The organism is Amphritea opalescens (genome assembly GCF_003957515.1).
Classification (GTDB): domain Bacteria; phylum Pseudomonadota; class Gammaproteobacteria; order Pseudomonadales; family Balneatricaceae; genus Amphritea; species Amphritea opalescens.
Genome location: NZ_RQXW01000010.1, coordinates 57,468 through 148,977, shown reverse-complemented (window position 1 = coordinate 148,977; position 91,510 = coordinate 57,468). Strand labels below are relative to the sequence as shown.

The 91,510-nt window shown below is 49.4% G+C and carries 76 protein-coding genes and 2 tRNA genes (1 of these 78 running past the window's edge); 45 read left to right on the top strand and 33 right to left on the bottom strand.

Annotation, left to right across the window (positions count from 1 at the left end; all coding sequences use genetic code 11):
- Positions 1–320: 320 nt before the first annotated feature.
- The 4 genes from EH243_RS12545 to cydX all read left to right on the top strand — a co-directional run bounded on the left by EH243_RS12545 (position 321) and on the right by cydX (position 5,716).
- Positions 321–2,405, top strand: coding sequence for a bifunctional diguanylate cyclase/phosphodiesterase (locus EH243_RS12545; protein WP_126159013.1), 2,085 nt, complete (start codon positions 321–323; stop codon positions 2,403–2,405).
- A gap of 491 nt (positions 2,406–2,896) precedes the next feature.
- On the top strand, positions 2,897–4,465 hold the full coding sequence (locus EH243_RS12540) for a cytochrome ubiquinol oxidase subunit I (RefSeq protein WP_126159012.1): 1,569 nt from the start codon (positions 2,897–2,899) through the stop codon (positions 4,463–4,465).
- Positions 4,458–5,594, top strand: a complete 1,137-nt coding sequence (cydB, locus tag EH243_RS12535; protein ID WP_126159011.1) for a cytochrome d ubiquinol oxidase subunit II — start codon at positions 4,458–4,460, stop codon at positions 5,592–5,594. Before EH243_RS12540 ends, cydB begins: the two co-directional genes overlap by 8 nt.
- Before the next feature lie 17 nt (positions 5,595–5,611).
- Positions 5,612–5,716 carry a cytochrome bd-I oxidase subunit CydX gene (cydX, locus tag EH243_RS12530; protein WP_126159010.1) on the top strand — a complete coding sequence of 35 codons (105 nt, stop codon included), beginning with the start codon at positions 5,612–5,614 and terminating at the stop codon, positions 5,714–5,716.
- 30 nt (positions 5,717–5,746) lie between these two features.
- On the opposite strand, the gene EH243_RS12525 is transcribed toward cydX, so the two are convergent.
- The gene (locus EH243_RS12525) at positions 5,747–7,063 is read right to left on the bottom strand and encodes a sigma-54 interaction domain-containing protein (protein WP_126159009.1); all 1,317 of its coding nucleotides are present in this window, start codon (positions 7,061–7,063) and stop codon (positions 5,747–5,749) included.
- A 99-nt stretch (positions 7,064–7,162) separates the two neighbouring features.
- On the opposite strand from EH243_RS12525, the gene cydD reads away from it, so the two are divergent.
- Positions 7,163–8,881 (top strand): thiol reductant ABC exporter subunit CydD, encoded by a 1,719-nt coding sequence (gene cydD, locus EH243_RS12520; RefSeq protein WP_126159008.1) that lies wholly within the window; start codon positions 7,163–7,165, stop codon positions 8,879–8,881.
- On the top strand, positions 8,874–10,493 hold the full coding sequence (locus EH243_RS12515; protein ID WP_126159007.1) for an amino acid ABC transporter ATP-binding/permease protein: 1,620 nt from the start codon (positions 8,874–8,876) through the stop codon (positions 10,491–10,493). The genes cydD and EH243_RS12515 overlap by 8 nt, the downstream gene beginning before the upstream one ends.
- 153 nt (positions 10,494–10,646) lie before the next feature.
- Here the strand turns inward: EH243_RS12515 and fusA are convergent, their stop codons facing one another.
- The 3 genes from fusA to cueR form a co-directional block, all read right to left on the bottom strand.
- The gene (gene fusA, locus EH243_RS12510) at positions 10,647–12,731 is read right to left on the bottom strand and encodes an elongation factor G (protein ID WP_126159006.1); all 2,085 of its coding nucleotides are present in this window, start codon (positions 12,729–12,731) and stop codon (positions 10,647–10,649) included.
- Positions 12,732–12,886: 155 nt separating this feature from the next.
- Positions 12,887–13,450: a phosphoribosyltransferase gene (locus EH243_RS12505; protein WP_126159005.1), complete on the bottom strand. Its 564-nt coding sequence runs from the start codon at positions 13,448–13,450 to the stop codon at positions 12,887–12,889.
- 204 nt (positions 13,451–13,654) lie between these two features.
- Entirely contained in the window at positions 13,655–14,068 is a 414-nt protein-coding gene (gene cueR, locus EH243_RS12500; protein ID WP_126159004.1) for a Cu(I)-responsive transcriptional regulator, read from the bottom strand.
- 320 nt (positions 14,069–14,388) lie between these two features.
- Here cueR and EH243_RS12495 point away from each other — a divergent pair, with 320 nt between their 5' ends.
- On the top strand, positions 14,389–16,602 hold the full coding sequence (locus tag EH243_RS12495; protein ID WP_126159003.1) for a heavy metal translocating P-type ATPase: 2,214 nt from the start codon (positions 14,389–14,391) through the stop codon (positions 16,600–16,602).
- A 115-nt stretch (positions 16,603–16,717) separates the two neighbouring features.
- On the top strand, positions 16,718–16,978 hold the full coding sequence (locus EH243_RS12490; RefSeq protein WP_126159002.1) for a hypothetical protein: 261 nt from the start codon (positions 16,718–16,720) through the stop codon (positions 16,976–16,978).
- Here the strand turns inward: EH243_RS12490 and nhaB are convergent.
- Entirely contained in the window at positions 16,929–18,437 is a 1,509-nt protein-coding gene (gene nhaB, locus EH243_RS12485) for a sodium/proton antiporter NhaB (protein ID WP_126159001.1), read from the bottom strand. The genes EH243_RS12490 and nhaB overlap by 50 nt on opposite strands.
- Positions 18,438–18,696: 259 nt before the next feature.
- Between nhaB and EH243_RS12480 the strand changes: the two genes are divergently transcribed.
- From EH243_RS12480 to EH243_RS12455, 6 genes are all read left to right on the top strand, one after another.
- Positions 18,697–19,428: a glutathione peroxidase gene (locus EH243_RS12480; protein WP_126159000.1), complete on the top strand. Its 732-nt coding sequence runs from the start codon at positions 18,697–18,699 to the stop codon at positions 19,426–19,428.
- A gap of 146 nt (positions 19,429–19,574) precedes the next feature.
- Positions 19,575–20,849: an imelysin family protein gene (locus tag EH243_RS12475; RefSeq protein WP_126158999.1), complete on the top strand. Its 1,275-nt coding sequence runs from the start codon at positions 19,575–19,577 to the stop codon at positions 20,847–20,849.
- Positions 20,850–20,853: 4 nt separating this feature from the next.
- Complete coding sequence (locus EH243_RS12470; RefSeq protein WP_241235075.1) at positions 20,854–22,338, top strand: di-heme oxidoreductase family protein; 1,485 nt, start codon at positions 20,854–20,856, stop codon at positions 22,336–22,338.
- Complete coding sequence (locus tag EH243_RS12465; RefSeq protein WP_126158998.1) at positions 22,335–23,426, top strand: imelysin family protein; 1,092 nt, start codon at positions 22,335–22,337, stop codon at positions 23,424–23,426. Before EH243_RS12470 ends, EH243_RS12465 begins: the two co-directional genes overlap by 4 nt.
- Entirely contained in the window at positions 23,416–24,543 is a 1,128-nt protein-coding gene (locus EH243_RS12460) for a DUF1513 domain-containing protein (protein WP_126158997.1), read from the top strand. Before EH243_RS12465 ends, EH243_RS12460 begins: the two co-directional genes overlap by 11 nt.
- A 116-nt stretch (positions 24,544–24,659) precedes the next feature.
- Positions 24,660–25,748, top strand: a complete 1,089-nt coding sequence (locus tag EH243_RS12455) for an LbtU family siderophore porin (RefSeq protein ID WP_126158996.1) — start codon at positions 24,660–24,662, stop codon at positions 25,746–25,748.
- Between the two features lie 66 nt (positions 25,749–25,814).
- Here the strand turns inward: EH243_RS12455 and gcvA are convergent, their stop codons facing one another.
- Positions 25,815–26,708 carry a transcriptional regulator GcvA gene (gene gcvA / locus EH243_RS12450; RefSeq protein ID WP_241235074.1) on the bottom strand — a complete coding sequence of 298 codons (894 nt, stop codon included), beginning with the start codon at positions 26,706–26,708 and terminating at the stop codon, positions 25,815–25,817.
- A 209-nt stretch (positions 26,709–26,917) separates the two neighbouring features.
- On the opposite strand from gcvA, the gene EH243_RS12445 reads away from it, so the two are divergent.
- On the top strand, positions 26,918–27,136 hold the full coding sequence (locus tag EH243_RS12445; RefSeq protein WP_126158995.1) for an RSP_7527 family protein: 219 nt from the start codon (positions 26,918–26,920) through the stop codon (positions 27,134–27,136).
- Between the two features lie 578 nt (positions 27,137–27,714).
- Here the strand turns inward: EH243_RS12445 and EH243_RS12440 are convergent.
- From EH243_RS12440 to znuA, 3 genes are all read right to left on the bottom strand, one after another.
- A tRNA-Leu gene (locus EH243_RS12440) sits at positions 27,715–27,801 on the bottom strand.
- Between the two features lie 79 nt (positions 27,802–27,880).
- Positions 27,881–27,967: transfer RNA gene (locus tag EH243_RS12435), tRNA-Leu, on the bottom strand.
- 69 nt (positions 27,968–28,036) lie between these two features.
- Positions 28,037–29,029: a zinc ABC transporter substrate-binding protein ZnuA gene (gene znuA / locus EH243_RS12430; protein WP_126158994.1), complete on the bottom strand. Its 993-nt coding sequence runs from the start codon at positions 29,027–29,029 to the stop codon at positions 28,037–28,039.
- Between the two features lie 87 nt (positions 29,030–29,116).
- Between znuA and EH243_RS12425 the strand changes: the two genes are divergently transcribed.
- From EH243_RS12425 to EH243_RS12410, 4 genes are read left to right on the top strand one after another with little or no spacing between them, the layout of a single operon-like run.
- On the top strand, positions 29,117–29,611 hold the full coding sequence (locus EH243_RS12425) for a Fur family transcriptional regulator (protein ID WP_126158993.1): 495 nt from the start codon (positions 29,117–29,119) through the stop codon (positions 29,609–29,611).
- Positions 29,608–30,402: a zinc ABC transporter ATP-binding protein ZnuC gene (gene znuC / locus EH243_RS12420; protein WP_126158992.1), complete on the top strand. Its 795-nt coding sequence runs from the start codon at positions 29,608–29,610 to the stop codon at positions 30,400–30,402. Before EH243_RS12425 ends, znuC begins: the two co-directional genes overlap by 4 nt.
- Positions 30,402–31,193 (top strand): zinc ABC transporter permease subunit ZnuB, encoded by a 792-nt coding sequence (gene znuB, locus EH243_RS12415; RefSeq protein WP_126158991.1) that lies wholly within the window; start codon positions 30,402–30,404, stop codon positions 31,191–31,193. Before znuC ends, znuB begins: the two co-directional genes overlap by 1 nt.
- Positions 31,190–32,518, top strand: a complete 1,329-nt coding sequence (locus EH243_RS12410; RefSeq protein WP_126158990.1) for an MATE family efflux transporter — start codon at positions 31,190–31,192, stop codon at positions 32,516–32,518. Before znuB ends, EH243_RS12410 begins: the two co-directional genes overlap by 4 nt.
- A gap of 105 nt (positions 32,519–32,623) precedes the next feature.
- Here the strand turns inward: EH243_RS12410 and EH243_RS12405 are convergent, their stop codons facing one another.
- The 3 genes from EH243_RS12405 to prlC form a co-directional block, all read right to left on the bottom strand.
- Positions 32,624–33,211 carry a DNA-3-methyladenine glycosylase I gene (locus tag EH243_RS12405; protein ID WP_126158989.1) on the bottom strand — a complete coding sequence of 196 codons (588 nt, stop codon included), beginning with the start codon at positions 33,209–33,211 and terminating at the stop codon, positions 32,624–32,626.
- Positions 33,212–33,240: 29 nt separating this feature from the next.
- Positions 33,241–33,498, bottom strand: coding sequence for a YheV family putative zinc ribbon protein (locus EH243_RS12400; protein WP_126158988.1), 258 nt, complete (start codon positions 33,496–33,498; stop codon positions 33,241–33,243).
- Between the two features lie 115 nt (positions 33,499–33,613).
- Positions 33,614–35,647: an oligopeptidase A gene (prlC, locus tag EH243_RS12395; RefSeq protein ID WP_126158987.1), complete on the bottom strand. Its 2,034-nt coding sequence runs from the start codon at positions 35,645–35,647 to the stop codon at positions 33,614–33,616.
- 128 nt (positions 35,648–35,775) lie between these two features.
- On the opposite strand from prlC, the gene EH243_RS12390 reads away from it, so the two are divergent.
- Positions 35,776–36,318 carry a gamma carbonic anhydrase family protein gene (locus EH243_RS12390; protein WP_126158986.1) on the top strand — a complete coding sequence of 181 codons (543 nt, stop codon included), beginning with the start codon at positions 35,776–35,778 and terminating at the stop codon, positions 36,316–36,318.
- A gap of 38 nt (positions 36,319–36,356) precedes the next feature.
- The gene (locus EH243_RS12385; protein WP_126158985.1) at positions 36,357–36,953 is read left to right on the top strand and encodes a hypothetical protein; all 597 of its coding nucleotides are present in this window, start codon (positions 36,357–36,359) and stop codon (positions 36,951–36,953) included.
- Between the two features lie 269 nt (positions 36,954–37,222).
- On the opposite strand, the gene EH243_RS12380 is transcribed toward EH243_RS12385, so the two are convergent.
- From EH243_RS12380 to EH243_RS12350, 7 genes are all read right to left on the bottom strand, one after another.
- Positions 37,223–39,598, bottom strand: coding sequence for a Lon protease family protein (locus EH243_RS12380; protein ID WP_126158984.1), 2,376 nt, complete (start codon positions 39,596–39,598; stop codon positions 37,223–37,225).
- Positions 39,599–39,681: 83 nt separating this feature from the next.
- Positions 39,682–40,518, bottom strand: a complete 837-nt coding sequence (gene aroE / locus EH243_RS12375; protein ID WP_126158983.1) for a shikimate dehydrogenase — start codon at positions 40,516–40,518, stop codon at positions 39,682–39,684.
- Position 40,519: 1 nt separating this feature from the next.
- The gene (hemF, locus tag EH243_RS12370; protein WP_126158982.1) at positions 40,520–41,434 is read right to left on the bottom strand and encodes an oxygen-dependent coproporphyrinogen oxidase; all 915 of its coding nucleotides are present in this window, start codon (positions 41,432–41,434) and stop codon (positions 40,520–40,522) included.
- A gap of 53 nt (positions 41,435–41,487) precedes the next feature.
- Positions 41,488–42,045 (bottom strand): L-threonylcarbamoyladenylate synthase type 1 TsaC, encoded by a 558-nt coding sequence (tsaC, locus tag EH243_RS12365; protein ID WP_126158981.1) that lies wholly within the window; start codon positions 42,043–42,045, stop codon positions 41,488–41,490.
- A 5-nt stretch (positions 42,046–42,050) separates the two neighbouring features.
- Positions 42,051–42,563, bottom strand: coding sequence for a 5-(carboxyamino)imidazole ribonucleotide mutase (purE, locus tag EH243_RS12360; protein ID WP_126158980.1), 513 nt, complete (start codon positions 42,561–42,563; stop codon positions 42,051–42,053).
- 113 nt (positions 42,564–42,676) lie between these two features.
- A complete protein-coding gene (gene dprA / locus EH243_RS12355; protein WP_126158979.1) occupies positions 42,677–43,819 on the bottom strand; it encodes a DNA-processing protein DprA in 1,143 nt (380 codons plus the stop codon).
- A gap of 35 nt (positions 43,820–43,854) precedes the next feature.
- Positions 43,855–44,898, bottom strand: a complete 1,044-nt coding sequence (locus tag EH243_RS12350; RefSeq protein ID WP_126158978.1) for a LysM peptidoglycan-binding domain-containing protein — start codon at positions 44,896–44,898, stop codon at positions 43,855–43,857.
- Positions 44,899–45,040: 142 nt separating this feature from the next.
- Here EH243_RS12350 and def point away from each other — a divergent pair, with 142 nt between their 5' ends.
- Genes def through EH243_RS12325 form a run of 5 tightly spaced genes read left to right on the top strand, consistent with a single transcriptional unit; the run spans position 45,041 to position 50,690 of the window.
- The gene (def, locus tag EH243_RS12345) at positions 45,041–45,547 is read left to right on the top strand and encodes a peptide deformylase (protein ID WP_126158977.1); all 507 of its coding nucleotides are present in this window, start codon (positions 45,041–45,043) and stop codon (positions 45,545–45,547) included.
- Between the two features lie 3 nt (positions 45,548–45,550).
- Positions 45,551–46,516, top strand: a complete 966-nt coding sequence (gene fmt, locus EH243_RS12340) for a methionyl-tRNA formyltransferase (protein ID WP_126158976.1) — start codon at positions 45,551–45,553, stop codon at positions 46,514–46,516.
- Positions 46,513–47,811 (top strand): 16S rRNA (cytosine(967)-C(5))-methyltransferase RsmB, encoded by a 1,299-nt coding sequence (rsmB, locus tag EH243_RS12335; RefSeq protein ID WP_126158975.1) that lies wholly within the window; start codon positions 46,513–46,515, stop codon positions 47,809–47,811. Before fmt ends, rsmB begins: the two co-directional genes overlap by 4 nt.
- A 41-nt stretch (positions 47,812–47,852) precedes the next feature.
- Complete coding sequence (gene trkA, locus EH243_RS12330) at positions 47,853–49,229, top strand: Trk system potassium transporter TrkA (RefSeq protein WP_126158974.1); 1,377 nt, start codon at positions 47,853–47,855, stop codon at positions 49,227–49,229.
- A gap of 12 nt (positions 49,230–49,241) precedes the next feature.
- Complete coding sequence (locus EH243_RS12325; protein WP_126158973.1) at positions 49,242–50,690, top strand: TrkH family potassium uptake protein; 1,449 nt, start codon at positions 49,242–49,244, stop codon at positions 50,688–50,690.
- 65 nt (positions 50,691–50,755) lie between these two features.
- On the opposite strand, the gene EH243_RS12320 is transcribed toward EH243_RS12325, so the two are convergent.
- A complete protein-coding gene (locus EH243_RS12320) occupies positions 50,756–51,640 on the bottom strand; it encodes a lysophospholipid acyltransferase family protein (protein ID WP_126158972.1) in 885 nt (294 codons plus the stop codon).
- A 281-nt stretch (positions 51,641–51,921) separates the two neighbouring features.
- On the opposite strand from EH243_RS12320, the gene glyQ reads away from it, so the two are divergent.
- The 3 genes from glyQ to gmhB all read left to right on the top strand — a co-directional run bounded on the left by glyQ (position 51,922) and on the right by gmhB (position 55,640).
- A complete protein-coding gene (gene glyQ / locus EH243_RS12315) occupies positions 51,922–52,896 on the top strand; it encodes a glycine--tRNA ligase subunit alpha (RefSeq protein ID WP_126158971.1) in 975 nt (324 codons plus the stop codon).
- Complete coding sequence (gene glyS / locus EH243_RS12310; RefSeq protein ID WP_126158970.1) at positions 52,896–54,986, top strand: glycine--tRNA ligase subunit beta; 2,091 nt, start codon at positions 52,896–52,898, stop codon at positions 54,984–54,986. Before glyQ ends, glyS begins: the two co-directional genes overlap by 1 nt.
- Before the next feature lie 93 nt (positions 54,987–55,079).
- A complete protein-coding gene (gmhB, locus tag EH243_RS12305; RefSeq protein WP_126158969.1) occupies positions 55,080–55,640 on the top strand; it encodes a D-glycero-beta-D-manno-heptose 1,7-bisphosphate 7-phosphatase in 561 nt (186 codons plus the stop codon).
- A 457-nt stretch (positions 55,641–56,097) separates the two neighbouring features.
- Here gmhB and EH243_RS12295 read toward each other — a convergent pair whose 3' ends face one another.
- A complete protein-coding gene (locus tag EH243_RS12295) occupies positions 56,098–56,832 on the bottom strand; it encodes a glycerophosphodiester phosphodiesterase family protein (protein ID WP_126158967.1) in 735 nt (244 codons plus the stop codon).
- 686 nt (positions 56,833–57,518) lie between these two features.
- On the opposite strand from EH243_RS12295, the gene EH243_RS12290 reads away from it, so the two are divergent.
- The gene (locus EH243_RS12290; RefSeq protein ID WP_126158966.1) at positions 57,519–58,490 is read left to right on the top strand and encodes a zinc transporter ZntB; all 972 of its coding nucleotides are present in this window, start codon (positions 57,519–57,521) and stop codon (positions 58,488–58,490) included.
- A 6-nt stretch (positions 58,491–58,496) separates the two neighbouring features.
- Here EH243_RS12290 and EH243_RS12285 read toward each other — a convergent pair whose 3' ends face one another.
- Positions 58,497–59,639, bottom strand: coding sequence for a DUF3095 family protein (locus tag EH243_RS12285; protein ID WP_126158965.1), 1,143 nt, complete (start codon positions 59,637–59,639; stop codon positions 58,497–58,499).
- Between the two features lie 401 nt (positions 59,640–60,040).
- Between EH243_RS12285 and EH243_RS12280 the strand changes: the two genes are divergently transcribed.
- Both EH243_RS12280 and EH243_RS12275 read left to right on the top strand, forming a co-directional pair.
- Complete coding sequence (locus EH243_RS12280; protein WP_241235073.1) at positions 60,041–60,772, top strand: MBL fold metallo-hydrolase; 732 nt, start codon at positions 60,041–60,043, stop codon at positions 60,770–60,772.
- Position 60,773: 1 nt separating this feature from the next.
- Positions 60,774–61,406 (top strand): hypothetical protein, encoded by a 633-nt coding sequence (locus tag EH243_RS12275; RefSeq protein WP_126158963.1) that lies wholly within the window; start codon positions 60,774–60,776, stop codon positions 61,404–61,406.
- A gap of 66 nt (positions 61,407–61,472) precedes the next feature.
- Here the strand turns inward: EH243_RS12275 and EH243_RS12270 are convergent, their stop codons facing one another.
- On the bottom strand, positions 61,473–62,378 hold the full coding sequence (locus EH243_RS12270; RefSeq protein WP_126158962.1) for an EamA family transporter: 906 nt from the start codon (positions 62,376–62,378) through the stop codon (positions 61,473–61,475).
- 144 nt (positions 62,379–62,522) lie between these two features.
- Here EH243_RS12270 and EH243_RS12265 point away from each other — a divergent pair, with 144 nt between their 5' ends.
- Positions 62,523–63,443, top strand: a complete 921-nt coding sequence (locus EH243_RS12265; RefSeq protein WP_241235072.1) for a LysR family transcriptional regulator — start codon at positions 62,523–62,525, stop codon at positions 63,441–63,443.
- Positions 63,444–63,796: 353 nt separating this feature from the next.
- On the opposite strand, the gene EH243_RS12260 is transcribed toward EH243_RS12265, so the two are convergent.
- Positions 63,797–64,678 (bottom strand): LysR family transcriptional regulator, encoded by an 882-nt coding sequence (locus EH243_RS12260; RefSeq protein WP_126158961.1) that lies wholly within the window; start codon positions 64,676–64,678, stop codon positions 63,797–63,799.
- 206 nt (positions 64,679–64,884) lie between these two features.
- Here EH243_RS12260 and EH243_RS12255 point away from each other — a divergent pair, with 206 nt between their 5' ends.
- A complete protein-coding gene (locus EH243_RS12255; protein ID WP_126158960.1) occupies positions 64,885–66,060 on the top strand; it encodes an MFS transporter in 1,176 nt (391 codons plus the stop codon).
- A gap of 49 nt (positions 66,061–66,109) precedes the next feature.
- Positions 66,110–67,024, top strand: coding sequence for an LLM class flavin-dependent oxidoreductase (locus EH243_RS12250; RefSeq protein ID WP_126158959.1), 915 nt, complete (start codon positions 66,110–66,112; stop codon positions 67,022–67,024).
- Positions 67,025–67,415: 391 nt separating this feature from the next.
- Here the strand turns inward: EH243_RS12250 and gyrB are convergent, their stop codons facing one another.
- From gyrB to dnaA, 4 genes are read right to left on the bottom strand one after another with little or no spacing between them, the layout of a single operon-like run.
- Positions 67,416–69,842 (bottom strand): DNA topoisomerase (ATP-hydrolyzing) subunit B, encoded by a 2,427-nt coding sequence (gyrB, locus tag EH243_RS12245; RefSeq protein WP_126158958.1) that lies wholly within the window; start codon positions 69,840–69,842, stop codon positions 67,416–67,418.
- Positions 69,843–69,860: 18 nt separating this feature from the next.
- Positions 69,861–70,949, bottom strand: coding sequence for a DNA replication/repair protein RecF (recF, locus tag EH243_RS12240; RefSeq protein WP_126158957.1), 1,089 nt, complete (start codon positions 70,947–70,949; stop codon positions 69,861–69,863).
- Between the two features lie 42 nt (positions 70,950–70,991).
- Entirely contained in the window at positions 70,992–72,095 is a 1,104-nt protein-coding gene (gene dnaN / locus EH243_RS12235) for a DNA polymerase III subunit beta (RefSeq protein ID WP_126158956.1), read from the bottom strand.
- Between the two features lie 28 nt (positions 72,096–72,123).
- The gene (gene dnaA / locus EH243_RS12230) at positions 72,124–73,665 is read right to left on the bottom strand and encodes a chromosomal replication initiator protein DnaA (RefSeq protein WP_126158955.1); all 1,542 of its coding nucleotides are present in this window, start codon (positions 73,663–73,665) and stop codon (positions 72,124–72,126) included.
- Positions 73,666–74,197: 532 nt separating this feature from the next.
- Here dnaA and rpmH point away from each other — a divergent pair.
- The 5 genes from rpmH (at position 74,198) to EH243_RS12205 (ending at position 79,703) form a co-directional block, all read left to right on the top strand.
- Positions 74,198–74,332 (top strand): 50S ribosomal protein L34, encoded by a 135-nt coding sequence (rpmH, locus tag EH243_RS12225; protein WP_126158954.1) that lies wholly within the window; start codon positions 74,198–74,200, stop codon positions 74,330–74,332.
- Between the two features lie 23 nt (positions 74,333–74,355).
- Complete coding sequence (rnpA, locus tag EH243_RS12220; RefSeq protein ID WP_126158953.1) at positions 74,356–74,742, top strand: ribonuclease P protein component; 387 nt, start codon at positions 74,356–74,358, stop codon at positions 74,740–74,742.
- An 18-nt stretch (positions 74,743–74,760) separates the two neighbouring features.
- Positions 74,761–76,431, top strand: coding sequence for a membrane protein insertase YidC (gene yidC, locus EH243_RS12215; RefSeq protein WP_126158952.1), 1,671 nt, complete (start codon positions 74,761–74,763; stop codon positions 76,429–76,431).
- A 255-nt stretch (positions 76,432–76,686) separates the two neighbouring features.
- Positions 76,687–78,054 (top strand): tRNA uridine-5-carboxymethylaminomethyl(34) synthesis GTPase MnmE, encoded by a 1,368-nt coding sequence (mnmE, locus tag EH243_RS12210; RefSeq protein ID WP_126158951.1) that lies wholly within the window; start codon positions 76,687–76,689, stop codon positions 78,052–78,054.
- 470 nt (positions 78,055–78,524) lie between these two features.
- Positions 78,525–79,703 (top strand): TauD/TfdA family dioxygenase, encoded by a 1,179-nt coding sequence (locus tag EH243_RS12205; protein ID WP_126158950.1) that lies wholly within the window; start codon positions 78,525–78,527, stop codon positions 79,701–79,703.
- A 64-nt stretch (positions 79,704–79,767) separates the two neighbouring features.
- On the opposite strand, the gene EH243_RS12200 is transcribed toward EH243_RS12205, so the two are convergent.
- From EH243_RS12200 to EH243_RS12180, 5 genes are all read right to left on the bottom strand, one after another.
- Positions 79,768–80,763, bottom strand: coding sequence for a GlxA family transcriptional regulator (locus EH243_RS12200; RefSeq protein ID WP_126158949.1), 996 nt, complete (start codon positions 80,761–80,763; stop codon positions 79,768–79,770).
- An 87-nt stretch (positions 80,764–80,850) separates the two neighbouring features.
- Positions 80,851–82,401 (bottom strand): BCCT family transporter, encoded by a 1,551-nt coding sequence (locus EH243_RS12195; protein ID WP_241235071.1) that lies wholly within the window; start codon positions 82,399–82,401, stop codon positions 80,851–80,853.
- A gap of 223 nt (positions 82,402–82,624) precedes the next feature.
- Entirely contained in the window at positions 82,625–83,593 is a 969-nt protein-coding gene (locus tag EH243_RS12190) for a 3-hydroxyacyl-CoA dehydrogenase NAD-binding domain-containing protein (RefSeq protein WP_241235070.1), read from the bottom strand.
- A 24-nt stretch (positions 83,594–83,617) separates the two neighbouring features.
- Positions 83,618–84,508: a beta-keto acid cleavage family enzyme gene (locus EH243_RS12185; RefSeq protein ID WP_126159017.1), complete on the bottom strand. Its 891-nt coding sequence runs from the start codon at positions 84,506–84,508 to the stop codon at positions 83,618–83,620.
- 221 nt (positions 84,509–84,729) lie between these two features.
- Positions 84,730–85,686 (bottom strand): GlxA family transcriptional regulator, encoded by a 957-nt coding sequence (locus EH243_RS12180; RefSeq protein ID WP_241235069.1) that lies wholly within the window; start codon positions 85,684–85,686, stop codon positions 84,730–84,732.
- A gap of 139 nt (positions 85,687–85,825) precedes the next feature.
- Here EH243_RS12180 and EH243_RS12175 point away from each other — a divergent pair, with 139 nt between their 5' ends.
- The 5 genes from EH243_RS12175 to EH243_RS12155 all read left to right on the top strand — a co-directional run.
- Positions 85,826–86,302: a thioesterase family protein gene (locus EH243_RS12175; RefSeq protein ID WP_126158946.1), complete on the top strand. Its 477-nt coding sequence runs from the start codon at positions 85,826–85,828 to the stop codon at positions 86,300–86,302.
- A gap of 497 nt (positions 86,303–86,799) precedes the next feature.
- Positions 86,800–87,237, top strand: a complete 438-nt coding sequence (gene trxC, locus EH243_RS12170; RefSeq protein WP_126158945.1) for a thioredoxin TrxC — start codon at positions 86,800–86,802, stop codon at positions 87,235–87,237.
- Between the two features lie 956 nt (positions 87,238–88,193).
- Complete coding sequence (gene mnmG / locus EH243_RS12165; protein WP_126158944.1) at positions 88,194–90,083, top strand: tRNA uridine-5-carboxymethylaminomethyl(34) synthesis enzyme MnmG; 1,890 nt, start codon at positions 88,194–88,196, stop codon at positions 90,081–90,083.
- Positions 90,083–90,709, top strand: a complete 627-nt coding sequence (rsmG, locus tag EH243_RS12160) for a 16S rRNA (guanine(527)-N(7))-methyltransferase RsmG (protein ID WP_164549114.1) — start codon at positions 90,083–90,085, stop codon at positions 90,707–90,709. Before mnmG ends, rsmG begins: the two co-directional genes overlap by 1 nt.
- Positions 90,710–90,711: 2 nt before the next feature.
- On the top strand, positions 90,712–91,510 hold the 5' portion of the coding sequence (locus EH243_RS12155) for a ParA family protein (RefSeq protein WP_126158942.1). The gene runs 8 nt beyond the window's last position; the window shows 799 of its 807 coding nt (coding positions 1–799); it begins with the start codon at positions 90,712–90,714; the stop codon falls past the right edge of the window.

The following is a 91,510-nucleotide window of genomic DNA, read 5'->3' as shown; positions in this document are numbered from 1 at the left end:
GTCCGCTTTGGGAGCGGCCATGAGAAAGCTGGTACAAGTATGTTTTGGCGTGGTTAAGAATCAAAGTGAATTCCAGGTTCAAACGGCTTAAAAAACAGTTTGAACCCGGTGGTGAGAGATGGTATCTGCGAGTGCAATATCGGCCAACCGCCGTGAACAACCTCGCCACTAGATCAAACCGATAGCTGTGCTATGCTATTCATCCACTGAAAGGTATCCATTTAAGATTACGTCACTATTTTTCGGAGGATCTATCCATTAGCTTCTGACCCTATTCGTCCCAGAATAACTTAAAAGTCAGAATTCAGGAGGTTATACCGGTGCCACTCTTTAAAAGCCTCCCGCTGCGCAAAAAGATGATCCTCTTGTTCCTGCTGATCAGTAGTACCGTGCTTACCCTAGCGACCACCGGCTTCGCGATCAATGACTGGCATGATTCAAGATTACAGGTCACAGAAAACCTGCGTTCACAGGCCGATATTATTAGTCACAACGCCATCGCCGCACTAACATTCGAAGACCCTGAATCCGTGCGTATAACCCTCGAATCACTGGAAAATGTTCGTAATATCGTCCTCGCCGTGGTTTACGATGCCGATAAACATATTTTTGCCCAATACTCACCCAAAGGTTACTCCGCGCCGCCACTACCAGACAGTCTTGAAGGCGAGCTAAACAGAACGCTGTATGTGATTCGTCCGGTGAAGGTCGATCAGGAAACCATCGGTTTTACCTTGTTACTCTCCGATCTTAGCTACCTAAAAAAGCGCCAAATTGACCAGATCAGCATCGCCTTTGTCGTCTTTTTACTCTCATTGATTGTCGCCTTGGTGCTGTCCAGTGTGGCGCAGAACATTATCACCCGCCCCATTACTCAGCTCGCCAGTACCGCCCGAAAGATCACCCGCACGCAGAACTATCAGCTGCGAGTACGTAACCGCTCTCGAGATGAGATCGGCAGCCTCGCAGCCGACTTCAACCAGATGATTGAGCAAATTCAGACGCGGGATAATGAACTGCAAGATGCGAGTCAGCTACTGGAAAAGAAAGTTAAGGACCGCACGGCAGAACTGCTTCGATTAACCGAACAGTTAGAACATCAAGCTTTTCACGATAATCTCACCGGCCTACCCAACCGCTCAACCTTCGATAATCAACTCAACGCCGCCATCAACTATGCCTGTCGCCAAGGTGAGCAATTGACCGTGATGTTTCTCGACCTCGACCGTTTTAAAGATATTAACGATACCCTCGGCCACGATATGGGTGATCAGTTACTCATAGAGCTATCATCGCGATTAAAAAACAGCCTCAGGGCAAGTGACACCCTCGCCCGCCTCGGCGGTGATGAATTTGCCATTCTCACGGTGAACACATCACAACACCACGCCACCAATATCGCAGCCAAGCTGGTTGATGAGATTAAAAAGCCGGTCATTATTGGCGATTTAAACCTACAGGTTACCACCAGCATCGGCATCAGCATTTATCCTCAAGATGGTACGGATGCAACCACCATCGTCAAACATGCCGATACCGCCATGTATTCAGCGAAAGCCGCAGGCCGCAATCAGTTCAACTTTTTCGATAAGCAGATGAATATCCATTCGGAACGGCGGATTCAGCTGGCACAAAAGCTGCGACACGCCATCGATAACAATCTGTTTCAGGTTTATTACCAACCCAAATGGTGTACCCGTCGGTCGGTCATGGTCGGCGTAGAGGCCTTAATTCGCTGGTTTGACACAGAAGAAGGCGCGATCTCTCCGGAGGAATTTATTCCGCTCGCCGAAGATCAAGGGCTCATTGGCCAGATTGACCAGTGGGTGATGAATCAATCATGCCGAGATATTCTCCAACTGCACCAGCAGTTCGGCCATAAACTCCAGTTATCCGTTAACTTTTCACCGGCACACTTTATCCGCCATGACCTCTACAACCGCATCGCCGATGTTCTGACCCAAACCGGCTTTCCCGGCACCTCTCTGGATATTGAGATGACCGAAACCGTCATGGCCGCCGAAAATGACTCCTTGTTGAAACAGCTCGATCAAATTCGCACCCTCGGCATCGAGATATCCATCGATGACTTCGGTATCGCTTATTCATCCCTCAGTCGGTTAAAACGTTTACCGCTAAACACGTTAAAAATAGATCGCTCATTTATTCGTGATATCGGGCGCGACCATGACGATGAGATCATCGTCAAAACCATTATCGATATGGCCCATAACCTAAATCTCAAAGTGGTTGCCGAAGGCGTTGAAACCCAAGAACAGTTAACCTTTGTGACCCAATACAACTGCGATCAGGTGCAGGGATTTCTCTTTAGCCCGCCACTTCCCCTAGAAAAAATCAGCGCGTTAATGCAAGCACAGGCCAGTGCTCAGTTAAACGAGCCTTAAATATTCATCCCGTCAGCGTTAATAACTTTTTGAGTTGTCTTTTTAAACGTAAAGCCCTGAATGGCCATAAAATCCGCTAAAGTGCAGACAAAACCAACAAGGTCGTCATCTTTAGTAAATACTTTTCGGTATTTTTTTATGCTATAAATGCAATATTAAGACAAATTATTTACATCCGCGATCAACCCATTCGAGGCGTGACGGATTGACGCTCTATGTCATATTTGTCTTAAAGCAACCTGCGACTCTATGTCACAGCTTTTTTTGCCATTTTTTGCGTCATAATGACAAATGTTGCGCTAAGAGGCTTCTTAAACAGAGGACCCCTTCATAATAAAAACAGACAAAACAATACGTTATTGTCTTTTTAGTTATTTGGTACAGTCTTTGCTGTAACACGGTTATAGCTTGAGTCGTTAAGCACTGACTCTGTGTCTACACGTTTGACGCTCTCTTCGGCTAGAGTGCCGAACTAATGAAGGATTTAAACTATGGTTTCTGAATCGATTGTCGAATTATCGCGCTGGCAATTCGCCCTTACCGCGATGTATCACTTTCTCTTTGTACCCCTAACGCTGGGGTTATCATTTATGCTTGCGATCATGGAATCGGTCTACGTTATGACCGGTAAACAGATCTATAAGGATATGACTCGCTTCTGGGGCAAACTCTTTGGTATTAACTTTGCCCTCGGGGTTACCACTGGACTGACGATGGAGTTTCAGTTCGGCACAAACTGGGCCTACTACTCTCATTATGTCGGCGATATATTCGGGGCACCGCTAGCCATTGAAGGTTTAATGGCATTCTTCCTCGAATCTACCTTTATCGGCCTGTTCTTCTTCGGCTGGGACCGACTCAATAAGGTTCAGCATCTAGGGGTGACTTGGCTGGTTGCGATCGGCTCAAACTTCTCCGCGCTATGGATTTTGATTGCCAATGGCTGGATGCAAAACCCTGTCGGTGCCTACTTTAACTTCGAAACCATGCGAATGGAGATGGATAGCTTCAGCGAAGTTATTTTCAACCCAGTGGCACAGGTTAAATTCGTGCATACCGTGTCTGCAGGCTATGTGACCGGCGCCATGTTCGTGCTCTCTATCAGCGCCCTCTACCTGCTGCGCAACCGTGATGTTGCCTTCGCTCGCCGCTCCTTTGCGATCGCTTCTGCCTTCGGTTTGGCAGCGATTCTTTCGGTCATCCTGCTCGGTGACGAAAGTGGTTATGAGATTGGTGAAGTCCAGCAAGTAAAACTTGCGGCGATTGAAGCCGAATGGGAAACCCATCCAGCACCCGCCTCTTTTACGATGGTCGGCCTACCTAATCAGGAAGAGCAAGTCACCGATTACGCGGTGCGCATCCCCTGGGTGCTAGGGCTAATCGCCACCCGCTCAGTGGACACAGAGATCACCGGTATTAAAGATCTCATTGCCATGAACGAAGTGCGTATTCGTAACGGTATGAAAGCCTATGACCTGCTACAACTACTGCGTAATGGCAATGACACCCCTGCTAACCGGGAAGCCTTCAGCGCGGTCAGCGATGACCTAGGCTATGGCTTGCTACTTACTCGCTTTACGCCGAATGTTAGCGATGCTACCGAGGCACAGATCAAAGCGGCCGCACGGGACACCATCCCTCAGGTCGCACCGATCTTCTGGGCCTTCCGTATTATGGTTGCAGCCGGAGGCATCATGCTGATTACCTTTGCCGCAGCTTTCTATTACACCGCCCGTCGTCGGGAATATAAAACTCGCTGGTTGCTCAAGCTGGCAGTGCTCTGCTTGCCGCTACCATGGGTTGGCGTAGAAACAGGCTGGTTCATTGCCGAATTTGGTCGTCAGCCATGGGCTATCGGTGAAATTCTACCTACCTATGTTGCGACTTCGACACTCAGCGAAACCGATCTATGGCTTAGCATCAGCGGCTTTGCAGCTCTTTACACTTTCTTCCTCTGTATTGAAGTGTTCCTGATGGTTAAATATATCCGTAAAGGGCCCAGCTCTCTTGAAACCGGCCGCTACCATCACGAAAAACTAGGAGAAACTCAGCATGTTTGATTATGAAACTTTGCGTTTAGTCTGGTGGCTTTTAGTTGGCGTACTGCTGATCGGCTTTGCTGTCACCGATGGCTTTGACCTTGGCGTAGCGATGCTACTGCCGCTTCTAGGTAAAAACGACACCGAACGACGGGTCATCATTAACACCATAGGACCACACTGGGACGGTAACCAAGTTTGGCTAATCACCGCCGGTGGTGCCCTTTTTGCCGCTTGGCCTCTGGTCTATGCAACGGCCTTCTCCGGCTTCTACTGGGCGATGCTATTAGTCTTGTTCGCCCTGTTCTTCCGCCCAGTGGGTTTTGAATATCGCAGTAAAATGCCGAGTGCTCGGTGGCGCAAAAATTGGGACTTAGGCATCTGCCTTGGCTCCTTCGTGCCCGCACTGGTGTTTGGTGTTGCCTTCGGTAACCTGTTCCAAGGTGTTCCATTTAGCTTTGATGAACTAACCCGTTCAACCTACACCGGTTCGTTTTGGGCGCTACTGAACCCCTTTGCGATTGTCTGCGGCTTGGTTAGCGTGGTCATGCTGGTGCAACACGGCGCGGTTTGGTTACAGATGCGAGCTGGCGGTGAGATTCAGCAGCGTGGTCAATCGGTTGCAACACTCTCTGGTGTGCTACTCAGCGTCCTGCTACTCATTGCCGGTATCTGGTTATACACCGCGATCCCTGGCTTTATCATTAGCAGCGAGGTGGTCGGCGATGCGAGCTCTAACCCACTGAATAAAACAGTGGTGCAAAGCGCTAACTGGTTCGGTAATTTCGCCCAGTACCCATTGCTATGGTGCTTACCCTTGGCAGCCGTTGTCATACCTCTGCTAACCAGCGTACTTTCACGCGCTAAACGCTCAGGCCTCGCCTTTGTCTCTAGCTCACTAGGGATATCCGCGATCATCCTGCTAGCCGGTGTCACCATGTTTCCGTTTGTTATGCCTTCGTCTACCGACATGGCGAGCAGTCTGACTCTATGGGATGCGACCTCTAGTAAGTTAACACTGGAAATTATGCTCTGGGTAGCGCTGTTCTTTGTGCCCCTCATTCTGATCTACACCACTTGGTGTTATGTCAAAATGTGGCGCCGAGTCGAACCAGAGTTTATTGAACAGAACAATATTTCTAACTACTAGTCTTAACGGAGAATAATATGTGGTATTTCGCTTGGATTCTCGGTGTTCTACTGGCCTGCAGCTTTGGCATCATTAATGCCATGTGGTATGAACATCAGGACGAGACTGAAGAAGAATCCTGATAAGCCGGTGTTATAACTGGGGCAGTGACTTCACTGCTCCAGTTTGCGATAGAGGGTTCGTAAACTACAGCCCGCTATCTCAGCAACACGACTCTTATCCGGATAAACCTGCAGTAACGCATCAAGATAACGCTGTTCAATTTGCTCGATACTGAGCCCCTGCGCAGCCAACTGAGTTAAGCCTTCTGTTTTTTGCGAGACAGATGTCGACCCCAACATCAAATTCAAACTACGCTGGATCACATCGACGTCGATCAGGTCATCATGACGCAACACTACCGCCCGCTCGAGGATATTTTTCAGCTCTCGAACATTTCCCTTAAACGGCTGCTGAGCCAACAATTGCAACGCCTCATCGGTGAGCCGCAACGGCGCTTTATCGTCTATGCGCAACAAAATACTTGTCACCAACAGAGGCAGATCTTCTCTACGTTCAGACAGCGATGGCAAACGAATGGGAAAGGTACTAATACGATGGAACAGGTCTTCTCGGAACTCTCCCCGCTCAACCATCAACTGCAAATCTTTATGGGTAGCGCAAACCAGCCGAAAATTCGCGGCAACAGCCTTACTATCGCCCACCGGACGGAATGTTTTCGTCTCGATCAGTCGCAACAGTTTCACCTGCAGATGCAGCGGTACATCGCCGACCTCATCAAGGAACAGAGTGCCACCCTGGGCCGACTGAACCAGCCCGGTACGCGAGTGGATCGCGCCGGTAAAAGCGCCTTTCGTATGGCCAAACAGCTCACTCTCAAACAGACTATCGGTCAGCCCCGAACACTCCACCGTCACAAAGGGTTTTTCGGACCTAGGACTAGTTGCGTGAACCGCCTGCGCCGCCAGCTCTTTACCGGCACCCGAGGGCCCCATCAACAACACATTGGTATCCGTTTTGCCGACCCGCTGCAGCAGGTCCACCAGCTCATTAAAGGCCTGGCTCCGGCCAATCATCTTGTTGGCAATCGGCTCTGCACTGACCTCCCGAATGGGCGTCATCAGCTCGATAAAGTAGGTTTGCTCCTCCTCATCGGTGATCGGAATAGTTTCAATGCCAACATGTTCTTTGCCCTGTGGCGTATTATGGATATGCAGCACGCTGGCGCGATGACCGTTTTCACGCGCCTCCTGCATTGGGCAGGTTTCCCCTTCGAGATCACAGGGCCGTTGATATCCATGGGAAAGAAAGTAACATTTAGCCGAACCACGCCCATCCAGTCCGCCAAAACGAAAGTCATAGTTCGCATTGGTGGCAACCACATTGTAATCGGCATCAATCAAAACGGCGGGAGAGTGATAACTATCCAACACATTGCGCATCGTTCTCAACCAACTTGCTTTGGTCATGACAACACTCCTTTTCCGTCAAAAATGGCTAAAATGTGTCAATAATGACAAGCTAACCCATTTATTACCAGCACCTTACCAATTAAGAGGCCGTCATTGATGAGCCAGATCAAGATTTCAACACTGCAACAATGCAGCGATGGCCAGCAACTTCTAAGGCTGGCGGGTAAAATCAGCCGTCGAGAAAATCGCTGGCTGACAGCCTTGGGCGTGCTGCAAACCGCCGCAACCATCGGCATTACCGCACTGTTTGCGCTGCTAATCAATGACGCCGTCTATCACCAAGCAGGCCCAGCCCCATGGCAGCAAAACGCTTGGTTGCTGCTGGCAGCCCTGCTTATACTACGCGCCCTATTGCCACTCTGGCAGACCCGCCTAGCGGATCAGGCCAGTATCAACGTTCGTAACCAGTTACGGGCGGTGGTACTAGAGCATTGCGCCGCGTTACAACTCAACTTAGAGCAACACTTCAGTAGCGCAGAGCTTAGCAACCTACTCAGCAGTGAGATCGACAGCACCCGAGACTACTTCGCCGAATTCCTACCACAGCAGCGGCTCGCTATGCTCGCCCCTATCATGATCATCTTCGCCTGCCTCTGGAGTGGCTGGCTGGTGCCACTACTGCTGGCGATCTCTGCGCCATTGATTCCCCTGTTTATGATCATTGTGGGTCACAAGGCCGCCGACGCTAGCCGCCGCAACCTCACGGAACTGACCCGGCTTGGCAACTTGCTGTCAGATCGAATTAAAGGCATCTCCGCATTGCAGCTCGCTGATCGCTGCGATGAAGAGCAACAAAGCCTGTTTCAGCAATCAGAGAAGTTTCGCCACTCAACCATGCAGGTGCTGCGGCTCGCATTTCTCTCCGGCACGTTACTCGAATTTTTTAGCGCCATCAGTATCGCCATGGTGGCGGTTTATCTGGGGCTGCTCTATCTCGATAAGTATCAGATAGGGATGTGGTATGACACCCTCAATCTAAGCCACGGAATATTCCTGCTCATGCTGGCACCGGAGTTTTACCTACCCCTGCGCCGCTTAGGGGCGCTTTACCATGCCCGAGCCGATGCTAGCAGCGTCGCAGATCACTTACTGAAACTATTACGACTGCAGCCGATTAGCGCCAACGACGTCAAGCAAACTCCGACTGAAACCATCGACCAGATTAACCTACAAGAACTCCAGAGTGGCTACGGTGATACCGCGATTGGCAAGCCCCTCAGTTGTAACCTAAAACGAGGCCAGATCACGCTGTTGACCGGCCCATCGGGGGTGGGCAAAAGTACCTTATTGGACACCCTTGCCGGTTTGCAGCCACCGCTTAGCGGGCAACTGGAAGTCAATCACGAGGCGATCAATATTTTCAACAACCACCACTGGCAGCAACGTATCGGCTATATGACGCAGCAACCTGAACTGCTGTTCGACAGCATTCGCCACAACCTCTGCCTTGGCCGAGAGTTCAGCGATACACAGCTATACGATGCGCTTAAGCAGGCCCGAGCCGATCACCTTGTCGATGCGCTACCCGAACAACTGGATTACTGCATCAGCGACAGCGGCGGGTTTCTCTCCGGCGGCCAAGCACAGCGTATTGCGCTTGCTCGGGTCTTTTTACACCAGCCCGACCTGCTGTTACTGGATGAACCGACCGCCAATTTAGATCAGGAAAACGCCCAAGCCTTTATGGCCGGCCTGCAACAGTTTGCAGCCAACGGCGGCATCGTCCTGATCAGCAGTCACCGAGACGCGCACACTCAGTTTGATCAAGTCATCAGCCTCAGTGCCGATCAATCCGCGGAGATATCCCATGCCTGAACTCGTGCAACGCTATTTTCAACTGCTGTGGCAGCAACGCGGTATGGCCTCGCTTGGACTACTGCTCGCGACGGTCACTGCCTTATCGGGTATCGCGTTACTGGCCGTCTCCGGCTGGTTTATCAGCGCCACCGCGGTGGCGGGTTTATCACTCGCAGCCGCCCATGGCTTCAACTATTTTGCCCCCGGCGCCGTTGTTCGAGGACTATCTATCAGCCGAACCTTTGGCCGCTATGGCGAACGACTGGCAACCCATGAAGCGACTTTTCGAGTGATTTCACACCTGCGCAGCGAAATGTTCGCCACTCTCGCACGACACAATTGGCAGGAACAGCCCCTCAACAGCCATGAAGCCAGTAGCCGCCTGCTGGATGATATTCGTCATGCCGAATCACTGTATCTCTCGGCGCTGGTACCCGGCCTCGTCATGCTGCTTAGCAGCCTGCTCTATCTGGCGACAGTGGCCCTGTTTCTACCCCCGTTGGCACTCTGGCTGATACCGCCTTTACTGATGTCGGTCATCCTGGTGCCGATGCTCTATCTACGCCGGGTGCTGCAACCACAAAATAGGCTACATCAACAACGTAGCCTGCAATGGCGTGACGCCCACTCGCTATTTAGCAATCTACGGACACTGATTCTATTTGACCGGCTGTCACACCAGAGTGACACACTCACCCAGAGTGCCAGCATTGCGGATATCACCGAGCAACACACCAGCGATGCGCGGCAACGGGTGAACATTCTCAATCAACTGATTCAAGCGGCGATGCTCCTACTGGTTTTATGGCAAGGGCTAACCGGCTTAGCCGCCGGTCAACTGGAGGGCACGCTGGTCTTTATGCTGCTATTACTGACCCTCGGTTTACAGGAGGTGATCATCACCGGCAGCAGCGCTCTCGCCGCCTTTGCCTTAGGCTATAAGGCATTACAGCGCATTGGCCAACTCAGCCCAGCCAAACCCCAGTCTGATCAACGCCAATTCACTGACATTAACGACGGCCAACCGAGTATTCGCATCCAAGGACTCGAATACCGCTACCCATCACGACAGGAAGCCACCATACAGGGCCTCAGCGCGGCGCTAGACCCTCATCACTGGTATTGGCTAACAAGCCCGAGCGGTTATGGGAAAACCACCCTGATGCAGCTTTTAGCCGGCCAACTGCAACCACAGCAAGGCTCGATCACCTTCACGGGCTTACAACCGAATCAGATCGGTATGATGCCGCAGCAGGTGAGCCTGCTTCAGGGCTCGCTGCGCTTTAATCTCTGCCTTCACCACGACTTTAGCGATGCAGAACTATGGGAGGCACTGCGCACCGTTGAACTGGATAGCTGGGCAGAACAACTACCGGATCAACTGGATACTTGGCTAGGGAAGGGTTCACACCTGCCATCCGGTGGCGAACTGAAACGCCTAGGGTTAGCGCGGCTTATCTTGCTCGACCGCCCCGTTTTATTGCTCGATGAGCCTACCGCCGGTATCGATACCGAACGCAGCCAACGCATTCTTCAGCGCCTGCAACAGCGCTGGGCGAACCGCATTGTGATTATCAGCAGTCATGATATTCAACTGATGGCGACTGACGACCAACCATTAACGCTATAGCCACTACACTGACAGTCAAAAACCCGCCGCGGCGGGTTTTTTTATGGTCTTGCGTTCACCCTTGATCAGCTAATCATCAACGGGGTGGCATTTCTGCCAGACACAAAAAAGGCCCGCGCAATGCGGGCCTTCTCATAAAACGCTCAGCAACAATTACTTGTTAGCTTTACGCTCTTTCTCTTCAGCGATAACTTTTTCAGCAACAGATGCTGGGCAAGCTGAGTAGTGCGCGAACTCCATAGAGAACTGACCACGACCAGAAGTCATAGTACGCAGGTGTCCGATATAACCGAACATCTCAGACAGAGGCACGTCAGCTTTAATACGTACGCCTGAACCGGCTGCTTCTTGACCAGAGATGATGCCACGACGACGGTTAAGGTCACCGATAACGTCACCAACGTGATCTTCAGGAGTGAATACGTCAACCTTCATGACAGGTTCCAGCAACTGTGGACCCGCTTTAGGCATAGACTGACGGAACGCACCTTTAGCTGCGATTTCAAACGCAATCGCAGAGGAGTCAACCGCGTGGTAACCACCATCATACAGCTCAACTTCAACGTCCAGCACAGGGAAACCAGCCAGTGGGCCTGTATCCATCATGCTCTTGAAACCCTTCTCGATAGCTGGGAAGAATTCTTTTGGTACGTTACCACCCACAACAGTAGATGAGAAAGTGAAGCCAGAGTTCTGCTCGCCCGGCTTGATGCGGTAATCGATCTTACCGTATTGACCTGAACCACCAGACTGTTTCTTATGCGTGTAGCTGTCTTCGATCGCTTGAGTGATTGTCTCGCGGTAAGCAACCTGTGGCTGACCTACAATCAGTTCAACGCCGTAAGTACGCTTCAGGATGTCAACTTTGATATCCAAGTGCAGCTCGCCCATACCTTTCAGGATGGTTTCGCCAGAATCTTCGTCGGTTTCAACGATGAAGGTAGGATCTTCTGCAACCATTTTACCGATCGCGATACCCATTTTCTCAGCACCACCTTTATCTTTAGGTGTTACTGCGATAGAGATTACAGGCTCAGGGAAGACCATCGCTTCAAGTGTACATTCATGCTTAGGATCACACAGTGTATGACCAGTCTGTACGTTTTTCATACCCACGATAGCGATGATGTCACCGGCTTGAGCAGAATCCAGTTCTTTACGCTCATCGGCTTCCATTTCACACATCCGGCCAACACGTTCCGTTTTACCGGTGAACGAGTTAAGGATGGTGTCACCTTTCTTCAATTTACCAGAGTAAATACGAACGAAGGTCAGAGCACCGAAACGGTCATCCATGATTTTGAATGCCAAGGCGCGGAAAGGCTCATCAGTAGAAACCGTAGCGACTTCACCTGTTGGCTCACCGAACTCATCGGTCAGATCTTGTGGAATAACATCTGTTGGGCTCGGCAGGTAATCAACAACCGCATCCAGAATCAACTGAATACCTTTGTTTTTGAATGCAGAACCACAGTAAGTTGGGAAGAACGCCAACTCACGAGTACCGGTACGGATACAACGCTTGATATCTTCCATAGCAGGCTCTTCGCCGTCCATGTAAGCCATCATCAGGTCGTCGTCTTGCTCTACAGCAGTTTCGATCAACTGTTCACGGTACATTTCAACATCTTCTACCATATCGGCAGGGACATCGGTCACGACGAAGTTTTCTGGCAAGCCAGTATCGTCCCAAACGTAAGCTTTACGTGTTAGCAGGTCAACCACACCAACAAAGTCTTCTTCGCGGCCGATTGGCAGAACCATGATCAGTGGCTTAGCCGCCAATACATTTTCAACTTGGTCAACAACTTTATGGAAGTCAGCGCCCATACGGTCTAGCTTGTTAACGAAGATGATACGGGAAACGCCCGATTCATCAGCATAACGCCAGTTAGTTTCTGATTGAGGCTCAACACCACCAGAACCACAGAATACGCCGATGCCGCCATCCAACACTTTCAGTGAACGATATACTTCAACCGTGAAGTCAACGTGTCCTGGAGTATCGATGATGTTCATGCGGTGATCTTTCCAGAAAGTGGTGATCGCCGCTGACTGGATAGTAATACCCCGCTCAGCTTCTTGTTCCATGAAGTCAGTAGTGGACTCACCGTCGTGAACCTCACCTGTCTTATGGATTTTACCTGTCAGTTTCAGGATACGTTCGGTCGTAGTAGTTTTACCCGCGTCTACGTGGGCGAAAATACCGATGTTACGGTAGTGTGATAAGTCAGACATTTCTTCACTCGAATGTTAGGGGCGTAAAATGCGCGGCATTATACCGCATTCATTGGCATTTGTAGATATTTTAAGCAAAGAAAAATCCTCGCTGCCATATCAACGCTCAGGGTTCACTTTTTGGGATGTCGATACTCTGATATAAGATCAGGATGTCAGATGCCGTATTCCTCAAAAATCTCTTTCAGACCCGGCTTATTAGCCAGCATCTCTTCTTGATCTAACCCCTTAAGTTCATGGGGGAAAACCAGCCAATCTTCTGATTTATGCAAGTAATAATCGGGCTCTAGATCGGTCCGATTGTTAGCTGGCTTGAACCAGGGTGTCGCAATTCGAATATCATGGGGAGCATTCAGACGCGCTTTATCTCTCAGCGTATCGATGACAGCCTTGATACTCAATCCGGTGTCAAACACATCATCAACAATCAGCAATGAATCTGCTTGATTGATATTACGCACGAGATAATCCAGTCCATGCACCCGCACCTCTTTATTTCGAGTACCAATACCCGAATATGAAGATGTACGAATAGCGATATGATCGGTATCCACACCCAGATGATCTAATAGCTCCTGTACTGCGATACCGACCGGAGTACCTCCGCGCCAGACACCCACAATAAAATCAGGACGGAAGCCACTATTATAGACTTCCAACGCCAGCCTGAAAGAATCTTCAAGCAGATCCTGTGCGCTCAGATATATTTTTTCAACCATCTGTTTATTCCATTCACCGGCCTATATTTGGCCTATGAGGACCTCAGTATACAGGTCTATGAAAGTACCGATTTGTCGGCAAGGCCCGCTACTGTACGTATTCTGATCAAACCGCGCAACATTAGACGCCGTTTTTATGCAAAAAGCACCTGCCATTTAGGCTCCCTGCTTGCCGATCACTGAAAACGATTCAAGTAACCCTATCTACGGCAAACGTTCACCCTCATCGGCGACACCATTTAACTGATCAAGAATAGGGCAATCCGCCTGCTGATCACCGCGACAAGCACTCACCGCCGTTTCCAACATAGCCCGCATCTGCTGTAACGATTCTATCTGCTGATCGATCCGCTGAATCTGCTGCTCGGCTTTCTGTTTCACGCTAGCGCTGGTACGGCTCGGGTCCTGAGACAACTGAAACAAAGCGCGGCTCTCCTCTAACGAGAAGCCCATATCCCGTGACCGTTTGATAAAACGAAGCACTTCTAGTTGCTGTTCCGTATAGATACGATAACCGTTTGCCGCACGCGCCGCCGGTGGAATAACACCCTGCTGCTCATAAAACCGAATCGTTTTGCTAGTCAGCCCCGTGGCAGCGGCTGCCTGAGAAATATTCATAATGTGCTCCGACAATGACTTAAGCGAGAACGCTTTATGCTTGAGGGTATCAAACAGACCAAAAGACTAGGCGCTAACGACATAACGGAAAACACCGTCGGTAACATGGCAACCGATAGAAAAGCGCAAGGTTAAGCGCCCGACGGGGATAACTGCATCGTTATCATTCGATTGATGATAATCGTCCGCACTTGCCTCAATTTGGCTATTTGCCCAACAGATTCGCGCTTTCTTCACTAAATTGCAACTCAACAGTTGACCTTACCGTGGCTGGAAGCTCTAACCTGTTTAGTAGATAAATACTGTGATGAGAGTACATCATGACCACAACGCTATTATTAGAGAACGTGACCTGCGCCGGTTGCGTGAAAAAAATTGAAAAAGGCATCAATGCGCTCCCCAATGTCGAACAGGCAACGGTGGACTTTCCCCAACGACGCCTCAATGTCGAAGGCAGCATCAGCGGACCTCAGTTGATCAAAGTGTTGTCTGAGATCGGCTATCGCGGTCGTTTAGCCAGCAATGAAGCCGCCGACCGCGCCCGTCAAAAAGCGCAACAAGCCGCCCAATATAAGCAATATATCCGTAATACATTATTCGCCCTAGGTATCGGTATACCCTTAATGATCGCCGGCATGCTGATGGATGATATGAGCGTGCGAACTCCGCAGGATCAAATCATCTGGGGCCTGATCGGCCTGCTGACCCTGTCGATCTTATTATTTCCTGGGCGACACTTTTTCAGCGGCGCTTGGCACGCATTGAAAACCGGCTCCGCTACCATGGATAGCCTGATCGCCCTAGGTACCGGCGCCGCGTGGCTGTTCTCAACCGCCGTGGTCTTATTTCCGGAGCTGTTCCCCGAGGGTTCGCGACACCTCTATTACGAAGCCAGCGCCATGATTATCGGATTGATTAACTTTGGCCAAGCGATGGAGATCCGTGCCCGCGGTAAAACCTCCGAAGCGGTCGAGCGGCTGCTCAGTCTACAACCCAAAACCGCACGTGTTATCCGTAACGAGAAAGAGGTAGACCTACCGCTAGAGCTGGTCGAAACCGGTGATCGGCTCCGTATTCGCCCCGGTGAACAGATACCGGTCGATGCCATCGTGGAGGAGGGTAGTAGTCTCATTGATGAAGCTATGCTCAGCGGCGAACCTCTGCCGGTCAGCAAATCGGCCGGAGATCGCGTCAGCGCCGGCACGCTGAATAAATCAGGCGCCCTGATCGTCACCGCCAAAAAGGTCGGCAGCGACACCGCCCTGAGTCGCATTATAGAGATGGTAAAACAGGCCCAGGCCAGCAAGCCGGAAATATCCAGACTGGCGGATACGGTCGCCAGCATCTTTGTCCCAGTGGTCATTCTCTGTAGTATTGCGACGGCACTGATCTGGTATCTGTTTGGCCCCGAGCCACCCCTGTCATATATGCTGGTCACCGCCACAACCGTACTGATTATCGCCTGCCCCTGTGCCTTAGGCTTGGCCACGCCGATGTCGGTGATGGTCGGTGTTGGCAAAGCGGCGGAATACGGCATTCTCATCCGTAACGGACAGGCACTACAGACCGCGTCACAGCTAGATACCTTGGTACTGGATAAAACCGGCACCATTACCGAAGGCGCGCCAAAAGTGACCGATATCCTTACCGATCGGCCTAACATGCTGCAATTAGCCGCCTCATTAGAAAATGCCTCTGAGCACCCATTGGCTGAAGCCATTGTTCGCTATGCCGCTGAACAACAGGTCGATCTATTAGCAGTGGATAACTTTCAAGCCACCAGCGGAAGGGGCGCCAAAGCCTTTGTGGATAACATTGAGGTCAGCTTGGGTAATCAAGCATGGATGGAGGAGCAGGGCATCGACTGCTCCGCCTTTGTGGATAAAGCCAACGTCCTCGCAGAACAGGCCAAAACCCCGGTATACGTGAGCCTCGACAGAGAACTGGCCGGTATTTTAGCGATCGCTGATCCGATCAGAGCAGACTCTATCGCCGCCATTGCCCGATTACAACGCGCGGGCCTCAACGTCATTATGCTCACCGGCGATAACCCCCATACCGCCGCCGCGGTGGCTCGCCAAGTGGGTGTGGATAACTTTATTGCGGGTATTTTACCGGAAGATAAAGCGAAGGAAGTGGAGAAATTACAACGGGCGGACAACACGGTTGGTATGTGCGGTGATGGTATCAACGATGCCCCCGCCTTAGCACGGGCCGATGTTGGTTTTGCCATCGGTAACGGCACCGATGTCGCGATTGAAAGCGCCGATATGGTACTGATTCGCAACAGCCTACACTCCGTTGCCGATGCTATTGAGCTGTCCCGCGCGACCCTCAGTAATATCCGCCAAAACCTGTTTGGTGCCTTCATCTACAACAGTTTAGGTATCCCAATCGCCGCCGGCATTTTATTCCCCTTTACCGGCCTGTTACTCAGCCCTGTGATCGCAGGGGCCGCCATGGCCTTTTCATCCGTCACCGTGGTCACCAATGCCAACCGACTACGGCTGTTCAAACCGTCAACCAGAACATAACCGCAGAAGACAGACGGCAGAAAGCCTGTAACAGAGATATTTATGCTTTGTCACAGGCTTTCAGGCTGATTTCAGTCAAAGGGAGGATACTAAGCCTATCAACATCGGAGGTCTTATGTGTAGTTCACCCAAAGCCAGTCATCATAGCCCCAGCGGCACAATCACTCTGAGACCGACACAGTTAAGCGGCCATCAGCAAGCCGATTTTGCCGCCAAAGCCAATGCCGCTTTCGAACGCAGAGAGCAACGGCGCCTACAGCGCAACCAAACAATCATCACGCCGGTGAAGCAACAATCGCTGCTACAACGACTCTTTCGCAAGTTATTCAGAGCAGATACCACACCGCCAACAAGCCAGTCACGCTCAACACAATAGTGTAGGGCAGGGCCATGATGACCATCCGCATATAGGACAATCGGATCAGTGGCGCGACCGCCGAGGTCAACAGAAACAGGAATGCCGCTTGCCCATTAGGCGTTGCTACACTCGGCAAATTTGTACCGGTATTAATCGCTACCGCCAGCGAATTAAAATGCGCCTGACTGATACGTCCCGCCGCAAAGGCATCCGCCACCTCATTGATATACACCGTGGCAACAAACACATTATCGCTGATCGCCGACAACAACCCATTAGCGATAAAAAACATCACCGGTTGATAACGTAAATCCTGTGCTAATACAGCCTCAATGACCGGCGTAAAGAGATGTTGATCATGAATCACCGACACGATGGTAAAAAAGACCACCAGCAATGCGGTAAAGGGCAAGGCTTCTTCGAAGGCATGTCCTAGCTGATGCTCCTCGGTGATGCCGTTGAGGCTGGTGAGCAAGATAATCACCGTTAAACCAATGACCCCGACTTCAGCCAGATGGAAGGCTAGCGCTAGAATCAGAAAGATCGCCACCGCAAATTGCATATAGAGTGCGGCTCTCTCTTTCATCCCCCAGTTAGCATGAGTCTCTTGATCATACTTTTTCAAAATATCGAACACTGGCTGGGGAATCCGGCCACCGTATCCAAACCAACCCGTCTTTTCTAAGATCACCGTGGTGAGTAAACCGCACAGCAAGACCGGCATCGAAACGGGCGCGACGTTTATGAAAAAATCATTGAAGTACCATCCCATCTTTTCCCCAATCAACAAATTCTGAGGCTCACCCACCAAAGTACTCACTCCACCCAGCGCAGTACCAACCGCCCCATGCATTAATAAGCTACGCAGAAACCCACGAAACTCATCCAGCTCTAAGCGGTGCTCTTCATGTAACGCTTCATCACTCGACTGGTCGCACGGCATATCGGGATAACAGCCGGAGACCACCCGATGGTAAATCGCATAGAAACCCACCGCCGAACTGATCAATACTGCGGTGACGGTGAGGGCATCTAAAAAAGCCGACAGGGAAGCTCCCATCAAGGCAAACAACAGCGCCAAGAGGGTCTTGTTACGCACATTCAGTAACAGTTTGGTAAAGACAAACAGCAGCATCCCTTTCATAAAGTAGATGCCTGCCACCATAAACATCAACAGCAAAATCACCGGCAGGTTAGCGGCGATCTCACGGTACACATGGGCAGGCTCCGACAACTGCATCACCACCGCTTCAATCGCCAACAGGCCTCCTGGCTGCAAGGGATAACACCTGAGCGCCATGGACAACGTAAAGATAAACTCAAAAATCAATACCCAACCACTGACGGCCGGCCCCATTAGCGCATTCACTAACGGGTTAACGACGAGAAAAGTCAGTATTAAGTTTTTATACCATTCTGGTGAATTACCCAGAAAGTTACTGTAAACCGCCTGTAGAAAAGAGCGTAAACTGTTCATAAACCTATATATAGCAGCATGATGACTATCAGCTGCTCTCCTAAAAGCCCGAAAAAGGGATCTATAGTAAACCTGCTGCGCACTGAACGACCATGACAGAAAGCAGCTGTGGGCTTGAATCAGGAGACATATAACAAAAAATACCGGCACCGATTAGCTTTTGACTATCGCTACCTTAAAATTAATTAATTTTATTAACTACCGGTATTTTGGCATTATCACTTTATTGAAATTGACGACCATTTAAGGAACAAACAACATGCTGACCAACAAAGAAGGCCAGAAAATCCCACAGGTAACCTTTCACACCCAACAGCACAATCAATGGGTTGATGTCACCACCGACGAACTATTTGCCGGTAAAAAAGTGATCATTTTTGCGTTGCCAGGCGCCTTCACGCCTACCTGTTCAACCACTCACTTACCGCGCTATAACGAGCTGCTACCGGTATTTAAGCAACAGGGTATCGACAGCATCATCTGTATCTCGGTCAACGATACCTTTGTCATGAATGCGTGGCAGGCAGATCAAGGCGCGGAAAACATCACCTTTATTCCTGATGGCAATGGTGAGTTCGCTGCCGGCATGGATATGCTGGTCGATAAAGATGATATCGGCTTTGGCAAACGCAGCTGGCGCTATTCGATGCTGGTCGTTGACGGCGTCGTTGAAAAACAGTTTATCGAACCTGACCTGCCGGGCGACCCGTTCACCGTGTCCGATGCCGATACGATGCTCAACTACATCAACCCGAATGCAGAGCAGCCTAAACGAGTTAGCGTACTGTCTAAGCCAGGCTGCCCACACTGCATCCGCGCGAAAAAACTGCTGCAAGAAAAAGGCTTCCACTATGAAGAAATTGAACTCGGTAGCCACGGCCTAAGCTACAGTTCACTGGCCGCGATCAGTGGTCAGGGAACCACTCCGCAAATCTTTATCGATGGCGAATGTATCGGCGGTGCCGATGAGTTAGAACAGTACTTTGCTTAATCTAACAGTTCAGAGTTAAACCAAAAGCCGGTCTACACCGGCTTTTTTACGTCTTTTTTTCGTTATAGCTAGTCTAAATAGAATTCTATATTGCGAATCATTCTTATTTGCATTAGCATCTCCATATCACGTAACGGAGTAACGTCATGCACTTAAAATCTTTCCTATCAGCCTCGATTATCGCCGCGGCACTACAGGCCCCGATGGCTTTTTCAGCAGCTGCACCCGCAGAGATCATCGATAACTACGCTGATATTGCATTAGCGACCTACGAAGACTCGTTATTCAGTGCCAAGACGCTGCAACTGAGCATCAACAATTTCTTGCAAAACCCCACCGCTGCCAGCTTACAACAAGCTCGCACCGCTTGGATTGCCGCCCGAGTGCCTTATCAGCAATCGGAAGCCTTCCGTTTTGGTAACAGCATCGTCGATGACTGGGAAGGGCGGGTTAACGCTTGGCCGCTCGATGAAGGTCTCATCGACTATGTTGATACCGGCAAATATGGCACCGAATCCGATGAAAACGAACTATTCCGTGCAAACATCATCGCCAATACCACATTAACAGTGGCCGGCGTAAAGATTGATGCTTCGAAAATAACACCTGCATTGCTGTCCGAAACACTGCATGAAATCGATGGTATCGAAGCCAACGTAGCCAGTGGTTACCATGCGATTGAGTTTCTTCTATGGGGACAGGATCTAAACGGCACTAACCCAGGCGCAGGTAATCGTCCCGCAACGGATTTCAGCCTAGACAACTGCACCGGTGGACACTGTGATCGACGTCGTGACTACCTACAGGCGGCCACTCAGCTATTGATTACCGATCTGCAAGAGATGGTCGGCAACTGGCAAGACGATGGTGCAGCTCGTCAGGAACTCACCGCAAAAGAAGATAACGCGGCCATCGCGACCATCCTAACCGGTATCGGCAGCCTCGCTTATGGCGAACTTGCAGGGGAACGCACCAAGCTAGGTTTGATGTTACATGACCCTGAAGAGGAACATGACTGCTTCTCAGATAATACCCACTGGTCACATTTCTATGACGCCAAGGGCATCCGCAATGTTTATCAGGGTGAATACTCCCGTATCGATGGCAGTGTTGTCTCTGGCCCTAGCTTGTCAGACTTCGTCGCGGCAAAAGCACCGGTGGCCGATCAAAACATGCAGAACAAACTAGCTGCCACTGAAGCTGCTGCCCAAACCATGGTCGATGCGGCTAGTCAGGGCCAAACCTTCGATGTACTGATCGGCGAAAACAATCCTGAAGGCAATCAGATAGTACAAACCTTCGTGGATTCATTGACCGATGAGACTCAAGCCATTGAAGATATCATCGCCGTACTGGATCTCGACGGTGTAGAACTAGAAGGTTCTGATAGCCTAGATAGCCCAGAAAAGGTCATGGAATAAATCCATGCGGGCAGTCTTCCCCAGGCAGCGATTGATCAACTTCTCCTCGGCACCGGTTCTGATGCTTGCGTTATTAAGCACCTCAGCACCGGCAGCCGAAGAGGTCGATCAGTTAGCCATCTATACGCCTGGGGAAGAACGCCCCGGCGGGGAGACCAGCCACCGCAAACCTCGTGACCGCCATGTGTTCAGTCAACCTTCGGCCAATATGAGCTTTGCCGACCGACTCAGCTTTGGTTTAGGTGACAGTCTGTTCGATAAAATCTGGGTGCCCTCACCCTCATCGACGACCGCCAGCGACGGACTCGGGCCGCTCTATAATGCCCGCTCCTGCGATCAATGCCATCAACGCGACGGCAGGGGCCAGCCCAAGGCTAACTGGCCAGAAGCACTAGCAACCTCTCTGTTTCTACGCTTGAGCATTCCGCCGCAAACCGACACCCAGCGACAACAACTCAAGCGCGGCCGAATCGGTGCTATTCCCGACCCAACCTATGGTATTCAACTGCAAAACCGGGCGATCAACGGTCTCGATGCAGAAGGCCATATGCAGATAACCTACACCGAGAGCCAAGTCAGCTTGGCCGATGGCACTCAGGTTAGCCTGCGCAAGCCGACTTACCATATTAGTGAATTAAAGTACGGCCCACTGCATTCCCAGATAATGCTATCCCCCCGTCTAGCCCCTCCCATGCTGGGATTAGGCTTACTGGAAGCGATTCCCGATAGCGCCATTATGGCACTCAGTGATCCTGACGATCTAAATGGCGACGGGATTTCCGGCCGACCCAACTGGGTTTGGGATCAACAACAAGAGCAACTGGCGATAGGGCGGTTTGGTTGGAAAGCGGGCAACCCAAGCGTCCTGCAACAAACCGTCAGTGCGTTGAGTCATGATATCGGTATCGGCACCCCTTATCAGCCATCGCCTTATGGCGACTGCACTGTGCGTCAAACGGCCTGCCTAGCGCAGCCTGAGGGAAACACGCCACAGCAGGACAACAGCGAAGCCTCTGCAGAACTGGTCGAGTTACTGGTATTCTATAGCCGGAATTTAGCACCGCCTGTTCGGCCCGATGCCCAACAGCCCGAGGTACTAAGGGGCAAAGCGATCTTTCAACGCAGCGGCTGTAGTAACTGCCATCAACCCAGTTTTGAAACGCCGAACGAGCCCAACTTAGCCGAGCAATCAGCACAACAGATCTGGCCTTACACCGACCTACTACTGCATGATATGGGCGAAGGCTTGGCCGATCATCGGCCAGAATACAGTGCCACTGGGCGAGAATGGAAGACCCCGCCTCTCTGGGGGATCGGCTTAACCAATACGGTCAACGGCCATCAGTATTTTCTCCACGATGGGCGCGCCCGCACGCTGCTAGAGGCTATTCTCTGGCACGGCGGTGAAGCGGCTAACGCCCGACAGAAGGTCATTAATTTAGCAACATCAGAGCGGCATGCTCTGATTACTTTTTTGGAGTCATTATGAAACAAGCGTCTTCTCCTCTGTGGCCAACACTGCTGGGAGCGGCATGTCTTCTGACGCTCACCGGTGTGTTACATGCAGCACCGACGGAGCAACAGTGGAAAACGGTCAACCATACGCTGGTAACAGAGCATATTCTCCCTCGCTATCAACACCTCGCAGAGAGTAGTAGCGCACTGCAAAGCAGCACGGCGGCGCTTTGCCAGCAACCCGACCAAGCTCATCTCGATGCGGCTCAACAAGCCTTCCACCGCACGATGGATGATTGGGAAAGGGTACAGCATATTCAGTTTGGCCCCATTGAAAACCTGATGCGTAATTTCAGTATGCAGTTCTGGCCAGATAAGAAAAACCTGATCGGCAAACAGTTGAACATACTGCTGGCCGAGCAAGATCCCGCCACCCTGAAAACCGATGCCCTCTACAAAGCTAGCATTGGCGTTAAAGGTCTACCGGCACTGGAACGCTTACTCTTTACCGGTCAACTCAGTGAACTTGAAAACCACAGTTATCGCTGCCAGTTAACCAGCACTATTGCCGCCTATGTCGCGGAAAATAGCGCCGCTACCGTGACCGAATGGCAGCAGGAGTACAGCCCCTCTGTCTTTAACGCCGGCAGCGAAGATAGCTACTATGATGACCATCAAGAAGTCGCCGTTGATATGCTGAAATCACTGGTCGAGCCCGTTGAGGCGATTCGCGATCAGAAAATTCTCCGCCCGCTGGGTAACGGCGAAAAAGTCCGACCTCGTCGCAGTGAATCTTGGCGCAGTGAGCGTTCGATACGCAATATCCAGCTCAATATCGCAAGCCTACAAGACCTCTATGAAGGTCACCCAGATAATGTCGCCAACCTTTTACGTCAGCAGGGTGCAGCGGCACAGGCCGATCAGATCAGCGGACTCTTCAGCGATATTATTACCCAGTTGAAAACTATCAAAGGTCCATTAACGACCACTCTTTACCAACCGCAAACGGTGACTCAACTGCAGCAGGTCAGCGCCTCACTGAAACAGCTAGATTTAGCACTGAATGCCGCCATGCAAACGCTCGATATCCAATTAGGGTTTAACAGCCGTGATGGAGACTAATCGCCGCCGTTTCTGCCAGCTACTTGGCAGTGCAGTGTTATTGCCTTCGTTATTGTCAGGGCCGGTCTTCGCCGGCGCTAACAAAACAACCGCGAAACCCCTGTTTGCATCGGCCGCGCAAGACCGTGATGGCAACTACCACCTCTATCTGATCGGCGAGCAGGGAGAGATCCTCCTAGATCACCCTCTGCAGGGGCGAGCCCACCATACCGAAGCGCACCCTTCAGTGCCGTTACTGGCTTGCACCGCGCGGCGTCCAGGGCGCTTTATCGATATCATCGATTACCGGGAACAACGGTTGGTGAAACGTATTCTCGCCGAAGAGGGACGACACTTCTTTGGCCACAGCATCTTTACAGAGGATGGCCGCTGGCTGGTCACCACGGAAAATGAACTCAGCACGGGGCAGGGGAGAGTCGTCGTTCGCTCTTTGGCGGATGACTATGCCATCATCGCCGATTATCCCAGCCACGGAATCGGCCCCCATGAGCTGACTCAGCAACCCGATAGTGATGTCTTAGTGGTCGCCAACGGCGGCATACTCACCCACCCAGATCATGGCCGAGAAAAACTCAACCTCGACAGCATGCAGCCCTCGCTGGTTCGTCTCGATCTCCACTCCGGCGAACTACTAGAGGAGCGGATGTTACCGAAGGAACAACATCAGCTGAGTATCCGCCATATCGATACCAACGCCGAGGGAATCACCGCGATCGCTCTGCAATATCAAGGCAATATCGGCGATAACCCGCCATTAGTGGCGATTCATCAGCCGCACCAGCCCATTACCCTGTTGCAAGCACCGGAAGCGATCAATATAGCGATGAAAGGCTACTGCGGTAGTGTCCGATGTGATCATAGCGGCCGTTATGCCGCGGTCTCGGCACCCCGGGGCGATCTGATTTCATTCTGGGATTTAGAGCAGCAAACATTTATCTCTTCGATCAAGAGTCGAGATGGCTGCGGCTTAACGGCCACCACCCATAACGGCGAATTTATCATCAGCGCTGGCACCGGACGCTGTCTGCAACACAACCTAGACACCGGCCACACTCGCCGTCTACAACAGACGGTAAAAACCGCGTGGGATAACCATATGACCAGCATACCAAGCTAATTTCCCCTGTCGTCTGGCGCTAAGCCAGACCCATACCAACACCGATACACAGCCCAGAATTAACCTTCTGTGGATCTGCTCGGCTTAAATTTAACGTTCTGACTCAAGGAAACACCATGAACAAAACACTACTCGCCTCAATGATCGCTGCTGCACTTAGCGTCGCCCCAATCGCACAGGCGAACGACATGCAAACCGAACTTAGCCTGCTGAAGCAGCGCATCGCTCAACTGGAATCGCAACTGAGTGATACTATGGCGGTGCAAGCCGAGCACCAAAAAAGCGCTTCAGTCGACAGTGATAACCCAATCACTATCAGCGGTAGCGCCGAGTTTCTGGCCACCGGTTCTGAATTACCTGATGGCAGCAGTGAAAGCGACCTCGACGTCGACAGTGTTGAACTGACAATAGACGCCGCATTGAATCAATACATGGCACTCTCAACCACGTTGAAGTATGAAGACGATGGCGAAGATCAGGATTTCTTTGTCGATGAAGCCATCGTCACCATCAGTTCTGACGACACCCCTTGGTCACTTGTGGCAGGTCGTACCGCTGTCCCATTCGCCGTGGTCAACGGTAATGCTTGGACAGATCCCCTAACCTATGATCTGACCGATAACACCGACGACCTACTGTACGTGGGCTTCAATCAAGGTATCTTTAGTGCTGGCGGTTACGCCTTTAAGGGCCAGAGTGATGAAAGCAATATCAACAATCTCGGTTTGAATGTCGCGTTAGCCTTCGACAACGGCTTTGCCATCGGTGCCGGCTACCTCAACAATATCCGTAATACCGACCCACTCGATGCAGATAGTCTGACTGACGATGACAAGGTAGGCGCTTCACGGATAAACCTGAGTTATGAACTAGATGCGCTGGCACTCTCAGCGGAATACCTACAGACAGAAAGCTTTAAAGAGCTGGCGGGCCGACCTGAGATTACCGTCTGGCATCTCAGCGCAGATTACGCTACTAACATATTCGGTGCGCCAGGCAACCTGTCTCTAGGCTACAGTGAATCCGATGATGCCGATCTCATCACCGATGCGGGCGATAACCTCTTTGCTCAATCCCGCCTAACCCTCGGCGCCTCCCGCGAGTTGCATGAAAATGCTGAACTGATTGTGGAATACGTTCGCGAAGAAGATTATGCCAACGATGACACCGACACTCTGAATCTGGTGTTATCCACTAGTTTCTAAACCGTTCTACCGGCTTAGGTAAGTCGAAGCAGATAAGCACCCGGTGACTCAATGCCGGGCGCTTATTTAAAAGGCATCTTCCGTGAGTTCCATCACTTCCAACAGCCATTCACGAAACATCCGCATACCGTAAGTCAGTTGACGATCTTTCGGATACACCAGATAGAACGCTCTACCGGTTAGTAACTCAATATCCACCGGTACCACCAACTGCCCATACTGTAATTCTCGGGTAATCAATGCTTTATCCGATAAGGCGACTCCTAGCCCCTCTAAGGCGGCCCCTAGCGCCAACTGAGTGCTCGAGAACGATAACCCCTTCTCTTCACCCGTCATCGAAATACCAGCCTTCAGCAACAGCCTCTGCCACTCATTACGGCGACTGGTCACATGAATCAAGGTTTGTTTTTTCAGATCAGCGAGGGTTTCAATCTGATGCTCCTCCATCTTCCGAGGGCTACAAACCGGCACCACCACCGAACGGTGTACCAGATGGACTTCAATATCATCGTCATCCGGTGGATCACCAAAATAAACCGCCATATCCAGATCGGTATGATCAAAATCGATCCGGTTAACCGCGCCGGTGCTTAGCCGCAGCTCCACATCGGGATACAGCGCCTGAAAGTCCTTAATCCGCGGCATCAACCAGCGACTTAAAAAGGCGGGAGGGGCTTCAAAGGTTAACGAGCTGGTATTCGGGGCAGAGATCAAACGGCGGGTCGCCGCATCCAACTCATCCAATGCATGAGAGACCGCCACGAGATATTTCTCGCCAGCAACGGTGATCTGCACCTGTCGCTTCTCTCGCTGAAAGAGCTTTAACCCCAGAAAGGCTTCGAGGGATTTAATCTGGTGACTCACCGCCGAAGGGGTGACAAATAGCTCATCTGCAGCCTTATTAAAACTACCCAAGCGCGCGGCAGATTCAAAACTACGCAAAGCATTCAATGGGGGCAAGCGTCTGATAGGCACCTCAATAGGTGAAATTAATTCACACTTAAGCTGAAAAACGGTCGTTTGTTCTTTAAGCACTGCGACCTTAGTATAACCACCAATGCAACGATGATCCAAGCGCAATACAAGGCGTACATTGAATATGGCTTAAGATTACTGCCAGTTCAATCTTTTGTATCGCAGAGACATCGAGTCACCACGGTGACAACTAAATGAATTTTATTGGTGATACTATGAAAACTAATGACCACGGCTTTAAAGTTGACAGTTTAGGTGATGTCGACACTGCATACTACATCGCGCAGGGCCGTGCAGCTCGCAACGAGTATGTTGCAGAGCGTTTCGACACTTTCGCTACTTGGTTCAAAAGCCTCAAAGCAAAGCGTCAGCAAAAGAGTTTTAACAGCACTCGTTCATTCGGGACCGTCTAGGTCTAAAACGAGACTCCTTTGGGGCCACTTTATGTGGCCTTTTTTTATGCCTGCAAAAAGCGGAAGGGTGAGGAACGAACCGCACCACCGACGCAATCTACTCCTCAAACCACGCCAGAAACCGAAGAACAGAAATCGTGCAAGTGCCACGGTTCTCTTGCGTCCGCAGTTATCGGTGCGGTTCGCAAGCTCACCGCCACCCTACAAAATAATCATTGTGTCGGGAACAGCCCATCTCTCGTAGGGTGAGGTGAGGAATGAACCGCACCATCGATGGTGACAAATTCCGAAGGCAGATCGCCATAACCTCATCGCCGCTGGAAGCGGCTCCCACCGAAGTGCCTACCTTTGTGGGAGCCCCTTCTAGGGGCGATTGGCTGCAAGAGAATTATTGTGTCGGAGCAAGCTCATAACAATTAACGGCAAAAAACTTGTAGAGTGAGAAACGAACCGCACCACAATATAGACGTTAAATTAACGGCACAGACAAGAAAATAATATTTCGGGGCATCAAAAGAAAAAAGGGAATATATAAAAGAAGAGATGAATCAAACAATAAACCGGGAAGGAAAATAAGTTGGTGCAGATGGGGAGACTCGAACTCCCACGCCCTTTCGAGCACTAGCACCTGAAGCTAGCGTGTCTACCAATTCCACCACATCTGCGCATCAACTTGTCACGTTTAAGAGCGCCCCCTTGCTATGTACATAGCCTGCCTTTCGAAACTCAACTACCGATAGTAGTTGGTGCAGATGGGGAGACTCGAACTCCCACGCCCGTTAGAGCACTAGCACCTGAAGCTAGCGTGTCTACCAATTCCACCACATCTGCTCCGAAAGAGGAGCGCATTATAAAGATGCCTTTTTGATTTGTGAAGGCCTAAACACACTTTTTACGTTTTTATTCCGCTGACAGGCAGCTCGTAAAGCTATCCGCTAGAGAATGCAGATAATTGAGGTATCCGCCACGTTGTGCATCAATATCAATCGCCAATGGATCGAGGCGTCCGACATGAATATCCAAGCCACGAGTCAGGCTATCAACCACCGGTGCTTTGAACTGCGGCTCAACAAAGACACAACGGCCTTTATTGGTTTCCAGTGCCTCACGAATCTCGGCCAAACGGCGCGCACCCGGCTTACGGCCTGGATCAACGGTGAAATACCCCAATTGATTTAGCTGATAATGCTCAACGAAACCACCAAAGGCATCGTGAAACACATAAAAACCTTCACCTGCAACCCGTTTTAACTGCTGCTGCAACTGCTGATCAGTTTCGCTTAAGCGAGTAGCAAAATCATCATAAGCCTTCTCAAACAGCTCCGCTTTCTGTGGATACAACACCGCTAACCGGTCTTTGATTTTATCCGCGGCGGCCAAGGCCAACTCCGGTGTCATCCAAAAATGCGGGTCGCCATCATGATGATGTTCATGCTCGGCCATAAGATCGTGGTCATCGTCGTGCTCATGGCCATCCTCATGTTCGTTTTCTTTAGCATGTTCATTCGCATGCTCATCCGAATGTTCATCCGAATGTTCATCCTCGTGATGCTCACTCGGCTCTAGCAATGCGAGGGCAGGGCGCTCAAGCTGATTAACGGTTTTGGTTAAAAACAACTCCAGACCTTCGCCGCCCCAGATAAAGAGATCAGCGTCATGGATATCAGAGATGGAAGAGGGCTTTAAAGAGTAATGATGTGGCGAGCTACCCGGCGGTAACAACACGTCCACCTCTGCCAGATCCCCCAACATATCAACCGCAATCAACTGGATCGGTTTAATACTAGCGAGCACCTTAACCGGCTGCGCTTGCAGGGCCGGAACCCAACTAGCGAATAAACTGAATAAAAAGAACGAGCCATAGCGATACAGGCGACGAGAAAAATAGTCCATGAGGATCAATCCCAGTTATAAAATAAGCTGTCATTTAATAGGCGCAAAGTTATAATATAACAATTAATAGATCAACCGGTATTTTTTATGGCGTCACAAAACAGCCCCCATGTTGCCTATCAAACCAACCACGATCATAACCACTGTATTCAAAACGCGCTCGAACATGCCCAACAGGTGTGTCAAAGCAACGGACAGCGGCTAACTAAAATTCGTGAACTGGTGTTAACGCTGATCTGGCAGAGCCATAAACCGCTCGGTGCCTATGATCTTTTACCAGCGCTGGCGAATGCGGGTTTTAATTCAGCGCCACCCACGGTTTACCGGGCCTTAGATTTTCTACAAGAGCAGGGACTGGTGCACCGATTAGCGTCGCTCAATAGCTTTATCGGCTGCACCCATCCGGGCCAACAGCATCACGGCTACTTTCTGATCTGCTCCCAGTGTGGCAATACCGCCGAGATGGAATCGCAAGAGTTACAAAGTAGTATTCTGAGCTGCGCTAGCGCGGCTGGCTTTTCGGTAGAGCAAGAACAGGTCGAAATTTTAGGGCGCTGCCCCAATTGTCAGGAGTCCGCATGAGTCTGGTTGATGTCAACAACCTAAGTATTATCTACGGCGAGAATAGCGTTGTTAGCAATGTATCCATGCAGCTAAAGCGTGGCGAGATCACCACCTTGATCGGCCCTAACGGCGCCGGCAAAACCACCTTAATCAAAGCTATTTTGGGATTAATTACCCCGAGTTCGGGCCAGATTTCCCGTTCCGAGAGTTTGCAAATCGGTTATATGCCCCAGAAGCTACATATCGACCCAACCTTTCCGTTAACGGTAGAACGCTTCTTGAAAACCGCCGCGTTTTCCAGCACCCAAGACCGTTTACAAGCCCTGGAATCGGTCGGTGCAGAGAAGTTGCTAAAACAATCGGTACACAGCCTGTCCGGTGGAGAAACTCAACGTGTCATGCTGGCTCGCTCACTGCTACGCAAGCCTGACCTACTCGTACTCGATGAACCCGCACAGGGTGTCGATGTTAACGGGCAGATAGAGCTATATAACCTGATCGCTCAGATCCGTGATCGGTACGGCTGTGCCGTGCTGATGATCTCCCACGACCTGCATTTGGTTATGGCAGCCACCGATCAAGTGGTCTGTCTCAACCATCATATCTGCTGCTCGGGTCACCCAGCACAGGTCAGTAACGACCCCTCCTATATTGAGCTATTTGGCATCCCCGGCGCAGAGAATCTTGCGTTTTATAGCCACCACCATAACCACCAGCATGATCGTCGCGGTGAAATCATTAATGCTAAAACCGATATTTCCGAAATACCCGGAGAAAACCATTCGAGCCACTGCGGAGGTGATCACTGATGCCTGATTTTCTGCTCTTTGCTCTCGTTGGCGGCCTTGGTGTCGCGATGATTGCCGGCCCCCTCGGCGCTTTTGTGGTTTGGCGCAGGATGGCCTATTTCGGCGACACCTTGGCGCATTCCGCCCTGCTCGGCGTTGCCATGGGCGTTCTATTTGATCTTAATGTGAACCTTGCTGTGGTGAGTTGCTGCCTACTGCTAGCCTTGATTCTTGTCAGCCTGCAACGACAGCATCTCGTCGCCACCGATACCCTGCTGGGCATTATGGCCCACAGTAGCTTATCCCTCGGTTTGGTGGCCATTGCCCTGCTCGATGATGTCCGAGTCGACTTAATGGACTACCTGTTTGGTGACTTGCTCGCCATCTCACCGACCGATCTGTACTGGATCTACGGCGGGGGCTGTATCGTATTATTGCTGATCTGGCGACTCTGGAACTCACTCTTAGCCATTACCATCAATGAAGAGCTCGCTCAAGTCGAGGGAGTTCCCGTAGCACGTGTGCGGCTGACCTTGATGCTTCTGATCGGCGTGGTGATTGCTATCGCCATGAAGGTTGTCGGGATTCTGTTGATCACATCGCTCCTGATTATTCCGGCGGCGAGTGCCAGACGCCTAGCTAATTCGCCGGAACAGATGGCCATCATTGCCAGCCTATTGGGCATGATTGCGGTGATGCTGGGGCTATACGCATCTTATCAATTTGATACCCCAGCGGGCCCCTCAGTGGTGGTTGCAGCGCTGATTCAGTTTCTATTGCTGTACTCGTTACCCTTTCGCCGTACCGTATGATTCACTACCTACAACGGGCGCGCAAACAGGATCATCGACAGGTGTGGGCGCTTGCCTGGCCCATGATCCTGTCCAACATCACCGTCCCCTTGCTTGGTTTGGTAGATACCGCCGTGATCGGCCATCTACCGGACCCCAAATACCTCGCCGCCGTGGCGGTAGGGGCGATGATCTTCTCGATTCTTTACTGGTCATTCGGCTTTCTTCGCATGGGCACCACGGGGCTTACCGCGCAGGCACTGGGCAATCAAGACCATAATCAGAGCCGGCTCATACTGGCTCAATCGCTGGTGCTCGCAGGCCTAATCGGTCTGACGATTTTTATCCTGCAATATCCGCTGCTTGAGATCGCCCTGAACCTCATCGGCGCAGAGCCAGAGGTCACCGTCGAGGCCCGTCTCTATGCAGAAATCAGAATCTTTGGCGCGCCCGCTGTTCTGGCTAACTACGCATTATTAGGCTGGTTTTTAGGCAATCAAAATACCCGCATCCCGTTAATATTGCTCGTCATCACCAACCTGCTCAATATGCTGTTGGATCTGGTTGCCGTCTACGGTCTTGATATGCATACCGACGGGGTCGCCTTCGCCACTGTTATCTCAGAATACGCCAGCCTGATGCTCGGCTGCTTTTTTATGCTGCGAATGCAGGCGCGGCAACCGGGTAAAACGCCTTGGTTAAAGCTCAAGTCAGTAAGTCATTACTATCACCTTATCGCCGTTAATCGTTATCTTTTTGTCCGTACCTTGGCTCTGTTGCTAACCTTGGCCTTCTTTACCTCTCAGGGAGCGAAGCAGGGCAGTACCATACTCTCGGCCAACGCGGTATTACTCAACTTCTTTATGCTGATCTCTAATGGATTAGATGGTTTTGCCCACGCGGCAGAAGCATTAAGCGGTAAATTTTATGGCGCCAAAGATAACCGCGGTTTTCATCGAATTATCTCAGCGACCCTCAGTTGGTCTCTGATCACAGCGCTACTCTTCACTCTGTTTTTTTGGGTTGGCGGCAATTTTATTATCGCGTTACTCACGGATATTCCCGACGTTCGGCAAACCGCCGCTATCTACCTACCTTGGGTCATCATCCTGCCCTTGGTGGCGGTGTGGAGCTTTCTGGTCGATGGTGTCTTTGTCGGTACCACCCACGTTAAGGCGATGCAAAACACCATGTTAATCTCTGTGTTTCTGGTATTCGCACCGATCTGGTACTTCTCTCAATCTTGGGGCAACAATGGCCTGTGGCTGGCATTTATCAGCCTGTTTCTGGCCAGAGGTGTAACCGGAGGCTATGTCTTCTTTAAGGAATTCAAACCCGAGGACTAACTAATCAATGATGGGTTTAATTCTAGAGAGGGAAGCGCGCTTAGATGCACTTCCCTAAGGACAGGAAAGGAAGATAGGATAAATCGGGCAGCACCCTATGCGGTATTACAGTGAGAAACTAGCCGCTCGATCACGGCAAGGTTGATAACGCATACAATTAACCTCATGGTCATTCACCATTCCTGTCGCCTGCATGTAGGCATAACAGATCGTTGGCCCAACAAAGGTCATACCCGCCTGTTTCAGTGCTTTACTCATCGCGCGAGACTGCTCTGTTTCAGCGGGTACTTCGCTCGGATTTTGCCAGCGGTTCTGGATCGGCTTACCATCAACAAACTGCCAGATATAGTTCGCAAAACTGCCATGTTTAGCGGCTAGTTCCACAAACACCTGCGCCCCTTTAATGGAGGATTCAACCTTGCGGCGATTACGCACAATACCGGGGTCGAGCAGCATCTGTTCAACCTTATCGGCGGTAAAGGCGGCCACTTTAACAGGATCAAAACCCTCGTATTGTCGGCTATAACCTTCACGTTTTTGTAAAATCGTGCGCCAACTCAACCCCGCTTGAGCGCTTTCGAGCACCAAAAACTCAAACAACTGTCGATCATCGCCCTGAGGCACGCCCCAAACTTCATCATGATACTGCTGTTCTAACTCGGTGGACGTTGCCCATGCACAGCGGTGACACATATCCACCTCCTTAGACGTTGAAAGCCAGTTTAATGTTTAGTGTTGCTCGGATTCGGCACGAAGTTCAAGGGTTGTGCCGGTTCTAACTCAACCTTTCCCCCACGATTAACCCGGGTGTCGATCTCCCCTTTAGGCTGATCGGAGCCATCCAGCGCCATAGCATCACTGAAGTCACAGCGAACACATTCACGATGCTCGTGAGTGTCATCCCGATACATCTTCAGGGTATCCATCTCGCCACAACGGGGACATACAGCACCGGCGATAAAACGTTTTACGATAGTCATATTCTTCTCAACAAGCTTATTACGCGAAGGCATACTGGCGAGTACCAGTATGCCGCATTATACCCTAAACAGCCCGCGCACTCTGCAGTGATCCGCAAGCCATATAGTCGCCACGTTAAGCTGTGATACCAGAATGGCGTAATAGGGCCTCAACACTCGGCTCACGCCCCCGGAAGGCCACAAACAGAGCCATCGGTTCTTTAGAGCCACCCATCTCCAGAATGTTTTCGCGGAAAGAACGGCCTGTTTCAGGATTAAATACCCCTTCCTCCTCAAATCGCGAAAAGGCATCTGCCGATAACACTTCAGCCCACTTATAGCTGTAGTAACCCGCCGCATAACCACCGGCAAAGATATGACTAAAGCCATGTTGAAAACGGTTAAATTCGGGAGGCGTCACCACCGCTACCTGTTGGCGAACGCGATCGAGTACCGCCTGCACCTGAGTCACCCCAGCCTGATATTCCCGATGTAATTCAAAATCGAATAGTGATAGTTCAAGCTGACGCACCATCATCATGCCGGATTGGAAGTTTTTTGCCGCCAGCATTTTATCCAACAAAGCTTTCGGCAGAGTCTCTCCGGTTTTGTAATGCCCGGAAATCAATGCCAGCGCTTCAGGCTCATAACACCAGTTTTCTAAAAACTGACTCGGCAGCTCAACCGCATCCCAAGCAACACCATTAATGCCGCTAACATCCGCATATTCGATACGGGTGAGCATGTGATGTAGACCGTGGCCGAACTCGTGGAACAGGGTAGTCACTTCATTGTGGGTCAGCAGGGCAGGATCATCGCCGACCGGTGGGTTAAAGTTACACACCAGATAAGCGACCGGCAGCTGCAAGACGCCGTGATTCATGCGTCGTACCCGGCAATCATCCATCCAAGCACCGCCACGCTTTTTGGCTCGGGCAAAAGGATCGAGGAAGAAGCGGGCGATCAACTCACCGCCACGGCTGACGTTAAATAAGCGTGCATCTTTATGCCAGCTATCGAATTCGGTTACTTCCTCAATATCGATATCAAACAGCTTACCGGTGATACGGAACAGGCCATCAAGCACTTTCGGCATCGGGAAGTAGGGGCGTAGCTCCTCTTGGGAGATCGCATAGCGCGCCTGTTTTAGCTTCTCGCCATAGTAGGTGAGATCCCAAGACTGCAATTCCGTCTGACTGAACTGCTCAAGGGCAAAATCCTGTAGTTCTTGATACTCTTTTTCCGCCTGAGGTTTGCTCATCTGCGCGAGATCATTCAAGAAGCTAACCACCTGCTCCGGAGTATCGGCCATTTTGGTCGCTAGGCTATAAGCCGCGTAGTTATCAAAGCCCAATAGCTTCGCCAGCTCTGCCCGTAGGGTCAGAATCTGGGTCATAATCTCACTGTTATCCCACTGACCCGCATTTGGCCCTCGGTCCGATGCCCGAGTAGAAAACGCTTCATACAGCTCTCGGCGTAACTCGCGGTTATCGGCATAGGTAATGACGGCGAAGTACGAGGGGAAGTCCAAGGTAACCAACCAACCCTCTTCACCTTTCACCTCGGCTAACTGTTTGGCCGCCGCTAAGGCGCTTTCGGGCAGTCCGGCTAACTCATCGACGTTACTGATAAGCTTGCTCCAACCATCCGTCGCATCCATCACGTTTTCAGAAAACTTCGTGGTCAGCTCAGATAGTTTCTGCTGCAACTCGCCATAACGTTGTTTATCGGCGGCACCTAGCGCGATACCTGAGAGACGAAAATCTCTTAGGGTGTTATCGATAACTTTACGCTGTGCTTCATCTAGATCGTTATAGGCATCGCTACTCGCCAGCGCTTGATAGGCTTCAAACAACCCCTGATGTTGCCCCATCTCGGTCCAGAACTGTGACAATTTTGGCAAACAGGCGTTGTAAGCATCGCGCAGTTCATCACTATTCAACACACCATTCAAATGGGAAACTGGCGACCATGCTTTCGCCAAACGGTCATGGCACTCCTCTAGAGGAACCACCAGATTATCCCAGTCCGGCGCATCATTTCCGTCTAATACCTGCGCCACTACCGCGCGACAATCAGCCAATAGCTGATCCACTGCCGGCTCTACATGTTCAGGCTTAATCTTAGAAAAGGGCGGCAGCTGGTGATCTTGCAGCAAAGGGTTAGACATAGAAAACTCCTGAACAGGGATAAAAAGAACAACAATAAATACTAAATGGGGGAGTAATTAGCTGTTTTCAATCGCCACACAGCGTTTATTATATAATCCTAAACAGAGTATTAGACTGAGGGAAGCCTATGAGCATCCGCCGCTACCAAGACACTACCCCCACATTGGGCCTACGCGCCTTTGTTGATCCGACCGCTGTTGTGCTGGGCGATGTTACCCTCGGTGATGATGTATCGGTCTGGCCACTGACAGTTATCCGCGGAGATATGCACCATATTCGCATCGGCGACCGCACCAGTGTACAAGACGGCTCGGTGCTACATATTACCCATGCAGGCCCTTTCAACCCCGATGGTTTTCCTCTGCTAATCGGCAATGACGTCACCATCGGCCATCAAGCGATGCTCCACGGCTGCACCATCGGCAACCGAGTACTCGTCGGCATGGGATCTATGGTTATGGATGGCGCTATCGTCGAAGACGATGTCATCATCGGCGCAGGCAGCCTAGTACCGCCGGGTAAAACCCTCAAAAGTGGTCACCTGTACGTTGGCCGCCCCGTCAAAGAGGTGAGACCCCTCACCGAAAAAGAGTTGAGCTTCTTTACCTATACCGCGGGGAACTATGTAAAACTTAAAGATAAACACCTAGCAGAAGACTATAAATCATAGGACAATGCCGCCTTTTACAACGCTGTGGGGACACTGAATTGTTAGCTGCTAACGGAAAAAACCTACAAATCTTCTGGTTGCTACTGGTTATTCTTGCCGGTGTATTCATCTATAACCTTGATGACCAGCACACAATCTATAACGAGAACGGCATTCTGGAAAACTTGCAGGCCGGAATTCTGCTGCTGACCTGTTTTTATATGGTGCAAGTTGGCAAAAACCTGCAGGGTAGCTCCCGCTATGCCGCATGGATGTTTGCCTGGATCTGTTTGGCGTTCTTCTTCCGTGAATTCGATGTCCGCAAAACTGACTGGCCTGAACCTGCCCATATGATCTTTGGTAAGCCTGGCCAGTATATCTGGCTCCTACCGCTGTTCTATATCCTGGTACAGGTTTTCCGTAACATCCGTTTCTACCTCCGCAATACCCTGATCTACCTGCGTTCACCAATGATGCTCTACGTCATCCTAGGAGGCGTTCTGCTCATCATCGCCGGCATCTTTGATAAACAGGTCATCCCAACCGAAACCAAGTTTTGGGAAGAATATCTGGAAATCGCCGCCGACGCTTATCTGTTTCTAGCAGCACTGCTGGCACCCTCCAGCTTCAAAAACATTGAAGCCAAAGCAAGGTAAGCTAGATCGGAAATAACCCTTCCTAGTTAGATAAAGAAAGGGCCGGGGGCTTTAGCTGTACTAATTCAGACTTGATCTGACAGTTGCCGAATATTGATACGAATCTTGGGTACCAACATTCGTATCAATATGAGATCAATTGATGCGGCCGCCTTTTTCTGTGACCCGTAGATATTTAGCAACGGCTAACAAGGGAAGGGTACCAGACCATTCACATCGAGGATGTTGGGTAGCGCGATGGCTGGCCATCAACGCTCCCTTTACCAAAGTTAAGCCTTCGCCTTGGCCACTTCTCGCAAGCGTTTCACCACCTGCGCATTCACCGAGCGTTGAGTGAAGGTGCCGTCCTCCTTGAGTTGCCCCGCTTTGCGGTCCATCAGCAACTCTAGGCATTGATCCACCGTGGCAACCCCATGAATACAGAACTCACCTTCTGCGACCGCGTCGACCACTTCACGTTTTAACATAAGATTACGGATGTTCGCCTTGGGAATAATCACGCCCTGAGTACCGGTAAGGCCGCGGGTTTTACAAAGGTTGAAGAAACCTTCGATCTTCTCATTCACGCCGCCGATCGCCTGCACTTCGCCGTATTGGTTAATCGAACCGGTAATCGCGAACTGCTGTTTAATCGGTATGCCGGTTAATGCCGAAATCAGGGTGCAGATTTCCGCCATGGAAGCGCTATCGCCATCCACATAACCGTAGGATTGCTCCAACGCGATGCTGGCGGAGAGGGTTAGCGGAAAATCCTTAGCGTATTTATGCCCCAAATAGCCGGACAGAATGAGTACACCTTTAGAGTGTATCGGTTGCCCCAGCGTCACTTCCCGCTCAATATCAACGATGCCGCGGTTGCCAGGGTGTACCGTTACGGTAATACGCGCCGGAAAACCAAAGGAGACATCGCCCACGCCCAGCACCGTAAGGCCGTTGGTACGACCCGCGGCTTCGCCATCGGTATCGATCAATACTGTTTTGTTGAGGATGCTATCGAGAATCTTCGATGAGATACGGCTGGTACGGCGCTCTTTAGCCTGTAGTGCCATTTCGACATGTTGATCATTGATTATATCGTCACGGTTGCGAATGCGCTTGTAATCCGCCTCACACAGCAGATCCACCAGCTCACCCACATGGGCCGATAGCAGTTCCTGATCCTCGGTTAATCGAGAGCTATGTTCGACTAAGCGAGCAACCGCCTGACGGTTCAGGGGCGCAAGACCCTCTTCATCCGCGAGGGTTTTCATCAATCGGGCGTAATTACGAATGGCCGCGGGTTCCCGTTTCACATCCTCATCAAAATCGACCACCACGCGAAACATTTTTTCGAAATCGTGATCCAATTCCTGCAGCAGATAGTAGGTTTCCCGCGTACCGATCAATACCACCTTCACATTTAAAGGGATCGATTGCGGTGCCAAGGTGATGGTCCCCATGCCGGTCATCTCTGACATCGGATTTTCAATACGAATTTCATGGGATTTCAGCGCCCGCTTGAGGGCCCCGTAGACAAAGGGTTGTTCCAGTAGTTTTTCGGATTCAAGCACCAGATAACCCCCATTCGCATGGTGCAGTGCGCCGGCACGAATTAGCTGGAAGTTGGTGGTCAACGCACCCATTTCCGAGTTGTATTCTATGCGGCCAAACAGGTTATCGTAGGTCGGGTGGGTTTCAAACACCACCGGCGCGCCTTTGGTTTTCTGGTTATCCACCAGCATGTTCACCCCAAAGGTGGTCTCCATGTATTGTCGACGGGCTAAATCGGTACGTGCTTCGTTAGGCTTATCTTCTTCAATAATATCCAGTGCATTTTTCACTAGATTCGATTCGAGCTGACTCAGATAGTCAGGGACACCGCTATAGTTATGATATTTTTCACGCAACGGCTGAATCAAGGGTGCCACCGCGCTACGGGCGGTTTCCCGGTCTAACGCTTTCATTTTATCGCCCGCCTCACGCCGCCACTGAGGCATGCTGGCCAGCTCTTCATTCAGAAACTCTTCAAGTTTCGCGATATTGCGGGTGAATTCGTCGCGGATATCCTCCGGTAACTGGGAGAAGGCGGCTTCGTCCATCCCTTGCCCCTCTGACACCGGTGTGAAGCCGATGCTGCCCGCATCACGATAGACGGCGATACTGTGTTCCCGCGCCAAACTATCCACTTTTTCGATCGCCTGATCATAGAGACGGTTGAAGTCTCGCTCGACCTTACTCTTTTTCCGCTGATAAGCGGGGCTTTCAAACGCGGCCGGCAGTTCGGTGAGAATCCCTTCAATCAGATGCTTAATATCCCGCTTAATCACCCAACCTTTGCCCGCGGGCAGTTGAATCACCAGCGGATTACGGTTTTCTTCGAAGTTATTGAGATAGCACCAATCACTGGTCTTTTTCAGTTCTTTCTTGGCGATGGTGCGGATACTTTCGATAGCAAAGGAGAAGCGGCCGGTATGCGGGTTACCCATCACAAACATGTTATAGCCGGGGCGCTTCATGCCGATGCCGAATTCCATCGCTTCGACGGCGCGTTCCTGACCAAAAAAGCCGGTGTAGGGCTCAAGGGTTTCCGTGGTTTTGAAAGGAAGCAACTCGGTGTTGCAGTGACGGTACAGCTGATCGGGGGAGAGGCGGGTCTCTTTTTCCATAACGGATCATTCCTGCGACTGGAGTTGACACCCCTGTTATAACCCGATGAGAAACTCCGCGCAAGGAACGATTGTGATACGACTTACTTCGCGAGTAGCTGATGCCTAAGCTCTTGAATTAGTTCGGAAGTATCTGGACGTACACCGCGCCAGATCGAAAACGACTCGGCGGCCTGTTCCACCAGCATGCCTAAACCGTCCATGATACGGGCGGCACCATGGGCCTCAGCCCAACGGTTGAAAGGGGTCATGTCGGCGCCATACATCATGTCATAACACCAAGCGCCCTCACGGAGCAGGTCATCCGGCAGGGGAGGTACTTCTCCCTGTAAGCTCGCGGCCGTTCCATTGATCACCAAATCAAACTGTTGCCCCTCTAGCTCAGCAAAGCTCGATACCTCGATAGCGCCAACATCGTGAAACAGCTCAGCCAGTACTTCCGCCCGCGCCACCGTACGATTCGCAATTACCAAACGAGCGGGCTGCAGTGCCAGAATAGGCTCCAACACGCCGCGCACAGCGCCTCCGGCCCCGAGGATGAGTACGTCTTTACCGCGAATCTCACCACCGTTATTACGGGTGATATCCGCCACGAGGCCTAGCCCATCAGTATTATCACCACACAACTGGCCGGCCGCATTGCGATATAGGGTGTTCACGGCACCTGCGAGTTTTGCCCGCTCAGAATGACATTCGGCTTTTTGCCAAGCCTGCTCTTTAAACGGCACCGTGATATTCAGGCCTTTGCCATCACTCCCTGGGGATAAGAAGTTATCCACAGCCACATCAAAACCATCTTCGGGCACCAACACAGAGTGGTACTCTAAATCTTGATGGGTTTGCTGTGCAAAAACCTTGTGGATAAGTGGCGATTTGGAATGTTTGATCGGATTACCGAATACCGCATAACGATCGGTCATATCAAACCTCCAACCAATTCTGCGGTTTAAGATAGCGCGTATACAACTTTGCTTCTTCGGAGTCGGGCTCAGGTTTCCAGTCGTAACCCCAACGAACCTCCGGCGGCATCGACATCAAGATAGACTCGGTTCGGCCACCAGACTGCAAACCAAACAGCGTGCCTCGGTCAAACACTAAATTAAATTCAACATAGCGTCCGCGACGATGCAGCTGAAAATCTCTCTGCGGCTCGCCATAAGGCATATTTTTACGTTTCTCAACAATCGGACAGTAGGCCGGAGCATAGGCATCGCCGATCGAGCGCATCAGGGCAAAACAGGTGTCGAAATCAGGCTCACTCAGATCATCGAAAAATAAGCCGCCAATACCCCGAGGCTCATCACGGTGTTTAAGATAGAAATAGTCATCGCACCAAGCTTTATAGCGAGGATAAACATCCTGACCAAAAGGATCACAGGCATCTTTAGCTGCCTGGTGCCAAGCGCGGCAATCTTCGTCATAACCGTAATAGGGTGTTAGATCGAAGCCACCACCAAACCACCAGACCGGCTCTTCACCCTCTTTTTCGGCAATAAAAAAGCGAACATTCGCATGGGAGGTGGGTACATAAGGGTTGTGGGGGTGAATCACTAACGACACACCCATTGCCTGAAAAGTACGCCCCGCCAACTCTGGGCGATGAGCCGTAGCAGAGCCGGGGAGTTTATCGCCAAACACGTGGGAAAAATTCACCCCGCCTTTTTCAACAACAGCACCATCCACCATCACCCGTGTACGACCACCACCGCCGGCTTCCCGTTGCCAGCTATCTTCTGCAAAACGAGCTAAACCATCAGCTTGTTCTAGTGCTGTGCAGATAGTGTCCTGTAAGTTCAGCAGATACTCTTTTACCGCGCTTATGTCTGGTGCTGACATACTCTCACCCTTTACCATTACAACAGGTCAGTGATCACCCACTGTTATTTGATTTAACTTCTTACCGGTTGATCACTATCCAAACGGTAGATTTTAGTTGGTCGACTCAGTTCACCTAACTCGCCAGGGACGATAGCATCAACTTTATCCTTAAAGTGAATACTTACTTTAAGCTTATCCCTTGCAGCATCTCTATTTGAATAGTTAGCTGATGTGGAGACAATCATCGAACCAAACGCCTCACAAAGATTTTTGACCTGATAGTGATCGCTCACTCTCACAGCAACAGAGGCGTGATTTCCTTTAATCCAATAGGGGATAAGATTATCAGGGTCAGGTAAAACCCAAGTCACAGGACCGGGCCAGGAAGCGGTTACCCGCGTGCGGTCTTCTGGCGCAAGATTATCCAGCAGCGGCTGTATTTGCTCGACCGATGAGGCCACCAAAATCAAACCTTTGGCGACCGGCCGACGCTTAATCGCGAGCAAGCGATAAACCGCTGCTTCATTGAAAGGGTCACAGCCAAGCCCCCAAACCGCTTCGGTAGGATAGGCGATGACACCCCCTTGGTGCATCGCTCTAACGGCTTGACGAATATGCCACCAACCCATAACAATCAGAACTCGCCGTTGGCCAATCTTTCCTGCAAGGCTTTATCTTTAGCAATGACCGCGTCGGTATTCGCCTGACGGTCAGCTTTGATCCGTTCAGCTAGCGCTGGGTCCTGTACGGCAACGATTTGCGATGCTAGATAAGCTGCATTTTTAGCGCCGGCTTTACCAATAGCTACGGTCGCAACGGGAATACCACCAGGCATCTGTACGGTCGACAGAAGGGCATCCAAACCATCCAAAGAGGATTCGATAGGCACGCCAATAACAGGCTTAGTGGTATTAGCTGCCACAGCACCCGCTAGATGAGCTGCCATACCTGCTGCACAGATAAAAGCAACAGCACCGCGCTGATCCGCATCTTTAACGTAATCGTGGGTCTGTACCGGTGTACGGTGAGCAGAGCTTACTTTCATCTCAAAAGGGACTTCGAGAGAGCGCAGTACGTCAGCCGAAGCCTTCATAGTTGGCAGGTCAGAGTCGGACCCCATTAGGATTGCTACAAATGGTTTAGTCATGATCGCCTTCATATTGTGAAGTTAGTTTAATCGGGAAAACGTGGCAAAGTATCCTAAAACTGTACAACTTTCAACCACGTAAATTGACCGGTTTTTACGGGATCTACAGCCGTTTAGATCAGTCGTTGATAACCATCGGGGGTATTTTCGATATAACCCGCTAATTCCATGGCCACTAGCTGTGGTAACAGGGCTGAAGCCGGCATTCCAGTGACAGCCACAAGCTGCTCTAATGTCACCAGTTGATAGCCCATTTGATCCAATAACTTAGCCTCGTTATCGTTCAATTTTACCGACTCGGCTTCGGGGCGTTTCTCATCATAGCAGTAGCTACCGAGTAAGCTGGCTAGCGGCTCGATAATCTGAGCGCTGGTTTCAATCAACGTGGCCCCTTCACGGATAAGATCATGACAGCCATGGCTCTGAGGATTGTTCAGCGCGCCGGGGAGCGCAAACACTTCCCGCCCCTGCTCCAATGCCAAGCGAGCCGTAATCAGCGAACCACTGCGCCTAGCCGCTTCAACAACCAGTACCCCGGCGCTCAAACCACTGATAATCCGATTACGTCGAGGGAAGTTATGCGCCAAAGGCGGCATCTCTAAAGGGTATTCAGAGACCAGCGCGCCTCCTTGGGCAATGATATCGGCCGCTAAAGCCTGATGCTGTCGCGGGTAAATATTCATCAATCCTGAGCCCAATACCGCCACGGTAGGTTTTGATAGTGCCACCGCGGCAGCGTGTGCGGCACCATCGATACCCCGTGCGAGGCCGCTGGTCACGGTCATCCCTGCCGCCGTTAGGTCCCTCGCGAAGGCGCTACTCAACGCGATACCGTTACGACTAGCGGACCGACTACCCACCATGGCTAACTGAGGTAGATGCAACACCTCGGGATTACCGCTGACATAGAGCAGCAGTGGCGGATCAGGGATCTCTTTAAGTAGCGCAGGATAGTCATCATCAACATAGGTCAGTAGGTGGTTGTCCGGCTGCTGTAACCAGCGCTTAATGCTCTGCAAGTATTCAGGGCTAGGCCAGTCGCCCGCTTGAAAGGCGCGGATATGACGAATAGTTTTAGCGGATAGGTTGAGCGACTTCAGCTGATCGTTGCCTAGATAAAGCAACGATTGAGGCGTTTTGTTAATACTGTCAGGGCTAACATCCGGTAAACACTGCTGTATCAACCGGAGCAACACCGCTGAGCCAATGCTGGGCAGCTCAGCGAGTGCGATCCACTCTCGGATATGATCTTGCATGGACACTCCTTGTCCATCGACACATAAACATTAAACTATTCTGGGCTGTGTACTTCATCACCAATAGAGACAATATCAGTTGCCTTCAGTATCAGCGCATAACTCACTTTGTCGTAGGCTTTGAAGATCATCAACATGCCCGACTCTTCGGTTGGCAGGGTAATCAGTTCATTGGTAAGAGGATCTTTCAACACCTCACCGGCCCGAAAGATCGTCAACACATGACCCGGACTCAGCCCTTCACGCATCCCTTGGTTAATCGCTACGACATCATACTGTCCGGCCTGACGCACGCCACGCAGTACCGAAAGAATACGACCATTGATCTCGTCCTCAGGCCCTTTAGGGTAAAAGACAGATTGAATGGACTCTTTTGGGCTAGGATAAACACGATCTAACGCCGACACCTCTTCTCTGGTTTTGCGCAAGTCTAACGAAATAATATCGCCTTTCTTGTTCGCCACCACCGCATCACCGATTTTGAACATCTCAAAACCCAGATGCTCGTCGGTCACAGGATCGATATATTCTTTAGCAGGGCGGTAGATATTCTGGCGGCTATAATCGCCCACCAAGACACCGCGGGCATATACTCGATCACCGGCTCCGGCAACAATCCGTTGCGTAGTGCCGCCCACGATATAAGGCGCGCCGGTCAGTTCATCACTATCCATCACAATGTTATCGGACAGGAAGCTATTAATATCTTTCAGAGGGATGGCTGGAATCGCATCTTTCAACCGCGTCACTTTAGCTTTTGGACTCAAGCGAATAATGCCATCGTTAAGCACTAAGCGTGGCTGACCATCAACCCATTTGAGGGTTAAGATATCACCGGGATAGATAAGGTGCGGGTTATCGATCTGCTGGTTGTAGCCCCAGAGTTGCGGCCACTTCCATGGCGACTTCAGGAACATCCCAGAAATATCCCACAACGTATCACCTTTAACGACGACATAAGTTTTCGGATAATTGTCCTGCAACGCTAGGGTATCTTTGCGTACCTCGGCCTGAGCCGGGGCGATTAATGCAAGACATACCACTAGAGCGCCCAGAAAACCTGCTACCAGTTGTTTCATTATTTAATCCTTGTCTCCAGACCGCCATGTTTTTGAGAGTCTATAACAGTATCGGCAATACATTGTGTATCTATATCAGTATAATGGAAAGATTATCGATTCTAGTGCTCTTTTTTTTCAACCCTTTTGTTTTCAAGCGACCATGTCATTACTTCCAATACTCGAATTTCCTGATCCACGCCTGCGCACCATTGCTGCGCCGGTTACCGAATTTAACGATGAACTGCGTCAACTGGTCAAAGATATGTTTGAAACCATGTATGACGCACCCGGCATCGGCTTAGCGGCAACGCAGGTTAACGTTCACCAGCGTATCATTACTATAGATACCTCTGAAGAGAAAGATAACCCTTTAGTCGTTATTAATCCTCATATCGAGGTGCTGGCTGAAGAAACTGAGCGCATGCAAGAAGGCTGCCTTTCGGTTCCCGGCTTCTATGAAGACGTCGTTCGGCCCAATAAGGTCCGTCTCACCGCCCACAATGAATTCGGTGAAGAGTACACACTCGAAGCCGATGATCTGCTGGCCGTATGTATTCAACATGAGATCGACCATCTTGAAGGCAAGCTGTTTGTCGATTACCTCTCGCCACTGAAACGTAATCGTATCCGCGGCAAGTTGGATAAACTGCACCGCCAGAAGGTTTAAAGCATGTCCGATACAGCCAAACCATTGCGCATCCTCTTTGCCGGCACACCCGATTTTGCCGCTGCGAGCCTTCAGGCACTATTAAATGCCGGTCATCAGGTTATCGGCGTCTATACCCAGCCGGATCGACCAGCAGGGCGGGGCCGAAAACTCACCCCCAGTTCGGTTAAAAAAGTCGCTTTAGAGCACGATCTTCCTGTGTACCAGCCACTCAACTTTAAGTTGGCGGAGGATCGTGAACAGCTAGCGTCACTCCAAGCAGACCTGATGATCGTGGTGGCATATGGATTATTGCTACCTAAGGCTGTGCTCGATGCGCCAGCACTGGGCTGTATCAATGTACATGCCTCTCTTCTACCACGCTGGCGGGGTGCTGCACCTATTCACCGCGCCTTACTGGCAGGGGATAGTGAAACCGGCGTCACCATCATGCAGATGGATGAAGGGCTGGATACCGGCGCGATGCTACTTAAGCGGGACTGCCCGATCAAACCGACCGACACTAGCGGCGAGCTCCATGACCGTCTCGCAGAGATCGGCGCACAGGCGCTATTAGACAGCCTGCCTGCCATCGCCAACCAAACGATTACCCATGAAACCCAAGACGACAGCCTAGCCTGCTACGCCCATAAGTTGGAAAAAGCGGAAGGCAATATCGATTGGCAGCAACCAGCAACCGATATTGCCCGTCAGGTTCGCGGGCTATCTCCTTGGCCGGTCGCCTTCACCACCCTTAATGGTGCGACCCTTCGTGTCTGGTTTGCTGAAGTCGGCGACGAGCCATCTAGCGCTAAACCTGGCACTGTGGTGGGTTGTGATAAAAAAGCGATCATCGTTGCCTGCGGTAGCGGCACCGTAAGGTTACTGAAAATCCAACTACCCGGCAGCAAAGCGATGGACAGCAGTGCGGTCCTCAACTCGAAAAAAGAGCTTTTCAGTAACGGCACGGAGCTAGGTCTAAGCGAATGAATATCCGCGCTATTGCCGCCCAAGCCTTGGGTCCTGTTATCGGCCGTAAAGAATCGCTCAATACAGCACTCCCGAGAGCGCTGCAACAATGCCATGAAAACGATCGGGCGTTGCTGCAACAGCTTTGCTACGGCACGATGCGCTCGCTCCCCAAGCTCTCCTGCCTCGCCCATCAGCTACTGAAAAAACCGTTCAAACCCCAAGATCAAGACCTCTACGCACTGGTGTTATTGGGCTTTTATCAGCATTTAGAGATGCGCGTGCCAGCTCATGCGGCGATTAGCGAAACCGTTGAAGCGGCCGCACAACTGAATAAAGGTTGGGCGAAAGGCCTTATTAATGCACTGCTACGCAACCTGCAGCGGGAGCAAGAGAGCCTCTTTGAACAGCTAGGTGACAACCCTGAGTTTAGCTATAACCACCCTCAATGGATGATTTCCAAGCTACAGCATAACTGGCCCGACCACTGGGAAGATATTCTGCAGCAAAACAATCAACAACCCCCGATGACTCTCAGGGTCAATCAGCAAAAAACTAGCCGCGAGGCCTATCTGCAAGAACTCCATGATGCCGATATAACCGCATCAGCCACCCCTTACTCTGCGGTTGGCATTCAATTAGCATCGCCGGTCGATGTCACCCTGCTACCCGGCTTTGCTTATGGCTATGTCAGTGTTCAGGATGAAGCCGCACAGCTCAGCAGCGATCTGCTTGATCTTCAACCCGGCCAACGGGTTCTGGATGCCTGCGCCGCCCCCGGAGGCAAGCTGTGCCATATACTCGAACACCAACCCGACCTAGAGCAGGTCACCGCCATCGAACTAGAAGACAAGAGGGCGGTTAGAATTGAAGAAAACCTAAGCCGCCTCAACCTTGATGCTGAAGTCATTATTGGCGATGCCGCCACCAACACCTGGTGGGATGGCCTTCAATATGACCGCATTTTGGTTGATGCTCCCTGTTCGGCAGCAGGTGTTATTCGCCGCAACCCTGATATCAAACACTTGCGCCAAAGCGAAGATATTAAGGCGCTAGCTGAGATACAATTAGCCATTCTGAAAAACTGCTGGCAACTGCTTAAACCCGGTGGTCGACTACTGTATGCAACCTGTTCAGTTTTCCCGCAAGAAAATGAACGCGTCGTGGAACGCTTCACCAAGCTACACTTAGATGCATGCCACCACCCAATCGAGGCCGATTGGGGTATAGAGCGACCATTTGGCCGTCAACTATTTCCTCAGCCGCAGGGGCATGATGGCTTTTATTATGCAGTACTGTTAAAAGATCAGACTTAGGGCAGGCGATCCCCGCCAACTGATCGGAGAGTTATTAATATATGAAAATTATTATTCTTGGAGCAGGGCAGGTGGGCGGCACATTGGCCGAAAACCTTGCCAGTGAAGCTAACGACATTACCATTGTTGATACTGACTTTAGTCGGTTAAGAGAGCTTCAGGACCGCTTAGACATCCGTACTGTTGAAGGCAAAGCCTCTCATCCTTCTATTCTCGAGCAGGCTGGTGCGCGAGATGCCGATATGCTCATCGCAGTGACCAATAGTGACGAAGTCAATATGATCGCCTGCCAGATAGCACAAACGCTCTACAACACCCCCACGAAGATCGCCCGTGTGCGAGAGCATGATTATCTCCTCAAGAACAAAGCGATCTTCACCGATAAATCGATCCCTATCGATGTTTTGATCAGCCCAGAAGAACTGGTCACCAAACATGTACGCCGCCTAATAGAACACCCCGGCGCACTCCAGGTGCTCGATTTCACCGACGGTATCGCTCAGTTAGTGGCCGTTAAGGCTTATTACGGCGGTCCGCTGGTTGGCCGAGAAATATCTTATCTGCGCTCCCATATGCCAGCGGTTCAGACCCGAGTTGCCGCCATCTTCCGCAAGGACAGACCGATCATTCCGAAAGGCGAAACCGTTATCGAAGCCGATGATGAGGTTTTCTTTATCGCCGCGAAAAAAGATATTCGCTCGGTGATGAGTGAACTGCGCCGTATCGACCGCCCCTACAAACGCATTATCATTGCCGGCGGCGGTAACATTGGCGCACGGCTGGCGCAAAACATTGAAGATAAGTATCAGGTTAAAATTATTGAGCGGGATATCCGCCGCTGCAACAGCCTAGCGAAACGACTGGATAACACCATTGTGTTGCAGGGCAGCGCATCGGATAAAGAACTATTGCTAGAAGAAAATATCGAAGACACCGATGTTTTCTGCGCCCTGACCAATGATGATGAAGCCAATATCATGGCCTCAATGCTGGCTAAACGGCTCGGTGCTCGAACGGTCATGACGCTGATTAACAACCCAGCCTATGTCGATCTCGTGCAGGGGGGAGTGATCGATATTGCGATCTCTCCACAGCAAACCACCATCGGCAGTCTGCTGACCCACGTGCGTCGAGGTGATATGGCTGCTGTCCACTCACTGCGACGAGGCGCTGCGGAAGCATTAGAAGCCGTCGCGCACGGGGATAAAAAGACGTCAAAAGTAGTGGGCAAAGCGATCGAAGATATCGCTCTACCGACAGGAACCACCATCGGCGCCATCGTTCGTAACGACGAATTCCTCATCGCCCACGATAATATTATTGTCGAGAATGGTGATCATGTAATTCTATTCCTGGTTGATAAACGTAAGATCAGCGAAGTCGAGCGCCTGTTTCAGGTTGGCCTCGGTTTCTTCTGATCGGAGATAGTCATGCATTACAGGGTAATCCTCCGCATCCTCGGCTTGCTGCTGATGATATTCAGCTTCACCATGTTGCCGCCACTCGCGATCTCCTACGGTTATCAGGACGGCTCCCACTCGGCCTTTATTTCCGCCTTCGTCATTACACTGCTAACCGGATTCGTTATCTGGGCTCCCGTCTATCGAGCCAGAGATGACCTACGAACCCGCGACGGCTTCCTCATCACAGTGCTGTTTTGGGTGGTGCTAGGGCTTTTCGGGGCGATCCCCTTTATGCTCTCCCACGACCCAGGTTTATCGGTGGTCGATTCGGTATTTGAATCACTCTCGGGGCTAACCACCACCGGTGCCACCGTCATGACCGGCATTGATGATCTACCAAAATCGATCCTTTTTTATCGCCAACAACTACAGTGGCTTGGCGGGATGGGGATCATCGTTTTAGCCGTGGCCATTCTGCCAATGCTCGGCATCGGCGGTATGCAGCTATACCGCGCCGAGACACCAGGCCCCGTTAAAGACCGCAAGCTCACCCCTCGCATCACTGAGACCGCCAAAGCACTCTGGTATATTTATCTATCACTGACGGTCGCCTGCGCCCTGGGCTATTGGTTGGCCGGCATGACTCTATTTGATGCCATCAGCCATAGCTTCTCGACGGTGGCGATCGGCGGATTCTCGACCCATGATGCCAGCATCGGCTACTTTGATAGCCCATTGATCGAAGCGATCTGTACCTTTTTTATGGTGATGTCGGCGGTGAATTTTGGCCTACATTTCTTTGCTTGGCGTCAGCGCAGCATTACACACTACCTGAAAGATCCGGAGTTCAAGTTCTACCTAACGATACTGTTCAGCATTACCTGCCTATCATCCGTCGTGTTAATGACAACCGAAACATATCCGCCCGCCGAATCAATTCGCAAAGCTATTTTTGAAGTTGTCTCAATTGCCACCACCACCGGCTTCGCCACCGCTGACTTTGCCAAGTGGCCAGTCATGTTGCCCTTCTTACTCTTTATGGCAGCCTTTGTCGGCGGCTGTGCGGCCTCGACCGGCGGCGGCATGAAAGTGATCCGCGTTTTACTTATTCTGAAACAGGGGCAGCGTGAGATAAAACGGCTGATCCACCCCAACGCGGTGATACCGGTTAAGCTAGGCAAAGACCCTATTCCCGATCGCATCCTCGAAGCGGTTTGGGGGTTCTTTTCGGTGTACTTAATCGTCTTCTTGGTGATGCTGATTATTCTGCTCGGCACAGGACTCGATCAAGTCACAGCATGGTCTGCGGTAGGCGCCACCCTCAACAACCTAGGCCCAGGCTTAGGCGAGGTCGAAACCCATTATGGCGACCTGAATGAACCCGCTAAATGGGTATTAACCTTCGCCATGCTGCTAGGCCGATTAGAAGTGTTTACGCTACTGGTTCTGTTTACGCCTTCGTTCTGGAAACGCTAACCACCAAGAGCCACCATCACGGCAATAAAAAAGGGGCCCTGAATGAGCCCCTTTTTTACGTTCGATTAATACAGCCTTGTGCCATCAGGCCGGTGTTGAAAGCGCTTGTATTCCCACTGGTACTGTTCAGGAACCTCTCGAACACAAGCCTCAACCGCCGCGTTCATCGCCGTCGCCGACAACAGCAGATCTTTCTCATTAACCTCCGCGGACACACGATCGAAAAAGATTTCAAACCCCTGACCGCCCGGCAACCGTTTAGCGTAAGCCGATACAACCACTGCGCCTGTTTGGGCTGCGAGTTGCGGTAACAGCTTCATCGAATAAGCCTCTTGACCGAAGAAGGGGGCGAAAACACCGCTACCCTCATCGGCTTCTTGATCGGGCAACATACCCAACACCTCCCCAGCCTTTAACGCCTTCATCGACATCCGCACACCTTTCACGTTGGCCGGTGCCATTTTCGATCCCATGCGAGCACGCTTCTTCTTGATCAGCCGATCCATTTGCTCAAGCTTCGGTGGTCGATACATTGAGGTAATGCTGTAATGAACACTCAGATAAAGCCCTAGCACTTCCCAGTTACCTAGATGGGGCGCAATCAAAATAACACCTTTCCCTTTGGCTAAGCCCTCAGCCATCACCTCTTCGCTATGTACCTTGCGAATTTTTTTCGCTACACGGCCAGGACTCCAGATCCAAGACACTCCCATCTCACCTGCAAGCTTACCGGTTTCCACCAGGCTCTTTTTAACTAACGCATCTTTAGCGGCGACATCTAATTCAGGAAAGCAAAAATCGATATTTTTCTGGGTGATTTGATAGCTCTTACCTTTCTTTCTATAGATACGTAAACCTACCCACTCACCCAGTTTTTGCGCAAGCGAGAGGGGGAGAGCAGCAAGCAGATACAACACTCCAACGGAGAGCCAGCCTTTAAAATGTTTCACGTGGAACCCTTTTACATCAAGATGACAGATTTAAAGAAACGCCTGAAGTAGCATCAGAAGTAGTGGACGGATTATATAATGACCAACAAGTAAAAGACTAACTCGCGCAAACGTCAAACCAAGAAACCGTAAAACAATCACCCAGCTAAGCCGTGACTATATATAAAAAGAACTTAGCCACATTCTTCAGCAGAAAAACCAGCGCATTCTCGCATGTGACCACTCTTACCCCCGCTATTTCGTGTATAATTTCGCTCTATTTTTGTACAAACAGATTCATAATGGTGATCTCAGTGACAGATAAAGCGAGACCGGATGCAAGCACCTTTCAAGGGCTGATCCTGGCACTGCAAGAGTATTGGTCAGAGCAGGGCTGTGTAATAGTGCAACCACTGGATATGGAAGTTGGCGCAGGCACCTTCCATCCATCAACTTTTCTGCGCGCTATCGGTCCTGAAACTTGGAACTCCGCATACGTGCAACCTAGCCGCCGTCCAACCGATGGCCGCTACGGCGAAAACCCAAACCGCCTTCAACACTACTATCAATTCCAAGTAGTCATGAAGCCGTCGCCAGACAATCTCCAAGAGCTTTATCTTGGTTCGTTAGAGCGTATGGGGCTAGATCTAAACGTCCATGACGTGCGCTTTGTCGAAGACAACTGGGAATCACCTACGTTAGGTGCTTGGGGTCTGGGCTGGGAAGTTTGGCTGAACGGCATGGAAGTGACACAGTTCACCTATTTCCAGCAAGCGGGTGGTATTGAATGCTACCCAGTGACTGGCGAGATCACCTATGGTCTTGAGCGAATTGCGATGTACTTGCAGGATGTCGAAAGCGTTTATGACCTCGTTTGGTCATACAACCCAGACGGCAGTCCAGTCACCTATGGCGATGTATTCCACCAGAACGAAGTTGAACAATCCACTTACAACTTCGAACATGCCGACGTGCCTCAGTTATTCAAAAACTTTGATCACCACGAAGCAGAGTGTAATAAGTTGCTAGCACTGGACACACCACTGCCATTGCCTGCCTATGAGCAGGTACTGAAAGCTTCTCATACATTTAACTTATTGGATGCACGCCACGCTATCTCAGTGACGGAACGTCAGCGCTACATCTTACGCGTTCGTACACTAGCCCGCGGTGTCGCCCACGCCTATTTCAATACCCGTAAAGGCCTAGGCTTCCCACTCGCCGCAGAAAGCATCCGCAACGAAGTATTAGCCGCCTGTGAAGAGGAGAGCAAGTAATGACTGATTCCGTTAACCGTCAGGACTTCCTATTCGAACTTGGCACCGAAGAGCTTCCTCCGAAGGCACTGAAAACACTTTCAGCGGCCCTAGAAAAAGAAGTGATCGCCGGCATTAAAGAGCTATTTGGCAAACAAGCAGAAGCGCTCTTTACCGATACAAAGGTCCACTCATACGCAGCACCTCGTCGCCTTGCTTTGCTGATCAACAACCTCGCTGACGAGATCCCAAGCAGCACTTTTCAAATGCAGGGGCCACCGGCACGCATCGCTTTTGACGAGCAGGGCGCACCTTCCAAGGCACTACAAGGCTTCGCACGTAAGTGCGGTACTGACGTAGAAAACCTAGAAGAGATCGACGGAAAAATGTGCTTTAGCCAATCGCTACCGGCCAAAGCTATTGCCAACGAACTGCCCGCTATTATCGAACATGCGCTAAGCAAACTGCCAATTCCTAAGCGCATGCGCTGGGGAGCATCACGCACTGAGTTTGTTCGTCCGGTTAAATGGCTCGTCATGCTGATGGGCGATCAAGTGATTGAGTGTGAGATCCTTGGCCTGAAAGCAGGGCGCAACACCCGCGGTCATCGCTTCCATTACAACCACGACATTGAACTCAACCAAGCCAACGAATACCTAGAAAATCTAGAAAGCGTCGGCATGGTCATCGCAGACTTTGACGAGCGCCGCGAAAAGATTCGCGCTCAAGTGGAAGCGGAAGGGGCATCGGTTCACGGCATCGCCCAGATCGATGAAGAGCTACTAGACGAAGTAACCGCTCTAAATGAATGGCCGGTTGCACTAACAGGACGCTTCGACGAACGCTTCCTAGACGTGCCCGCCGAAGCTTTGATCTCTTCCATGAAAGAGCATCAGAAGTACTTCCACCTGACCGATAACAACGGCCAGTTAATGCCGTTTTTCATCACCATCGCCAACATTGAATCGACCGATCCAGCCCAAGTTATTTCAGGCAACGAGAAAGTTATTCGACCACGTTTGGCTGATGCGGCATTCTTCTTTGAAACAGATAAGAAGCGCACGCTTGAATCTCGCATCGAAGACCTGAAGTCTATCGTCTTCCAGAAAGACCTCGGCACACTCCATGACAAGGCCGTGCGCGTTGCGACACTGGCTAAACATATCGCCGCTAAATTAGGGCAGGATCAAGCGAAAGCAGAGCGCGCCGCGATGCTTGCAAAGACCGACCTAATGACCGATATGGTCTATGAGTTTACCGATCTGCAAGGACTGATGGGTTACCATTACGCCCTAAACGATGACGAAGACCAAGGTGTTGCGCAGGCACAAAACGAACAATATATGCCGCGCTTCTCTGGCGACGAACTGCCACAAAGTGAACCGGGTATCGCAGTAGCACTAGCCGATCGTCTCGACACACTGACCGGACTGTTCGGTATTAACCAGCCACCCACCGGTTCTAAAGATCCGTTCGCACTGCGTCGCGCATCCTTAGGTGTGCTGCGTATCATTGTTGAACGCCAACTCAATCTAGATCTAGAAGATCTGATTCAAGTAGCCGCCAACAACTACCAAGACCTTCCAGCACAAGACGGCCTCGTTACCCGCATCACTGACTTCATGCTCGAACGTTTCCGTGCATGGTATGACGATGAAGGCATTGCGATCGAAGCTTATCTAGCCGTTCACGCATTGCGCCCAACCAGCCCGCTAGAGTTTAACCAGCGAGTACAAGCGGTCAGTCACTTCCGCACACTGAGCGAAGCTGATGCCTTAGCAGCCGCCAACAAACGGGTATCTAACATCCTTAGCAAGCAGGATGCTACTGTTGCCGACAGCGTGTCTGAAGCGCTTCTGCAGGAAGATGCGGAGAAAGCACTGGCTAAAGCCGTTGCCGAGAAAACCGTTCAGCTGGCACCGCTCTTTGCAGAAGGTAACTTCAAAGAAGTACTCGAGCAGCTTGCAGAATTGCGTCCTGTCGTCGACAAGTTCTTTGACGAAGTGATGGTAATGGCGGATGATGAAGCGGTAAGAAATAACCGACTAGCTTTGCTGAAACAACTGCGCAACCTGTTCCTAGGTGTCGCCGATATCTCAGCCCTCAGCTAATACGTCATAGCGTTTAGCAGAGCAAGAAAAGCCGGTTATTTAACCGGCTTTTTTATATCTTAATTTTAATCGATTGCAGCGAGATTCTTCGAAGTGTTCAAATTAGTTATTTTAGATCGGGACGGCGTCATTAACTATGACTCCGATGAGTACATTAAATCGGCTGACGAATGGCGCCCTTTGCCCGGCAGTATTGAAGCGATCGCACGCCTAACCAAGGCAGGATTTGATGTCTGCATAGCCACGAATCAATCCGGCCTTGCCCGAGGTTATTTCGACATTGACGCGCTTCATGAGATGCACCACAAAATGATACAGCTGGTTGAAGAGCAGGGCGGACGTATCGTTAAAATCGAATTCTGCCCTCATGCACCTGAAGATAACTGCTACTGCCGCAAGCCAAAGCCAGGGCTCTATCAGCATATATTGAGCTGCTATCCAGACATCAATTCCGCCCATGTTTTCACCGTGGGGGATTCCCTTCGAGATTTAGAAGCATCCGTCGCTGCAGGCTGCCCGCCTATTTTGGTACGAACAGGCAAAGGGGAGCGGACAATCGCCAAGGGAGGACTGCCGGAAAACACCATCATAGTCGATGATTTGAAAGCGGCTGCGCTACATATCATCTACGAGGAGAACGTACCAGAAGACTAAAGGTTTCACGTGGAACATAGACTGATGACTAAAAAACCTGACACTGACATCGCCATGAGAAAGCTAATAGCGGACATCCGTACCGCTATTCCTTTCGACACTCCAATGAAAGATCTATGCAATGGCCCCTGCACAGGGTGCTCAAAAAAACTGCTAGACTATCTAGATACTGAACTGGAAGAGAGGGAAACAGCCCTTAACTCGGGATATAAACCCGACTTCGGCGACCTGAATCGACTGAAGAAAACTGCCTTAAAAATACATGGCGTGCTGATAAAGAATGGTTTGATGGACACAGCCAAGAAGATACACACGAGATCCGGATAGACTGGAAACGACATTCCCGATTGAACAAACCTAAAGATTACGCCGCCACATCTGCAAAAAGCCTAGATCGAGCATTACCTGACGAACAGCCTAGTTGCTCACGAGAGCTAACTGGGCATCGGCAAGCCTCTTACTGATCATCATAGTAATGAATGAAATCTTGAACATAATCCGTCATCAAACCATCAATACCCCAACCCCATAATCTGTCGGCTAACAGTGCATCATTGATGGTCCAACAGAAGAGGCGATAGCCTTGATCTTTAATCGCCAGAGTTTGGGCCTGATTCAAATAACGACCATCACAATGAATGCTTGTTAACTCAAGCTCCAGCGCTAAGCTTTGCCAATCAGAGGGCAGGCGACTACAAATCAGCCCACGAGGAATCTCAGGCGCTAACCGCAAACACTCGGCAAGTACCTCCACATCAAAACTGGATACCACCAATTTATCAGAGAGGAAGTGTTGCAGCAGCTGATCAACCACGATCTGACTGATCAGCGCTGAGGAAAACTGATGCCGTTTAATTTCGAGATTTAATCCCACCCCCTTTTGCATGAGCAACACCAGTACATCTTTAAGGGTGGGCACAGGCTCAAACGGCCAGTCGGGAAAGAGGGCAGCATTATTAATATTATCTAAATCTTTGAGCGCTAATTGACTAAGCAATCCCGAACCATCACTGCAACGGTCAAGGCTATTGTCGTGATGCACAACAGGGGTCAGATCACCAAGCAGGGTCACATCTAATTCTAACCAACGAGCACCCAGCTCAATCGCCTTGATAAAACCACCGAGGGTATTTTCGGGCGCTAAACTGGGAACACCTCGATGTCCCATAACCCGTGCCGCTGAACTATTCATGCTGAAACATTTCCGTTAATAGGTTGTTGTGATCTGAGCGCTGCAAAAATGATTCGCATCTATACCGATATAAAAACCATCATGCTTCGCTAATGGGATCACCTGTTAAGTGATCTAAAGGCTAACGGCAAGCATCGATAATAACGGTGCTCACAAAAAACCAACATCGTTATTTCAACTAACACTAACAAAGCGCGACGTTTCCATTATGACACTCTGAGGTTAAACCCCATTAGTGTGAGCCGGCCATTAAATCTATCACGACCGTCGTTTATTTCGCAGCAAGGCCGCTGTCATTTAAACCACCTTGCCTAGAAGTCAACTTGTAGCACTCAAGAGCCAAGCCTAAGAAGACTATCCACATAGAGAAAAAGCACAGAAAAAATCCGCATCACCCACAAAAAACCTCCTCCTGAGAAGGCTTGTGCTGGCTTTTCTACAACCCATCAATGCAATTCATTAGGCTTAACAAGTCGCTCCGCTAATAGAAACTGAGACGCCGACAGCGTGCCCTCGAAAGCATTGTGACTTCAAGATAGAAAAATAGGGCCACTCCGTTAAAAAATGATCCCTTTTGTAACCCGTGCAGATTAACCGCTAGCACAAGCAACTTTAGCACTGCTATTCTGTCTGCATGTTTAAAGCCGACGCGATCCTCAGCGGCACTTACTGGATTTGAGACTTTTATGAAAAACACCGGATTGATTTATGGTTACTCTCTCGATGGTAAAGGCGGCGGTGATGTCATCACCGGCGACGATCTTAATGCCCCTTTACCCGAGGGCAGAGTGAGCTGGCTACATTTTGATTATACCCATGCTGACACGCAACGATGGATTATTGAAAACAGTCAGCTCGATCAGGTGGTCATTGACGCATTGCTCACCGAGGAGAGTCGCCCGCGAACAACTCAGGTCGGGGAAGGTTTGTTGATTGCGCTGCGCGGTGTTAACGCCAGTCCTGATTCTGACCCTGAGGATATGGTCGGCATTCGCATCTGGATTGATAAGACACGTATTATCAGTACCCGTCGACGCTATATGCTCGCAGCCAAAGATATGGTCGACGCCTTAGCGGCCAATGCTGGCCCCACCAACCCCGGTGATTTCTTAACGATGATCTCCGCCGCATTGATGGTTCGGATGCAGGAGACCATCAACGAGACTGAAGACTCCGTGGATTCAATCGAAGAGGAGCTGGTTAGTTCTAGTAGCTATGATCTGAGAAATAAAATATCTGCCGTTCGCCGCATCGTCATCTCTCTGCGACGCTACCTCGCGCCACAGCGCGATGCACTGTTGCAGATGCACCAAACGCGAATCGCTTGGCTAACGGAAGATAACCAACAACAGCTGCGTGAAGTGACCGATACGCTAATTCGCTATATTGAAGATTTGGATTCCGCCCGAGATCGGGCAGCCGTTGCTCAAGAGGAACTATCCAACCGCTTAGCAGAACAGATGAATAGTCGCATGTATCTGCTGTCACTGGTGGCGGCTGTCTTTCTACCGCTGGGGTTCTTTACCGGACTACTCGGTATCAATGTCGGCGGAATGCCCGGTGCCGAAAATCCTTGGGCCTTTTGGATCGTGAGTGGTTTTATGACCATCACGGTGGGCATTCAGCTATGGCTGTTTAAACGGAAAAACTGGTTTTAACGCGCCTCATGAGGCATGCAAACTAAGCGCTTTTTTAAGCGCTTTCGCGGCGAGGGCATAACCACCATCGGTGCCATCGACAAAATGTAGATGGCCGCCATCGGTCATGCTCTCAACATAACAGGTCATCTGTGCGGCATCAGAAACCTTGATGCCGTAGCACACTTGGCCCGCTAGACTCACCGAACTCAGATAGCTTTCGATTGCCTCATGTTGATTGATAGAACAGTTGAGCACCATTCTCAGAGTGTCATCGAACTTTTTGAAGTCACAATGTAGCGGCGTATGCTCGATATATTGCTTGGCGCCCGGCATGAACTTAAAGAGCCCTAAATTGAAAAAGGGGGCCCCCACCAAAATAGTAATAACCTCCTTAACAAAGGTCAGGTTAAAGCCAACGTTTGAGATTTTCATTTGTCGCTTTAAGTTTTCTATTACCGAATAATAACGCGCATTTTCCATCCGCACGGGGTTAGCGTTTTCAAATGAACCGAGGATAGCCTTCAGCTTTGTCACCACTTCTGGCAACACCTGATAGTCGTCACCGACCGGTTGAATCAGTATCGACAAGGTGACACCCTTACCCGAAGGGATCGGCTTCCAGCGGCACGTCAGCCCCGAGAAAACCTCAGTACTCTCAAAACGGGCCGCGGGTTCACAACGAAACTCAGGTTCGGTTTTCACCAGCGTCTCAGCCAATGTAATACCGCCGCCTTTAAACATCGCTTGAGCAAAGCCCATGCCGGACACATACTTGGCAACCTGTAGATCTTTGCCCATCGCACGCAGCACCTTGACCGATACCATCCCCGCATGAAGCTCTAAATCAAACATTTCTTTGGCGTAATAACTCAGCGACTGCAGTACCTTAAGAGTGGATTCACGCATACTCTCATGCACCAGCAGCACCGCACCATCCCCCCCGAAAATAAAGGGCAGCTCATGATCAACAAGGTTAAGGTGAGCCGTGATCGCCGCGCCCCCCATAAAGTTAACATCCCGATAGCTACCCCGTTCAATCGCCTCGGTAGAACCGCGGACATCGACAACAGAGACATACCAATCATCGGGAACAGGCTGGTAAAACTGATCATCCACCATCTGGGTGATGTCGGAAAAACCCTCTAATTGACAATAAAAATTATTCATCTGTGTTTACCGTCAATATCGTTTAAGTCATCATCTTCGGTGACAACGGCGGGGCAGGCAAGTGATACACCTACCACTTTGTTGATAAGCCGGAAGTGCAACCGAAACTGGCAGCGGTCATCTTAGCGCCATATTAACCGCGAAAACCATCGTTGATACGCTTACACCCTTGCCTAAGTTCTTGCCATAGCCCTTACAAGCGTCGAGCATTGATAAGCGATAAAAACAGGCCGAAGCCTACCAACTGCAAGTCAGCCAATCCATGATCGTTGTTGCAATCAGAGTGTTGATGGCGATAATTAATCAGATCACCAATGATGATCGACCCTAGCTGCAGATCACTCCCTTGATAGCAGGCAGCACTATCAGCACGATCAAACCAGAGAATGGCGGACCTCCTATTGAAAACAACCCATACAGATATCGGCCTTCGCATTTTAGGGGTTGCCGGTGGTGCCGGTCATATTTATCACGGGCGCTGCAGTAGTAGCTTTCTAATTTTGAAAGATGACCACCCCATCTGTCTGATTGATCTGGGTCTGGGAGTCACCTGTCGATTAAAAGATTACGGTTATACCTTACCCGACACCCTCGTCATCACCCATAACCATACCGATCATGCAGGGGAACTACCGGTGGTCTTACGGGTTGAAAGCGCACAACAGCGACAGCTTAATATCGTTGCCGCCGCACCGGTCGCTGAGCGATTAAAGCGGTACCGAATGGCTGAACACGCCGAGTTGTTTCAACCGGAAGAGCTGGCAAACTGGATAGCGCCAGCCCCCGAGACAACGACCCCACTGGTCGATGATCTCGATATCACCTTCCATGCCGCGCAACACTCCGAGCTCTGCTTTGGCTTTGTCATCAGTCGCGAGGGTATTCCACTGATTGGCTACACCGCCGACAGCGGCTGTTTTGCACCGCTATATGAAGCTCTCGCTGATTGCCGTGTCGCTATCTATGATGCCCGTCCAGCGGGGAGTCGTTGGCATGCAGGGCTCGATGAGGTGGCGCCTTACCTTAATGACCAGGCTTATATTATTGGCCATGATCTGGATGAACAAAACATTCCCGACGATAGTCGGTTGCTCCGTCCTGGACAATATATCCACCTTGCTGAGGATCATTAAGATGAATTTCGCCGACAGTGTGAAGCAGATGATTCAGGCTATCTTTATGCTGTCTCCCTATTATTGGGCGGACCGCTATCTAAAGCTGCGCGAGTTTAAATTTGAAGAGGGTAGCGAGGAACAGAAATTATGGCGTGGCCGACGCTTAATCGTCTCAGAAAAATATATCGTTTACTGGCTGTTTGGCGCGATTGCACTGTTCGTGCTGACGCCGGTGCTACCTCAATGGGCGGCGATTTTCCTGCTACTCCGAGCGTTGGGTATTATCAATAAAGAGCTTGGGGTACTGCTATTTGGCACCTGTAAAATAACCGAGGGCACCATGGTTGCGGCTTCAGGACGGGTCATTGTGCTGGGCTTGGTTAACTTTTTAACCGCCATGTTTCTCTTTGCTGGCGCCTACGCGCTGATCGGCACCTTTGATAACATTCCAGCTTATACCGAACGAATGTTACCCCTGTGGGCACTCATACAGGCGATGAACGTACAGTTCACCCTGTCGAGCGCCTTCGAACCGGCCAACCTATTAACCTGGTTTATCTCCTTATTTCATAGCGGCTTCTGTTTTCTATTTGGCACCATCGTTATCTCGATGTTTGTCTCGCTATTGAATATTCAGCCTCTGCATAAGTAATGGCAACAAGCGGGGGAGCATGACGCCAATCGCGCCAACTTAAAACCGGCAACTTAAGCCCTTAACTTAAGACCCTTGCTGCCGGTTGCCGAGCACAGGCTCAGTAACCGGTTGACCTTTGACCTGCTTGATAAATAAAGCCAAGACAATCAACACCATCGCCGTTAGCTCTAATCGATCTAGGTGATCGCCCAATAAAATAGCGCCGGTAAGCAAGGCAACCACCAATTCGACTGAACCGGTTAAGGCATTTTTATCGGCGCAGGAGCGGGGAGCGCCCATCATAAACAGCACCTGCGGAATCGCTGCCGCCAGCAGGGCAATACCTAACACCGCCAACATACCGTTTGTCGAAGCCGGCATCAGTTGTACAGGCGCAACCCAGATCGCGATAGGCAGTAACACCAAGACATGACCGATGGTGATCCAAGCCATACGATTACCCGTGGGAATCTTTTGCCGCGGCTTAGTCAGATACTGCACCTGTGTCGCAACCGCTAACGGCGCCAAGAAACAGCCAGCAACCGCCCACAGGGAACCCGCAGGTAACGCTTCAGGTCGGATGGTTAATGAGGCCGCAATGCCCACCAGTGCCGCCGAGACCAATGCATTTTGCGACGGCGCACGGTGAAACACCAACCAACCGATCAGCACACTAAAGACTGGATAGCTGTAATAGATCAAAATCGCGGTCGCGGCAGGAATGGTCTCCAACGCATGAAAATAGCCAAAAATAGAGATTCCACTGAACACCCCCAACGCCAAACACCGAGCCGCTTCGGCCAGATTCACCCGCGGGGTTCGCAGAAAAAACATGAAAAACATCGCCGGTAGAATAAAACGATACAGGCTGACCATCTCAGCACCTAAGCCATCTTTGAATAGCAGTTGTGCAAAGAAGGGGTTAAGCCCATAAAAACAGGCGGCCATTAACACGAGGTACTGACCATCTATCGTAGATTTACTGTTCACGTCACTCTCATTCCATTCAGTTAGAACGGAACCATAGCGCGACACTGATTAAATAAATAGTGAATAAATTACCGTACTGATTAATACTGTGCATCTATAAATCATATGAATGGCGCCTCAACAACCAGCGCTGAGGATGAGCTCATGCGGCTAGATATTAAACATTGGGAGATGCTCAATGCCATCGATAAAACCGGCACCTTACGGCAAGCCGCCTACGTGCTGGGCATCACACAATCAGCCCTCAGTCACCGACTAGCCGAGGCCGAAAGACGTTTAGGCGGTTTACTCTTTGAAAGGGAGGGGCGCCGACTTCGACAGACCGCCGCTGGGCGCGCCATGACCCAGACAGCCAATCAGATTGTGCCGGTGTTACAGCGGGCCGAGTTTGATTTTCAACAGATGGTGATTAGTGAAACCACGGTGGTGCGCTTTGGTGTGGCCGCCTATAGTTGCTACCACTGGTTACCCGCTTTTTTACAGACAATGGCCAAACAAGAGCCGGATATTCAGTTGGAACTGGTGGCCTCTGCAACACAGAATCCGCTGCAAAACCTGCAGGAAGGCGCCGTCGATGTCGTCTTAGCCCCAGGACACTTGGCGATTCCGGGTATCGATTCCATTCCCGTGTTTAAAGATGAATTGGTATTGATCACGCCTTGCCAACATAGCTTAGCGAGCAAGCCCTTTATTGAAGCCAGCGATTTAGAAGGTGAGCACTACCTAACCTACAGCAAAACAGCACAACCGGGCTTTGAGTATGAACGCTTTATCCGCCCCTCTGGCGTAATACCTCATCTTCTTACCGTGGTAGAAGTCACCGACGCGATGATCGAACTGATCGCCGCCGGTTTTGGTGTTGGCATCCTATCCCGCTGGGCCGTTCAATCCGCCATCCAACATGGCAGCATCACCGCGATCAGTGTCAGCGAAGCCAAACTAGATCTTGATTGGTCGGCCCTCGTGCGTGAAGCAGAACCCGCCACAGCCGCGGCAAGAGTGGTCTCACGCCGACTCGCCGAGTGGTTTCAAAGCACTCAGGCAGACGAGAATGGAGGCCAGTAGCCTTTAATTTTGAATAGGTTGTTTGCGTATTAAAAATGCGAAGAGTACATCAGAGGCAAACTTGAGTAATCCAATTAATATTGGATTACTCAGATCATAGCGCGGTGTGCAGTACGTCAAATATAAAAATTTTATTGAGCACTAATGTGCTCTTTTTCAAGGTGGGCAGCAGGATCAAATGGTTCAAGGAATCCATCACCTACATAAAAGTTGTGCTCGGTAGTGGTTTCTCTGAAAATAACAAAAGTATATTCGTCATAACTACCCCCCCCAATAATGAATACATATTAGCAAGCGGAACAAAAAATATTTGTTAAAAACACAATCGTCAGTAAACGATGAGGCATACAGTATTACAGCAATAATCTGGGTTGGATAAAATCAATAAAGGCAGAAATACGCTTGGCCACCGACGATGATTTATAGAATACCGCGTTGATCTGTTCCCTACCTGTATTGGTCAGCTTTTCGCTCTCAAGCAGAGGGATTAAACGGCCTTCTTCAATATCTTTATTGATCATGAAGCCCGATAAACAAGCGATACCATTACCCGCTAAGGCCAGTTGCCTCACTGTTTCACCGTTGCTGGATATCAGCACTGGCTTTAATGCTCCAAAGCTTCTCAGCGGCCAATCGTTAAGCGCCTTGGCACCAGAGAATCCAATGGTGTCATGATTGACAAGGTCACTTGTTTTCTTTGGAAAACCTCGTCTCGATAAATACTCGGGAGCAGCCACAATGTATAACAAGCTTACCCCCAAAGGCCTTGCATTAAGGGTCGAATCACTCAATTGTCCAATCCGAATCGCTAAGTCGGTTTTCTTTTCGAGTAAATCAACAAACCCTTCATTGGACGTGAGTTCCAATTCGATATTGGGATACTCGTGGTTAAATGCTTGCACCAGTGGGACTAACTGATGAAAAACAAACGGGCTGGCGGCATCCACACGCAATCGACCTTTCGGCAGCGCTCCCCGAGAAATAATCTCCTCTTCAGCCTGTTGAATCTGGATTAACCCGATGCGAACCGATTCAATAAACTGACGCCCTTCATCGCTTAACTCTATCCGCCTTGTGGTGCGATTGAGTATAGTGACACCGAGCTGCTTCTCTACCTTGCTCACCGCCCTCGATACACGAGCCACTTGAATATCTAATGCCTCTGCGGCAGCAGAAAAGCCACCGCTATCAATCACGGTCAGCAATATTTCTAAATCATCAGATCGCGTCAGCATGTCATTATCCTAATACTACGGTATTCAAGAGTTCGGTTCTCGACCTCAGATATATTATTGCATTTATAACAAATATTATTTGTTAATACCTCTATTTTTCACAAGTAAATATGTCTGCATAATGCCGCCATCAAAACAAAATACGATATGACGGATGGCATCCTCCTATCGTGATGTGAAACCAAACAACCATAGTGAGTAATAGTATGCCCTTAGCTCTTCTTGCATTGGCGCTCAGCGCCTTTGCTATTGGAACCACAGAATTTGTTATTGTTGGATTAATTCCAACCATGGCCTCCGATTTAAACGTCTCTATACCATCAGCAGGGCTGTTAGTGAGTCTTTACGCCCTTGGCGTTGCCATTGGTGCACCCGTTTTAACCGCACTGACCGGGAAATGGAATCGTAAACACGTACTAATTACGGTGATGGCGCTCTTTGTCGCCGGTAACTTATTAGCGTGGCAATCACCTGGATACAACACCTTGATTTTTGCCCGTATTTTGACCGGTTTGGCGCATGGTGTGTTTTTCTCTATTGGGTCTACCATCGCGACAGGCCTGGTTTCCAAAGAGAAAGCGGCCAGTGCCATTGCGATTATGTTTACTGGTTTGACCGTGGCGTTAGTAACCGGTGTGCCGCTGGGTACTTACATTGGTCAAGCGTTTGGTTGGCAAACCACGTTTCTAATTGTTGCTGTACTTGGCCTGGTCGCTATGATTGGCAGCGCAATTCTCGTCCCTTCAAACTTAAAACAACCGGCACCGGCAAAGCTTTCTGAGCAGTTAAAAGTACTGACTCAACCTAGGTTGTTATTAGTGTATGCAATGACGGCTGTGGGTTATGGCGGTACATTTGTCGCTTTCACTTACCTTGCTCCTATTCTAGAACAAGTGTCGGGTTTTGAATCCAGTTCAATAGGATTGATCATGCTTGTCTACGGTGTATCTGTTGCTGTAGGTAACATCTGGGGCGGTAAATTGGCGGATAAACTGGGGCCGGTGAAAGCGCTTAACATCATTTTCACCGCACTTGCTTTGGTACTTTTAGCCTTCACCGTCACCGCTGGAAATCAAATTGCTGCCGTCATTACCGTGCTTATATGGGGCGCTTTTGCATTCGGCAATGTTCCGGGGCTACAGGTATACGTTGTGCAACTAGCTGAAAAATATGCACCTAATGCAGTCGATGTTGCTTCTGGATTAAATATCGCCGCATTCAATGTGGGCATTGCTATCGGTTCAATTATTGGCGGTAGGGTGGTTGAAGATATGGAGCTAGTCGATACACCCTGGATTGGCGCCTTAATCGTTGTTGTTGCAATCATTCTAACAAACGTATCTGGTTTTCTGGATTCACGAGAACAAACTAAGACAGCCTAAAACCCAATGCCTGGGGGGAAAGCCCCCCATAGAGAATAGAGGAGTGTATATGACTTTCGACAAATTACAGAATTTAGGCTTCTCAATTGGCGTTGAGCTGCCTTTAGATAACGACTGGTCTCAAGAAGGACAAAGTAAAGGTGTAAAAGCCGGTAGGCCATTCGGTGTGCCTGATCTGTCTTTGCACAAGGAACGGATTCAGCTGGCTGATAGATTAGGCTTCAGTACCGCATGGGTCCGTGATGTTCCATTGTATGACCCTGATTTTGGAGATGCCGCCCAAGTTTTTGAAGCCTTCACTTATCTTGGCTATTTAGCAGGTGTCACTAATAAAATCTTACTGGGTACTGCTGCAATCGTTTTACCACTGAGACAACCTTGGTTAGTAAAAAAATCTGCTAATACGACAGCAGAATTAAGCCACAATCGCCTGATACTGGGCGTAGCTAGCGGGGATAGACCATCAGAGTATCCATTGTTTGGCGTGAATTATGCGTCTAGGGGGCAGCTATTCAGAGATGCTGTTGAAATACTAAAAGACCATTCGAATTCGAAATTAATGTTGGGTCAAAAAATTTATCCTGAGGTTCCTAAGTTCCCTATTTACGTTGCAGGACTCGCACAACAGTCACCTGAGTGGATAGGTGGGAACCTGGATGGTTGGTTAGCCTACCCGGGAACACCGGAAGATCACACAAATCGTGTCGCTTTATGGCGAAAGGTCGCTGGCTCAAAGCCTTATGTTAGTTTCATTCATTTAGATTTAGTTTCTGATGTTAATGCCCCTATAGAACGACAACGTTTCGGGATAAAAACCGGTGTCAACGGTCTCATAAAAGAACTTGAAAGTATGAAGGCCGCAGGCGTTGACCACATCGGACTTCATTTCAGGAAAAACGATAGGCCCATAGAATACAGTATGACTGACATAGCCAATAACGTACTACCCATTTTTCATCAATAGAGGAAACCTTATGATGACCCATTCGAAACACATCCCCCCTTAGGCATGGTAACTTTTCGCAGAGGGAGCCTACGAATAAGTATTTATCCCTGCTCGACAGGCCTCGTAGTTAGGAGTTGCTAAACTGAATTAGTACTCCAAGCAGTCAAACAGGAAAAAGACGGTGCTGACTGCTCCATCATTCACAAACATTGTACCTAAACGTTCATAAAATCGAGCCTATTATTCGTCCGCTTTTGGCACAAAGCTGGCATTTCTTGGTAATACTAGATCGAAATAGAAAAGCAGCCATTCGGCTGCTTTTTAGTTTTTCCATTTCATTCTAAATGAGACGCCATTTCTCTATTCTGAGAAAACATTTCATTTCAAATGAGAAATGACAGAAACCCCATCAGATATCCAAGTTAGAGACGTTCAGCGCGTTGGTTTCGATAAATGCACGACGCGGCTCAACTTCATCGCCCATCAGGGTTGTGAAGAGTAGATCGGCGGCGATCGCATCATCAATCGTTACCTGTAACATCCGACGCTGCTCTGGGTCCATTGTGGTTTCCCATAGCTGTTCTGGATTCATCTCACCCAGTCCTTTGTATCGCTGAATGTAATAACCCCGTTTGGATTGCTCCATCAGCCAGTTAAGACCGGTGGTGAACTCAGTGGTGGGCAGGGTACGCTCTCCGCGCTTAAAGTAAGCGGTCTCTTCCAACAAACCATCGAGAGTATCACCGAGGTTGGTTAGCGCAGCGTAGTCTTTCGATTCAAAGAATGATTGGTCGAAGGTGTAGTTATGGCTCACACCATGCTGAATCACGTTAACGCTCGGCAGGTAGGTGCCGTGACGTTCTTCGTTTTCCGCCGCCGATGAGGTAAATACATCACCACCATCCAGGGTGTCTCCTAGGCCATCACACACCTTATCGATCCACTCAGCGACTGTTTGTTCATCTTGCAGCTGTTCCACGGTTAGGCGTGGCGTATAGATCATCTGACGCAGAATCTGCTCTGGATAGAGACGCGACAACCGAGCCAGCATTTTATCCACGGCACGGTAGCGGTTAACAATCTCTTCAAGGCCAGTACCCGCAATCGGTGGTGCATCGGCATTCACATGCACGGAAGCCCCTTCGAGCGCGCCCTGCAGCAGGTAGTTATCCAGTGCATCATCGTCTTTCAGGTATTGCTCTTGCTTACCTTTCTTGATCTTGTAGAGCGGTGGCTGGGCAATAAAGACATGGCCACGTTCGATGATCTCTGGCATCTGCCGGAAGAAGAAGGTGAGAAGCAGGGTACGGATGTGTGATCCATCCACGTCGGCATCGGTCATGATAATGATCGAGTGATAACGCAGTTTGTCCGGATTGAACTCTTCACGGCCAATACCGGTGCCTAGCGCCGTGATCAGGGTGCCGACTTCAGCAGAAGCTAGCATCTTGTCGAAACGGGCTTTCTCAACGTTAAGGATCTTACCTTTAAGCGGTAGAATCGCTTGAGATTTACGGTTACGGCCTTGCTTGGCAGAACCGCCAGCAGAATCACCCTCCACCAAGTATATTTCGGAAAGCGCGGGGTCTTTCTCCTGACAATCCGCCAATTTACCGGGCAGACCAGCAATATCCAACGCGCCTTTACGGCGAGTCATTTCACGGGCTTTACGCGCCGCTTCACGGGCACGGGCCGCATCGATCATCTTCGAGACGACCGCTTTAGCATCCTGCGGGTTTTCTTGCAGGTAGTCGTTTAACTGTTCATACATCGCTTGCTCAACCGCGGTTTTCACCTCGGATGACACCAGTTTATCTTTGGTTTGCGACGAGAACTTAGGATCAGGGACTTTCACGGACACAATCGCCGTCAGGCCTTCACGGCAGTCATCACCGGTGGTGGATGCCTTACCGTTCTTATTGAGCTTCTCGGCATCAATATAGTTGTTCAGCGCACGGGTGAGGGCGGTTCGGAAACCGGCCAAGTGAGTACCCCCATCCCGCTGAGGGATGTTGTTGGTAAAGGCGTGAATGCTTTCCTGATAGCTATCATTCCACTGCATCGCCACTTCCACACCCACGCCGTTTTCATGCATGACGTTAACGTGGAACATCTTGTTCGCTGGGGTTTTGTTCGTGTTGAGGTAATCAACAAAGGAACTCAGGCCGCCTTCATAGGCAAACAGCTCTTCATCGCCGGTACGCTCATCTTTCAGACGAATGGCAACGCCAGAGTTCAGGAAGGAGAGCTCCCGCAGACGCTTTGCCAGAATATCGAATTTATATTCCAGTTGATTATGGAAGGTCTCTTCAGAAGGCCAAAAACGTACCGAGGTACCGGAGGTTTCGGTTTTACCAATCACTTTCAATGGCTCATCCGGCACGCCGTGGCGGTAGGTTTGCTCAAACACTTGGCCTCGACGACGAATCGTTAGTTTCAGTTCGGCAGACAGGGCGTTAACCACCGAGACACCGACACCGTGCAAACCACCGGAGACTTTATAGGAGTTATCATCAAACTTACCACCGGCATGCAGCACGGTCATGATGACTTCCGCCGCAGAAACGCCTTCTTCCTCATGCAGTTCGGTGGGAATACCCCGACCGTTATCCGACACTGTGACGCTGTTATCCGGATGAATAACGACCCGAACTTCGCTGCAATAACCAGCCAGGGCTTCATCGATTGAGTTATCCACAATCTCGAAAACCATATGATGCAGACCAGTACCATCGTCGGTGTCGCCTATATACATTCCCGGGCGCTTACGAACCGCATCCAGCCCTTTTAGGACTTTAATACTGGAGGAATCGTATTCCTGATTTTCGCCGCTCATTCAGATCTCCTGGCTGTATTACTGAGTGCTAAACGCACCCTCTTGTATATTGAAAAAACGTAACTCGGCCTGGTCGGACCAGTAACCGGTGAGCGCCTCTTTATCCACACTGGTGATAAAGCACTGGCTCGCCGTTTTCTCTAAATAATGACAGAACAGCCTGCTGTGCTGCTGATCTAGCTCTGACGGAAGGTCATCAATCAGATAGATGCAGGCGCGACTGTTCAACTTGTAAAATAAAACGCCCTGCGCCAACTTGAGGCTGCTCACCACTATTTTCTTCTGTCCCCGTGAGAGACGTTCTGCAGCGGTGTGGCCATCAACTTTGAGGCGCAGGTCAGCCCTTTGTGGTCCGGCACTGGTATAACCCTGACGCAGATCGCGTTCAAAATTATCATTCAATACCTGATCAAGGCCGCGTTTTTTATCCCATCCGGGACTAAAACTCAGATCGATGCTGACGCCTTCAAGCAGATCAGCAAGGATTACATCAAATTCGGGTTTTAATGCTTCAATATACAGTTCACGAAGTGTATTTAACTGCTCAGCATAGCTAATAAATTCTTGGTCCCAGACCGCCCGAATTCGTTGCTCAATTTTACCATATTTCAGCAAAGAATTTCGCTGTTTTAATACCCGTCGAAAACCACGCCAAAGCCTTATAAATTCTGGATTTGAATGGAACGAACCCCAGTCCAAAAACTGCCGCCTGACCGCTGGACTGCCTTCCAAAATCATGAAGGTTTCGGCGTTGATTACCTGCACCGGTAACAGCTCTGCCAGCGTAGTGATATCGATGTTGTTGCCCGCATAACGGATACGGCAATCGCTTTCGAGATTACGTTCAACACCCAATGGCTGACTCGCGCCAGTGCCCATCGCATCCACCTGGGCAAACACCGTGCACTGGGATGCTCCGGTTTGTATCAGATGGTTGAGTTTATTGGTACGAAATGATCGGCAGAGCCCGAGCATATGGATCGCTTCAAGCACACTGCTTTTGCCACTGCCATTGGGGCCGTGGATGATATTGATTCCGGGTGAGGGAGACAGGCTCAGCTCGCTAAGGTTGCGAACGGCGCGAATATTCAGCTGGGTTATTGGCATATAGAGGAGGGTAGAAGAAGGGGCCTAGGGCCCCTGACAGGATTACATCCGCATCGGCATAACGACGTAGAGTGAGTTGGCATCATCCAACCCCTCAATCAATGCACTGCTGTTGGAGTCAGCAAGGGTGAAACGTACCACTTCAGAACTAACGATGGATAACACATCCAACAGGTAGTTGACGTTAAAGCCAATTTCCAAGGTATCGCCTTCATAATCAACGGCAACCGTTTCTTCCGCTTCTTCCTGCTCGGGGTTGTTCGCCATCACCTGCAGATAACCGTTGGTAAGGGACAAACGCACACCGCGATATTTCTCGTTCGACAGGATAGCGATGCGGCTAAACACCTGACGCAATTCCTGACGAGTGCCCAGCATGAACTTATCGCCACCCTGGGGAATAACTCGCTGATAATCGGGGAACTTACCGTCAACCAATTTAGAGGTGAAGGTAAAATCACCCGCATGGGCACGGATATGGTTCGCACCGACTACGAGTTTCACTTGCTCATCGCCGCTTTGCAGCAGACGCGCCAGCTCAAGAATACCTTTACGCGGCACAATAAACTGATGATTAGCCGGCCCTTTAGTGTCGACTTCAGCAACACTGGTGGCCAAACGGTGGCCATCGGTAGAGACCGCCCGCAGACTGTTCTCAGTGATCTCCAGCAGCATGCCGTTAAGGTAGTAACGCACATCCTGTTGGGCCATCGAAAAGCCGGTCTGATCAATCAGATGGCGCAGCTGGCTTTGCAGCACATTGAGCTCAAATGATTCAGGACTATCCTCAACATTAGGAAACTCAGCCGCCGGTAGGGTAGAGAGAGTAAAACGGCTGCGGCCGGCTTTAATGACCATTTTCTGGCCTGTCAGTGTCAGCTCAATCTGAGCGGAATCTGGCAGGGATTTACAGATATCCATCAGCTTACGGGCAGGTACTGTGATTGAACCCGCTTCAGCCGGTTCATCCAACTGCACCCGACCCACCAGTTCAACTTCCAGATCGGTGCCGGTCATCGACAACTGATCACCTTCAGCGACCAGCAGGATATTGGAAAGCACTGGCAGTGTCTGACGACGTTCCACAACCCCTGCAACCAACTGCAACGGCTTAATTAGCGCTTCTCGCGAAATAACAAATTTCATCTTTTGCTACCCTTAATTGATCAGACCACTACGCCGTCAGATGACGCAATAAGTTCTGATAATCCTCTCTTATATCCGTATCGGTCTCACGCAGCGAAGCTACTTTACGACAACCATGCAGAACCGTGGTGTGATCCCGTCCGCCAAAAGCGTCGCCAATCTCAGGTAAACTGTGATTGGTCAGCTCTTTAGACAGTGTCATAGCAACCTGCCTTGGCCGAGCCACAGAACGACTGCGTCGTTTCGAAAGTAGATCCGATACTTTGATCTTATAATAATCGGCGACAACCCGCTGAATATTATCAATACTAACCTGTTTATCCTGCAATGCCAGCAGGTCTTTCAGTGATTCTTTAATAAAAGGCGTGGTTATTGCATTTCCGGTGAAGTGAGCATTCGCAATCACTCGCTTCAGCGCCCCTTCAAGCTCCCGCACGTTGGAGCGAATCTTTTGTGCTAAGAAGAACGCGGAATCATCCGGTAGACGTACCTGCGCTTCTTCCGCTTTTTTCATCAAGATGGCGACACGGGTTTCCAGCTCAGGCGGCTCAATCGCGACCGTAAGGCCCCAACCAAACCGAGACTTAAGCCGCTCTTCAACACCATTAATCTCTTTCGGATAACGGTCACTGGTCAGAATCATCTGCTGACCACCCTCTAATAGGGCGTTGAAGGTGTGGAAGAACTCTTCTTGCGAACGCTCTTTACCGGCAAAAAACTGAATATCATCGATCAACAGCGCATCGACCGAGCGGTAATAACGTTTAAAGTCATTGATCGCGTTGAGTTGTAGCGCCTTCACCATATCCGCCACAAACCGTTCTGAGTGCAGATAAACAATCTTGGCTTTCGGATTACGCTGCAACATCTCCATGCCCACCGCATGCATCAAGTGGGTTTTACCTAGACCAACACCACCGTAGATAAACAGTGGGTTATATGAACCACCTGGATTGTCCGCTACCTGCTGCGCCGCTGCCAATGCCAACTGGTTAGACTTACCTTGAACAAAGGAGTTAAAGGTAAATGACTGGTTTAGGTTGGATTGGTGACGCACACTGCCTTCAACATCCACATTGCGCGAAGGCGAGCCGGACATGGTGGTCGGCGTAATAATTTCGCGGTGATTGATCGGCTGAAAGCTACTGTCATCAATCGCCAGCTGATAGGGAGGGTTCTCTTCGACCGGAGGATTAACCGGTGCAGCCGTACGATTGCGCGGTGCAGAGGAAAAAGACTGGTTATCCTCATAACGAGTATCCGCACGACGAGCTGGGGCCGGTGGTGGCGCAGGGCGAACCGGGCGTTGTGAAAAGCCACTGGCTCGTCCAGCGATATCAATGCTTACCGAGGCGGCAATATCACCACTGACCGCATTAACGACTTCGCTGATCCGCTTAAGGTACTTATCGCTCACCCAGTCTTTTACAAAACGATTAGGCGCCAGCAATACCAAACCTGCGTCAGACTCCGAAGACACCTTCAGAGGCCGGATCCAGGTATTGTATTGTTGTGAGGGGAACTCATCTTGAAGATTTTGAAGACACTGTTCCCACAACTCAGCCGACATAGCTAATCCTTAAACATCCTCTGGTTTCACTCTATTGGAGTGATCGAGAATAAGATCGAATACGTAAAAAATATCAGCAGATAATACCTTGTAACAGCCCGCTTATCCACAGTTAGAATCAATCTGTTGCTAATTCTTTTTCCGTCTGTTTTTCAATCAGTTAGCCCCAAATCCAGATATTATGCGGGAAACAGAGCGATCGTTTAAAAACTATCCATACTTTAAATACAGTTAATATCCAGACCTATCAACAGGCTATCTTTATATTTTTAAATGATTTTATTAAGTTAAGCACAATTTATTGTGTATATCTGAATAAATTCATAATCCACCAACAACCCGCTATTTCTACTTATATATAGGTAACGACAATTTAACCTCGGCAGCGATTAAGACCACCTTTTTTAACTTTATTGCCAGTAAAGGTTTGCAATGCCAATATGTTTTCCCTATAATTTCGCGTCTGTTTTTGACCGTGGGATTCAGCCAACCTTACTGATACCACCACACTGTATGTTAGTAGGACTGACCAATGAAAAGAACATTTCAACCAAGTAATCTTAAGCGTAAACGCACTCACGGTTTCCGTGCCCGTATGGCAACTAAGAGCGGCCGCGTTATTATTAACCGTCGTCGCGCTAAAGGCCGTAAGCGTCTGTCAGCATAATTTTTGCCTGTCAGGCTCTCTGAATGAATGAATTCAGCTATCCCCGCCAGTTGAGACTTTTGACTGGTGGGGATTTTAAACAGGTATTCAGCCGAGCCAGCCTCAAGGTATCAGATAAGCATCTGTTGATCCTTGCACGTCCAAACGAGCTAGAGCATTCCCGCGTTGGCTTTGTCTTCTCTAAAAAAAATATCCGTTTAGCTGTTCATCGTAACCGCGTTCGGCGTATTATTCGCGAGTCTTTCCGTCTTAATCAGCATAAGTTACCCAACGTTGATATCGTTATTCTAGCCAGACCCGGTTTAGGTGATCTCGATAACAGCGAAGTTCAAGCGCTTATTTTAAAAAGCTGGAACAGACTGATTGGCCGGGCCAAGGCAAAATCCGATAAAACAAAATCAAACTCATAACTGAATGGTCCAGAAACCATGGATGTACAGCGCATTATATTGATCGCAGCACTGGCAATAATTTCCTATATGCTGGTGCTTCAATGGAACCAAGATTACGGTGTTAAAACCGTCCCTGTGGCTCAAGCAGAATCGGTTTCAGCTTACCAATCTACAGTAGATCCGGTAGCAACAGCAGGTAGTGACCTGCCGACAACAGACGGTGCAACCGCTGCCAATACTGATCTGCCCGCCGCAAAAGCGGCTGCAGCAGCACAGCAGCAACTGGTTTCAATTAAGACCGATGTGCTTGAACTGCTAATCGATACCAAAGGTGGCGACATCATTGAACTGACCCTGCCGAAGCACAAAGCAGCGCTAGATAATGATCAACCTTTTGTCTTGCTGGAGCAGAATGGCAACCGTACCTATGTCTCCCAAAGTGGCCTGATTGGTAAAGATGGTCTCGATGCCAGCCCCAATGGTCGTCCACAATACACCTCCGCTAAAAACAGCTATCAGCTGGAAGGCGATGAACTGGTCGTTGACTTGGTTCATAACGGTGATGATGGGGTTGTGATTACCAAACGTTTCCGTTTCACTGCCGGCAACTACACCATTGAACAGGACTTCCTGGTTAACAATGGCTCCGCTGACACTTGGCAGGCAAAACTCTTTGGTCAGATCAAACGCGATGGTTCAAAAGATCCATCACAGACAACCAGTATGGGTATGCAAGCCTTCCTCGGCGCGGTGTTCTCCACAGAAGATGAACACTACGAAAAAGTAACTTTCGATGATATGCAGGAAGCAAACATCAAGAAAGTCAGCCAAGATGGCTGGGTGGCGATGTCACAGCACTATTTCTTGAGTGCTTGGATTCCAGCCCCTGGTGCAGAATATAGCTATAGCAGCCGGGTGAGTAACGGTAACTATATCGCTGGTTTTGTCTCCCCTGAGTTTACGGTTGCTCCTGGCGAAACGAAAACGGTTAACGCCAACTTCTATGCCGGTCCGAAAGACACCGACTTACTCGAACAGGCTGCGCCTAACTTAGAACTGACGGTTGATTACGGTATTCTTTGGTTTATCGCCACACCACTGGCTTGGTTGCTCAAAACCATCCATGGTTTTGTCGGTAACTGGGGCGTGTCGATCATCTTCATCACCATCATTGTTAAAGCCCTGTTGTTCCAAGTGAACGCTAAAGCCTTTAAATCGATGGCGAAGATGCGTAAGTTTGGGCCAGAGATGACCCGCCTGAAAGAGCTTCACGGTGATGACCGCCAGAAGATGTCTCAGGCAATGATGGAACTCTACAAGAAAGAGAAGATCAATCCGCTGGGCGGCTGTCTTCCTATCGTGGCGCAGATGCCGGTGTTTATCGCCCTGTACTGGACCCTGATGGAATCGGTTGAGCTGCGTCATGCACCTTTCGCCTTGTGGATTAATGACCTTTCCGTCATGGACCCTTACTTCCTGCTGCCTATCTTGATGGGTGCGACCATGTTTATTCAGCAACTGCTGAACCCAACACCTCCAGATCCTATGCAGGCCAAGATTATGAAGATGCTGCCGATTGTCTTCACCTTCTTCTTCCTATGGTTCCCAGCAGGTCTGGTTCTGTACTGGTTGGTTAACAACATTCTGTCGATCACACAGCAGTATATAATCAATAAGCAAATTGAAGGTGAAGGCCCTAGTAAGTAAGCCTAGCCTCAGTTTGATAAAAAGGTCTCCTCGGAGGCCTTTTTTATTGGCTTCATCTAGCGATTAAACCCAAGCTCGCGACTCACTCGACCAGTTAAAGTCATTCCCGGCTAAGAGATTTCATCTCTGCTCTATCGCCAAAAACTAAATAACCGACTAACGAGCTTAGAGTCGACCCTTGATATTCGAACCACTGACAACGGTTATGCTAAAATCATCTTTTTTGCTAGCCACCTAATCACTCCCGAGGTACCAATGACGCTGATTAACCAGGACACCATCGCCGCTCAGGCAACCCCTCCCGGACGCGGCGGCGTTGGTATTGTTCGCGTGTCCGGCAAGCTCGCAGCCACCATTGCCGAACAGGTCGTTGGCTTCATACCCAAGCCTCGCTATGCCCACTATGGCCCTTTTTACGATGCCGATCAGCATCAATTAGATCAGGGGCTGGCGCTCTACTTTCCAGGCCCTAACTCCTTTACCGGCGAAGATGTACTCGAACTTCAGGGCCATGGTGGCCCCATTATTATGGATTTCATTCTCCGTCGTGTCGTTGAATGTGGTGCCCGATTGGCCAATCCCGGCGAGTTTTCGGAACGCGCCTTCCTCAATGACAAACTAGATCTAACCCAAGCCGAAGCGATTGCAGATCTGATTGATTCAAGTTCAGAGCAAGCCGCCCGTTGTGCCCTTAAATCCCTTCAGGGCGCCTTCTCAGAGCGTATACACCAACTCGTGGAAAGCCTGACGCGATTGCGTATCTATGTGGAGGCGGCCATCGATTTCCCCGAAGAGGAGATCGACTTTCTCGCCGATGGCAAAGTCGCGGGGGATCTACAGCAGATCATCGATAAGCTATTGGAAGTCAAACAGGAAGCTCGACAGGGCAGTCTTATCCGTGAAGGGATGAATGTGGTCATTGCTGGCCGTCCTAATGCGGGTAAATCCAGCCTCTTAAACGCCTTAGCGGGCAAAGAATCGGCCATCGTAACGGATATTGCCGGCACCACCCGGGATGTCTTACGAGAACATATCCATATCGACGGCATGCCACTGCATATCATCGATACCGCGGGTCTGCGGGATTCTCCCGATGAAGTAGAGCGAATCGGTATTAGTCGTGCCTGGGATGAGATTCAAAAAGCCGACCGCGTACTATTGATGGTGGATGGCAGCACCACGGCCACCGATGATCCACAACAGATCTGGCCAGAGTTCGTCAGTCGCTTAGACGATCAAAGCAAAATCACCGTTATCCGCAATAAGTGTGACCTCACCTCAGAAGAACCGGTAATCGGTGAACATCATGGTCATACACTGATTTCCCTGTCTGCCAAGGCCGATATCGGCGTGAACAATCTACGCCAGCATCTTAAGGATTGTATGGGGTATGCGAGCACCACCGAGGGCGGCTTCCTTGCTCGACGCCGTCATATTGATGCGCTCAACCGTGCCGAAAGCCTGCTATTAACCGGACAAGAGCAGCTTATCTATGGCGGTGCAGGGGAGTTATTAGCAGAAGATCTACGCGAGGCTCAGCATCACCTGAGTGAGATTACCGGTGAATTTAGCTCTGATGATCTTTTAGGTAGAATTTTCAGTTCGTTCTGTATCGGTAAGTAAACTCTACCAAGGCTTGTTTTAACGATCGATAACAAGCCTTGGGGTTGCACAATTTACCGCTCAATAATGAATCACAGCAGCAGAAAAAACGTATCGATATACGGCTTTATATCTGCTTTCGCGCTAGTTTGAACGCCTTCAACGATCTTCTGATTAAAAATCCAATTCGCCCACCCAATGCCGTTATTATTTACGACCGCTTTGCACAAAATGCGTCTATTGAATATGAAAAAAGAGGGCCGTTGATAGCCATACGCTAATCAATATTTTCTGATATCGGCTAGAAATAATAAAAAGAGCCTCATTTATTTTTATGCTTTAGCTATTTTAAGCATTTATAAAAAGATTGATCAAAACGACGTTTATATACAACAACAAGTCGATTGCGTATCACAGACATTGCTTTATCTCAGTATAAGATAATTCCACGATCACATAACAAAAACGTCGAATTTTATTAGGATAGTCTAATGCAATCACTTGATAACTCTTTAGAAATAGCATCCTTTACGCCCTATCACATTAAACAACTCCCTATCGACGTGAGCCTCAATGACGCATCACTAACGATTACATGGGATGATGATCATAAGAGCGAATTTCACTATTTATGGTTACGTGATAACTGCCACTGTTCAGAATGCATTGCTCAACTAACCAGAGAGCAAATGTTTGAGATCTGTGACGTGCCATTGGATATAAAACCGGCTGAAGCCTATATCTCTGACGAACATCGATTAGTGATTACTTGGGATCATCAAGCACATATCAGCCACTTCCACCCCGGTTGGTTACGCAGCCATTGCTATAGTCAAGCAAGTCTAGACGCCAAACAGTGGCAGCCAAAGATATGGGACAAGGCGCGTATTCAGGCAGAACTGCCTAAGCATCAAGCCAACGATATCCTACAAGATGACCCATCCCTGCTTAACTGGTTAAAAGAGCTAAGAGATTACGGCCTTACACTCGTCGAACATGTTTCAACCGAACCCAACTCTTTAGTTGATGTGGCTAATCGCATTTCATTTATTCGTGAAACGAATTTTGGCACTATTTTTAATGTGCAAGCCAAGGCCGACGCCAACAGTGCTGCCTATACGGATTTACGGCTGCCTCTGCACACCGACTTGCCCACTCGGGAACTTCAACCCGGCTTACAGTTTCTGCATTGCTTAGTGAATGATGCTGCAGGAGGGGAGTCTATTCTGGTTGATGGCTTCAAAATTGCTCAGCACATGAAAGAACATTACCCGGATGACTTTCACAGCCTTAGCACCTTCCCGATGTCGTTTTACAATAAGGACAAACACAGTGACTATCGCTTTCGAGGCACGGCCATCGTGACAGATAGTAACCATGAAGTCGTCGAGGTCCGCTTAGCCAACTTTTTGCGAGGCCCTATCGATGTGCCAGCCCATCAAACTGTTCCTCTCTATCAAGCTTACCGACGCTTCATCGCATTAACTCGGGACCCTCAGTTTCAATTCTTTTACCGACTGAATGCGGGTGACCTCATTGTGTTTGATAATCGTCGTGTATTGCACGCGCGCAACGCCTTTAATTTAGAAAAAGGGTACCGACATTTGCAAGGTTGTTATGTTGATCGTGATGAACTGCTCTCGCGTATTCGTGTGCTTGAAAGAGTGTAGTGATCACTTACTATTTATCGATCTTCAGGGTTGCTAACAATGCAGAAGGGTTCAACCCTGAAGGTTATTTATTCAACGCACGATATTCAGACGCAGTCATGCCGTAACGCTCTTTGTAACGACGACTAAAATGAGCGGTTGAACTAAAACCTGTGGCCAACGCAATGTCTGTAACGCTTAAACTACTGTCCGACAATAACTGTTTGCCATGCTCGACACGTAAACCCAAATAGTAAGCGGCAGGGGTGCACTTAAAATATTGCATAAACAAGCGCTCTAACTGCCGGATAGAGATACACAGAAGAATCGAGATCTCTTTTGTCGTCAGCGGGGTTTCAATATTTTCAGACATTAATGTTAATGCCTTAAGAACTTTTGGATGATGAATATTCATTCTCTTCATCCAATCCATCTTTTGGTTATCCGAGCGGTTGCGCATGCCATTTTTAATCAGTTGATCGCAGACTAATTTAGCTAAATCAGAGCCGCCGTATTCAGCAATAAGATAGAGCACCATATCGCTGGCCGCCGTACCTCCCGCACAGGTCATGTAGTTGCCATCGATCTCAAATAGCTCATGGGTGACCTCAAGTTGAGGATACCTTTCCTGAAACGAGGGTAACGCCTCCCAATGGAGAGTCACTTTACGATGATCTAATAGCCTGGCCTTGGCTAATAAATAACAGCCAGTATCTAAAGCGCCAATAATACCACCTTGATGCCGTAGCGTTCTGAGCCATTGAATCGTACTCTCATTGATATGGCGTTCAGGGTTAAAACTGGCATTAACAAACAGATTGCGGGGGGCGCTAACCTGCTGAAAATGATAGCTCGGTTGCAACGCCATACCATTACTGGCCGTCACCAACTCATCACCATCACTTAAGCATTGCCAACGAAAAACCTCTTTTTCGAGTAAGCGGTTAGCAATACGTAACGGCTCAATCGCCGATAACAAGGACACCATGGCATACTCTGGCAAGAGTAAAAACGATAGCGTAAAAGCACCATCATCATCGGCCACTAGTGTCGATAATGCGATTGGAGAATCACTACCCATAGCTTTATCTCACATCAAAAAAATACGACACGCTAAAATAACGTGTCGTATTGGTTAAAACCGATCAAGCTCGATTCAATGATCCTATCAAGTTTTCGATTCCACCGGGGTTTTGGGCTCAGTCAGTAAGGACTTTAAAACGCCTAACGTCATGATGATAATAATAAAGCTTAACGGTAAAGCCGCTGCTATATTCGCCGTTTGCAGGGCACTTAGCCCTCCCGCCACCAGCAAGGCAGCAGCCACAAAGCCAATCACAACACCCCAAAAAATACGGAAGGCTTTAGGTGGCTCTTCATTACCTAAAGACAGAATCGTCGTTAAGACCAAGGTACCGGAATCTGACGAGGTCACGAACCAACTCATTAACAAGAAGACCATCATCGCTGAGACAAGCCAACCGACCGTTCCATCACCGAAAATACCATCGGAGCTGGCAAATAGAGCCGCAGGCAAGTTCCACGCATTCACCAGATCAATAATACCCGCAGTACCAACACCGCTATCGGCAGCCAGTTCTTGATAGAGTGCGGTGCCACCAAAGATACCTAACCAGACAAAGATAATCACGGTCGGCACGAGCAACACACCGATCACAAACTCTCTCATGGTACGGCCACGTGAAATACGCGCAATAAACAAACCGACAAAAGGAGCCCAAGCTAGCCACCAGCCCCAATAGAAGACGGTCCAGCCATTTTGCCACTTCGCAGGGCCTTCATCTTCAGGAAACCAAAGCCCCATAGGTACAAAGTTAACTAAATAATCGCCCAATGAATCCATAAAGATGCCGACTAACCAGCTCGTTGGCCCTCCGAACAAAAAGAATGCGACCACCACAAGGGAGATAATAATGTTCCATTGGGAAATAATGCGAATGCCTTTACCCACACCGGATAAAGCGGACAAGATCGATATAATAGAAATGATAACGATTAAAACTAACTGTGTGGTCAATCCAGAATCAACGCCTATCAGTCGCTCTAATCCAACCGACATTTGACTCACGCCTAAGCCCAAAGATGTCGCGACACCAAAGACACAGCCTAAGACGCCGAATATATCCACCGCATGGCCTATGGGCCCATAGATTCGATCGCCAATAAAGGGATATAAAGAAGAACGTAATGCGAGTGGTAGTTTTTTACGATAGGCAAAGTAGGCTAATGACATTCCAACAACCACATAGACGGCCCAACCATGGAACCCCCAGTGAAAGAACGTCACTCGTAATGCGTCGACGGCACGGTCATAACCCATTGTCCCAGCACCGGCCAGATCCGCATAAGGATTATTTGGGTAACCAAAAGCACCACTGTTATCGAAGTAAAAAATAGGTTCAGCGACACCAAAAAACAAAATACCGATACCTATACCCGCTGAAAACAACATTGAAAACCAAGCAAAATTACTAAAATCTGGACGACTGTCATCGTCTCCTAAGCGAACACTACCGAAACGACTAAAAACAACAAACGCACACATGACAATTAAGAAAACGATAGTCACCATGTAATACCAACCAAAGGTCACTTCAATCCATGTTCGAATCGTGCCAAAAAGTGACCCTGCTAATTCCGTATTCGTTCCCGTAAATAGCACAAAGAGCAGGACTAACAGGGTAGACGAAATTGTCATACCTTTATGCATACCTTTAAAAAGGCCATGTTTTGCTAATGTATCCGATTTAAACATCCCAGATTCGGATGATTCAAAACCGGATTTAAGATTAGACGACATAAGCGTATTCTCCGTTTTTATAGTTAGGCTTTTTGTAATTTCTTTTTTTCTTTATAACAACGTACCTTTGTAGAGAGCATCCTTGCTTGTAAGACATCCTATAACGGAAACATCCGCTAACTTAGCGTTTAATACCTTTTTCTTCTCGGTATTCGTTGAGTGTCTGCATAATACGAATTAAGCAATCATCTCGTTCTTGAATAAGCTCATTAATCGAGGCTCCATTAGCCTGGGTTAAACAGCCTTCAACCATATCATCTTTAAGTTTTTGCGTTAATTTTGGCGCTTTCAGACGGGTCCAAGGCTCTTCTAAGGATTCTTCAAAATGATCCAACAGGTGCGCCATACCACCCTGACCACCACCAAGATGATAGGTCAGACAATGACCCATGATCGCCCAACGTAAGCCGGGCCCATAAGCGATCGCCTTATCGATGTCTTCCACAGAGCACTCGTTATTCGCCACCATGTGAAGTGCTTCTCGCCATAACGCTTCCTGGAGACGATTACCAATGAAGCCCGGTAGCTCTTTATCCATTTTAGCGACTTGTTTTTCGGTGAATTCATAAAATTCAGCCGTCCAATCCACGACATCCTGACTGGTGCGCTCGCCACCACAGACTTCACAAAAAGGCACCAGATAGGGCGGGTTAAACGGGTGTCCAACCACAAAGCGTTCCGGCTGCAACTCAAGATTAACCGCCATATCCGTCATGGCAAAACCCGAGGTGCTGGAAATAATAACCACCTCAGGGGGAGCGATACGATCAAGCTCGGCGAATAATTGACGTTTCGCATCCAGTTTTTCTGGCGTACTTTCTTGAATCACTTGGACGCTGTTAGCCAGCGCTTCGAGTGAATCAACAAAGCGTAAATTCTGTTTGCTGGCACCTTCACGAAGGCCTAATTTGGTGATGGTTGGCCAAATATGATCAACCATCGCTAATAGCTTTTCTTCAGAGTTTGGGCCTGGATCATAAGCAACCACTTCCATGCCCATACGTAAGTAATGCAGTGCCCACGCACCACCGATCACTCCCGTACCAATGACACCTACTTTTGTTACTTCGTTTGGATTAGGACGAGCCATCATTCATCTCCTACTATTTAGATATTATTGAATGCCACGTAGGCCAAGTTTTTCACGGGCTTCGGTCGGGTTAAGAATACGAGCACCCATGTTTTCAATAATATTGACGGAACGTTCTACCAACTGACCGTTGGTCGCGAGCACGCCTTTTCCTAGATACAGGTTATCTTCTAAACCAACCCGTACATGGCCACCAAGTAAGGCAGACTGTGCAACCCAAGGTAGTTGATTTCGACCTAATGCAAAGGCAGTCCAACTGGTATTCGCCGGTAGCATATCAACCATGCCTTTTAGCAAAGCAAAGTTAGGTGGTGTTCCCCAAGGAATACCTTGGCACAGCTGGAACATAGCATTGTCGTCCAATAAGCCTTCTTTCATCATTTGTAAGGCGAACCAAAGATTGCCGGTGTCGAAAATTTCTAGCTCAACGGTGACCCCTAACTCTTGAATACGGGCTGCACCAATGCGCAGCATCTCGGGCGTCGACACATAGACTAAATTGCTATCACCAAAATTTAAGGAACCACAATCTAAGGTGCAAATTTCAGGTTTCAACTGTTCGATATGTACCAAACGTTCATGAGCACCGACTAAATCGGTATCCTGAGTAAAAGCGGTCGGGTTTTCATCGGGGCCGATATATAGATCACCGCCCATGCCTGCGGTTAAGTTAATCACGATGTCGCAGCTAGAGGCTCTTAATCGCTCACAAACTTCCGCATACAGCTCAACACGCCTAGAACCTTGAGTCGTCTCAGGATCTCGTACATGGATGTGAGCAATAGCCGCTCCGGCATTCCAAGCTTCAATAGCAGAATTGGCTATTTGCTCAGGCGTAACAGGGACATGTTTATTACGTTCTGCGGTATCTGCTGCACCATTTATAGCGCATGTGATAATGACGTCTTGATTCATCATTCAAAGCTCTTTTATAAGTTCAATACATACTAGAACGACGCTACTGTGATCGCTCTAGCCATCAACAGGTATAAAAGTTACAGATTAAATGAGTTCAATTTTGTCTAAAGTCGATGACTCTTAGCTTAAAAAAACAGCATTGACCAAGTAGCACGCGAAATAGCACCTAGAAATAAAGCCCGAAGGTCTAGCCGGTGACGAAACGAATGAGCAAACCGTTAGCGTTCATCACTGGGCTTTTTACAGAAGGTCTGTTGATAGCTACGGGTAAAATGGGACAGGGAAATAAAGCCACATGCCATCGCAACCGAGGTCACACTGCTTCTGGTTTGCTGTAGCATCCAGCGGGCTTTTTCTAGCCGTAGATTGCGATAAAAAGACTTGGGTGTCTGTTGTAAATGACTTTTAAATAGACGCTCTAACTCCCGACGTGAGATGCCGAGATGATCAGCAAGCTCCGTTATCAATAGAGGCTCTTCAATGTTTTGCTCCATGAGCTGCACGGCTTCTATTAAATGAGGATTGCGAGTGTCTAACCGTAGCTGCATCGATCGACGCTGCGGCTCAGTATGGGCTCTTTCATGGGTATAGACCAACGCATCCGCGACCTGTGAGGCTAATGCTTTACCATACTGGCTCGAGATCAAATACAGCATCATATCCAATCCAGACAACGCCCCAGGGCAAGAGAAGCGTTTTCGGTCGATAACGAGTAACTCTTGAACAAAGGTTACTTTTGGAAAAGTCTGCGATGCACTTTCATGGTTTTCCCAATGGATGGTGGTTCGGTAACCATCTAATACGCCCGCAGCCGCGGCAATATAAGCCCCCGTATCCTGGCACCCAATGTCAGCACCGTAGTTATTCTGCTGTCGAATAAAGCCAAGTAAAGCCGCCGTTTTCGACAACCAAGGATCACGTCCCGAGCAAATAATCAGGGTCTCACATTTATCGACGTCCTTAATACTCACATTGGTCATAATCTCTATATTGTCACTGCTACGAATCAAACCTCCGGATTCAGACACGAGAAACCATTCATACAGATCATCATCGCTGGTGCCGTTCGCATGTCGCAAAGGGCCTAACATGGAGGTTAAGCCGAACAATGAAAAACCCGGAAGCAATAAAAAGTGAATTTTTTGTGGCCCAACCTTTATTCGATCGCCAAACACCTAGCCCCCTCGTCATTACAGACTAAGTTTAATTTCAGTCTATAAAAATCAATTAGTATGCGATTTTAGTCAATTCTCTTTAAGATTACATTTTATGATTGGCCACTGGACTCTCACTTCTTAATGTTTAGGAATCATAATGTCGCAACTGATAAATTTATTTGAAAGTGATGTACTCACCGATTGGATAGACTATAACGGTCATATGAACGATGCCTACTATGTCGTCGCTTTTAGTCAAGCTATTGACGCTTTTATGGTTCACATTGGTCTAGATGGAGCTTTTCGAGCAGAACATCAGGTGTCTATCTACACCCTACAAAGCATGGTGCAATATTTAAAGGAAGTGAGTGAAGGTGAACCTATTGTCATCAAAGGGCAGTTGCTCGAGAGTGACAACAAAAAACTGCGTCTCTATATGACCATGTTCCATGGCCAAACCCATGACGAACTGGCCACAATGGAAACCTTACTGCTTCACATGAATATGGAACTTCATCGAGCATCTCCGTTTCTACCGGTCACCCAGACTATTATCGATAACATTCAAGCTTCACATAATGAACTGGATACACCCGCCACGGCAGGTCGAGGGATTAGCTTAAAACGTAAGTGATACTCGTTATTAAAAGCGCTCGTGGCACTAGCGAGCGCTTTACTTACTACGCAGCTCATCAGTATCAACATTCGAAACCTATAAGCACTTTGCTAAAGACAGTCGAACCTCCGCTTTACCTATTCACCTCATGCAGCAGCTCACTCAGATAGCCGCCGATATCACTAGCCATCAACCCTCTATGATGGGGGAATGATCAACAGATTCCGTTGTCCATATGAATAATGGATGCTGCGGCTAATCCCGCTCACCCCATAATAGAAATAGAGTAAGATCACAAAAAAGTAACCCAAAACGTTAGCTCTCATGCCAAATAAATCGATTAAACAGGATGCTTCGCCTGTTATCTTAGAGCTTTATCGAGATGAAAGAGGCTACCCTGACCTGACATTTCGGAGTAAAGTCTTATATAGAATATTGCTAATATGAATGGCCTATTAAGCGTCATCCATTGATAGGCTAAACCACTAAGTAAGTTTAGTTAGTAAGGACTCACCATGACTTCCAGTATCTGCTGTCCCAATTGTTCGGCCACCAATAATGTACCCACCGCACGGCTCGGTGATGGCCCTAAATGCGGTAAATGTAAGCAGCCGCTGTTTAAAGGCACCACGACGGCTCTAACCGCAGCTAATTATCAAAGCATGATTAAACATAATGACATCCCTGTGTTAGTCGATTGCTGGGCGACTTGGTGTGGCCCTTGTCAGCAATTCGGGCCGATTTTTGAACAGGCCGCAGGGCAGTTTGAACCGAAAATTCGACTAGTCAAACTCGATACTGAAGCCGAACAAACCATTGCCGCACAGCTACAGATTCGTTCGATCCCAACATTGATCCTATTTAAGCAGGGAAAAGAGACCGCTAGAGTCAGTGGTGCGTTGCCATTAGGCCAACTTAAGCAGTGGCTTATTCAAAATGGGGTTGATCTTTGATCACCCCTGAATAACTTCCACTTATCCACCTCTCAATGGTCTGATATCACTGAACAACGATCAGGCCAACTTACCCACAGCCTTATCCCTCTCACACATCCCCTTAAGTTTTCCAGCCATCCCTTAACATGACCATTCATCCACAGAAAACAGAATAACTTTAAATTATCTATATATATCAGCATCTTATAAAATAACAATAATGTTTATATAAACCTTGCATAGAAAAGCATGTGGATAACTGATGTATTAAAAGTAGATAATCTGTGCAGATCCAGTGCCTATCTGATGCTTATTAAAAACCAATCATTTAGCCTCTTCTAACACAATCAACGAAACACTCTTGTCGTATTGAAGATAGTTAACACTTAACTATCTGTTATATCGAGATATTGTGCTGAACTGGCAGCCGATCAACCTCATCAACGATCCAATAAGGCATTCATCCCTCCGATTAGTTATCCTCAAGCTGCTTGCTCAAATAATTCACTATTTTGGCTAAACAAAGAGACAGAACGGAACGTCGTTTTTATCCACTAAACCCTGTGAGTAAACTGTATAACTATGTGGGAGTAACCCGTTGATGAACCTGTGCATAATATGGCCTGTGCATAAACAGCCTAGTTACGCACAGCTCTGTGACACCCTATCCATCGGTTAATCGCAGTTATACAACAGCCTTTTATTCTCTGTAACTAACTGAAAATATTGTAAATAATAGGCTTATCAACTGAGAAGGGTCTGCTTAATAGTAATCATAAAAATAAAGAACATATCTTAAGAACATATTTAATTAATATATAAAAAATCATAAAAAGAGAAGTTGATTAAAAGGTGTTCAAAGTTTAACCATTTCTATATTGACCCCTTAGGTTTATACTTAGCGCCTTTTTCTGAGCCACTGCCTATCGGCATACACATTCAGGCTCTCTTTAATTAAATGATGAGGTTAAGCAGTGGATTATCCAGACCACTTTGATGTGATTGTAATTGGTGGTGGCCATGCTGGAACGGAAGCAGCTCTGGCTGCTGCACGGACAGGTGTTAAAACACTTTTGTTAACCCATAACATCGAAACGTTGGGACAGATGTCTTGTAACCCAGCGATTGGTGGTATTGGTAAAAGTCATCTCGTTAAAGAGATCGATGCGTTAGGCGGAGCAATGGCTATCGCCACCGATAAAGGTGGTATCCAATTCAGAACACTTAACTCTCGAAAAGGGCCTGCTGTTCGAGCAACCCGTGCTCAAGCCGATCGTATTTTATATAAAGCGGCGATTCGTGAAATTTTGGAGAATCAGCCAAACCTGCAACTGTTCCAACAAGCAGCAGATGATCTGATCGTTGAAGGTGATACCGTCAAAGGCGTCATCACCCAAGCGGGTTTACGTTTCTTTGCGAATAGCATTGTGCTGACTGTCGGTACTTTTCTGGGTGGTAAAATCCATATTGGATTAGACAACTATGCGGGTGGTCGAGCTGGAGATCCGCCATCGATTGCCCTCGCTGACCGTTTACGGGAATTACCACTACGGGTTGATCGTTTAAAAACCGGTACGCCTCCACGTATCGATGCCCGCAGTGTTGATTTCAGTTTGTTACAGGAACAGCCAGGTGATACACCCACACCGGTGATGTCGTTTATGGGCTCTTTAGCGGATCACCCACGGCAGATCAGTTGTTATATTACCCATACCAATGAGCGCACCCATGATATTCTGCGCTCCGGTCTCGATCGATCACCGATGTATACCGGTGTTATCGATGGTGTTGGCCCACGCTACTGTCCTTCGGTTGAAGATAAGATTGTTCGCTTTGCGGATAAGACCAGTCATCAGGTTTTTGTTGAGCCAGAAGGCCTGACTACCCATGAGCTTTATCCGAATGGCATCTCGACCAGTTTGCCCTTTGATATTCAGTTGGCAGCAGTACGTTCCATCAAAGGCTTTGAACATGCCTTTATCACTCGGCCAGGGTATGCGATTGAATATGATTTCTTTAATCCGCAGGATCTGAAACACACCTTAGAGACCAAAGTGATCAACGGCCTCTACTTTGCCGGTCAGATCAACGGTACGACCGGTTATGAAGAAGCTGGGGCTCAGGGGTTACTCGCAGGGGTTAACGCCTCTCTGCGGTCTCAGGAGAAGGATCAGTGGTATCCACGACGTGATGAAGCCTATTTAGGTGTATTGGTCGATGACCTGATTACCATGGGCACATCAGAACCTTACCGTATGTTTACCAGTCGAGCGGAATACCGTTTGATTTTGCGGGAAGACAATGCGGATTTGCGCTTGACTGAAAAAGGCCGTGAATTGGGCTTGGTCAACGATGAGCGCTGGCAGCGTTTCTGCGATAAGCGTGAAGCCGTCGAATTGGAAAATCAGCGTCTTAAAGAAACCTGGATACAACCGGGCACACCAGAAGCCGAGGTGTTGAACGCCAAGTTACAACAACCGATCAATCGTGAATATAATCTCAAGGACTTGGTTAAGCGCCCAGAACTAAATTATGCGGCGGTTGCTGGTTTGAAAGGCACGCCGGTAACCGATCCTCAGGTGGCTGAGCAGGTTGAGATTCAGATTAAATATGCCGGTTACATCGATCGTCAAAAAGATGACATCGAAAAAGTGCGGCGTCAGGAAGATACGCTGCTGCCGCTCGACTTTGATTATGCCTCTGTCGGTGGTTTGTCCAATGAGCTGACCTCTAAGCTGGAACAGGTTAGACCTGAAAGTATTGCTCAAGCGGCACGGATTCAAGGGATGACTCCCGCCGCGATTTCGCTGTTATTGATCCACTTGAAGAAGAAACAGATGACCCAGAAAAAGGCGTTGAATTGATGCCGCAGTACCGTGATTTACTCGAACAACAGTGCCAACAGATCGATCTTCAACTCAGTGATGAGCAGTATGGGCAGTTGCTGAAATATCATGCACTGCTGGTTAAATGGAATAAAACCTTTAACCTCACGGCGGTGCGTTCGCCTGAAGAGATGATCAGCCGACATCTGATCGATAGCTTGAGTGTATTACCCTATATCGATGTAGAACGGTTGATCGATGTGGGCAGTGGTCCGGGTTTACCTGGGATACCTCTAGCGATCTGTCGGCCGGATCTACCGATTACCTTGCTGGACAGTAATATTAAAAAAAGCCGTTTTCAGTTTCAGGCAAAAGCGGAGTTAGGATTAGCGAATGTTGAAGTCATCCATGAGCGGGTTGAGAAATATACGCCCGAGGTACTCTTTGATGGCGTGATATCAAGGGCATTTGCCTCGTTACAAGATATGCTTCACTGGACCACACACCTCTGTGCGGACGAAGGTATTTTTCTTGCAATGAAAGGGATGTATCCTGTTGAAGAGATTGAGTTATTGCCCGAGTCTATTAATTTGCGCCAAAGTGTCCGTCTGAATGTGCCGGGCACCGAAGGCGAGCGGCATCTACTGATGTTAGGGAGAACTTGAACGTGACCAAAATATTAACCATCACCAACCAGAAAGGTGGCGTGGGCAAAACAACGACCTGCGTTAACCTAGCGGCGTCGCTCGCCGTCACTAAGAAACGGGTGCTGATGATTGATATGGATCCTCAGGGCAACGCGACAATGGGCAGTGGCGTCGATAAGCATCACTTGAAAAACTCAGTGTATGAGGTGCTTATCGGTGAAGCGACGATGGAGGAATCCATTATCAAGGACGCCCCTGCTGGTTATGACTTGGTTGGCGCTAATGGCGATCTGACCGCCGCGGAAGTTGAACTATTACAGATGCCACGGCGTGAATTCAGAATGAAGATGGCGCTAGAGAAGGTTAAAGATAATTACGATTTTATTCTGATTGATAATCCGCCTTCGCTTAATCTACTCACGGTGAATGCCTTGGCGGCCTCTAGCGGGGTGATTATTCCGATGCAGTGTGAATACTATGCATTGGAGGGGATCAGCTCACTGGTTGGCACCATTAATAAAATTAATAAACGTTTGAATCCCTCATTAAAAATTGAAGGAATTCTTCGCACCATGTTCGACCCGCGGATGAGCCTGACCAAAGATGTGTCAGATCACTTGGTCGAATATTTTGGTGATCAAGTCTACCGTACGGTTATTCCGCGTAATGTTCGCTTGGCGGAAGCGCCTAGCCATGGATTACCGGCGTTGATGTATGATAAAAACTCGCGGGGCTCGGTGGCCTACCTAGCACTAGCGGGAGAGTTGATTCGTAAATCGAAGCAACATGATCAAAAACAGGCAGATAAACAGGAACAGG

Coding starts and splice junctions, on each gene's coding strand:
- EH243_RS12540 (WP_126159012.1), top strand. CDS start 2,897: ATGGTTTCTGAATCGATTGTCGAATTATCGCGCTGGCAATTCGCCCTT.
- cydB (WP_126159011.1), top strand. CDS start 4,458: ATGTTTGATTATGAAACTTTGCGTTTAGTCTGGTGGCTTTTAGTTGGC.
- cydX (WP_126159010.1), top strand. CDS start 5,612: ATGTGGTATTTCGCTTGGATTCTCGGTGTTCTACTGGCCTGCAGCTTT.
- EH243_RS12525 (WP_126159009.1), bottom strand. CDS start 7,063: ATGACCAAAGCAAGTTGGTTGAGAACGATGCGCAATGTGTTGGATAGT.
- cydD (WP_126159008.1), top strand. CDS start 7,163: ATGAGCCAGATCAAGATTTCAACACTGCAACAATGCAGCGATGGCCAG.
- EH243_RS12515 (WP_126159007.1), top strand. CDS start 8,874: ATGCCTGAACTCGTGCAACGCTATTTTCAACTGCTGTGGCAGCAACGC.
- fusA (WP_126159006.1), bottom strand. CDS start 12,731: ATGTCTGACTTATCACACTACCGTAACATCGGTATTTTCGCCCACGTA.
- EH243_RS12505 (WP_126159005.1), bottom strand. CDS start 13,450: ATGGTTGAAAAAATATATCTGAGCGCACAGGATCTGCTTGAAGATTCT.
- cueR (WP_126159004.1), bottom strand. CDS start 14,068: ATGAATATTTCTCAGGCAGCCGCTGCCACGGGGCTGACTAGCAAAACG.
- EH243_RS12495 (WP_126159003.1), top strand. CDS start 14,389: ATGACCACAACGCTATTATTAGAGAACGTGACCTGCGCCGGTTGCGTG.
- EH243_RS12490 (WP_126159002.1), top strand. CDS start 16,718: ATGTGTAGTTCACCCAAAGCCAGTCATCATAGCCCCAGCGGCACAATC.
- nhaB (WP_126159001.1), bottom strand. CDS start 18,437: ATGAACAGTTTACGCTCTTTTCTACAGGCGGTTTACAGTAACTTTCTG.
- EH243_RS12480 (WP_126159000.1), top strand. CDS start 18,697: ATGCTGACCAACAAAGAAGGCCAGAAAATCCCACAGGTAACCTTTCAC.
- EH243_RS12475 (WP_126158999.1), top strand. CDS start 19,575: ATGCACTTAAAATCTTTCCTATCAGCCTCGATTATCGCCGCGGCACTA.
- EH243_RS12470 (WP_241235075.1), top strand. CDS start 20,854: ATGCGGGCAGTCTTCCCCAGGCAGCGATTGATCAACTTCTCCTCGGCA.
- EH243_RS12465 (WP_126158998.1), top strand. CDS start 22,335: ATGAAACAAGCGTCTTCTCCTCTGTGGCCAACACTGCTGGGAGCGGCA.
- EH243_RS12460 (WP_126158997.1), top strand. CDS start 23,416: ATGGAGACTAATCGCCGCCGTTTCTGCCAGCTACTTGGCAGTGCAGTG.
- EH243_RS12455 (WP_126158996.1), top strand. CDS start 24,660: ATGAACAAAACACTACTCGCCTCAATGATCGCTGCTGCACTTAGCGTC.
- EH243_RS12445 (WP_126158995.1), top strand. CDS start 26,918: ATGAATTTTATTGGTGATACTATGAAAACTAATGACCACGGCTTTAAA.
- znuA (WP_126158994.1), bottom strand. CDS start 29,029: ATGGACTATTTTTCTCGTCGCCTGTATCGCTATGGCTCGTTCTTTTTA.
- EH243_RS12425 (WP_126158993.1), top strand. CDS start 29,117: ATGGCGTCACAAAACAGCCCCCATGTTGCCTATCAAACCAACCACGAT.
- znuC (WP_126158992.1), top strand. CDS start 29,608: ATGAGTCTGGTTGATGTCAACAACCTAAGTATTATCTACGGCGAGAAT.
- znuB (WP_126158991.1), top strand. CDS start 30,402: ATGCCTGATTTTCTGCTCTTTGCTCTCGTTGGCGGCCTTGGTGTCGCG.
- EH243_RS12410 (WP_126158990.1), top strand. CDS start 31,190: ATGATTCACTACCTACAACGGGCGCGCAAACAGGATCATCGACAGGTG.
- EH243_RS12405 (WP_126158989.1), bottom strand. CDS start 33,211: ATGTGTCACCGCTGTGCATGGGCAACGTCCACCGAGTTAGAACAGCAG.
- EH243_RS12400 (WP_126158988.1), bottom strand. CDS start 33,498: ATGACTATCGTAAAACGTTTTATCGCCGGTGCTGTATGTCCCCGTTGT.
- prlC (WP_126158987.1), bottom strand. CDS start 35,647: ATGTCTAACCCTTTGCTGCAAGATCACCAGCTGCCGCCCTTTTCTAAG.
- EH243_RS12390 (WP_126158986.1), top strand. CDS start 35,776: ATGAGCATCCGCCGCTACCAAGACACTACCCCCACATTGGGCCTACGC.
- EH243_RS12380 (WP_126158984.1), bottom strand. CDS start 39,598: ATGGAAAAAGAGACCCGCCTCTCCCCCGATCAGCTGTACCGTCACTGC.
- aroE (WP_126158983.1), bottom strand. CDS start 40,518: ATGACCGATCGTTATGCGGTATTCGGTAATCCGATCAAACATTCCAAA.
- hemF (WP_126158982.1), bottom strand. CDS start 41,434: ATGTCAGCACCAGACATAAGCGCGGTAAAAGAGTATCTGCTGAACTTA.
- tsaC (WP_126158981.1), bottom strand. CDS start 42,045: ATGGGTTGGTGGCATATTCGTCAAGCCGTTAGAGCGATGCACCAAGGG.
- purE (WP_126158980.1), bottom strand. CDS start 42,563: ATGACTAAACCATTTGTAGCAATCCTAATGGGGTCCGACTCTGACCTG.
- dprA (WP_126158979.1), bottom strand. CDS start 43,819: ATGCAAGATCATATCCGAGAGTGGATCGCACTCGCTGAGCTGCCCAGC.
- EH243_RS12350 (WP_126158978.1), bottom strand. CDS start 44,898: ATGAAACAACTGGTAGCAGGTTTTCTGGGCGCTCTAGTGGTATGTCTT.
- def (WP_126158977.1), top strand. CDS start 45,041: ATGTCATTACTTCCAATACTCGAATTTCCTGATCCACGCCTGCGCACC.
- fmt (WP_126158976.1), top strand. CDS start 45,551: ATGTCCGATACAGCCAAACCATTGCGCATCCTCTTTGCCGGCACACCC.
- rsmB (WP_126158975.1), top strand. CDS start 46,513: ATGAATATCCGCGCTATTGCCGCCCAAGCCTTGGGTCCTGTTATCGGC.
- trkA (WP_126158974.1), top strand. CDS start 47,853: ATGAAAATTATTATTCTTGGAGCAGGGCAGGTGGGCGGCACATTGGCC.
- EH243_RS12325 (WP_126158973.1), top strand. CDS start 49,242: ATGCATTACAGGGTAATCCTCCGCATCCTCGGCTTGCTGCTGATGATA.
- glyQ (WP_126158971.1), top strand. CDS start 51,922: ATGGTGATCTCAGTGACAGATAAAGCGAGACCGGATGCAAGCACCTTT.
- glyS (WP_126158970.1), top strand. CDS start 52,896: ATGACTGATTCCGTTAACCGTCAGGACTTCCTATTCGAACTTGGCACC.
- EH243_RS12295 (WP_126158967.1), bottom strand. CDS start 56,832: ATGAATAGTTCAGCGGCACGGGTTATGGGACATCGAGGTGTTCCCAGT.
- EH243_RS12290 (WP_126158966.1), top strand. CDS start 57,519: ATGAAAAACACCGGATTGATTTATGGTTACTCTCTCGATGGTAAAGGC.
- EH243_RS12285 (WP_126158965.1), bottom strand. CDS start 59,639: ATGAATAATTTTTATTGTCAATTAGAGGGTTTTTCCGACATCACCCAG.
- EH243_RS12275 (WP_126158963.1), top strand. CDS start 60,774: ATGAATTTCGCCGACAGTGTGAAGCAGATGATTCAGGCTATCTTTATG.
- EH243_RS12265 (WP_241235072.1), top strand. CDS start 62,523: ATGCGGCTAGATATTAAACATTGGGAGATGCTCAATGCCATCGATAAA.
- EH243_RS12260 (WP_126158961.1), bottom strand. CDS start 64,678: ATGCTGACGCGATCTGATGATTTAGAAATATTGCTGACCGTGATTGAT.
- EH243_RS12255 (WP_126158960.1), top strand. CDS start 64,885: ATGCCCTTAGCTCTTCTTGCATTGGCGCTCAGCGCCTTTGCTATTGGA.
- EH243_RS12250 (WP_126158959.1), top strand. CDS start 66,110: ATGACTTTCGACAAATTACAGAATTTAGGCTTCTCAATTGGCGTTGAG.
- gyrB (WP_126158958.1), bottom strand. CDS start 69,842: ATGAGCGGCGAAAATCAGGAATACGATTCCTCCAGTATTAAAGTCCTA.
- recF (WP_126158957.1), bottom strand. CDS start 70,949: ATGCCAATAACCCAGCTGAATATTCGCGCCGTTCGCAACCTTAGCGAG.
- dnaN (WP_126158956.1), bottom strand. CDS start 72,095: ATGAAATTTGTTATTTCGCGAGAAGCGCTAATTAAGCCGTTGCAGTTG.
- dnaA (WP_126158955.1), bottom strand. CDS start 73,665: ATGTCGGCTGAGTTGTGGGAACAGTGTCTTCAAAATCTTCAAGATGAG.
- rpmH (WP_126158954.1), top strand. CDS start 74,198: ATGAAAAGAACATTTCAACCAAGTAATCTTAAGCGTAAACGCACTCAC.
- rnpA (WP_126158953.1), top strand. CDS start 74,356: ATGAATGAATTCAGCTATCCCCGCCAGTTGAGACTTTTGACTGGTGGG.
- yidC (WP_126158952.1), top strand. CDS start 74,761: ATGGATGTACAGCGCATTATATTGATCGCAGCACTGGCAATAATTTCC.
- mnmE (WP_126158951.1), top strand. CDS start 76,687: ATGACGCTGATTAACCAGGACACCATCGCCGCTCAGGCAACCCCTCCC.
- EH243_RS12205 (WP_126158950.1), top strand. CDS start 78,525: ATGCAATCACTTGATAACTCTTTAGAAATAGCATCCTTTACGCCCTAT.
- EH243_RS12200 (WP_126158949.1), bottom strand. CDS start 80,763: ATGGGTAGTGATTCTCCAATCGCATTATCGACACTAGTGGCCGATGAT.
- EH243_RS12195 (WP_241235071.1), bottom strand. CDS start 82,401: ATGACAATTTCGTCTACCCTGTTAGTCCTGCTCTTTGTGCTATTTACG.
- EH243_RS12190 (WP_241235070.1), bottom strand. CDS start 83,593: ATGGCTCGTCCTAATCCAAACGAAGTAACAAAAGTAGGTGTCATTGGT.
- EH243_RS12185 (WP_126159017.1), bottom strand. CDS start 84,508: ATGAATCAAGACGTCATTATCACATGCGCTATAAATGGTGCAGCAGAT.
- EH243_RS12175 (WP_126158946.1), top strand. CDS start 85,826: ATGTCGCAACTGATAAATTTATTTGAAAGTGATGTACTCACCGATTGG.
- trxC (WP_126158945.1), top strand. CDS start 86,800: ATGACTTCCAGTATCTGCTGTCCCAATTGTTCGGCCACCAATAATGTA.
- rsmG (WP_164549114.1), top strand. CDS start 90,083: ATGCCGCAGTACCGTGATTTACTCGAACAACAGTGCCAACAGATCGAT.